The following is a 95,136-nucleotide window of genomic DNA, read 5'->3' as shown; positions in this document are numbered from 1 at the left end:
ACAGAATTAGGTCGCCCTCATACCCAAGTTGTCTCTTAAATTTGAGTAGCTTAAGGGAACTCAGCCTTTCAAACCTTTATGCAACAAAGCCTTAAAAGATCAGAATGTTACATCGTCTAACATTGGTGAATTTGTAACGATCAAACAAGATGGTGCAAATACGATGATTAGTGTTGATACTGATGGGGCTAAAACGAAATATAACCCAACTGAGCTTATTATTCTGCAAAATACAGATAGCAGTCTTTATGCGATCGATGATCTGTTAAAATATAATCAAATTTAATTAAACAAATGAAAAGAGGTCTTTCGAGACCTCTTTTTATTTTTAAAAATGTGAAATCAAAAGTAATTGGTATGAAAAAAAATAAAATACTAATAATTTGGATAAATTAATTTTTGAAGAACAAACATTTTATTTGTTATTTCGTCATTTGGAAAATATTCTAATAAAACAAAATTTATTATGGAGACGCGATTGCAACAAAAAAATCATATCCAAGCACCATTTTATAGAGCTTTATGTGTTAGTCATCAGGGGGAGGCTTAATCATAAAAAAAATGTTGTTTAGGATTTATTGATAATAAAAAATGGTAATGATTCAAAAAATTTAATTCCCACTCCAAAGAGATTTTCATCTCTATATTTAGAGCTGTTTTTTAAACGTTATTAAATAGAATATAGAAACAAACACTCGCTACGTTAAAAAAAATTAACCTTGCTCATTTTTATTTGTGTTTTCAGGTGGCTAGTATGGGGGTAGTAGTAATGTCTAAGTTTATAACTCGATATGTGTTGCAGAATTAGGTTATAGAGATCATTTTGCCTGAGTTTGAAGAATAATCCGCTCATTACTCATTATTCACATTGGATTTAAAGGAGTGCTTGCATAATTCGATATCCTTAAATTGGTTGAAAACTCAGTGCTTTAACTTTGGTTGATTTTGATGCTTAAATAAACATGTGAATATGAAAATTTTTAATCTGAAAATTTAACACTGCTATTTGTTTCTATTCTTGAATCATACTAAACCTGCTTGAGTATAAAAAATAAAAGAGCCATATAAGGCTCTTTTATATTTAGATACAATAGCGTGATCTATTACCAGCTTAACGCACCACCAGTTTGATAGTCTGTTACGCGAGTTTCGAAGAAGTTCTTCTCTTTACGTAAGTCCATCATTTCTGACATCCACTGGAATGGATTATTCACACCAGCAAATTGCTCAGGTAAACCTAATTGAGCTAAACGACGGTTTGCAATGAACTTCAAGTATTCTTCCATCATTGCAGCATTCATACCCAATACACCGCGTGGCATGGTGTCACGTGCATATTCGATTTCAAGCATCGTACCTTCAAGAATCATTTGAATGATTTCTTCTTGGAACTCAGCAGTCCACAAATGTGGGTTCTCAATCTTGATTTGGTTAATCATATCGATACCAAAGTTCAAGTGCATTGACTCATCACGTAAGATGTACTGGAATTGCTCAGCAACACCATTCATCTTGTTACGACGACCCATTGACAAGATTTGAGAGAAACCACAGTAGAAGAAAATACCTTCAAGAACACAGTAGAATGCGATCAAGTTGCGAAGCAAGATTTGATCTGTTTCAGGTGTGCCTGTTTTGAATGTTGGATCACTTAATTCTTGAGTGTACTTCAAGCCCCATGCCGCTTTACGCGCAACTGATGGAACTTCGCGGTACATGTTGAAGACTTCGCCTTCATCCATACCTAAAGATTCGATGCAGTATTGGTAAGCATGCGTGTGAATCGCTTCTTCAAATGATTGACGCAAGATGTACTGACGGCATTCTGGGTTAGTAATGTGTCGGTAAATCGCAAGAACCAAATTATTCGCAACCAACGAATCGGCAGTAGAGAAGAAGCCTAAAGAACGCATCACGATGGTACGCTCATCTTCAGTTAAGCCATCTTCTGACTTCCAAAGTGCGATATCGTGGTTCATGTTAACTTCTTGTGGCATCCAGTGGTTTGCACAACCATCTAGATATTTTTGCCAAGCCCATTCATATTTGAATGGTACAAGTTGGTTCAAGTCAGCGCGACAGTTGATCATTGCTTTATCATCAACTTGAACACGTTGAGCGCCCATTTCTAACTCTTCAAGACCTGGAGCAACGTCCAAATGTTCTAAGGCGTTAGATGCTCTTGCCAACGGATCGGCTGAATTTGTTGTTCCGTTTGAACTGGTTCGAGCGGGTTGTGCAGCTGCCACACGCGTCGGTTCGTTGCGTGCATCAGATACCACTTGTGGATTAGGCGCTTTTTGCGGTTCGATGGGCGCAGACTGCTGTGCTTGTGCAGTTTGTTTCGGTTCATCATCTTCGAAATCGTCCCAACTGAGGATAGACATATCAATTCTCTCTACGTTGCTTATATCTTTTTATTCAGACATCTCAACGTGAGACATCCTACTATACGCTTATATTGTGTAAGCAAAATTAAGTTTTGCTGATGAATGTACTCAATTTGTTCGTTTGAGTAGATTGAATTTCCGCACTACTTATTTTGCTTACGCTTCTGTTGTTTGCGAATGGCTAAAAATGCATAGACCATCGGCGTGTAAAAGAAAATAAAGGCAAAGACCAGTACCGCAAGTCCTAACATATAGTTATGAGTCATATGGTGCATGGTCTTTTCCTTTGTTTGATTCTAAATAATGAAACATCTACAGGTGGAGCAAAAGCCTCTAATTTAGAGGCTAATGTTCTAAGACTTTTTATCCTTTGATTGCTATTACAGTAAGTAATAGTAAAGTCATGAATATAATAATCTCACCCATAGAAGTTATTTTCATTACTGACAAGCCTCGCAATCAGGATTGTCAATTGAACATGCCATTGGCACTGGTGCTGCTTGTTCAAAGCCTTCTTCTGACGCTGCTGCTTCAGGTTTAGCTTCTTGAGCAACCGCTGCCACTGGCGCTGCAACTGTCGCAGGTTTAACCGCGTTTAATGCACCTGTGTTAATCGTAGATTTCTCAGCAGATGTCGCACCTAATGCACGAAGGTAATAAGTCGTCTTAAGACCACGTAACCATGCCATCTTATACGTGATGTCCAATTTCTTACCGTTTGCACCAGAGATGTAAAGGTTCAGAGATTGTGCTTGGTCGATCCATTTTTGACGACGTGATGCAGCATCAACAATCCAGCGTGCTTCAACTTCAAATGCTGTCGCGAAAATTGCTTTTAACTCTTCAGGAATACGCGCAATTTTTTGTACTGAACCTTCGAAATGTTTTAGGTCATTAACCATCACAGAATCCCAAAGACCGCGTTCTTTTAATGCACGAACGAGGTAAGGGTTGATGACAGTGAACTCACCAGACAAGTTCGATTTTACATATAAGTTTTGGAATGTTGGCTCAATAGATTGAGATACACCACAAATATTTGAAATGGTTGCAGTCGGCGCAATGGCCATCACGTTCGAGTTACGCATACCATCTTTTTGGACTTTGGCACGTAACGTGTCCCAATCCAAACGTTGTGTACGATCGACTTCAAACATGCGCTCTGGGCGAGATTTCGCAACCAGCTCAAGAGAGTCAATTGGTAAAATACCTTGATCCCACAATGAACCTTTAAATGTTTCATACGTACCACGTTCAACCGCCAAATCGCTTGAAGTTTGAATCGCGTAGTAAGAAATCACTTCCATAGACTCATCTGCAAACTCAACCGCAGCATCAGAACCGTAAGCAATCTTCATTTCGTATAGTGCATCTTGGAAGCCCATGATACCCATACCCACTGGACGGTGTTTCAAGTTTGAATTACGCGCTTGTGGAACTGCATAGTAGTTAATGTCGATGACGTTATCTAGCATACGAACTGCAGTTTTAATCGTGCGAGCAAGTTTCTCACGGTCTAATTGACCACCTTGAACGTGTTGAACAAGGTTGATTGAACCCAAGTTACATACCGCAATTTCATCTTTGCTTGTGTTCAATGTAATTTCAGTACACAAGTTAGAAGAGTGCACCACACCTACGTGTTGTTGCGGTGAACGTAAGTTACATACGTCTTTGAATGTGATCCAAGGATGACCTGTTTCGAATAACATTGATAACATTTTGCGCCATAAGTCTTTCGCACGGACTTTCTTATGAAGCATGTCTGTTTCTTTCGCAATGCTTTCGTAGTAAGCATAACGTTCTGCGAATTCAGCACCCGTTAAATCGTGAAGATCTGGTGTTTCAGACGGGGTGAAGAGTGTCCATTCAGCATCTTCAAATACACGTTGCATGAACAAATCTGGAACCCAGTTTGCAGTGTTCATATCGTGTGTACGACGGCGGTCATCACCCGTGTTTTTACGAAGCTCTAGGAATTCTTCGATATCCAAGTGCCAAGTCTCGAGATAAGCACATACCGCACCTTTACGCTTACCACCTTGGTTAACTGCAACTGCTGTATCGTTCGCTACTTTGAGGAACGGAACAACACCTTGCGATTTACCGTTAGTACCTTTGATGTATGAGTTCAAGGCACGAACTGGTGTCCAGTCATTACCTAAACCGCCTGCCCATTTAGACAACATTGCGTTATCACGCATAGCGCCATAAATATCGAACAAGTCGTCATCAATCGTTGTTAAATAACAGCTTGATAATTGAGGACGTAATGTACCTGAGTTAAATAGGGTTGGCGTAGATGCCATGTAATCGAAGCTAGAAAGTAAGTTATAGAATTCGATTGCACGATCTTCACGGTTGTCTTCATTGAGCGACAAGCCCATAGAAACACGCATGAAGAATAATTGTGGTAATTCGAAGCGTACGCCATCAGAGTGGATGAAGTAACGGTCAAATAATGTTTGAAGACCTAAATATGTAAATTGATTAGAGCGTTCTGGTTTAATCGCAGCCGCTAATTTTACAAGGTCAAAATTTAATAATTCTGGAGAAAGCAGCTCTAGCTCAACACCTTTTTTCAAGAAGGTTTCAAGCGCATCATTTTCAAGCGTGTCTTTAGATAAACCAAGAAACTCAAGACCTGTTGCAACTAAGTTGTCACGCAACAAACGTGCAGTGACATACGTATAGTTTGGTTCTTGTTCAATACGTGTACGTGTCGCCATCATCATCGTTGTAGAGATGTCTGATGCTTTAACACCGTTGTATAGGTTTTTTACAGTTTCATCGATGATTGCTTGAACATCAATGCCTTCTAAGCCTTCGCTAGCTTTTTCAATCTTCGCTTGTAAACGACTCAAATCTAATGGTTGGAGCTGACCATTTTGACCTGTGATCTGAAGAGTAGGGTGATGATGAGCACCTAACTCTTTACGCGCTTCAGCACGTTGTTCACGATAGATCACGTATGCACGCGCTACTTTTTGTTCACCTGTGCGCATTAAAGCTAATTCAACTTGATCTTGAATTTCTTCAATATGAATCGTGCCACCAGAAGGTAAACGACGCTTAAATGTATTCATCACCATCTCAGTCAGCTGAGTAATACGATCATGAATTCTGCTCGAATCTGCACTTGGTTGACCTTCAACAGCCAAAAATGCTTTACCAATTGCTACAGAGATTTTATCTGCATCAAAAGTGGCAACATCACCAGTGCGTTTAATCACTTGAAGTTGACCAGGGGTTGTATTAGCGCTCATTTCAGCGTCGCTCCATTCTCATCATTTTTATGCTTATGGACCATTTGAATCGGATACAAACTCAAAAAATGAGCTATCGCGATATTTGAGGGTAAACACAAGACTTAGTGGTTTAATGTAAATTAAGACACAAGATACGGTAAATTTCAGGGTAGATCAATATTGACATTTTGATAATTTTTTTTCTGAGTTTAACACTCAAATTTCCCTAACTTTTTCCATGTTCCGCCATTTTTGTTATGTAGTCAGCGTCACAGGGTGCTAAGCATAACAGAGACTTTTTAGAGTGCTTATAGATAAGTTTGTGGATAACTCTGAAAGTGCATATTGCTTCTCGAAAATAATTTTTTTGAAATATTTTGTTTAAAATATCATCAAATTGATTTGTGTTTGAAAGTTTTAAGTTGATTGAAAATATTGATCGACTTGGCAAAACTATCTATTTATCAATAGTTAATAAAAAGATAACAAAAGACTACGCTCGTGTATCAGTTTCGTGAACAGGCTCTTGTTTACAATGTAAACGTGTGTATATTGCAAAACATATCGATGTAAATCTGTGAAGTTTAATCAGCAGATATCGTAACAATATAGGGGCATTCTATGAGCCAAGAAGAAAAGTTACCAAAGATTTTGATCGTTGAAGATGACGAGCGTCTTGCACGTTTAACGCAAGAGTATTTAATTCGTAATGGATTAGAAGTTGGGGTAGAACCAGACGGTAATCGTGCAATCCGTCGTATTATCGCAGAGCAACCGGATATGGTGGTGCTGGATGTTATGCTTCCTGGTGCTGATGGTCTAACTGTTTGTCGTGAGGTTCGTCCACATTATCATCAACCGATTTTAATGTTGACTGCTCGTACTGAAGACATGGATCAAGTATTGGGTCTTGAAATGGGTGCAGACGATTATGTTGCGAAACCAGTTCAGCCACGCGTTCTATTAGCGCGTATTCGTGCTTTGCTTCGTCGTACAGACAAAACACCAGAGGATGAAGTTGCTCAACGTATCGAATTTGATGATTTAGTGATTGATAATGGTGGTCGTTCTGTAACCTTAAACGGTGAGCTTGTAGATTTCACAAGTGCAGAATATGACTTATTATGGTTGTTGGCATCTAATGCTGGTCGTATCCTTTCACGTGAAGACATTTTTGAGCGTCTACGTGGTATTGAATATGATGGTCAAGACCGCTCAATTGATGTTCGTATTTCTCGTATCCGTCCAAAAATTGGTGATGATCCTGAAAATCCTAAACGTATTAAAACAGTGCGTAGTAAAGGATATTTATTCGTTAAAGAAACCAACGGGATGTAATCACATCCCCGCGGTAATGCCCTCACTCCTCAGAAGGTCATACCTTAGTGTCTAAACACAGTATATTCCTGCGCATCTACGCAGGTCTCGTCATTTTGGTGGTGCTGGTTGCCATATTTGGTTATTTGCTTGTGCAAATCATCAACTATCAACGCGCGCAGGAATACCGTGAGTCATTGACTGATGGGATTTCGTACGTCATCAGTGAGGGTGTTTCAAGACAACAAACCATGCAACAAAGAATGGATTGGATATCAGATGCATCTGATTTGCTCGAACTTCCAATCTATTATCTAGAATCTGATAAAGTCGAACTTTCACGCACCGAAAAATACCGTTTAGAAAAGCGCAAAGCAGTGGTGCGGTATGACGCCAAAGAAAGTATTGCTTATGTCATTATTGGTTTAATAGATGACCCTGAGCATTTGCTTTATGTGAAAGTGGATAATATCGGTGAGCGTCAAATGAAGGCCTTGCCAATCTTTGTATGGGAATACTTGGTTTATTATCCAGGGCAGGAAAGGGAATATCTTGCAAAAATTAAGCAACACTTTTCTTATGATTTAAGCATTCAAAATCTGTCTGATCTCAATTTAGATTCCGAGCAAATTGGTCGTTTACGTGCGGATCAAGGGGTTATCCTTTATCAGGATAGCGCTAGCATTCGTGGTACTACGATTTCTATCATTTCTCCAATGACGAATTCGTCTGGTGATGTCTTGGTGATGGGACCAGTGCCAATGTTCAATTGGATGCCATTCCAATTGGCGGCAGGGATTACTTTGCTGAGTATGTTTATTTTGTCGCTTGGTGTGTATGGTCTGATTGTCCCAATGCAACGCAAGTTGAAGCAAGTTAACTCAGCCTTAAATGTTATGCAAAAAGGGGATATGTCCGTTCGCGTTCCTGTCGAAGGATATGATGAGTTAGCACATTTGGCAGCCAGCTATAACAGTATGTCAGATCATATACAGCGTTTGATCGAAGCTCAGCGAGAGTTAATGAGAGCTGTATCACATGAGCTGCGAACGCCAGTCGCACGTATTCGCTTTGGTATGGAAATGTTGGTTGATGAAGAGGATTATGAGTATCGTCAGCAACAAGTAGAAATGATTGATAAAGACATTGAGGCTTTAAACACGCTCATTGATGAAATTATGACCTATGCTAAACTTGAGCAAGGCATGCCCTCTATTGATTTTAAGGAAATTCGACTATACGAAGTGCTTGAGCAAGTCGCTATTGAAACTAAAGCATTAAAAACCAATAAAAATATTCAATTACACTTGCCATCACAAGCTTTGGTGGTGGATGCGGAACGCCGTTATTTGCATCGTGTAGTACAAAACTTAGTCGGAAATGCGATCCGATACTGCGATGATACAGTGCTGATCACTGGTGGAATTGATGCTCAGGGAATGGCGTATATTTCAGTTGAAGATGATGGTCCGGGGATTCCAGAAGAGGATCGTAAGCGAGTGTTTGAAGCTTTTGCTCGCTTGGATGATAGTCGTACACGTGCTTCAGGTGGATATGGTTTAGGCTTGTCTATTGTAAGTCGAATCGCTTATTGGTTTGGCGGTACGATTCAAGTAGATCAAAGTCCTAAAATGGGTGGTGCACGATTCACCATGCAGTGGCCAGCCAAAAGATTTAAAAAGAAGAAGATTGTTCAAACCAGTCAAACGTCAGAGTAAAGCGAGAATTAAAAAAAAAGCGCGATTAAGCGCTTTTCTTATAATTTTTATTGCCTTTTATTGATAATTATTGGCATTGGGTTCAATAATGCGTTTTCCTTCCTTAAGTGCATTTAAGGCATCGGCATTGAAATCGATCAGTAAACTGTTATTGGTTGCATCAACATGATAATTGCTTATCAGTTTTTGATCGCCGTGAATGGTCTCAACTGTATATTCATCTGCGATGTTGAGAATAGCATCAAGATTAGTGGTTGTAGAGGCGAGGTCTTGGCGGAAAATTTGATAAATATCGCGTAAATCAAAAATAGCATTCGTTGCATCAGGATGTTTTTTGATATAGCTGTCTAAATGATGGACGATCAACTGAGCAAATAAAAAATAGTTAGGTTTGTGTGTGAATTCTAGACTCATAGATCTTCTCCTTATTATTTAATTGAGCATATAACGAAAATCAGCACGATTTGTATAAAGTTAATTAAAACATTGTAAGCAATTAAAATTTAAAACTTTTAAAATAGAATAAATCAAAAATAATTGAGCCATATTGGTGCAAAAAAAGCTGACCTAACACGAATGGTAAAACTAAAAAAGTGATAGTGTCTGGATTGACGGCTCTTGAATTTTTTGAATGATTATTCGGAAAAAATAATCAGTTGTATCACCTTAATAACTTTCTACGATTAAATAAGGTTTTATTGACTTTAATCACCATGAAATCTGGAAAAAGGGCAAAATTCATCCTAAAGACTTAGAGGGATTGGCTAGCAACAGAAATCATAAATCAGGTACAATTGGCGGGATTAATTTTGTGTTTGGTGTATTTGAAGGCCAATACATACATTCTTTGTTAATAAATAGGCCTGCCAGGAGTTATCCCCGCATGAGTGCCATTACTCCATACGATTGGGCAATAATTGCCTTCGTGATCGGCGTTACATTTTTATGCGTCTTTATGCTCACTGTCCCGCTACTCCTAGGGGGTAAATCGTGGGGACGTGCTAAGCAAGAGCAGTTCGAGTCAGGCGTAGTTAGTGCTGGTGGAGCACGAATTCGTCTATCTGCAAAATTCTATTTGGTTGCAATCTTCTTCGTTGTGTTTGACTTAGAAGCGCTCTATCTCTATGCATGGGCTGCGTCAGTTCGTGAAGTGGGTTGGATCGGTTTTGCAGCAGCAGCTGTATTTATTTTAGTTTTACTCGTTGGCTTGATTTATGAGTTGTCTACTGGTGCATTAAATTGGGCGCCATCTGATAAGCGTAAAGCAGCAGGGATTAAACCTAAAATTGGTTCGCCAAATATGGATCTCGCAGAAATTACTCGCTTCAACTCAATTGAGGAGTTGGTGGTTGACCCTACAGGTCAAATTCCAGCGCAATCATCTGGTCGTGTAAAAGCTTCGCCAACGACTACATCATCTGATAAGGAGTAATACGGGATGAAATATACATTAACCCGTGCGAATCCGGATGCTGATCAGTATCCACTTCAAGAGCGTATCGTTGTAGAAGATCCGCTTCTACAAGAAGAAGTGAATAAGAATGTGTTCATGACTCGTTTAGAGGATTTGGCGCATACAGCAGTAAACTGGGGTCGTAAAAACTCAGTTTGGCCGTTCAACTTTGGTACATCTTGCTGCTACGTAGAGTATGCAACGACTTTAACAGGCGTGCATGACTTGTCACGTTTTGGTGCCGAAGTAATTCGTGCTTCACCACGTCAAGCGGACTTGATGATTGTTGCGGGTACATGCTTCGTCAAGATGGCACCTGTAATTCAACGCCTTTATGAGCAAATGTTAGAACCTAAATGGGTGATCTCAATGGGTGCATGCGCAAACTCTGGCGGTATGTATGACATTTACTCGGTTGTACAAGGTGTCGATAAAATCATTCCAGTGGATGTGTATATTCCAGGTTGCCCACCGCGTCCTGAAGCATTAATCCAAGCGTTGATGTTATTGCAAGACCAAATTCAATTAGAGCGTCGTCCGCTTTCTGCGGTGATCGGTGATGATCTTAAGCCAGTTTATAAGCCAAAGATGCAGCCTGAACGTGACCGTAAGAATGCTGAACGTATTGCAGTAAAACACTTACGCTCTATGGATGAAATTAAATAATCTTAACGGCAAATAATATTGATGCACCCGCTTGGGTGTAATTGTCGTTTTGGTTGAATGAATTTGTATTAAATAGGAAGCCAAGCCAATGGCTGAAACTGACATTGCTATGCCAGAATCAACTTCAGTTGATTCACGCCCAGCATTTGCAATTGTAGAAGAGCTCAAAACCAAGTTTGGTGAGAATTTCTACGTGCAAACGACTTTTGAAGACTTTCCAACAGTCTGGGTTGAGCGCTCACGTGTACAAGACGTATTAATGTTCTTGCGTACAGTGTCACGTCCTTACGTGATGTTGTTTGACTTGTCAGCGGTAGATGAGCGTTTACGTACTCACCGCGATGGGTTACCTGCGTCTGACTTCACTGTGTTCTATCACTTGTTGTCACTAGAGCGTAATACGGATATTCGTATTAAAGTTGCGTTGAATGAGTCTGATCTCAATATTCCAACAGCAACCAACATTTGGCCAAATGCCAACTGGTACGAACGTGAAGCTTACGATATGTTCGGCATTAACTTCGAAGGGCATCCAATGCTCCGTCGTATTTTATTGCCAACGTATTGGGAAGGTCATCCGTTGCGTAAAGAATATTCTGCACGTGCGACTGAATACACACCTTATCGTCAGAACCAAGCGAAACAAGATTTCGAACAAGAGCATTTACGTTTTGTACCTGAAGATTGGGGTCTAAAACGCGGTAATGCTGATGAAGACTTCATGTTCTTGAACTTGGGTCCTAACCATCCATCTGCGCATGGTGCATTCCGTGTGATCCTGCAGTTAGATGGCGAAGAAGTGAAAGACTGTGTGCCTGATATCGGTTATCACCACCGTGGTGTGGAAAAGATGGCTGAACGTCAAACTTGGCATTCATTCATTCCGTATACTGACCGTGTTGACTACTTAGGTGGTTGTGCGCAAAACATGCCTTATGTGATGGGTGTGGAGCAGATGGCAGGGATCACTGTGCCAGAACGTGCGCAATGTATTCGTGTCATGATGTCGGAACTATTCCGTATTAATAACCACTTGCTTTATATCGGTACAGCGATTCAGGATGCCGGCGGTATGACCCCAGTATTCTATATGTTCGCCGATCGTCAAAAGATCTATGACGCGATTGAAGCAATCACTGGTTACCGTATGCACCCAGCATGGTTCCGTATCGGTGGTACTGCACACGATCTTCCAAACAACTGGCAACATTTGATCCGTGAAATTTTGGATTGGATGCCTAAACGTTTGAAGGAATATCATACTGCAGCACTTAAAAACTCGGTATTTGAAGGTCGTACCCGTAATGTTGCGCAATACGATGCAAAATCTGCATTGGCATGGGGTGTAACAGGTACAGGTTTACGTGCAACAGGTATTGATTTTGACGTACGTAAATATCGTCCATATAGCGGTTATGAAAATTACGACTTCGAAGTGCCTGTAGAATACGAGGGCGATGCATATGCGCGTGTGATCGTTCACTACCGTGAAATCGAACAATCTTTAAAAATCATCAAACAGTGCTTGGATAACATGCCATCTGGTCCTTATAAAGCGGATCACCCATTGGCTGTTCCACCACCGAAAGATAAGACACTACAAGACATTGAAACTTTGATTACGCACTTCTTAAGCGTGTCATGGGGTCCTGTCATGCCAGCAGGTGAAGCATCTGTTATGGCGGAAGTGGTAAAAGGTGCATCGAACTACTACTTGACTTCAGACAAGTCAACGATGAGTTACCGTACCCGTATTCGTACACCAACCTTCACGCACTTACAGCAAATTCCTTCTGTAATTAACGGCAGTCTTGTATCTGACTTAATCATTTATTTAGCGACGATTGATGTCGTAATGGCTGACGTGGATCGCTAAGGGGTACGCATTATGATGATTTTGACTGATAAAAAGCCACGTGTGAATGTCGAAGGGATTTTAACTGCGGAAGAAATCCACGAAATCGAGCATCACATTGGTCATTACCCATACCCACGTGCGGCATGTTTAGATGCACTTAAATGTGTTCAACGTCGTAATGGTTGGGTGGATGATGCGCAAATGAATGCGATTGCGCAGATGTTGTCAATGAGCCTTGCTGATTTGGAAGGTGTGGCAACATTCTATAACCGTATTTACCGCCAGCCAGTAGGTCGCAACGTAATTTTGCTTTGTGATTCTATTGCTTGCTTCTTGATGGGTGCAGAAACTTTAGCAGAAGCATTCCAACGCGAACTCGGGATTTCATTTGGTCAAACGACTGCTGATGGTCGTTTTACTTTGCTCCCGATTTGCTGTTTAGGAAACTGTGATAAGGGTCCAACCTTGATGATTAATGAAGATACTCACGGTCTAGTAGAAGTTTCTTCAGTGAAACAGTTATTGGAGAAGTATGTATGAATACTGAACCAAAACCGATTTATGGCGACGGTAACCCAGAAACTCACCCATTAACATGGCGTTTGAGCAAGCAAGAATTTGTTCATAGTGTAGAAGACTATGAATCTCTTGAAGGGTATGAGGGTTTCAAGAAAGCACTCACAATGCCGCCTAAAGATGTATTGGAAATCATTAAAGCAGCGACTGTTAAAGGTCGTGGTGGTGCTGGTTTCCCTGCAGGGATTAAATGGTCGCTCATGGCGCCAAATGACAATTCAGGTCCTCGTTACTTGATTTGTAATGCCGATGAGATGGAACCAGGTACATTCAAAGACCGTTTGTTGATGGAAAAACTTCCTCATCAATTGATCGAAGGGATGTTAATCGCAGGTTATACACTTGAAGCAACCCATGGTTATATTTTTATCCGTGGTGAATACATCGAAGCTGCGAAGTATTTGAACCAAGCTTTAGAGCAAATTCGTGCCAAAGGTTACTTGGGTGAAAACATCCTCGGTTCTGGCTGGAACTTTGAACTACATGTGCACACTGGTGCGGGTCGTTATATCTGTGGTGAAGAAACTGCATTGATTAACTCGCTTGAAGGTCGCCGTGCAAATCCACGTACAAAACCACCATTCCCACAAGTTGCAGGTGCTTGGGGTCGTCCTACGATTGTTAACAACGTAGAAACCTACAATAACTTGCCAGCAATTATGCTGCGTGGTCCAGAGTGGTATATCAATTTATCTGCAGGTAAGTCGAAAGATCCTGGCACTAAAATTTATGGTGCATCAGGTAAAGTGAAATTCCCAGGTCTATGGGAGCTTCCATTCGGTACAACTGCACGTGAAGTGATTGAGGATCATGCGGGTGGTATGCGTGATGGCTTAAAGCTTAAAGCATGGTTACCAGGTGGTGCATCAACTGACTTTTTGGCAGCTGAACACATCGATCTTCCAATGGATGCGGAAAGCATCATGAAAGCAGGTTCGCGTTTAGGTACGTGTTTGCTCATGGTGGTTGATGAAACTCAATGTATGGTTTCAGCAACACGTAACTTAGAAGAATTCTTTGCGCGTGAATCATGTGGTTTCTGTACACCATGTCGTGATGGTTTACCTTGGGCGGTGAAAGCGCTTAAAGCACTTGAAGATGGTACAGGCAAGAAAGAAGACATCGATCATTTGCAAGAGCTTACACGTAAGCTTTGGATTGGTAAGACTTTCTGTGCTCACGCTCCTGGTGCTATGGAACCACTCATGGGTGCACTCAAATATTTCCGTGGCGAATTTGAAGCAAAAGTGGTGAATGCCGCTGCTCAAGTTAGCAACGTAGAACAAGCTTAAGGAATTCGACTATGGCTACAATTCATGTCGATGGCAAATCGTATGAAGTCAATGGCTCAGAGAACTTGCTACAAGCATGCTTGTCTTTGGGTATTGATATCCCGTACTTTTGTTGGCATCCATCCTTAGGTTCTGTCGGTTCTTGCCGTCAATGTGCTGTAACTCAATACGCGAATCCAGAAGATACTCGCGGTCGTTTAGTTATGTCATGTATGACACCTGCAGCTGACAATACCTACATCTCGATTGAAGACAAAGAAGCAAAAGATTTCCGTGCGTCTATTGTTGAATTCTTGATGACGAACCACCCACATGACTGTCCAGTCTGTGAGGAAGGTGGTCACTGTCACCTCCAAGATATGACGGTGATGACACAACATGACCGTCGTCGTTACCGTTTCACGAAACGTACGCATTACAACCAAGAACTTGGTTCGTTCATTGCACACGAGATGAACCGTTGTATCGCATGTTACCGTTGTGTTCGTTACTATAAAGACTACGCAGGTGGTACAGACTTCGGTGTGTATGCAAACGCTTCACGTGTTTATTTTGGTCGTCCAGAATCAGGTACTTTAGAGTCTGAGTTCTCGGGTAACTTAACTGAAGTATGTCCGACGGGCGTATTCACAGACAAAACACACTCTGCACGTTATAACCGTAAATGGGACATGCAGTATGCGCCAAGCGTCTGCCAAGGCTGTTCTTCAGGTTGTAACATCTCTCCGGGTGAGCGTTATGGTGAATTACGCCGTGTAGAAAACCGTTTTAACGGTGAAGTCAACCAATACTTCCTGTGCGATAAAGGCCGTTTCGGTACGGGTTATGTGAACCGTGAAGACCGTCCACGTCAACCGCAATTCCGTTCAGGTAGCAATGTAGAGACTGTTTCAGTTGATACAGCGTTAGACACCGTGATTGAGAAAATCCAAGGCAAAAAAGTATTGGGTATTGGTTCTCCACGTGCATCTCTTGAGTCTAACTTTGCGCTTCGTGAATTGGTTGGACAAGCAAACTATTCAACAGGTATGTCTCAAAAAGAGCAAAACCTGGTTGAACTTGCTGCATCAATTATGCAAACCGAGGGTGTATATAACCCAGGTATGCGTGAAATTGAAAGCTACGATGCTGTCTTAATTCTCGGTGAAGATTTAACACAAACTGCACCACGTATGGCATTGTCAGTACGTCAAGCTGCGAAGAACAAAGCCAAAGAAATGGCTGCAGAACGCCGTACACAAGAATGGTTGGCTGAGCCTGTACAACGTATTGCTCAAGACGAAAAATCACCAATTTATATCTTGGCTGCGACTCAAACACGTTTATCTGACGTAGCTACTGGTGAAGTCGTTGCTTCTCCAAATGATATCGCACGTTTAGGTTTCGCTGTTGCTGCGGCGGTGAAAGGTGAAAGTATGACTGGTTTAGAAGAAGATGCAAAAGCATTTGCTCAAACCATTGCTGACACTTTAAAAGCTGCAAAACAACCATTGATTATCTCTGGTACAAGCTTGCAAGAAGCTGCAATTATGGAAGCTGCTGCACAAGTTGCACAGAATCTGGGTAATGCGGGTCTAACTTTGACTGTTCCTGAAGTGAACTCAATGGGCTTAGCAATCTTTGGCGGTAACAGCCTTGAGCAAGCATTTGCACAAGACTATGACACTGTCGTGATTGTAGAAAACGACCTTTATCGTCGTTTACCTGCAGTGCAAGTAGATGCTGCTTTGTCTGGTAAAGACGTGATCGTGCTTGACCATTCAGAAACTGAAACGGTGAAAAAAGCGAATATCGTTCTTTCTGCAGCCAGCTTTGCTGAAGGTGACGGTACTGTGGTATCTCAAGAAGGCCGTGCACAACGTTTCTATCAAGTATATGACCCAAGTTACTACAAACCAGAACTTGCGATCAAAGAATCTTGGCGTTGGTTACATGCCATTGAAACTGGCGTGAAAGGCAAAGCAATTTCTTGGACTGTGCTTGATGATGTCATCGAATCAGTTGCGAAAAACGTACCTGCGCTTGAAGCGATTCAAGATGTAGCACCAGATGCAGGATTCCGTGTCCATGGTCTTAAAGTGGCACGTGAACCACGTCGTTACTCTGGTCGTACTTCACTTCGTGCGCCGTTATCTGTCCATGAGCCTAAACAACCAACTGATCAAGACTCTGCATTAACATTCTCTATGGAAGGTTATGTCGGGAACCAAACGCCGTCAGCGTTAGTTCCATTTGCATGGTCAGCAGGTTGGAACTCACCACAAGCTTGGAATAAGTTCCAAGAATCAGTGGGCGGTTCTTTAAAAGGTGGTGATTCAGGTATTCGTTTATTTGATCGCCTTACGAAATTACCAGCACGCACATACGTTGCACCAGCACCAGTTCTTGTAAATGCTGAGAGTTTCCGCCTTGTTCCAATGCATCATATTTTTGGATCTGGTGAATTCACAGTGAAAACACCTGCAATGGAGTCTCGTATTCCAGAAGCGGTATTTGCAGTGGGTGAGCAAGATGCAGCGCGCTTGAATGTGAAAGATGGCCAAAACATTACTGTGAAAGCAGGTGAGGCTTCGATCGTTCTTCCTGTTCAAGTCATTGAATATTTACCTACAGGTTATATTGGTTACCCAATTGGTCTCGCGCCAACGGTATCGTTAGCTGAGCCTGTATCAGTCGCGGTAGGAGCATAATTCATGGAACAAGAATTAATCCGTCAAACGCCGCTTTGGGCTGAGAACTGGCCAATTGCCTACTCTGTAGTTCAAGCGATTGTGATCTTGCTCGTTGTAGTTTTGATTGCTGCGTTGATGTCTTTCATTGAGCGTCGTTTACTTGGCTTGTGGCAAGACCGTTACGGTCCAAACCGTGTAGGTCCTGGGGGGATGTTCCAGATTGTTGCCGACATGCTGAAAATCATGTTCAAAGAAGACTGGACACCAAAGTTTGCAGATAAATTGACTTTCCGTTTAGCTCCAGCAGTTGCGATGGCAACTGCGGTGCTATCGTTCATGGTTATCCCTGTATCACCTTATTTAGGTGTTGCAGACATGAGTATCGGTCTATTGTTCTTTATGGCAATGGCGGGTATTGCAGTGTATGCAGTTTTATTTGGTGGTTGGTCATCAAATAACAAATATGCATTACTCGGTGGTCTTCGTTCAGCAGCGCAAACGATTTCTTATGAAGTCTTCTTAGGTATTTCTTTGATGGGTGTGGTTGCGATTGCAGGCTCATTCAACATGCGTGAAATCGTAGAAGCTCAAAAAGATGTATGGTTTGTTATTCCACAGTTCTTAGGTTTCTTAATCTTCGTGGTCGCAGGTGTTGCGGTAACGCATCGTCATCCATTTGACCAACCAGAAGCGGAACAAGAATTGGCGGAAGGTTACCATGTCGAATATGGTGGTATGAAGTGGGGGATGTTCTTCGTTGCGGAATACGTCAACGTTGTCCTGATCTCAGCTTTGATCGTAACCTTATTCTTCGGTGGTTGGTTAGCACCATTTGGTCTAGATTTCCTACCTCCAGCATTCTGGTTCATGATTAAAACAGCATTCTTTGTGATGATGTTTGTCTTGGCACGTGGTTCATTAATGCGTCCACGTTATGACCAAGTGATGAACTTTGGTTGGAAGATTTGTTTGCCTTTAGCGTTGGTCAACTTGTTGGTGACTGGTGCTGTGATTCTGATGAATCAGGCCTAGGACAGCAGGGAGAACATTATGTATAAAATTCTAGCTGGGTTTGGGTCAATTGTACGTTCGTTGTGGATGGTATTCAGCCACGCAACACGTAAACGTGACACTATTTTATACCCTGAAGTTAAAGCAGAAGAAATCGTTCCACCACGATTCCGTGGCCGTATCGTATTGACACGTGACCCAGATGGTGAAGAGCGCTGTGTAGCTTGTAACTTGTGTGCTGTAGCTTGCCCTGTTGGCTGTATTTCATTACAGAAAGCTGAGAAAGAAGATGGTCGTTGGTATCCGGAATTTTTCCGTATCAACTTCTCTCGTTGTATTTTCTGCGGTATGTGTGAAGAAGCATGTCCTACAACTGCTATTCAGATGACACCTGATTTCGAACTCAGTGAATACGTTCGTCAAGACTTAGTTTATGAGAAAGAAAACTTGCTCATTTCTGGTCCTGGTAAATATCCAGACTATAACTTCTACCGTGTAACGGGTATGGCTGTAGCTGGTAAAGACAAAGGTCAGGCTCAGCGTGAAAGCGCACCTGTCGATGTACGGAGCTTATTACCATGATGTGGCCATTTTATTTGATGGCACTTGTGGCCATCGTTTCTACGGTTCGTGTTGTGACTAATGCGAATCCAGTACACGCACTTTTAAGCTTAATCGTTTCGTTACTTGCAGTTGCTGGTATGTTCATGATCGTTGGTGCACCATTTGCAGGTGCACTTGAGATTATTGTTTACGCTGGTGCAATTATGGTTCTTTTCGTCTTCGTTGTGATGATGTTGAACCTTGGTTCTCAAACTGTTGAACAAGAACGTAAATGGTTAACATCTGATGCTTGGGCTTACCCTGCATTGATGAGCTTTTTAATGGGTCTGGTTTTAGTTTGGACAATGACTTCAGAGCACAGCATTTCTGGTCCTTTAATGGGTACAGAAGTTGTAGGCCCTAAAGAAGTTGGTCAAGCACTCTTTACACAATATTTATTATTGGTTGAAGTTGCCGCAATGTTATTGCTTGCTGCGTTAGTCGCTGCATTCCACTTAGGCAAACGTGAACCAAGTGCAGAAGAGGAAAAAGAATAATGGGTAATATCCCTTTAGAGCATGGTTTGATTGTTGCAACCATTCTTTTTGCACTCGGTTTCTACGGTGTAATGGTGCGACGCAACCTTCTATTTATGTTAATGAGCCTTGAGATCATGATGAATGCAGCAGCGCTTGCATTCGTCCTCGCTGGTAGTGCATGGGTGCAACCAGATGGTCAGATCATGTTTATCTTGATCTTAACGCTTGCTGCGGCAGAAGCGTGTATCGGGCTTGCGATCGTCCTTCAGTTCTATCATCGCTTCCATCATTTGGATGTAGATGCTGCTAGTGAGATGCGCGGATGAGTTTATTAGCATTAACCATATTATTTCCGCTCATTGGTTTTATCCTTTTAGCGGCAGGGCGTAATAAGCTTCCTGAAATTGTAGCTGCCATTATTGGTGTGGGTTCAGTTGGTCTTTCAGCACTATGTGCATTATTGGCTGGTATGAATTTCATCAACAGCGGTGAAACATCTCAAGTGACTCACCTTTGGACTTGGTTCAGTGTGGGTGGTTTTGACCCAGGCATTAGCTTGCACTTAGATGGTTTATCTTTACTTATGCTTGGCATGATTACGGGTGTGGGTTTCTTAATTCATATCTTTGCATCATGGTATATGCGTGGTGAAGAAGACTTTGCACGTTTCTTCTCCTATTTCAACCTATTCGTTGCAAGCATGTTATTGCTTGTGTTGGGTGACAACCTTGCGTTGTTATTCTTAGGTTGGGAAGGTGTTGGCTTGTGCTCATACTTGCTGATTGGTTATTACTACCAAAATCCAGCAAATGGTGCTGCTGCAATTAAAGCATTCACCGTGACACGTATAGGTGACGTTTTCTTACTCATCGCATTGTTCTTAATTTTCCAACAATTTGGAACATTGAATATTGCTGAAATCGTTGCTGCTGCGCCTGTGGTAATGACACAAAGCTCATCGCTAACCATTTGGACTGCATTAATGTTGTTCTTGGGTGCTGCAGGTAAATCTGCGCAAATCCCATTACAAACATGGTTAGCAGACGCGATGGCGGGTCCTACACCAGTATCTGCATTAATCCATGCTGCAACAATGGTAACAGCAGGTGTTTACCTATGCTGCCGTATGTTCTCTGTATTTGAAATGGCACCAGAAGTCATGGTGTTTATCTCAATCACAGGAGCGGTGACATTATTAGTTGCAGGTTTTGCTGCACTGGTTCAAACAGACATCAAACGTATTCTTGCTTACTCAACCATGAGTCAGTTGGGTTATATGTTTATGGCTGTAGGTGCTGAAGCATACCAAGCTGGTCTATTCCACATGTTGACTCACGCATTCTTCAAAGCGTTATTGTTCTTGTCATCAGGTGCGGTGATTCTTGCATACCATCACGAACAAAACATTTTCAAAATGGGTGGTTTATTCAAGCGTAATAAATTCTTATTTGCTTGTTTCGCGATCGGTGGCGGTGCCTTAGCAGCGATTCCATTCTTAACGATTGGTTTCTTCTCAAAAGATGCAATCTTGGCGGCTGTGTGGACACAAAGCCATATCGCAGGCTTACCTGTATTCAATACATTGTATTGGGTAGGTGTTGCTGGTGCATTCTTAACATCAATTTATACTTTCCGTTTAATTTGGATTGTGTTCTTTGGCGAAGAGAAAACGCCATATCACGAAATCAAAGGTGCAACTTACTGGGCTCCTTTAGCGATTCTCGCTGTCCTTTCTACAGGTTTGGCAATCGTACTTAAAGCGCCAGTCATGAGTATTCTTGATGCAGCACAAATCCCTGCATTTGTTATTCCTGAAGCGCTAGAAGCTGGTGCGCATGGTGCAGAATATGTCGCTATTGCAATCGCACTTGCTGGTTTAGCGGTTGGTGTTGTCTTATTTGCTTTTGCTTATAAAGCAGTTCAAGGTTTTGCTCGCACTTCATTGGGTGCTGGACTTGCAAATATCTGTCGTAATGCGCTTGGTTTCGATGCGTTATATGACCTCGTGTTTGTAAAACCTTACTTATTTATTGCAAAAATGATTGGTCGTGACCCGATTGATGGCGTATGGCTTGTATTGCCAGCGATTGTTAAAGGTGGTCATAGCTTCACTAGTTCACGTCAAACAGGTTCTTTGCGTGAGTACGCATCGAGCATGGCGTTCGGTATCGTGGTGATTATCATGATTCTGATCGTGACTCAGATCGTGGGGAAATAAGATGGAAAACATCAATAACTGGTATTTACCCGCGCTGATCCTCATTCCGTTCATTGCTGGTTTTATTTGTTGGGTCGTTGATAAATTAGATCAACACCTACCACGTTATATCGCACTTGTGGGTATGCTCATTACTTTGGGCATGACCGTTGCTTTATGGCAATCAGGTACCTACAGCTACCAAATTGGTGAAACTGTACCGACTTGGTCTGCAGAGTTCTATGTACCTTGGATTCAAACCCTTGGCATTAACATCCACTTAGCGGTGGATGGTCTTTCACTTCTCATGGTCGGTTTAACTGCTTTACTAGGTGTATTGGCGGTTGGCTGTTCTTGGGGTGAAATTCAGAAGAACGTTGGTTTCTTCCACTTAAACCTTTTATGGTCTTTAGGTGGCGTGATCGGTGTATTCTTGGCTGTTGATTTGTTCTTGTTCTTCTTCTTCTGGGAGATGATGCTCGTTCCAATCTACTTCTTGATTGCACTCTGGGGCCACAAAGGTGCTTCTGGTAAATCTCGTGTTTACGCTGCGACGAAATTCTTTATTTACACGCAGGTGGCTGGTCTGATCATGTTGATTGGTATCTTAGGTCTTGTGATCTACGGTTTCATGATGACAGATACAATCAGCTTCAGTTATAACCATTTACTCGCTGTTGCGAATACATTGGATGCTAACCCACAAACGTCATCAATTGCCTTTGCATTTATGATTTGTTTGTTTATTGGTTTTGCAGTCAAACTTCCTGTTTTCCCATTGCATGGTTGGTTACCAGACGCGCACGCACAAGCACCTACAGCAGGTTCTGTAGACCTTGCGGGTATCTTAATTAAGACAGCGGCTTACGGTTTACTTCGTTTCGTCATTCCATTCTTCCCAGTTGCTTCAGCGCAGTTTGCTGATGTAGCAATCATTTTCGGTTTAATCGGTATCTTCTACGGTGCTTGGTGTGCTTTCCAGCAAACCGATATGAAACGTTTGTTGGCGTATACGTCGATTTCACACATGGGCTTTGTTTTACTTGCAATCTACGCAGGTAACATCCTGACCTTCCAAGGTCTGATGGTCATGATGTTGGCTCACGGTTTATCGTCAGCAGCATTATTCATTATGTGTGGTCAAGTGTATGAGCGTCTTCACACACGTGATTTACGCTTGATGGGTGGTATTCGTGGTCAATTCCAGTATTTACCATTCTTCTTGATGTTCTTTATTGCTGCGCTTGTAGGTATCCCTGGCTTAGGTAACTTCATTGGTGAGTTCCTCATCTTGATGGGTGCATTTGCTCAATTCCCTACATTCACGATTATTGCTGCGATCAGCTTAGTATTTGCGGGTCTATATGGTTTAATCCTGATTCATAAAGCGTTATTTGGTGTGCCAAACGAAGAGCAAAAACAACACTATGCGAACCCATTAAAAGATCTTAATGCGCGTGAGCTTGGTATTTTGTTAATTTGTGCGTTCGGTCTGTTATGGCTTGGTTTGTATCCACAAAGCTTCCTTGATATTTCAGAATCAAGTTTGGCTTGGATTGCGAATAGCTACATTCCAGTACAAGAAGTAGTTGAAGTGGTTGAACAAGCCACAACTCAACTCGAAAATGTGGAGATGCAATAAGTCATGAACTTCACACTATCATTTTCTGAGCTAATGCCATTAGCTCCTGTGATGATTGTTGCTTTAACAGCAATCATCGTAATGATTTTGACTGCAATCAAACGTAATCATAATTTGATTGCGACAGTATCTGTTATCGGTCTTAACCTTGCATTGTTGAATATTCTATTCACGTTGTTTACAGGTTCTCAGATCTCACCAAATGTCATGAACCTATTTATGGTTGATGCTTTTGGTCTGTTCTATCAAGTGATTATTTTGATTGCTGCATTGGCTTGTTGCACACTGTCACATGCATATATCGAAACCTATAAAGATAATCGTGAAGAACTTTATCTATTAATGTTGATCTCTGTTTCAGGGGCAATGTTAATGGTAACAAGTTCACACTTTGCATCATTCTTCATTAGCTTAGAGTTAATGTCGATTCCAGTGTACGGTCTGATTGCTTATACCTACCAACGCGGTAAGTCACTCGAAGCGGGTATTAAATATCTTGTACTTTCAGCAACTGCTTCTGCAATGTTGTTGATGGGTATGGCTTATGTTTACTCAGTTCTAGGTTCATTATCATTTGCGGGTCAAGTGGATGATATGTTCTGGGAGTTAACTAAGTCTCAAGATCCTCAATTGATGATGGCGCTGCAAGCTTATATTCCTCAATTTGGTGAGAAACTTACCACTGTATTTGGAATCTTAGGTCTTGGTTTAATCATCGCAGCTGTTGCATTTAAATTGTCTTTAGCGCCATTCCATAAATGGACGCCAGATGTGTATGCAGGTGCTCCAGCACCAATTGCAACATTCCTTGCTACTGTAGCTAAAGTTGCAATGATTGGTTTATTCGTACGTTACTTACTGTCTTCAGGTGTAATTGGTATCGAATCGATCAAAACGATTTTGATCGTCATTGCAGTGTTATCAATCTTGATTGGTAATATGCTTGCAGTGAAACAAGTGAACTTAAAACGTATTTTGGCATACTCGTCAATTGCGCATTTTGGTTACTTATTCCTTGCTGTTGTTACGACATCTTTCTTAAGCTTAACGTCAGTAAGTTTATATGTATTAACGTATGTATTAACGACGATTGGTGCATTTGGTGCTGTAGCGTTGATGTCTAGCCCATACAACAACAATGACGAAGCAGAATCACTTGCAGACTACCGTGGTCTATTCTGGCGTCGTCCAGTATTGACGGCAACACTGACTGTGATGATGTTATCCCTTGCAGGTATTCCGTTAACTGCAGGCTTCATCGGTAAATTCATGCTGATCATGACAGTTGTGTCTGAAGCACATTGGTTCTTCGCTGCGATGATCATTGTGGGTTCTGGTATTGGTCTATACTATTACCTACGTGTCATGATCGTCATGTATATGACGCCACCAGACACTCCACGTATTGATGCTGATAAACATTGGGGTCAAAAAGTGGGTGGTATTATGGTATTGCTTGCTGCGCTTGCAGTGCTTGTAATCGGTGTATATCCAGATCCAGTCATTGCGATGGCAAATCAAGCACAATTGATCGCGCCATTACATATCGTTCTTCAATAGTTGATCGATTAATCTAAAAAAACTATTGTTGTTAACAAAAAAAGCCCTCATTCATTGAGGGCTTTTCTTATTTCTTATATTAAAAACATTTATAATAGACAGAATTTACATTTATGCTTCAGGTGTTCTCCCGTGCCAATCCAAGAAATTCGTCATCCGCTCATTCGTCATAAATTAGGTTTATTACGCCGTGCAGATATCAGCACGAAGAACTTCCGTGAGTTAGCGCAAGAAGTCACAATGTTACTGACTTACGAAGCAACCAAAGATTTACCTGTTGTAGATCACGAAATTAATGGCTGGAATGGCCCGGTGACAACACAGCGTATTGCAGGTAAAAAAATTACTGTTGTACCAATTTTACGTGCTGGCATTGGTATGCTTGATGGTTTCTTAAATCTTATTCCTAGTGCAAAAGTTTCTGTTCTTGGTCTAGAGCGTGATGAGGAAACATTAGAAGCACGTACTTACTATAAGAAATTGGTACCTGACGTACAAAACCGTATAGCGATGATTATTGATCCAATGCTTGCGACTGGTTCATCATTGGTTGCTGCTATTGATGTGCTTAAAGCGAGTGGTTGTAAGGATATCCGAGTGATGGTTTTGGTTGCAGCACCAGAAGGCATTAAACGTGTGGAAGAAGCACACCCTGATGTTGTCATTTTTACCGCAGCTGTGGATAACGGTTTAAATGAGAATGGTTATATCGTTCCAGGTCTTGGAGATGCTGGCGATAAAATTTTTGGTTCTGTACAAAAAGATTAAAATTTGATTAAATTATAGAGGAGGCTAAGGCCTCCTTTTTTATTAAGATTTTGATTCATCGATAAATTTAAAAAAACTAATTACTAAGAATCAATCTTTTTTATGCTGGGGAAATAACATGTTTTACAGGGGTGTTTTACATTCGTACGACCCTGCATTGAAAGCAGGAATTATCAAAATCAATGATCATGATTTTGATGTACATTTCGTATTGAATGACATGGCAAATTCCAGTATCGCGCCTCAAATTGGTGAGCGTGTGAAATGTATCGTGGTCGATAAAGACGACCAACGTCATGCAAAATTTATCGTGCGGTTAGACAATAAACATGCACGCGTCGAACAACCCTTGAATCAACTTTTTTATCGTGCGCACGAAGATTTAGAAGGTGAGTCTCAGAAGTTTGAACAAGAGCTAGATGAGCTGATCGAAAAGCGTCTTGCAGATCAGGAAAGTACGCTAGACTCACCAACACAAATTCAAGATTTTGAACTAAATTTCAATACGCTGAGCAAAGAATCAATCGTGCTAGATGGTTCTAGCACTGAACATCTTGCAGATCAAGTTTCAGATCCAGCAACTAAAATTTCCTTAGGTGAACCTCTTGAGGAAGAGCAAATTAAAGAAATGCTCGAATCAAAGCCAAGTCGCCGTGTGCCAGTCTTATATGAGTCAGCTGTTGTACCACTAACGCAAGTTCAACCTTTGAATGAGAGTGCGCCTGAAGAGAACGTAGATGATCATTTACCCGAGCCAACCCATGCAAAAGGGCGTCCACCAAAAGTTGTACGTAAGGAAGTCCCTGATGTTAAAACGCATTTTCAATTAAAATTTAATGCGCAAAAATTCATTACGAGTTCGCGTGTTGATGAATTCGGAACTGATAAAAAATCCAAGAAAAAAGCCAAGAAGATAAAAGATCCAAACAAGCAATTTAATCCATGGATATTTGCAAGTATTGTCCCTATTTTAGTGTTCATTAATCTGGGTGTTTGGGGATTTCAAAAATATGAGCAATACAGAGAAGAGCAAGATGCAAAAGCAAAAATTTATGCGGTAGAACAAGAACACATTATTAAAGAACAAAAGAAAGAAGCTGAGAAATAAAAAAAAGCTCCTATGAGGAGCTTTTTTTATTAAGCATCACAGAATTTCATAAAGGCTTTTAAACCAGGTCCTTGATATTTTTGACGGTGTACTAACATAAATAAAGGACGTGTGAGTTGCCAGAACGGCGTTTCTAAAATCACCAGTTGCTGTTTTTCTCTTAATGGTTCAATAGCTAATTTTGAAATACATGACATGCCTAAACCACCAGCAACAATTTTCAAAATAGCTTCATTATGACCCAAAGTTAAACGAATATTGGCATTCGGTAAGTCTTGCAGGATCGCGTTGTCAAAGACTTCACGAGTCCCTGAACCTTCTTCACGTAAAATCCATTCAGCCTGTTTAAAGTCTTCAATGGTCAGAGGGCGGTCTAATTTCGCCAAGGGATGATCTGGTGAGCAACACACAGCAAGCTCATCATCACGCCAGTGGATCGATTGTAATTGAGGTAAGTGACATGAACCTTCAATAAGGGCTAAATCAAGTTGGAACTGATTAACAGCTTCAATCATTTGACGCGTATTGCCCACTTGAAGTTGCAAATGTGCTTGTGGTTGTAATTGAAGAAAATCAGCCATTAAATCAGGCATCAAATAATCACTAATGGTCAAAGTCGCCCCAATACGAAGATCAATACTTTGAAGCTCGCCTTTTGCCGCTTGTTCAAATGATTCACATCGACCTAAAATTTCAAGCGCCTGTGGGAGTAAAAAACGACCCAAGTCATTCAGTTGAAGTCGTTTTCCTAAGCGATCAAATAATGGTGCACCGAGACCATCTTCAAGATCTGCTAACGCCATACTTGCAGCACTTTGTGTGAGTCGTACAGCATCACTTGCTTTAGTTACCGTACCCTCTTGAGCGACAGCTACGAAAACAGCCAGTTGGCGTAATGTCATGCGCATGAATGAAGCCTTAATGTGAAAAAATATTAATAAATTATATTGTCATGCTACCATGAGCGCAGTCTGTCATGCCACGTAGAAATTATGTCAATTGAAAAATTTAGCGTAGAAAAAGTCCTTTCTGTACATCGTTGGACCAACACTTTATTTAGCTTTACCATGACGCGTCCCGCACATTTTAAATTTACCGCAGGGCAGTTCGCGCGTATTGGTTTGAAAGTTGGCGATGATTTGGTGGTACGTGCGTATTCTGTCGTTTCATCGCCTTTTGATGAAACCTTAGAATTCTTTTCAATTGTTGTACCAGATGGTGCTTTTACATCAAATTTACAACATCTCAAAGTCGGCGATGAACTTTATTTGGAAAAGATTCCTTATGGATTTTTGACCTTAGCACGTTACCAATTACCTATGCCAAATGACCTGTGGTTATTGGCGACAGGCACGGGGCTCGCACCATTTATTTCTATGTTGCAAGACTTTGAAGTATGGCAAAAATATAAAAATATTCATTTGGTTTACAGTGTGAGAACAGCAAGTGAATTGGCTTACGTAGACCGAATTCAAGAAGTCGCGGATACCTTTGGTGAAGGTCATACAGGATTTAAATTTGTACCAATTATTACACGTGATCCAAATGCGCCATTGCATGATCGATTGCCAGTATTAATCGAAAATAGAGCGTTAGAGAAAACCGTTGGTCTCGATTTTAATCCGCAAACGTCACATATCATGTTGTGCGGGAATCCCCAAATGGTTGAAGATACAAAAGAGGCACTGAAAGCCCGTGGCCTGACCATGAATCGCCGTGGTGAAGGAAATATTGCAGTAGAGAACTATTGGTAAGTCCTAATCACCCTATCCTACGAGGAGAATTACGGCACAAAAAACCTCCATCTCGGAGGTTTTTTTCTAAATTACATAGGAATACTATGCAACATACTTAATGGACAAACATATCCATAAATTGACGAATCTCTTGAATCGCAGTATCGACATCACTCGTGAGCCAAGTCGGTTCAAATAAACCTGCGTAATGTTCCAAACGATCGTGTGGAACCACTAAACGAATTGGGCATTCTTCCTCGAGTAAACGCCAAGGAATAATGGGCACTTCATTATCTAAGAAGCAAGCGATGTTACGAATGTCGATGATCATGCCGTTGACACATTCAGGAAAGGGCATCACCGAAAATTCTTCAGTGCGACGGCGGAAATACTCTAAGTCACCCCACTTCAGCACATAGCTTGGTTTCGTAAACTCAATAATTCCAATCAAATGCCCATCACGGGTATGATGCAAAGAACAGGCATGAGTGACATCTGTGTCTAAATCTAAAGAGACACTTTGTCGGCGATAGGTCATACAGATCGACAATAAAAATGAGGAGGGTGCATATTATACTCTATTTTGCATCACAGCTCATGTGCTTTGATCGGTACGAATTGATAATGTTTTTTCACACAAAACAACATGATAGATTGCTAGTATAAAAAATCATCAAAATACATAAGAGGGGCATCATGGTAGATCAATCCAATCATCCGACCCATAATGATCAAAAGAAGAAAAGTAAGATCCCAGTGTATATTCTGATTATCGTTGGTATTTTTTTAGCAGCCTTCATTTTCTATATGCTCGCTGATCGTGAACCAACACCAGGTCAAATTCCTGCTGATACGACTATTCCTGCAACTCAAGATAATGCAGATACAGCAACGGCAACGGATTCAGCAGTGGATAATACCGTTACTGCGGTCGCAAACGATCAATAAACCACTACACTTTTCACGTTTAAACCCAGCTTCGGCTGGGTTTTTTCTTGATTTGCAACAATGTGTTGTATTTATGATGCTTTGAGTTGATTAAAAAATATTCGAAATTTATGGTGTGATGACGCGATCGAAAAATGATCTAGGGAAAGAATTAAATCAATCGTAATTCAGAACACTTAACATAAGAAGAGGCGTACCAATGAATGATGAATATAACGGCTTCACTCGAACTGGGGGCTTTGATGCAATGTATTATTGGGAGCAATTCCAACCAATTATTGCTGCAGTGGCCATTTTACTCATAGGATGGATCATCGCTTTAATCGTTGCCGCAGGGGTTAAGAAGGTACTTGCAAAATTAAATACCAATCAAAAATTGAGTAGCGCGACAGGACATCGCTCAAATATAGAAAATATCATCTCCAGAGTCGTTTTCTGGCTTATCCTCATTATTGCTGTTATCGGTTCACTCAACGTTTTAAATCTGACCAGTGTGAGTGGTCCGTTTAGTAATATGGTTCAACAATTCTTACTATTTATCCCACAATTATTGGCTGCTGTAGCAGTTGGTTTTATTGGATGGATCGTAGCCAATTTGGTCAAAGTTGGATTAACTCGACTACTCAGTCGTACGCAACTGGATGAAAAACTCAGTCAAGATGTCGGTGTGAGCTCATTTAGCCAAAATATCAGTGAAATTGTTTACTGGCTCATTTTATTGCTGTTCTTACCGATCGTGCTGTCTATTCTGGGCTTAAATGGTTTGTTATATCCAGTTCAGAATATGGTGACTGAAGCCGTTGCATACTTGCCGAATATCTTTATGGCAGGGGTGATTTTATTTGTTGGTTACATTTTGGCAAAAATTGTACGCGGTATTGTCGAAGGGCTACTTTCAAGTTTGAATGTCCAACAGCAAGCTGAAAAAATCGGAGTTTTTAAAAATTCCAATCTGCCTAAGCTATTAGGATCATTTGTATTCGCCTTAGTAATCATTACTTCACTGATTATTGCGTTTGAGGCTTTGGGTGTAGATGCGATTTCACAACCAGCAACAGCAATGTTGTATGAAATCATGAATGCAATTCCGCATATCATTGCAGCAGGTTTAATCCTGATCATTGCTTATGTGGTCTCACGTTTCGTATCTAATCTTGTGGTTGAAGTGATCGCTGGGACAGGTGTTGATAACATTCCTCAAAAGCTCGATATGCAACGCTTTTTGGGTCAAACCAAAATATCAAAAGTTGTCGGTCATTTGATTGTATTCTTCACCATGCTCTTTGCGGTGTCTGAAGCTGCAAATCGTTTGGGCTTCGATCAAATTAGTGATTTGATTGCGATGTTCATTTACTTCGGAGCGAATGTACTTTTAGGTGCAGTTATCCTCGTCATTGGTTTCTGGCTAGCAAATCTAGTTGCCAATGTGGTGAAACGTGGTGAGACCAATAGCGCACATTGGTTAGCGAATCTTGTCCGAGTACTGATCATTGGTTTAGTCGTGGCAATGGGCTTGCGTGCAATGGGAATCGCTGACTCAATCGTAAACTTGGCCTTTGGATTAACACTGGGAGCGGTTGCTGTCGCTTTTGCGCTTGCATTTGGTCTAGGTGGTCGTCAACCTGCAGAGCGATTGTTGACTGACTTAATCGATAAAGCGAAATCTGACGCGAATAAGCCAAGACCAAATCAGCCTGAGGAAGTCACGCCACCGCTTACTGAGCAAATGGATGCTTCAACTGTCGCGGAAGAATACCAAGATGAAGATATTCCACCCACGCAAATTGATATAGAGGCACCAACTCAACCATTGAATAATCCTTATGGGTCTACAGGAGAGTCAGTTCAAAATACACCGCCAAAAAATGACCCTAAATAACATGTAAATTTGTGTCGGGATCAGTCAGCATGGTTTGGCTGATCCTCATGAATAAGAGTAAAAATTATGAGTAAGAAATTTAATAAATTATTTGCCCCAATAGTGATTGCGGGTATCACCGTGGGTTTTTTAGCAAGCGCTTACCGCTTTGTTTTTGCAAATTCAAAAGCTACTGAAAACAACAAACTCAATACACCATCTATTGATGATGCAGTAACAGATCCAACCACACAAATGATTGATTCAACTGATACCAACGCCCAAAGACCCTCATAAATTGCTGCATTTAGAAAAGATAAATGAATAATGTAGGATTCGATTGATCAATAGAGACGATATTCAAAGAGGGCAAAGGATGCCCCTTTAATTGTAAAATGAGCAATACTCGTTGTTAATTAGACATACTCAGATGCGGCATGTGCAGATGACCAAGCCCATTGAAAGTTAAATCCACCTAAATGGCCAGTTACATCGAGTATTTCACCGACGAAGAAAAGTCCTTTTTGCTTTTTACTTTCCATTGTTTTTGAGGAAACTTCAGTGGTATCAACTCCACCTAAAGTCACCTCAGCCGTACGGTAACCTTCAGTCCCAGAAGGTTTAACTTCAAATGCATGAAGGCGCTGGGCAATCGCCTCTAGCTTCTCATCACTGATATTCCCAATTGATATTTCAGCTTGATCCATCCAAATCAACTGTTGCAATTCAACTACGACACTCTTCGGTAAGTGTTCAGCGAGTAAGGTGCGAAGTAACACTTTAGGTTGATTTTGTTTTTTAGTTTTAAAAAAATTCAAGAGATCGATACTTGGTAAAAAGTCGACTTTAAAACTTTGACCGACATCCCAATAGTTTGAGAGCTGTAAAGAACTTGGACCACTTAAACCACGGTGCGTAAACAAGAGTGCTTCAGTAAAGCTATTGAGATGATTGCTTAATATCGCTTCAACAGCATTTCCACTGAGTCGTGTCGTCACTTCTTTGAAGCCGTCAGAAAAAGTAAAAGGTACTAAACCTGCGCGAGTTGGATAAACATAGTGTCCGAATTGTTTAGCAATCTCATAGCCAATGCCTGAGCCACCAAGCGTCGGAATTGAGAGACCACCAGATGCGACCACGACAGATTCAACTTCAAAAAAACCTAAATTGGTTGCCACCTGAAAACCGTGCTCCTCAAGGGCGTTGACGGCTTTCACCTCGCAACTGGTTTTGATGTCGACTAGACCAGTTTTGTCACACTCAGCAAGTAACATGGCCAAGATTTCTTTCGCGCCGTTAAGGGTAAAGAGCTGACCGTGTTTACGTTCTTCGTATTCAATGCCATATTCGCAGACCAAGCCAATGAAATCCCAATTGGTATAACGGGTGAGTGCTGAGATAACAAAATGCGGGTTATGAGAAATATAGTTGTCAGGCTCAACATACAGATTGGTAAAGTTACATTTACCGCCACCTGACATGAGAATTTTTTTCCCCACTTTATTGGCTTTTTCAACCACCACGACACGACGCCCACGTTGAGCAGCCATATATGCGGTCATTAAACCAGATGCACCCGCACCTATTACTAAAACATCGTATTGCTTGGAAGACATGAAAATAATCAAAAAACGAAACAGCGCAATTATAACGGTAAATTACGATGAACTGAGCATTATCGGATTAATTCAAGCGAACAGAAGCAAAAGCAAGATCAACTAAATCGTTCGACCTTGAAGCCCGCCCGAATGAATGACTAAAACTTTAGCGCCATTTGGGAAATAGTTTTGTCCTATAAGATCATGAAGACCAAACATCATTTTTCCGGTATAGACTTGTTCAAGTGGAATACGGTATTCATATTCAAACTTTTTAATAAATTGAATCAGTTCAGGTCGGGTTTTGGCATAGCCTCCGAAGCAATAATCATCAGTGATATGCCAGTTGTTTTTACCCGTCAGTAGTTTTACTTCATCATTCAGAAAATTGCCTTTTAATGCAGAAAATCCAATAATTCTTTGACGGTTTAAACTGCGCTCAATCAATCCTGAAATCGTACCGCCTGTTCCGACAGCACAACAAATGAAGTCAAAGGTCTGATCAGCATCTTTTAAAATTTCTTGAGTGCCCTGAATGGCAAGCGAGTTGGTGCCACCTTCTGGAATTAAATAACTTTCAGGAAAGCGTTGCGCTAAGTGAGCTAAAAACTCAGGATCATTTTTGTGTCGATATGCTTCTCGTGAGATAAAATGCAGCGCCATACCAAAACGTTCTGCGGTGGCGAGGGTGTGATTGCGTGCTGAGTTTTTGAGTTCTTCACCACGAATGATCCCAATAGACTGAAAGCCAAATTGATGTGCAGCAAACGCTGTGGCGGCAATATGATTTGAATAAGCCCCACCAAAGGTCATTACATTTTGAAAGCCTTGACGTTTTGCCTCAATAAAATTGTATTTCAGTTTATAAAACTTATTTCCAGAGATATGTGGATGAATTTGGTCTAAACGGCGAACTGTGATGTTTAAACCATTTAAAGAAATTTCCTGATCTTGAACCTGTTGGGCAATCGTATCAAACATAGTGCGAGCATTTGGTTTTTTAAGAGTATAGCGGATTTCGAATCTTAGCTCTTACTCGGAGAAATTGAAAAACAGTGAAAAAATATGTTTAAAAAATAATCAGAAGTGCTAATCTGAAAGAAAACGGAATTTTGGGAGGGTGGCATGAAGCAATCTCTATCCATTTTATTATTGGGTTTGTTCGTTTTAACGGCCTTAGGCTGTGAGCAGGATTTTCTAAACAAACCCAAAACAGAAGCTCGAATTATGGTTATTGCTGGCGTACCTGTACAGGAAAGGGACTATCGTCTGTCTCCACATGAAACTGCATATAATGAAGCACTGTCAGATGATGATTAGCATGACTTGGATATTTTTTATAAAATCAATTGTATTTAATTTATACAGTAAATTAATTCGCTAAAAATTACGAAATAAATAGTGAATAATTTTAATATTTAAAAAAATCACTCAAATAATTAGGGAAATATTCATAAGGCTTCCAAGTAGAATAACGCTATAAATCAATCATCTACTATGGAATTAATGTGGAATCAATTTGGATTTTAGGTTCGATTGCAGCAGCACTTTTACTGGGCGCAATGAGTCCGGGGCCGACTTCAATCTATGTCGCTAAAAATTCAATCGCTATTTCGCGTAAACATGGTTTATTTACTGCACTGGGAACTGGTCTCGGTGCTGCAATTTTTGGTTTATTGGCAGTATTAGGTTTACAGGCATTCTTACTTGCAGTGCCTTCAGCATATTTGGCTTTGAAAATCTGCGGTGGATTATATTTATTGTTTTTGGCTTATAAAATTATTAAACATGCCAAAGATCCAATCGAAGCTGATCATTCTGCATCTCATCCGATGAGTTTACGACGTGCATTTACCACAGGCTTAATTACTCAATTGTCGAATCCTAAAATTGCGATTGTACTTGCCAGTATTTTCACAGCTTTATTACCCAAAGAGATTCCGTTATATTTTTACTTTGTGTTACCAATGCTGTGCTTTTTTATCGATGCTGGTTGGTGCTCGTTGGTGGCGGTTGCATTATCAGCGGAAAAGCCGCGTGCGGTATATTTAAAATTTAAGAAAGTATTTGATCGTGGTGCGGGCATTGTGATGTCTGTGCTCGGATTGAAGTTGATTTTTGGTGTGAAGTAGATCACACTTTTAATCTTGTCTAACAATTTTTATGATCTGACCTGAATTCACATTTGCCAGTCCTGATCAGCTATAAAGAACTGAGGAGAGGTTGTTTAGGGTGTAAGCATCTCTCATTGTTTGTGAGTTTGTTATGTATTCTCTCCTCAGTAGCCATTCAAAAAATAAAAGTCTACAACAAAAGTTCTACTATCAATTGGGTCAAATGGCCAAAAACCTTTTGGGTGCAGTAGAGCCAGAAGAACAAGCACTTTTACCGCGCGAATATAATTTAGACGCGCATGTTTTTCATCGTCAATTCGCGAGTACGCATTATGGAATTATGATTCCAGATTTGCCTGAGCCTTTTCGATATCTGTCCTATGCTTCTGTCATTGGTGATGTCGGTGCGAAGATAACGCATTTACCCAAGTCGATTTCTGGTTTTAGTCCTGAAAATACCGCTACTTTGGTCCATGGAACAGCCTTATCGACAGATGAAGAAGCCTTCCGCATTTATAATATTCAAGACGAAATTGTATTTCATCAAAAGCCATTTAAGGTTGAGTTTGGTCGAGAATCTTTCCTTGCTGAAATTGAAGGGAGTTATCATCTAGTATCTGAACGTGATGATCTGCAAGTTGATCTTTGGTTAACCCCAACGCATGCCATTACGTGGTTTGCACATAGCATGTTATATCAGCACTTTAGTGTATTGATGCAATATGAAGGTCATTTCACCCAACATGGAAAACGTGTTGAAGTTAAAGGACTATGTACACTAGAACATTGGAAAGCAGTCTCAAGCTCAATGTTGCCGAGTCCCATTAAACCGACCACAGGATTGGTGCCTTTAGATAGTTTTAGTTATCAAGTCATCAACATAGATGATGAGTCACAATTGGTCTTGGCGTATATCGGTTTTGCAGGTGAACCTACTTATACCGCCGTGTCTTATCGCCATATTGATGGTACTTCTATTCAATATGATGGTGAGGTTGCTTTTCAAGTGATTGCATTAAAGCCTGATCCGAAAATAACACCTGACGGTTTTGAAATGGAGGTGCCTCAGTCTTTTAGATGGATTGCGCATCATCAAGGTGAGAAAGTGTTAGATATTCTTGCGGTGGCAGATACGGAATATTGTTATGGTTTAGCCGCAGGTTATGTGAGTTCTTATCAGTGGAGTGGTTTGCTGAATGGAACTGAACGTAAGGGGCGAGGTTATGTTGAATATATTGACCGAAGACAAAACGTAAATTTAGATACCTAATTTTTGAATTAAATACGCCCTTAAAAAAAAGCCTCTAAACGTATTAGAGGCTTTTTAAAATCTTATTTCTTACATTCAGGCTGTGAACGGTCAATTACTTGTGTACCTTCTACACGATAACCAATTTGACCAACAATGAATGCTTGATTCAATTGAGTGATCACCACATCAGAAAGAGCCACAGCGCAACGATTTTTTTCAATAGCACGATCTACAGCAGTTTTAAAGTTTGGAACCCCTAAAGGGAACAAGACAACTGGGACCTTATCTTCACCTGTTACACGTTCACCTTTCACGAACTGATTTGAGTTAAGATTGTAGTTTTTAGTTGAAGCAACTGTCATATCAGCCATACGAACTGAACAGCCTGTCGCCAATACTGAAGTTGCTGCGATAATTGAAATTAATAATTTTTTCATTAGTTTACCCCCGTTTTTAAGCGAGGGAACTTTAAATAAAAATACTTGAAATTTCAACCATTGCATGACTTTAGTTTAATCTTTAAAGTGAACCGGTATCCATTGGTAGCTTTGTCCATCTTTGGAATAAATGTGCCCAAGCCCCGGGAAGGGTAAATGCGGTGCTGCAATCAACTGTCCATCTTTGGCATATTCAGCAAAATGTTTTAAGCGAGTTTGTATTGCCGTTTGTGGGTCTAGATCAAACTCAATCGCGGTTTCAGGTTTGTCGAACTGCAAGGTATGTGAATGTACGATGTCACCAATAAACACCACTTCTTGTTCATCAGCTTTCAGTTTAAAGCTGTAATGTCCTGGTGTATGACCAAAGGATGGTTTAAATTCGACATCGCCGAAGCGTAAAGATTTGTCTGAAAAGACTTTAATCTGTTTGGCTTTTTCATATGGCGCAAGTGCTGCTTTGATTTTTTCAACTGTTCCTAAAAAGCCTGCTTGCTTATCTTTTGGCAGTTTTTTTACGGTGTTTGGACTCAGCCAATAGTCATATTCGGTTTTTGAAATATGTAGTGTCGCATTTGGATAATTCGCTACGCCGTTGTTTGAAATACCACACACATGGTCAGGGTGTAAGTGAGTGAGGAAGATACCATTCACGTGCGTAGGCTGATAGCCCGATGCTTTGAGGTTATTATAGATTGAACCTAAGTGTGCGCCAAAGCAGCTTGCAGCACCACTGTCGACCATTAAAAGCTGATTACCTGTATTGATGAGAAAGGCGTTGACTGAGGTTTGGATGCCTTTGTCGTTCACCGCAGCGTATTTCTTTAGGATTTCAGTTTTATCAAAGTCGTTTAAGCCTTTAAACATGGATGGGTTTAAGTAGTTTGTACCATCGAGTAGGGCGGTGATTTGGGTATTACCAATTTGGTGATGGTAGTAGCCCGCGACTTGTTTTTGTTGGGCAATAGTCGGTTCAGTAGCGTAAGTGGTGAGGGCTATGGTGCTTAGTGCGAGTGTGAGGAGTAGGGGGGTTAAAGTTTTCATAGGTTTTTTATGATTTCTTAAGTAAAACATTGTTTTAGCACCTTTGTACAAATATATTAACGCTTATATTTAATCAAATGATTGACAATTAAAATATTATGCGAGATGTAATTAGACTATTAAAAAACTATCATCAATATTTAGAACAGGTTAGTTCACAGTTAGAGAAATATTCAGATGAAGTCATAATTGAAAGGTTTACACAAGAACAAGAGAAAAATAAAGTATCAGATTTGTCTCAATCGATTAGATTAATGCGTGGCAGTATCTATCAAAGTAAAAATATAAGTACCGCAGTTTTGAGATTGATTGAGAGTTGGCAACAAGAACAGCAGATTTTCTTTGCTAATTCAATTGAATCAGAATTGGATAGTTTAATAACTGTATTTAGGGGATTTTCGCATTTAATCCCAGAAGCCAATCTACCAGATTTTGGTGAGGGTGGATTGTATTTTTTGCTTGAGGGTTCTCAGGTCTTAATTACTAATTATAAAATTATTCATGGTTTCGCTAATGCTTGTACACCAATTTTTAATCGTTTAGATGAAAAAATTACTAAAGAAATAAATCCTCATTTCGAGAATAAAGTACAGCAGGTCAATGAACTAATAAGTGACTTGAAACTTTATAAGGGTGAAGCATCTGCGCGCAAGACTAAAGAAATTTATAGACAAAAATATCGTGACTATAAAAAAACAGTAGAAGTGTATGAATTATATGTCATGTTACTTGTATGCGTTTCAATCACTTTAGTATTAGGTCAACTATTTGCTCATAATTTCTTTGATGCTTTAAATATTTCAAATGCACTTATGATCAAGCTAACTATTTTGGCTTTAATAGCAACTTTATTTACTTATTGCTTTAAGCAAATTAGTTTTTATCGAAAAATTTCAGAGCAAGCACATCAAACTTATATGGAGCTAGAAGCATTACCTGAGTTTCTGACTCATTTACCTGAAGATAAACAAAATGAAATCAGAGCCGATCTAGCAAAACGTTATTTTGGTCAAAATTTATTTGATGCGATAAAAGAAGATTCGATTTCAATTCAGGAACAAGCTAAGGCGAATGCTGAAGTATTAAAATCGACCTCAGCTCTGTTAGACGTTATTAAAAAGCAGAATACCTAAAGTTATTTAATAAGTGGTTGGCGACATGGATGTCGTCGTTCACTTGTGGTACAGGGATGTATCATCAAGTGAACAAAAGATTTTTGTTACTTTTGATCTTTCAAAATTAAGGTAATGCCTACGCAATGAAAATTGAATTTGAATTGTAAAGTTGGTCAGCGATGCAATATAACCTCTGGTAATCCTCTTCTAAAAGGAGAGTAAACTTTAAGGCATAAAAAAGCCCCTACAACGTAGAGGCTTTTTCTATTTAAGACCTAAATCTTAAGACACTTTATCACCCGGTTTAGCACCAGATTCAGGTGAAATCACCCAAACACCTTCGCCATTACCCGCAGCTAACACCATACCGTTAGAAATACCAAAACGCATCTTACGTGGTGCAAGGTTAGCTACCATCACCACCAATTTGCCTTTTAAATCTTCAGGTTGATAAAACTCACGGATACCGCTAAACACGTTACGTGGTTCAGCTTCACCGACATTTAAAGTGAGTTGTAAAAGCTTGTCCGAACCGTCAACGTGAGCTGCTTCTAAAACTTCTGCTACACGTAGGTCAATTTTTACAAAGTCTTCGATGCCGATAATTTCAGCTTCACCGACTTTAGGCTCAGGCTTTTTCTCAGCAGCTTTCTTCTCTTTTTTCTTTTCAGCTTTTGGTGCTTCCGCAGGTGCAGCTAAAGAATCTTTAGATGCATCGACCATTGCAGCAACTGCTTTCGGGTCTACACGTTGCATCAATGGTTGGAACAATGCAATTTCATGTGCAACCAAGATTTGCTTACGAGATTCAAAGTTGAAGCTGTCGAGCTGTAAGAACGCTTGAACTTGTTCTGCCAATGTTGGCAATACAGGCGCAAGGTACACCGCCAATTGACGGAACAGGTTAATACCTACAGAACATACGTCATGAACTTGTTGTTCTTCGCCTTCAACTTTGGCTAAAGCCCAAGGCTTTTTCTCATCGATATATTGGTTGGCTTTATCAGCAAGCGCCATGATTTCACGAATCGCTGTTGAGAACTCACGTGCTTCATATGCTTGCGCAATTGAATCACCCGCATCAATAAAGCTTTGAACGAGTTCAGGCTCTGCACAAGTCGCAGAAAGTTTGTTGTCAAACTTGGTGTTAATGAATTTCGCACAACGACTTGCGATGTTCACGACTTTACCCACCAAGTCAGAATTCACTTTTTGAACGAAATCATCAAGGTTCAAGTCAGAATCTTCAACTTTGTCAGAAAGTTTAGATGCGAAGTAGTAACGTAAATATTCAGGGTTTAAATGCTCTAAATAGGTTTCGGCTTTAATGAACGTACCACGAGATTTAGACATCTTCTGACCATTTACAGTCAAGAAACCGTTTACGAATAGGCTTGTCGGTGTACGGTAGTTGGCACCTTCAAGCATTGCAGGCCAGAACAATGCGTGGAAATACACGATGTCTTTACCAATGAAGTGATACACCTCATTTTTAGAATCTTTTTTCCAATAGTCATCAAAGCTTAAGTCAGGACGTTTAGTTTTGATGTAATTTTCAAAGCTCGACATATAGCCGATTGGCGCATCCACCCAAACATAGAAGTATTTGTTTGGAGCATCAGGGATTTCAAAACCGAAGTAAGGCGCATCACGAGAAATATCCCAATCCGATAAACCTGCTTCAAACCATTCATCGAGCTTGTTGGCAATCGACACAGGTAAACGACCTTCGTCACGTGTCCATTTTTGTAGGTATTCACCAAAGTTCGGTAGTTTAAAGAAGTAGTGATCTGAAGATTTCTCAACAGGAGTCGCACCGCTCAAAGTTGATTTAGGATTTAACAATTCAGTTGCATTATACGTTGTACCACATACTTCACATGAATCGCCGTATTGATCTTCCGCTTTACATTTCGGGCATGTGCCTTTAATAAAACGGTCAGACAAGAACATGCCTTTTTCAGGGTCGAATAACTGGGTTACAGGACGAACTGCAATATTTCCTGCTTCACGGTTCTTAATATAAATCTCAGAAGCACGTGCTTGGTTTTCAGCGCTGTTGGTTGAATCGTAATGATCGAAATCAACCTTGAAGCCGGCAAAGTCACGCTCATGTTCTTTTTGTACATTGGCAATTTGCTGTTCTGGAGTAATACCGTTGGCTTCAGCACGTAGCATAATTGCTGTGCCGTGAGCATCGTCCGCGCAGACATAAGTCACGTTATGACCCATTGCACGCATCGCACGTACCCAAATATCTGCTTGGATATAACCGAGTAAGTGACCCATATGGATCGGGCCATTGGCGTATGGAAGGGCGTTAGTGACTAAGATATTACGCACGGATCTGACTCTCTCATTCGTATTTTATGCAATGGGCGATAATTTTACATGAGATAGGCGAGACTTGCATGAGCCTTTTGATGAATTCTTATTTATTAACAAAGTTAGAGCACGTGGAAAGGCTACTTTGTTACAGACTTATCAGGGATAATAGATATCCTGCTATTCACCTGAGTGTTTGACCATGTATGACGATTTTGATGATTATGAAGATGAGCAACCTGTAAAACGCATCAAATCGAATGTGCAGGGCTTACCAACTCTGGGTAAGCAAATTCTTAATCAGGCACAGGATTATCTTGATCAAATCTCGCAAGGCGAACATACACTTTTAGTCAATCATTTACGTGAACTTGCCCAGCAAGATGAATATTTTAATGTGCTTGCCGATCAGTTGGATCAACCTGTCGGTTCGAAAGTTGCCAATGATGCGTTAAACCTGATGCACTTTTGGCAACAAATTCATGCTTATGAAGATGTGCAAAGTTTTAACTTACTTGATGTTATTAACACTGAAGCTTTTCAAAAAGATGTGTTGACCGCTTTCGATGCTATGCAGATCGATGAGCAGAATAAAGCCTTGCGTCGTCCTGTGATTATCGAAGCTTTTAAAATGTATAAACTCGGCTGTTATGCAGGTTGTGTGCCTTTACTCTATGCACAGTTGGAAGGGCTGTTGACAGATGTACTGATTCAACAAGCATTCTTAAAACAAAACGGCACCAAGTTTGTCGATGTTTATAAAATTGTACCGGGTTTGAAAGGCAATGAAATTAAGAGCCTTTGGCATAAATCTAAGATAGCCACTGAGCTTAATCCATACTTTGCAGAACTCGCGGCTTATAAAATGGATTCAAGCTCGAATGTGACCGCGACACGTCATAATATTTTGCATGGCACGGATGTCGAGCATTTCACACAAGCACGAAGCTTTATTTTATTTATTTGGTTGTTTTCTGCATTAAACTTTATGTCGAGTATTCGCTCCTAAATTCATCATTTTAAACTCAAAAGTTACAGCGTAGTGTTGTTCTACATCATCATGTGAGAAATTGTAGTGATTCGAAACATTTACGATGAGCACTGCAAATCTTCGATATAACTAAGATTCACTATCAAAGCGATAAAGAGGATTGAAGATGTCGAATAATAAAATTGATGACTTAAAAAACAAAGCTTCAGAACTCGGCGATGATCTGAAATTGAAGGCGAAGGAAGCTGAGCTGAAAGGTGAGAAAGCATTGGATCAAGTGAAGCATGGTGCAGCAGAAGCCAAGCTTGAAGGTGAAAAAAAACTGAATGATCTAAAACATGATACGCAGCAAAATTCTTCTGAAGCACATTCAACTTTAGATGATTTAAAACATAAAGCGGTAGATTTGAAAGAGCAAGCAGCAGATAAATTGCATGAACTGAAAGATCAAGCGAGTGAAAAATTTGCGGATCTTAAAGCAAAAGCATCAGAGAAAATTGATCAACTGAAAAAGTAAATTGATCACAAAAAAGCTCATCATCAGATGAGCTTTTTTTTTAATTTTTTCTAATCCATTCGATTTTTCTAATTTCATTATTCACCACAGTAAACGTGTAAATCAGATCATGAAATTCGTAGGTATAGCTATAAGCCGTAAAACGATTTTTTCCTTCTTTCCATTCATAATGTTGTGTTGAAGTCGGCGTCTGCTTCATGTGTGAGCTTAATTTTGCATAAGAGTCACCTAAGCTGATGATTTGTCCTGAAGGAGTACGAAAACTTCGGGATTCATTGGCGGCATAGCCTAAAATTGGTAGAAGGAGCATTGTGCTCATTAAGGCAGTTATTGAGCATGTTTTTAATTTAAGTTTCAGATTTCTTTGTTTTAAAGACATATCGAAGTGTTATCTTGGTTTTATATTCTTTTCAATTTTAATGTTAAAAAATTCGCTATTGTGTTGGTATTTGTTGAAAGCATGAATCACTTGCAACATGAATCAAGGCGTTTAACAGTGAAATCAAGTTTATAGAGTGTATCAATGACAGCATTCGCAATACGCCAATAAAAATAATAAAAAAGCTGACTAATTTAGTTGGAATTCGACTAACATATTTCTAATCAAACGGGGATCAATATATTGTTGCTTAACCTTGTTGATATTTCTCGTTAAACTATTCCTTTATCAGTTTCTGTCCAGACTTGGAGTACGGTATGTCGTGGCTTTCTTCACTCAAATCTGTTTTTTCACCCTCAAAGGAGGTGAATGAAGAGGCTGTACAACACGTATTACAACACTACGTTTTGCCGAATTCTGACAATTTTTTGAAAGATCGAATCACACAGGTCAATGTTGAAGGTGATGTACTGCAAATTACCATTAATACCGTGCCAAGTGAAAAAGATCAGTTACAGCAAATTCACGATGAACTCGCTGATGCTTTGGAAAAGTGTGGGATTAAAGAGCTGAATATGCATGTCATTCAGCAGAAAACAGGAAGTCATGCTCAACAACAAGGTGGTTGTGGGCACAACCATGCAGCAGGTGAAAGCTGTTCAAGCAAAAAAGCCGAAGCCCCAAAATCCAATCTGCCTCCTGTTGTAGATGCATCTGCAAGCCAAGATGCGGTAAAACAAGCGAATGCGAATTACCAACCTCAACAAGAAGAAGCCCCGATTCAAAAAGCTGCACCACAGCAACGTGATGTACCTAAGCATCCACGTATCCAGAACGTGATTTTAGTTTCGTCAGGTAAGGGTGGTGTAGGGAAATCAACCACTACGGTAAATTTAGCTCTGGCATTACAAAAGCTCGGGCTGAAAGTAGGTGTGTTGGATGCAGATATCTATGGTCCAAGTATCCCAACGATGCTTGGCAATGCCGGTAAAACCCCAATGATCGAGGCAGAACATTTTGTACCGTTGGATGCTTTTGGTATGGCGGTGTTGTCAATTGGTCATCTGACAGGAGATCACAATACTCCTGTGGCTTGGCGTGGTCCAAAAGCAACAGGCGCATTGATGCAACTGTTCAACCAAACCCTTTGGCCTGATCTTGATGTATTAATGATCGACATGCCACCAGGAACAGGGGATATTCAATTAACTCTGGCACAACGTATTCCAGTGACCGGTGCAGTGATCGTGACGACACCACAAAATGTCGCATTGATGGATGCGACCAAAGGTATTGAATTGTTTAACCGTGTTCAAATTCCTGTGATGGGCGTGGTGGAAAATATGTCGACACATATTTGTTCAAACTGTGGCCATGAAGAGCAAATCTTTGGTACTGGTGGTGGCGATAAGTTATCGGAACAATACGATATTCCATTACTTGGACGTTTACCATTGAATGCGAAAATCCGAGAGCATGCCGATGAAGGTAAACCATCTGTATTGATTGGTGATGATGCAGCAGATAGTTATATTGAAATTGCACAGAAGATTGCAGCTGCATTGCCTAAAGCTGAAAGAGATCAAAGTCGGATTTTCTAAGTATTTGAAAAGACTCAATGTTAAACCTGTCTAAGTCTTACTTAGGCAGGTTTTTTTGTTGACCGTTCGTCGTTTTAGGATTATTTACTCTAATTTTTCTACCTAAAATATTTTGTGAAATTTCACGTTATATGGGTATAGAAATGCGTTCAATCACTGCAATGAAGATGGTTATGATTTCTCTCATTCTGTCAACGACAGCTTCTGCTGCTATTATTCCTTATGTTGATTATCCTGAAGAATTCCAAAAGAAATCTTTAAATATTCAGGTTCAAGAAGCTGAACAACAGTCAAATTAATACTTGAACTTAGCATCACAGCGTGAATGGACTGTGATGCTGAATTTCATCGATGAAGAACGTGCTATAAGCATTTTTGCAAGAGTGCATCATGTTTTTCGTTTCGATTACATTGTGTGACTTCAGAGTTATAATTTAAATGACAAACTAACCTGATGAAAAATATTACAAAAAAAATTGTGTTTCATTCTTGAGAAATTTTCACACAAATAATATTTTGCCAATTGAAATAATCCTGATTAATCTGAGCGCATTATCAGCGAGGTCATCCTATGATTTCATGGCTCTTTATTGCGTTGGTTACCACGATTTTATTCACACCCGGACCAACCAATACTTTACTTGCATCTTCAGGCATACAGGTAGGTATTAAAAAGTCATCTCGCTTAATACCCGCGGAAGCATTAGGCTATCTTATTGCCATCACTGCATGGGGATTTTTAATTGGTCGTGTCACCACTCATTTGCCAATTTTGCCAGTGATATTAAAATTATTTAGTTCATTCTATATTATCTATCTGGCCATCAAATTATGGCGCACTGCCAACGTAGAACATCAGTTGAATCAGCCCACCATCAAAGCTTCTGAATTATTCTGTGCAACTTTACTCAATCCTAAAGCTTTGCTTTTTGCCTCGGCTATTTTCCCTGCAATTGTTTGGGTGAGTGTAGATTATTATATTGCGCACATGTTGATGTTTATTTTATTGATCCTACCCATCGCTTTTATTTGGACACTCATTGGGTCGCTGTTAGCCAATAATAAAATTAAGTGGGTAAACCAGTCCAATATGCAAAAAACAGCATCCTTAGTCCTGATGAGTTTCTCAATTCCAATGAGTTATTCTGCATTGTTAAGTCTTTAAGATGATTCACCGCAGCAGACTGAACAGGAATACAAATCGTGGGTTATTTCCATTGACGGGGTTTTCAGTTAAAGTACAGCGCAGTAATTGAATATGTATTCTGGGAATAAATAAATGGCTATTAAGTCTGATCGTTGGATTCGCGAAATGAGCGAAAAACACGGCATGATTGAACCGTATGCAGAAAACCAAGTTCGTTTAGATGAAAATGGTCAAAAACTCATTTCATATGGCGTTTCAAGCTATGGTTATGATGTTCGTTGTGCGCGTGAGTTCAAAGTGTTCACAAACGTTCACTCTGCTATTGTTGACCCAAAAAATTTCGATGATAAAAGTTTTATCGATATCGAAGCTGACGTGTGTATTATTCCACCTAACTCATTTGCGCTTGCTCGTACAGTAGAATACTTCCGTATCCCACGTAATGTCTTGACGGTGTGTTTAGGTAAATCAACCTATGCGCGTTGCGGTATTATTGTAAACGTGACGCCACTTGAGCCTGAGTGGGAAGGTCATGTGACCTTGGAATTTTCAAATACAACCAATTTACCTGCACGTATTTATGCTGGTGAAGGTGTTGCTCAAATGTTGTTCTTTGAGTCTGATGAAGTGTGCGAAACATCTTATAAAGATCGTGGTGGAAAATATCAAGGTCAAACAGGTGTAACTTTACCTAAAACCTAAGTATTGAATTGTAAGACTTCATGCAAAAAGCAAACTCAATGAGTTTGCTTTTTTTATAAGTATTTGAAAAATTGAATTTATTCATTTATCGAAAAAAATGCCAACCCAATCGCAATTTTTTGCAAATTCTACTTCATTTATATACTATAAACTGTGATGTAATCTTAATATTAAAAGAGAAGCATGGAATTCTTCTCTGAACAATTAAAAATATAAATATGGTGCAAGGCATCGTATACGGGAAGGTCGAGATGGCACTTAATTATACGAACATATTTAATCAGACTTTACTTGCAAGTTTAATGACGCTTACTACGGTTTCGGTCTATGCATTGCAGCCTCTTTCGGATGAAAATTTAAGTGCGACGACTGGTGAGGGTGTCGCCATGATTCCTCAAGATGCTTATTTTGTTTTTCAAGGGGAAAATTCAACTGCGGCAGATTTAATGAATCGCCAAAAAGATACCGGATATATTCATCTCATTCCAGTGGGTCCTTTAACGGATGCGGCATTGGATACCAATAAAAATGGAACAGTAGGGTCAGAAGATCATTCCGTGGGTAAGGCTGATTTGTTCGTGTATGGTCTCGCATTATCTAAATCTGATAATAATCACAATACGCGCTTAGCTGCGACAGATAAAGATGCACGTATAGGATCATGGGGAACAGCAACCAATCCATGGCTACTTCGAGTCGGTACTGAAACTCAGGTTCCAAATTTTGATTTAAATAAAACATGTATAAGTAATGATCCTAGCTGTTAGGTTCCATTCTTGACGCTTGAAGCCCCATTAATGGACACAGTTCGTCCTACGGATGCAGCCAATGGTCTTGATGCTTACAAATTGAAGATGGCCATGTGGGCGGATGCTTTTGTTCTTGATCCATCTCGTAAAGAAGGGGATCCACTACTTTACCAATTGGGTGAAAAAGCAGGAACAAGTAATGCGGATCGTGCTAATCGACTACGTTTACAGGCCATTTGGAATAATTTTTCCATTAATGGAAGTAATATAAAAATCTTTCAAACTTTAAATGGTGCAAGTAACCAAGCAGGCATGAGTGCATTTTATAACAACACCTTGGGTGTTGCTGGACTTGTGCGTTTGAACTCAGGGGATGGTCAAAATCTGACGACGGGGAATAAAACAGCCAATATTCTCAGATTGAGTACGCGTGAAACATCAGACACTCCTAATTTACAAACCCCTGCCATCAACAATACTCTGGCACCAGTATTTGATGCCAATGAGGGTATCTTTATTCATAATTTGAATGCCAATATCGTATTGGGTTCACTCTATCAGCCTTTGATTCTAGGATCTGATGGTAAAAACTTTAGTTTGGAACTCACGCGTATTCCAAATAAACCTGAAATTTATAAAAAAATATACACAGATTATAGCAATCCAAACTCGACAGAATATGCGGGCTCAACCTGTAATTTTTATAAATGTGGTAACAATGGTTTGAATGGCTATCAAGGGACGAATGCAACACATAGCAGTATCACTATTGGAAGTACTTCTTATAACGCTGCGAATAATACTTTAAGTGCTTATAAAGGATCAGATGCAGTAGGTATAAGTTTTGGTGCAGTCAATCCAATTCCCCAAACGCCTAATGCCGCATTGCCACCGTCAAATTTTAAAAATATGGGTTCTGTGGTCATTGATGGTGTTCTTATTCAGCATATGAAAATCACCACAAAAGGATTATAGGAGAGCATTCATGAAAAATTCATTAGTCGCTGTCCTATTCAGTGTTATAGCATCAATGACTTATGCACTTGAGCCCATGTCAGATGAAGCTTTAAAAAATGTTGAAGGACAAGCTGGAGCTGATCTCTCTTTAAAACTTTCTTTAAACCAAAAGTTAGTGACTGAGAATAATGTTCAACGTTATGTGTTTGATGATGCACTGTGTAAGGATGTGGAATATTGTCGTCTCGCGCTTGCTGTCAATAATCGCTATATCAAAGATGGTCAAGCAAGTAGTACAGATGGTTTTAAATTATGGCTTGTTTTTAAAGGGATTCAGGGCACTCTAAATATTCAAAAGATTGGCTTGGATGGTGTGGATCTCAGCTATAAAAATGATTCTGGTACTGATCAGCTTAAAGCAGCGATGCAACTGAGCTTTGATGCATCTAAACCAATTCAAATTCGTAATTTTGGTTTTGATGCTTTGGCTTTTGGTCAGGATAAATTTACCAGTAATGCCACCACTGAGGGTGTAGGAACAAGTCCTGCTGACTATGGTTACCTGCAAGTGACACGTTATGATTCATCTAATGCTCCTCGTTCTGCATATGACCATGGGCGAGAAACTGGTTTTATGGGTTTAAAAATGAATGGTAATTTAGCTGTTCAGGGTAAAGTCATGATGTTTGGTTGTGACGGCAGTCACCAGCGTTGTTGAAATTAAACATGCATAAGGAAATGTGATGAACAATAAAAAATATAATCACAGCTCATTGCTGGTTATGAATGCATTAAGCCTGAGTATCTTGCTTGCAAGTGGTCATGCCATGGCTTTAGAAGTGATGCATGACGAAGCTTTGCGAAGCGTAAATGGTCAAGATGGTGTGCATATCTCGACAACATTGACTGAAGCCAACATGGATCAGGTCTATTGGCAAGATCAAGCTGGTCGTGGCAGTAGTGGAGCAACCAATAATACATTGCAGGCAACAGCAGATAATGTCTCTATTCGAAAAAGTAATGTCTCTAATCAAACCTTAGGCGCAGATATTAAAATTAATGCTGGAAGCAATGCGAACCAAGCAGGTTTAGACTTCAATGCCAGTGTGACACCTGCTTTAGTGACCATGAATAATCTCAGAATTTGTGATAACGAGAGTTCAAGCCGTTGTAGTTTTTCAATGGGTCAATTGGCTTTACAAACTACTTCGAATACTGATTTATCGCTTAGAACGATTCACGGATTATTCAGCAAAGAGAATCTTAGCGAAATCGCACTAGGGATTAAAAATGCCAATATCTATTTAGGGCAGACTGACGCACGAAACCAACTCAACCAACTTGTTTTAAACAACTTCAATTTCAACTTCAAAGCACGTGGTGCCATGTTTGTGGATGAAGTTGAGGGATTGAGAATGCAGTCGAATACACGTACAGGGTCGACAGATAATGTTGCCGGTATGAGTAGTACGCCTAATGATAATTTGGGTTATGTGGATTTAAACCGTGTTGCAAATTCGGCTTCAAAAAAAGCAGGATTTATTAACACAGGAACCTATGGCAATGGTAAGTCAGGTGCTGAGGGTGAAACAACAAACTCAGGTCTAAATATTGAAGTAATGTTGAATAAGAACGTGAGTTCAAATGACCCATATGCTTTAAATAGCAATACGAATAATCCTCAAGGAGCTAAAGGTCTCATACGTGTAGGTGCCAGCGGGCGAATGGTCAATTCATCGTTGCAATTTCGTGGTACAAAAGGCAATGAAAGTGTTCTAGGAAATGCCAATAGTCCAACGGTTTCATCTAGTAATAGTGTAATTGGTGATTCTGGAATCGGATTCCGTATGAAAGCTGACTTTACCAAAGACAATGATTCAATGCTCGGAAGTGATGGACAAGCAACGACTTTAGAAATTGGTGGGGCAGGTCTAAATGCATACGGTTTTGAGTTTAGTAACTTAACAGGGTTAAGACCAAATACTCGAGCATCTTTTGACAGTGGTAATGTGTATCTCAATTTAGCCGATACAAAAACACTGCGCTTACCTGAAAACGAAGTGTTCCAAAAAAGTCGTTTTGGTAATGGAAGTTATTTAACCTTAGCAACTGATTATCAGCACCAAATTCATAATGCAGTAACAGGTGATAATCCATACAGCTTGATTGCTGCGATTCGTGGTGCTGAATTTCAGTCTATTTCCCGCCGTGGACGTTTTACCAATAGTGCAGGAACACCAGCAGCTAACTTGTTTGCGAATACAAATGTTAAAAATGAGTGGGGTTTGGCACTGCCTTTTTATAATCTGAATGCCAATCTTGCTCTATATGGAACATCAGTTCGTGCAGATCAAGCTTTTTATTACACTTTAGCAGGCTCCGATGTTGTTAAAAACATGATTGCTACAACGGGTAATACCTCAAGAATTGGTTTGTCTTTTGCAATGAGTACCTCTGGGGTAGACCGAGCTAATGGTCAAGCGCTAGGTAATAAAACCACGTCAATTTTAGTGGTTGATGGAGGTAAGGTAGGCAGTGGAGATACGGCAACATCAACAGATTACTATATGGGTTTACGTAATATTGATCTGTACGCGAAGGGTACAGGAAATATGGGCGTAGAAAATGGTAGTGTAAATGTCAGCTTGCGCGATATGTTGATTGTTTTATCAACAGAAGTTGCTGCGGGTTATCTGCCAGGTACCATTTATAAAACCTGTAAATTAAATAGTGGAGCAGCAGGATGTGCTACGCGAAGTTCATCTCCAGACAACAATTTTGCTTTAGCTGATGATGTGATGTTTGTCGTTAAATCACGTCTTGGTGGTGATGTTGATTTTTCTTTAATTCCGAATAATGCTGCTGAAGATGGTCAGAACTTAACTTTTGTAGGTGAATTAGAATTGAAAGGTGACAATAACACCTTCCAAATTACCGATCCTCATAATGGTTCAACACTTGGTTTAGACCGTTTGACAGGTAAAATTGCATTTAATAATGCATTGGTTGTTAGTAAAGATCAAAATGGTGCGGGACAATTTGGTGTGAATGCTGCCTTGATGTTCAATCCTCAAAAGACAACTTCGGGTGTTTTTAGAGCAAGAGACATCAACTTCTATCCTCCAACTGTAGGTGCTGGCGCTCGTTTAGGCGAATTGGCTATTACTGGCGGTCGCTTGAATAGTGAATTGCGCATTACACCTCGAAATTAATAAGTAAATATGAAAAGTTGAGGGATAGACTCATGAATATGATAAAAACAAAACGATTCAGTTTACTTATTTTGACCACTGCGGTGGGATTCCCGTGTTTTGCTATGCAACCATTAGATGATCAGTCTCTTTCATCTACTACTGGTCAAGATGGGATCAGCATTGGTATTGGAATGGATAAGATCGAGTTCACACAGGCTGCGATCATTGATCAAGACGGAATTAAAGATCCAATATTAGGAAAAAATTATTCACAAGCTGCTGGCTTAGTGGTCGCAGGTCCAACTGGTAATCCAATTCAGGTTCAATTTTTAGGTCATACGCTTGGTTCGTCTACTATCAATGCAAAAATTGATACAGACGGAGGCAATGGCACGCCATTTGCCAATATAGGTATCACTTTTGCGGAGCAAATTACGGGGTTTAAATTGAGTCCATTCGCACTCTATATCGCCAGCAGTAATCAGGTGTCTAGTGCTACACAAACTAAATCGATTTATAATGATCTAAAGCAATTGGTGCCCGGTGTCGCTAAAATTTTAGAAATAGGCAGTGCTGATAGAAACTTTGAAATTACATTAAATCAATCCCAACGTCCTCAGATCAATGTTCAATTAGGAAATGTGCCTCAAGGCTACATGGTCCAGTTTGGAGGCGCAATTCAATCAATCTGTGGCACAGGCTCAGGCTGTCCTATTGCATTCGTATCTGGTAATTCTTCTGCAAAATTCGATTTTCAGGCTAAAGCTACTGATCAAAACAATGGTTTTTCATTATCTGGTTTCCATGCAGGTGTTGCACCTTCAGGTATTTACATCGGAAATACAGGACAATCTAGTAAAATGAATGTTGGTCTCAACAAGGTGATGTTGGGACGTGAGGGGGCGAGTAGTCCGACGGTCTTTAATGGTTTAGCGAATGGCTCAATGGGGAGCTTTGGGGCTATTGGTACATCTGTGAAAGATTTGAAAGTGAATATCAACGGTCTATAAAAAATCCCGCGAATAGCGGGATTTTTTATGCTCAAATTATTGGGCGATTTTAGCGAGTATTTCTTCTTTACTCAGGTTGCTTGATTCAGTATCAGAACGACCTTTGTACTCAAAAGTACCAGCATCTAAACCTTTTTCACCGATAACAATACGGTGCGGAATACCTGTAATTTCGATATCAGAGAATTTAACGCCTGGTCGTTCATCACGGTCATCTAAAAGCACGTCATAACCAGCAGCTTGAAGTTCTGCATAAAGTGCTTCAGCAGCCTCTACAGTACGAGGAGATTTATGAGCATTCATCGGAACGATTGCGACATGGAAGGGTGCGATAGCAGCAGGCCAAATAATTCCTTTTTCATCGTAATTTTGTTCAATGGCAGCCGCGACTACGCGAGTCACCCCAATACCATAACAACCCATTGTTACAGTGAATGGTTTACCATCCTTACCTAATACTTTGCAGCCCAAAGCTTCAGAGTATTTTTGACCTAATTGGAAAATATGACCAACTTCAATACCACGTTTAATTTGAAGTACACCTTTACCATCTGGAGATGGATCTCCCTCAACAACATTGCGAAGATCATAAACTTCAGTGAATTGAGCATCACGCTCCCAGTTCACACCCGTCGCATGTTTGCCTGCTTCGTTTGCACCTGCAACGAAATCAGACAAAACTGATGCTGCTCGGTCAACGATGACATTAATCCCTTTTTCGACTAAACCTTGAGGACCAACAAAACCAGCGGTTAAGCCTAAAGCACTCAGTTGTTCTTCAGTTGCAAATGCAAGTGGTGATGCAATCAGCGGATGTTTCTCAGCTTTGATTTCGTTTAGCTCATGGTCACCACGAAGGAACAGTGCCACGACAGGCGCAGTTTTACCTTCATCAGCGACTCCTTGTACCAACAAAGCTTTGACAGACTGTTTTGCATCGGTACCTAAGAAAGCAGATACATCAGCTATAGTCTTTTGATTTGGTGTTTCAATAATTTTTAATTCTTGAGTTGGTGTAGCACGTTCACCTACAAGAATCGCTTCAGCCATTTCAATATTGGCTGCATAATCTGATTCAGTTGAGAATGCAATATCGTCTTCACCGCTTGATGCCAATACATGGAATTCATGCGAACCTGAACCGCCAATTGAACCTGTATCCGCCTGTACTGGACGGAAGTCTAAACCTAAACGAGTAAAAATACGGCAATAGGCATCGTACATCGTGTCGTAAGTTTCTTGTAATGAAGCTTGATCTGCATGGAATGAGTAAGCATCTTTCATCACGAATTCACGAGAGCGCATAACGCCAAAACGAGGACGCACTTCATCACGGAATTTAGTTTGAACTTGGTAAAAATTAGCGGGTAATTGTTTATAACTTTTGAGTTCGTTACGTGCTAAATCAGTAATGACTTCTTCATGTGTAGGACCGAGAACAAAAGGGTTGTTGTGACGGTCATTAAAGCGTAAAAGTTCTGGACCATATTGCACATAGCGACCAGATTCTTCCCATAAACTTGCTGGTTGGGTCACAGGCATCAATACTTGTAGTGAACCAGCACGGTCCATTTCTTCGCGAACAATCGCTTCGACTTTATTTAACACACGTACGCCCATTGGCAACCAAGAATATAATCCTGAAGCCAATTTACGAATCATACCCGCACGAAGCATCAGCTGATGAGAGATTACTTCAGCATCACTTGGGGTTTCTCTTAACGTTGCAAATAAAAAGCGACTCGCGCGCATGGAATTTGTCCTAATAATGAGCGTTAAAGCATAAGATTATACGATAAAAAATGAGGTGAGCATTTTGAATGACACCTCATGACAATTCTCTACATTATGACATGAATTTTCGTGTTTGACGCACCATAAAATTCTTAAAGTCATCTAAGTAAGTAAAGATAACGGGAACCACAACTAAGGTCAGCAGGGTGGATGTAATGACGCCCCCAATGACAGCATGCGCCATCGGAGCACTTTGTTCACCTCCTTCACCCAAGCCTAATGCCAATGGCACCATACCCATGACCATCGCACTCGTGGTCATCAGAATGGGTCTAAGTCGTGTTTTACCTGCAGCAATAATGGCATCAAAACGTGTCTCACCGCGATCAATAGCTTTCTTAATAAAGTCAATGAGGAGAATCGCATTCTTGGTTACTAATCCCATTAACATGATGATGCCAATAATGGAGAATAAATTCATTGTTGAGTTAAATAAGAATAATGCAAGGAATACTCCGACCAATGACAATGGTAATGAGGCCATGATCGCCGCAGGATGAATAAAACTATTGAATTGAGAGCCTAAAACAATATAGATAAATACAATAGAAAGTGTAACGGCTGTAACAGCGTACCCAATCGATTCTTCCATATCTGCGTTTGCACCTTGTGTTTCAAAACCATAGCCAGCAGGCATCTCGAAGTTATCTTGCAATGCTTTAATATCTCGACCAATATCACCTGCAGGTCGACCTGAAGTATTGGCTTCAACCATGACTTCACGTGCTAAATCACGACGGTTGATTTGAGATGCACCATAACTTTCTTGTGTGCTTGTTACGCTTGAGAGCGGAACCAAGATAGGTTGATTATTCGCATCCACTTTTTGCGATTTTAAATATAAATTATTGATGTCACTTGGAAGCGTACGTTGATCTTCAGAGAGGCGCAAATTGACATCATAGGTTTCACCTTTTTCGTCTTTCCACGTCGTTACATCATCACCAGCAAGGAGAGGGCGGATCACATTGGCAATTTGGCTGACTGATAATCCTAAATCGTTTGCAAGTACACGATTTACATGCACTTCAAGGGTAGGTTTAGGCTCTTTGAGCGAGCTTTCTAAATCGACGACACCATCAATTTTTGCCATTTCCACCATGAAACGATCAGAAATTTTTTGTAATTCATCTAGCTCAGGTCCTTTGATGGAAATCATGACAGGCTTTTGACCACCAGACACAGTTTCATCTGCTGAAGCAATAGAGGTGAGGGTAATACCCGCCACTGTTTGTAGTCGATCACGAAACTCATTGGTTAAATCAGTCAGTGTCTGAGAGCGCTCTTGACGAGGACTTAAACTGACTCGGATGCTTACATGGTTTTTCCCGCGATCAGTCACCCCATTAATAACGCCGTACGTTCCTTTAACTTCTGGATGCTGTCGAATAATAGATTCAACTTGTTTTAACTTTGCCTGAGAGTATTCGAGTGAAGCATCTACGGGCGTTTCAAATTTGATCCGAATTTCACCTTTATCTGGAACAGGTACAAACTCTGTTCCCACCATTTTCGATAGCGCGAGCGCGCCAAACAGTGAAGCAACAGCAACGACAATTGTTAGAAAGCGGAATCTTAGTGCCAGTTTTAGCAGCTTCTCGTACACTTCATTTAATGAATCAAGTTTATTTGAGATCCCATTGAAGAAGCGTTTCAATGCGCTCGGTTTTTTATTTGGATGATGACGTTCAGCCCAGTGAGCTGAGAGCATTGGATCGAGCGTAAAACTGACAAACATTGAGATCAGTACAGCGGTACTTACTGTCACGCCAAATTGGTAGAAGAAACGACCGATAATACCGCCCATGAATGCAACTGGTAAGAACACCGCAACAATGGTCAAAGTGGTTGCGAGAACTGCCAGCCCAATTTCTTTGGTTCCATCTAAAGCAGCAGTCACATGATCTTTCCCCATATCAGCATGGCGGACAATATTTTCACGTACCACAATTGCATCATCAATAAGAAGACCAATACTTAAAGACAGGGCAAGAAGAGTCATCATATTGATGGTAAAACCAAAAGCCCAAATGAACGTTAATGTGCCGAGTAGGGCGATTGGCAGGGTAAGGCCTGTAATAATCGTCGATCTAAATGAACCTAAAAACAGTAGAACGATGACAACCGCAAGTACACCACCTTCAATAATTGTACGGGCAACATCACCAATACTTGCTCGTATGCCTCGAGATGTATCGACAACTACTTTCAATGTTGTCCCTTGCGGGAGTTGTTGTTCTATACGGTTTAGTGTTTTATAAGCCGCATCTACAACATCAATTACATTTGAATCAGAGCTTCTGAGAATATCCAACGCGACAGCATTTTGACCGTTAATGAATGCACTCGACTCGAGTTCAGCTTGGCTGTCGTAAATTTCAGCTACTTGTTTTAAGTAGATTGGCGTGCCATTTTTACTCGCGACGATGAGATCCCCAAAGGATTGGGGATGAATTACTCTTGATTTAATTTCAACAACCAGCTCTGAATTTGACTGTTTGAGTGTGCCCCCAGGGACTTCAATGTTTTCGCCTTTTAGTGTGTTAATGACTTGATCAACGCCAACACCAAGACTTTGTAATTTTTGTGGATTAACTTCAATACGAATTTGACGCTGCGAGTCACCTAGCAGGTTAACTGTACCTACCCCACGAACAGTTCTCAATTGAGGAACAATTTTTTGATCTAAATAAGAGCTGAGCTCTCGGAGTGACATATTCTCAGACTCAAATACCACCGACATGATGGCACCTGCGGAAGGATCATAGCGCTCAACAATAGGATCAGTAATTTCATCACGAAATTCAGCTGTCACTGGCGCAATTTTGTCTCGAATATCTTGAGCTGCAACGGTTGAAGGAACATCCAAATTAAACTCAGTGATAATTGTAGAGAGTCCTTCACTTGACTGCGATATCACTTGTTTAACACCTGAGATCGTATTGATCTGATCTTCCATCTTTTTGGTAATTTCAGATTCAACAGTTTCAGGAGAAGCACCTGGATAAGTGGTATACACGACCACAAATGGGAAATCGACATCAGGGAATTCTTCAACTCCCATTCGTTGCCATGATGATAAGCCCAATACCATCAGGCATAGCATCATCATGATCGTAAAGACAGGATATTTCACACTGATTCGAGTTAACCACATAGTTCAGATCCTGTCTTACTTTGAAGCAATTGAGACTGTTTTATTTAAGTCATCATTGATAAACTTAATTCTACTGATGTAATCCGTTGGCTGAAGACCACTGATCATTGCAATATTCTCGTTGGGTTGTCGATCCAAAATTTGAATATTGGCTTTCTGAATTTTCTGATCACGGATGATCCACAAATAAGGTTTGCCATCTGCATCTTGAATAGTATCAAGCGGAACTTTTTGTCCTTGAATCTGCTTTGTATCTAAGATGAAACCTTCGACAAAAGCACCAATACTCAGTGAATTGATTGATTCATTCGGTTGAGCAAAAAACTCAACCTGACGACTGATTTGATCGGCCATTGGGGAAATGCGTGTTAACTTGGCAGTATAATTTTGGGTAGCCCCTTGAATTTTATATTCAATGTTGTTTCCAATGTTGAGCGCATGTTGAGATTCGACAGGGAGTTTTGCTTGAATCTCCAATTTTTGTGGATCTACGATTTCAAATAATGTTTGACCCATTGAAACGGTTTGACCAGGTTCGACTTGACGTTTGGTAATTACGCCAGAAATGGGGCTACGAATTAATCCATCAGCATCGGCTTTCAGTGCGATATCCACATTTGCTTGCTGAGCTCGTACAGTTTCGAGTTGAGCTTTATGCTCCACTTGACTTTGTTCATATTCAACCTTAGAAATAAATCCTTGATCATAAAGTCGTTTTTTTCGAGTGACCATATTTGCAGCTTGTTGTGCCTGCGCTTGTGCAGAAGCAAGATTAGCGCGAGCTTGTGCGAGTCGGGCTGCATTATCTTGATTATTTAAACGTACCAAGACTTGTCCTTTACTCACCCTTTCACCGACTTGTACAGAGACTTGACTAGCAGTGGCAGTCACTTGCGCTTGAATTGTACTTTGATTCACAGCGCGTATGGTGCCTGTGAAAGCAAATCTCAGATTTGAGACCCCATTTTCAACTTTGACTAAGTCCTGTTGTATTAATTCAATTTTTTGAGGGGTAGATGAGGTTGGCTGTACACTTTCGTCATTTTTTTGACAAGCGGCTAAAAGACAACTCGTACACAGCGTTCCTAATACGAGATATTTCTTAAACTGACTGCTGTGTCGAGTCGCATTCGGCATGTGATAATTCCTTTCCATTCAGACAAACTCTTCTTTATTCAAGAGTTTTTAAGCGCTTGATAATATTGTCGTATTGTGACTGAGTATTTCGATAGTTTGTTTGTAAAGATTCAATATTTTTTTGGATATTACTCATATTCTGTGCATTATAAGTGATTCGATCTTGTAAGTTTTTAGGGACAGGGTTCCCTTTCTTGATATAGGTCTGTTCCTGCTTTTTAAACAATATTCGATCTTGCTCCAGTTGTTGGTACTGTTGTTTTTGAAAGGTGATTTGTTTGTTGATGTTTTTCAACATATCATCACGTTTGTTCGCAGCCACTTTACTAGAACCATAAGCGCGTTTTAAGCGTAGATCTTGTTCATGTTGTTTGGCTTGTTGCGTACGTACAGCACTTTGTTGCTGTTCTTTATCGGCATCATAAGGTCGATTTTTTTTAATCACTTGCATATTACGGTCAAGTGCTTCATAACCGTGACGAATATGCTCTGGTGTTACCGAACTACTAATATTAGCTACGCCATTTTTATCATAATAACGATACCAAGACGGTTTGGTCACTGTGGTATTAGCAATTGCTTCACTGATACATAAACCAAATGTCATCATGATCACTAAGAATGTTTTATGATGAAGATGCTTTAACCCAATTCTTGATTTGTGCGAAAGATTAAACATTGGAATTGGCCCCCGTGATATCAATTCAATTTTTTAATTTTTGCTTTTAATAACAAGCATTTTATGTGGTTCTGGTAAATTTATAAATATAAACCGTTAAATAATTTACGCTTAATCTGATTCACCCTTAAATTCTATGAAGCTTTGTGACACAATCTCTCCGCGAGTACTCAACTGCATTGAAAATCAATGTAATGTTATGTTAGAAAATAATGGTTATTCTCTAAATTAAGCGTTTCATTTTTCTTTAAATCTCATCTCAGGAAGGATCATTCAATGGATGATAATCTGCAAAATATTAAAGTGATGGTCATTGATGATTCAAAAACGATTCGTCGGACCGCAGAAACTTTATTACAGCGTGAAGGATATGACGTTGTAACTGCAGTAGATGGATTTGAAGCATTATCTAAAATTGCTGAAACTCGACCTGATATTATTTTTGTAGATATTATGATGCCGCGTTTAGATGGGTATCAAACGTGCGCATTGTTAAAAAACTCACAAAATTTCCAACATATTCCAGTGGTCATGTTATCCAGTAAAGATGGTATGTTTGATCAGGCAAAAGGACGAGTTGTTGGATCTGATGAATACCTCACGAAACCATTCAGTAAAGATGAGCTATTGAATGCGATTCGTAAACTTGTCGCTTCACGTTAAGTACTGGGAAAACAAAATATGACACGTATCTTAGTGGTAGATGACTCTCCAACAGAAATGTTTAGATTTAAAGAAATTCTGTCCAAAAATGGCTATGAAGTGCTAGAAGCAACCAATGGTGCAGATGGTGTTACCTTGGCGCAAGCAGAGCAACCAGATCTTGTACTTATGGATGTGGTGATGCCTGGTGTGAATGGATTTCAAGCAACTCGGCAAATTGCAAGAGCTGATGTAACGAAGCATATTCCAGTTGTCATTGTCAGTACCAAAGATCAGGATACGGATCGAATTTGGGGCAAAAGACAAGGCGCGGTCGACTACCTGATCAAACCTGTAGATGAATCAAGATTACTTGATGTCATTCAGCAATATTTAAATACAGGCACAGCATGATCACTCAAGATGAAAGTGATCAACAACACTGGTTAACGCAAGCCAGTAATGCTAATTCGGCTCAAGTAAATGAGTACCGTGATGTGCAAAATCAGGACCTCTGGTCTGGTGTATGTTTTAAAGTTGAGCAGCAGCAATTTATTACCCCACTTGGTGATATTGCGGAGGTTAGCCCTTTACTGAGCATTACTTCTTTACCACTTACGCCGCCGTGGTATTTAGGTTTGGCGAATTTGCGAGGTCGAGTACTGACCGTATTAGATCTAAAGCAATTTGCTTTGGGTAAAACCACACAACTACACGCTAATGTTAAAATTTTATGTTTTAACGTGGGGCAAGACTGTGTTGGATTACTTGTGGATGAAGTCCTCGGTGTAAAACATTATAAGAATAATACCTATAGCGCCGGTTCGGATTTGATCGCAGAACCATATAGATTATTTTGCCAAGGTTATTTTCTCGATCATTCAACACCTGTAGCTGTGCTGATGATGAGTCAGCTATATGAGCATGATCGCCTAAAGCATATGTTCACATCTAATTCAATTTAATGTCTAGTCAGCAATAGTTTTTTGGGGGAGCTGAGTGAGTTTACGGTTAAAAAAGACCAGTCGGAATGTGAATGATTCAGATTCCAACACACAGGGATGGAAAGCTTCACTTAAGTTAAAACTTGAACAGTTTTCAGAGCTGTTTGGGCAATCTGCCCAAACGAAGTCTTATTTAATCATGGCTATTATTAGCCTCGTTTGTGCTTTTCTGATTTTATTGTTTCTTATGTTTAATCTCCCACGTACAGTGGAGCAAAGTCGTGGGGTGGGGGAACTGAAATATCTCAATCAAATGATGATTATTCAGACTCAACAGTTTGAGGATAATCCTACAGATTACACATTACAGATTCTCAAAAACTCTCAGCTTATTTTTAGTTCACAACTTGAAAATGTAAAATCAGTTTATTTTTATAGTCCGGCTTTAAATGAAGTAGATCGACTATGGTTAGAGTCTCAAAGCAATATCACGGAGTCTCAGTTACAAAAAATTCAAGTAGCCCTCAATGAAATTCGCACAGGTTCTACGTGGTTACTGATTTTACTGTCACTTTTATTGTTGATTAGTTTATCGAGCTTCACCTTTGCTGTAATTAAACTTTTTATTTTGAGAAGCCAAGAAGATCGTCTGCGTTTAATGGAACTGGTGGATAAAGATAAGAAGAATCAAACCGCGATTTATCGGCTTTTAGATGAAATTGGAGATTTAGCTGAAGGCGATTTGACCAAATATGCTGCGGTTTCTGCAGATTTTACGGGGACAATCGCGGATTCAATTAATGTAGCGATAGATCATTTGCGTGATTTGGTGATGAGAATTAATCAGGCTGCCCAACAAGTTACCCAATATATTCATCAAACTCAGCACATGAGTTCACAATTGGCTCAATCTTCAGAGCTGCAAGCTCGTGAAATCCAAAATACATCGCTCGCCATTCATGACATGGCGGACTCAATTGATCACGTTTCTGAAAATGCAGCGCAATCTGCAAAAGTTGCTCAGCGCGCTGTACTTATCGCAGTGAAGGGTGGGGAAGTGGTTGAACGATCAATAGATGGAATGGATCAAATACGAGGCCAGATTCAAGAAACATCTAAAAAAATTAAAAGGCTGGGTGAATCTACTCAAGAGATTGGAAACTTTGTTGCAACCATTGAAGACATTGCAGGGCAAACGCATCTGTTGGCTTTAAATGCAGCCATTCAAGCCGCAATGGCAGGCGATGCTGGACGAGGTTTTGCTAGTGTTGCTGATGAGGTGCAGCGTTTAGCTGAACGTTCAACTGCTGCGACCAAACATATTGAGATATTGGTAAAAAATATTCAATTAGATACACATGAGGCCGTTCGCTCTATGGAGCAAACAACTTCTGAGGTGGTTAAGGGGACTGGACTTGCTCAAGATGCAGGAGCAGCACTTGCAGATATTCAGTTGATTTCAAAACAGTTGGCTCAACTCATTGCGAATATTTCAGCATCCTCAAAAGTTCAGTCAGCTGCTGCGGGTCAAATTGCGAAAACAATGTCGCTTGTGCAAGATGTCACACGAGAAAATCATGCTTCAACCTTAGATACTGCTCAATCGATAGCAGAACTCACTCAAATGGCTGATTCTTTAAGGAAATCAGTTGCAAACTTCAAATTACCTGAGTGATTGAGCCATGAAAAATAATAATCCTAATAAAATACAATTATATCTTTCAGAAGCACTCCATCGTGCATATATAGATATGCAGCTTCCTCAGGATGAATTAAATTTTGAAGATGAGGAGCTCCTTACGACCTTTGCTGAAGAGCTTAAGGAATTACTTCTAGAAATATCAGAAAATTTTCAAGTCTTATCGAATGATTTAGAACAGGTAAATATTTGGCAAGCTTTGCGCCGTAATTTTCATACCTTAAAGGGTTCAGGTCGAATGCTTGGATTCAACTCAGTTTCTGAGCTTGCATGGACTGTTGAGACAATATTAAATATTAGGCTTGATCAGCAACTTTCATGGAGTCAAATGGTCCTTGAGTATGTTGAGCTGATCTCTCGTATATATCGCTACATTATTGTGCCTAGTTTAACAGTGAAACAAGCGATTCAATTAGATGTTAAACCTCTATTGCTTTTAGGTCGGCAATTAGAACATTCAAATACCATAGATCAATCATTGCATCCTTTGTTGGCGATCAACGCTCATCTCACACAGCTAGATCTAGATTTCAGGATTGAATGTCATTGTTTGAGTGACTCAAATTCACTCTCAGCAACAGCCACAATTGAGAATACTCAAATATGGGATAACGAGGTTCTGCAAAGTTTTTATGCTGAAGCTTCAGAACAATTGAAATCCCTGCAAGATATGTTGGATAAATCCAATCAACAATTTCAGGTGGATACGCTTGCACGTGTTGTTCATTCTCTCAGGGGGAGTTCTGCAATTGTTGGACTTGAGAAAATTGAAGTATTGAGTCAGTCATTCGAAAAAATAATACAACGTAATCCATCTTTTGATACCAACAATAAAGAATTGCAAGCGCTCACAACGCAGTATATTGATTTAATCCAGTATTACTTAGAAAGCTTGCAAACAACAGGTGACAACGTAACGAGACAACAACAGTTTCAGGCATTAGAGCATACATTTTTAATCGCATTGAGAGACTTCTCAGAACAGATTACACAGAACGATCCAAATCTTGATCCGCAAGAGTTACTCAAGAAAATTGTAGATTTGGGTGTAGAAGATGTTTTCCTTATCGATACCTTTGTACAAGATGGTATTTCTAACCTCGTTAGCTCTACACGTACTACTGAACGTTCGACCTTACTGAGTCAACAACTCAGTTCAATTGCTAAATTTGCCATTAAAGTTGATTTTGATCTCCTTCAAAAAATTTCAGAAATTTTGAGTTCAATTCACTTCAACATTGCAAGAGAACCGAATTCAATTGCCTACTCAAATGTCCACCGAGTTTTACAACAAGGGCATGAAAAACTCTTAGAAATATTTGATGAACTTGCTATAGGTCAATTGGCTCAAAATAATGTAGCTTCTCAGCAGCTATTAGGTGATTTAAAACAACTTAATCATGAATACTTCAGCTTTTCCAATCAATCGAATTGCATTTCCAATATAGAACAGGAAAGCGAAGTATCTGCTCGATCCTTAGATGAAACAATTCTGACATTACTCAATATAGATTACGCACTCAAAGATTCAGCGAAAGCAAAACAGGGCTTAGATCGCGAAGTAAGTGGTTTTTTTGTCGAGGAAGCGGAAGAAATCTTGTCTCAAATCGAAGACTTGTTCAATACATGGTTAGAGTATCAAGAAGATGCTACGTGTATCCAAAAAATTATGCGGCAACTGCACACGTTGAAAGGTGGTGCATACATGTTGCAAGCAGATTACTTTGCAAATCTAATCCATGAGCTTGAATCTGTATATCTTCAACTCATTTCAGAGCAACAAATTGATATAAAAAGTTTCATTATTTTGATTAAAGCCTTACAGCAGGATTTGGTACGGCGTGTCAATATCATTAAAACTGAGTCTCTTGATTATCCGATAGAGCAGGCATCAAGGCTTATTCAGGGTTTAATTGAGCTTGGACATTTCAATCTTAAGGGTGGTGACTCGAAGCTGAACTTAGTACATTCGATGCAAAATGATATCAGTCACCACATGTCTTCAGATTTTAGTATTCATTCAACTTTATCAGCGGACCTTGAAACCAATTTAAGTGATTTAGTCACTACGCATAATAATTCATTAAAGTTTGACTCTTCTTCCATTCAGCAAAACTCACATCAGACTGAACCATCTAACGCTAAGGAGATTGTTTTACCGCCTCCAATGAGTGGTAATTTGAAAAAGTTTGTGCAATCTGCCGTAGCGAACGAGACACTTTCAGTCTCTACTGCTGTAATTGAAGCAACCCTTAATTTGATTGGGGAGGATTTGATTCAACGTTCGCAAGTCGAAGTAGAATTAAAATCATATCGGTCAAATTTGGTAGAAATGGATCAAACCATTCAGCGCCTTACTTCACAATTGAGACGGATGGAAGGGGAATTAGAATCCCAAATTTTATTACAACGTAGATCACATAATTCCGCCGAGCATGGATTTGATCCCTTAGAAATGGATCAATATTCATCACTTAATCAACTCTCAAAATCAATATCAGAGTCAACATCAGACTTGTTAGATATCAGAAACTCTCTGCATGAAAAGCTTCAATCTGCAGAAAGTATATTGATTCAGCAGGCAAGAATACAAAACAACATCCAACACTCGTTGATGCGTACTCGTGTCGTACCATTCAAGACGATAAAAATGCGTCTTGAACGCTTATGCAAGCAACTTTCGATGAATCTGAATAAATCTGTTCAGTTACAGATTGAACATGCAGACATCGAATTAGATCGTAGTATTCTTGAAAAGTTGATCACCTCACTTGAGCATATTCTGCGTAATGCGATTGATCACGGAATTGAGTCAGCAGAACAGCGGTCGAAATTAAATAAACCTGAACAGGCAGTCATGCAACTGACACTGGTGAATCATCACAATGAGCTGAGTATTTTGATCAAGGATGATGGTCGAGGAATTGATTCACAAGAGATTAAGCAAAAAGCTGTTGAATTTGGTTGGCTCAATACTGAACGGGAATATTCTGAAACTGAAATATTACAATTGATTTTTAGACCAGGCTTTACCACTGCTGCAAAATTAACAACCGTTTCAGGACGTGGTGTCGGTTTAGATGTCGTTAAAAGTGAAATACAGGCACTGGGTGGGCATGTTCATGTTTCTTCGGAAAGAGGACAAGGAACTTGTTTTGAAATCAGAATTCCTAAATCTTCAATTATTACAGAAGCATTGATGGTAAAAGTTGCGGACCAATTCTTTGCCTTACCGTTACATCAAATACAACGTGTTGAAATGATTGATAGACATGATTTTAATCACGCGAAACAACAGGGTCAGTTGTTGAGAGTGCATGAAGCAAGTTATCAATTAAACGATTTGGCTGACTTCGTGTTGTTAAATCAAAATATAAAAAGAAACTCACCATATTCAGAAACCCAAAAAGTTCCAGTGATTTTGGTGAATATGCACCAGTCTCAACCTGTGGCTATATTCGTTGATGAAGTCTTAGGAACTAATTCACAAATTATTGTGAAACAGACTGGGGGGCTGATCCATCAAATTGATTATCTCAGCGGTGTAACCATTATGGGCAGTGGAGAAATTTGCCCAATTTTAAATTTAAATCGTGTGGTTCAATATCTCACTCAGCAGGATTGGTCTATACATCTAGAGTCGAAACCCTCTAATTTAGAGCATGACAATGAAGCACCTACGATTTTAGTGGTTGATGATTCGGTCACAGTTCGAAAAGTGACAGCTAAACTACTTGAGCGTTATGGTTACCAGATTGTCACAGCTACAGATGGTATTGAAGCACTTGAACATTTACAGCATTCAACACCTGCCTTAATGTTAATTGATGTTGAAATGCCAAGAATGGATGGTTTTGAAGTGATGCAATGGCTGAGAAATCAACCACATTTGCAGAACTTACCTGTGGTTATGATCACTTCACGAGTGGGGGATAAGCATAAACACCATGCTCTTGAACTTGGTGTATCGGCTTATATGGGTAAACCTTTCCAAGAAGCAGTGTTAATTGAGCAGATCAATCAGCTTTTAAAACAGGATTGAAGTATTTTAAGCGAATTAAAAAAGGATGCATTCGCATCCTTTTTTATATTTCATTGCTCTTAAATTTTAATGTTATACCAATAGCTCAATTAAGATTTTTTCATAAATTTCAGCCAAAGGTTCCAAATGTGCGATTTCAACATGCTCATTAATCTGGTGGATCGTGGCATTAAGTACTCCCAGTTCGAGTACCTGAGCTCCAGTTGGTGCGATAAATCGACCATCTGATGTACCACCACTGGTTGATAATTCTGTTATCGTGCCAGTCACATCCAAAATCGCTTTTTTGGCAGCATTGACGAGCTCTCCAACAGGGGTAAGGAATGGTAAACCTGATAGTGTCCACTCGATATCATACTCAACGCCGTGGCGATCTAAAATTTCATGTGTACGTGCTTTTAATTCATCAGCAGTAACTTCTGTAGAATAACGGAAGTTAAATAATAAGTTCATCGTGCCAGGCACAACATTGGTTGCACCCGTTCCAGCAGAAATATTCGAGATTTGGAAAGACGTTGCAGGGAAATACTCATTGCCTTGATCCCATTCTGTCTCACACAATTCAGCAATTGCTTTTGAGGCTGTATGAATTGGGTTAATTGCCAAATGTGGATAGGCCACATGCCCTTGCTTACCTTTCACTGTTAAATTGGCATTGAGAGACCCACGACGGCCATTTTTAACAATGTCACCTAAAGTATTCGTACTTGACGGTTCACCAACTAAACACCATGTCATTTTTTCTTGGCGTGCTTCTAAAGTTTCTACAACTTTCACTGTTCCATTGATAGATGGACCTTCTTCATCTGAAGTGATCAAAAAAGCAATCGAACCTTTGTGGTCTGGATGCTTAGCAACGAAACGTTCAGAGGCAATTACCATGGCTGCCAACGCCGTTTTCATATCTGCACTGCCACGCCCGTATAACTTTCCATCTCTAATTTCTGGGGCGAATGGATCGGAGTTCCACGCTTCTAGATTGCCTGTAGGAACAACATCAGTATGACCCGCAAAACAAAACACAGGTGATTCAGTCCCGCGACGAGCCCATAAGTTATCTACATCTTCAAAACGCATATTTTCAATGTTAAAACCAATCTTTGATAATCGATCAGCCATAATATTTTGACAGTTATGATCGACTGGAGTCACTGAAGGTTGGCGAAGTAATTGTAAGCTTAAATCGAGTGTTGCAGATTGGGTCATGGAAAGAAATCGAATTGGTCAAAGTCGAACTATCATAAAGTATGTTGAATTTGATGCAAAATATTAATCATTCAAGGGAATCAAATTTAAATAAAAAAAGCCCTATTAAAAAATAGGGCTTTTAGCTTCAACTTCGAATTAGTTGTTACGAATTTCGTTTGAAGTTTTTTCAGCAGTATTTGTTACAGTTTCCCCAGCTTTTGAAACGTCTTGTCCAAAACCTTTGAATGTATTACAACCAGTTAATACAAATGCAACTACGAATGAAGCGGCTAATACTTTTTTCATCATTATCTCCAATGATTGTAAATTATTTTGATGCTTAATCAGAATAAAAATTAATCATTTAGAAGAATATGAGAGTTTTATTATCAGAATGTTATTAATTGTATTCGATACATTTTTTTATTACACGAACTACACGTAAGGAAGCTTTAATGCTGGTTGACGGTACATATAAAACTGATTTGTCTGTACATTGTGATAAAGCCCATTGCTCCACCAATGTGCTTCATTTGAAGTCTGACTCGCATTCGGACAAATCCATTCCTGTCTTTCCAGTCGATAAAAAGATGATCGAAATTGATGTCCCCATGTGCCCATACGACGATGTGGGCTGACCCAGTTGGGTAAGGTTTGAAGTTCGGTATGATACGGAAAGTAGAGTTGACCTTTCATCACCGCAATTTTTCGATCAATTTTATAAGTATTGGCTTGAGTAAACTGAAATTGTTTTTGCGTAAAATGATTGAGCTTTCTAAATAGGGTGTCACTTCGATTTAATCCGTACCAATGTTGAAGTTGAAAGTCTTGTTCTGCTAAATAAAATTTCAGTGCAACTTCCCATTGTTCAATTTCTTGGGTGTGATGATTTAATATCACAAAGTCAATTTCACCCAAAGTATGGCGGCCGTCAATGATTTGAACACTGTGATCTAACAGCGAAAAATCAGCTTGATCGCGTTGATCATCTTGTAGCCAGAACCACATTAAATATTCAAAGCGCAAACCTAGACGCGTACTTTTAAGTTGCTGAATAAAATCAATCAGTTCTTGTGGGTTTTGATCTAGATCATGAAGTCTGGAGATATATTTTTCGTACTGAGTTTGCCAAAATAGTTCATGGTGCATTTCAAAAGGATGAACGATCGTTAATTCTTTAGGCGCAAAACGAATAATATTAGGACTTGCGATGACAAAAGCCAGTTGACGTACAATTGCATGATGAAAGTTCTGCCATGGCTCATAAAAATCAGATTGCACCGTTACTCCAACCAGAATTCAAAACTGAAAATAAATTTACAATCAGACACTACCACAAAAGCATATATACTAGTGAGATTCAACTGAATGAGTTGCGGTATGAAAATCGTGTTTTGGCGGAGCTTGGTCATTATTTTTGTGACTCTAGGTTTTATTGGTGCGCTATTGCCAGGATTGCCAACCACAGTCTTTTTAATTCTTGCCGCATGGGCTGCTTCAAAAGGTTGGCCACAGGTTGATGATTGGCTACTCAATCATCCTAAATATGGACCAACACTGCGAAATTGGCGTGAGCATGGCACGGTTCCACGCAAAGCAAAATGGCTCGCCTCGATGATGATGTTGATCAGCGGTATTCTTATGCTTTATACCAATGCTCCTGATTTAGTAAAAATTTTTACGAATCTCACTATGCTAATTGTCGCGATTTGGTTGTGGTTAAGACCTGAATCAAAAAATATTGTTTAAATAAATGATTAAAAATAATTTAACGCTGAGTTTTGTATGAACCCAAATCTTGAAAGTTATACCCTAAGTCAGGCGGATATCCTGATTGATATGGCGAAACAAGTTCTATATGTCCCACGTATGAAAAAAAGCTATTTGGTGTCTACTGGATTGAACGGTATAGGTGAACAGGAAAATTCAGGTAAAACCCCAAGAGGATGGCATCGCATTGAACAAAAAATTGGCGATGACCACCCAATCAATGCTGTTTTTAAAGCACGTATTTGGACTGGGGAGATCTATGATGTGGAACTTGGCAAGCAATTTCCAGAACGTGACTGGATTCTAACGCGAATTCTTTGGTTAGCAGGTTTAGAACCTGGTTTTAATCAAGGGGAGGGTTGTGATACCTATAATCGATATATCTATATTCATGGTACGCCAGAGTCAGAACCTTTAGGTCTTCCTAAATCACATGGATGTATTCGAATGCACAGTGCAGATGTCATTGAGCTATTTGATACATTTGACGAAGGCGCTTTAGTCTATATTTCAGAACAAGAGATCGAATTGGATCAAATTTAAATCAGAATCGTAAAATGTGTTGTGATCAAAACTTTGAATAAAAATAAAAACATATCTCTAATCAGGCAAATAATAGACAAAAAAGCGATTTTTTAAGAGAAATGATCTATTTTTTAATCATTCAAACTGAAAAACTGAGAAACCTGTAGAAAAGCGTTTGACAGTATCTGAGGATTCTCTATAATGCACCACACAAACGATGAAGTCGTAAAGGGCGCTTAGCTCAGTTGGTAGAGCGTCTGCCTTACAAGCAGAATGTCGGCGGTTCGATCCCGTCAGCGCCCACCAAGCCTTTACGTTAAGTTTTAGTGCAGCGGTAGTTCAGTTGGTTAGAATATCGGCCTGTCACGCCGAGGGTCGCGGGTTCGAGTCCCGTCCGCTGCGCCACTTTAAGCTTAATAGATTGTTTGTACTTTAATAGAGATATTACATAAGTGCAGCGGTAGTTCAGTTGGTTAGAATATCGGCCTGTCACGCCGAGGGTCGCGGGTTCGAGTCCCGTCCGCTGCGCCACTTTATGTAATGACCTTATTAAGGGCGCTTAGCTCAGTTGGTAGAGCGTCTGCCTTACAAGCAGAATGTCGGCGGTTCGATCCCGTCAGCGCCCACCAGATTTTTTGTGATGCAGCGGTAGTTCAGTTGGTTAGAATATCGGCCTGTCACGCCGAGGGTCGCGGGTTCGAGTCCCGTCCGCTGCGCCATCCTAAAAATCAAAGCCTAATAAGGGCGCTTAGCTCAGTTGGTAGAGCGTCTGCCTTACAAGCAGAATGTCGGCGGTTCGATCCCGTCAGCGCCCACCATATTCATGCTGAAAAGCTTATATGACCCTAATTGCGTAAGCAGTTGCCGTTGCAGCGGTAGTTCAGTTGGTTAGAATATCGGCCTGTCACGCCGAGGGTCGCGGGTTCGAGTCCCGTCCGCTGCGCCATTTTCTAGATCCCTTGTCTAGATATAATGGTTTAAATCAGCAAGATTTCTTTCTTGCATCTTAAAAATAGCGGTGCTATTTTTATTCCTCAAGGGCGCTTAGCTCAGTTGGTAGAGCGTCTGCCTTACAAGCAGAATGTCGGCGGTTCGATCCCGTCAGCGCCCACCATATTCTTTCTATGAAAAGTCTTTTAAGTTTCTATAATTTATATAAAATATGATGAATTCATGTTTATAATAGAATTATGAGAAATCCATACCAGCGTAAGCCTTCAAGTACCTCTATTGCCTCTACAGTTGTCTCTCCAAAAGAACAATACCAACAATTTATGGAAACAATTGTCGCTCAGGCTAAAGTTTATAGTTTATATAATGATGGTTGGGCATTGTGCTCCACTCCATCTGGTCAGCGCACGCTTGCTGTTTGGCAAAGTAGAGGAATGGCACAATTATTGGTTCGTGATAAGTGGGAAAAATATCATGTGGAGGAAATCCAACTGATACCATTTATTGAACAAGTTGTTCCTTATATTCGACAACACAATACTCATTTGTCACTTAACTTGATGCCAGAAGGTCAAAATGTTTTGGTATCGGGGCGACAATTTCTAATTGACCTAAAAGCTTATCTATACCAGTTATCGATTGATCAACCTGAAAAATTAAATAAAGAAGGGGTTCCTTCGCCTCGAAAAATCCGAATACATGATAAATAAAAAATTTAGTATTCTCTTAAGATCCAGCCACTAATATAAGCAAAATATTCTCTAAGCCATGCGTTATATCGTGTGGCTAAAGGAGTTTCAGCACTGACTGATGTGATTTGGGTATAACCTTGAAATCGGGCAATGGCTGCAGCACGTGGTGTATGAAAATCACTAGTCACAACTACAATATGACTATTTTGGTTTAAATCTATTCTGTTTAGCAGCGGAACACTGTTTTTTAAATTGAGTTCGGTGCTGGTGCTTTGACTTTCTTCAACTATACGCTGTGGGTGAATACGATATTTGTTGATCAAATATGCTTTCATCACTGCAGCTTCAGTAATTTTCTGATCAAATCCCAAACCGCCAGTCACAATAACAGAACTACTGGGATATTGAGCGGCGATCGTTGCACCTTGGTCTAATCGAGCCTGAAGCGTTGGGGAGGGTTGGTTATTGATTAAACCACTACCCAAAATAATAATCGCATCAGGTGGTGTATTCATGATGGGGGAATGATTTTTTTTAGCTAAAAAATTAAAAAAAATAGTCAAGCTGATTAACCAGATGGAAAAAATTGTCCATCCCATTTTCCAAAACAAGTTAAAGTTAGAATGATTCAAACGGTAGTGTTGGATTTTCTTATTAAAAAACAGACATAAAATGATCACTATGCCAATAAAGGCTGGAAGTACAGTACCCAAATGAATTTTATTTTGACTCATTAAAATGATTCCATCGATTAATAGTATCAATGCTATTAACCAAGCGAAAAATTTTAAAATCCTTATATACATTGGATCATCACTAGTGGGAAATGAGAAAAAGTATAGCGCATAAAAAAACCGAGCAGATTAAATAAAAATCGTGCTCGGTTCTGATCATAATAACCGTGTTAGTAAACGTCTCTACGGTAGCGACCAGCTTGTCTTAATTCATCTACAGTAGTTTCACCTAAGATTTCAATTAAGGCTAGATCAACATCGCTTGCCATACCATTGATACTGCCGCACACATAGATGACAGCACCTTGATGAATCCATTTAACGACTTCATCCGCATTTTGACGCAGAATATGGTGTACATAGACTTTTTCTGGTTGGTCTCGAGAGAACGCAAGATCAATACGCTTTAACATCGCTGTATTTTGCCAAGCTTCGATTGTTTCTTTATAAAAGAAATCATGTTCGCGTTGGCGTTCACCGAAGATGAGCCAGTTGTCAGTGTAGTCCAAGCGTACGCGAGCTGAAATCAAGCTCATTAGCCCTGCGATCCCTGTCCCGTTACCGATACAGATAATCGGTCGATTATCATCAATTAAATGGAATGATTCATTGGTTCGAATACGAAGTTGTACCTGAGCACCAATCGCAACATGATGTGTTAACCAGCCTGAGCCTAAGCCGAGTTGCTGCTGTTCATCACGTTGTTGACGTACCACCAATCGCATCATGCCTTGAGTTGGAATACTTGCGATCGAATATTCACGAGTAGGTAAATTTTCAAGCTGCTCAACGAGTTCTTCTGCTGTATCAAATGGCTGAATCTCGCTATTTAAATTTTTATTCCACAGACTTTCAACTAAGGTTTGACCTGTAGTTGCGAGAACTAAAGCCTCATCTAAGTTGTGCTGTTGTAAAAATGCTTGAATACGTTCAATGCTATTGCCGGGTTGAATTTCCGCAATATCTCCAGCTTGCCAGATCGCGTCGTGATTAGACTCAAGCTCTAAATTATAAGCAGGTTGACCCAAACTGTTTGGATTGAGCAGTGTGCGTTTTTGCAGTTTCCATTGATCAAAGACTTTATCAATAGATAATGTTGCTAATTCCAATTGAGCAGCTTGTGCGAGTGCATCTGTCCATTTTTGAATATCTTGGTTATTGGCATTGTCTACTTCAATCACATTAAAGAGCGGAGTTGCACCAGATGCATTGAACCAATCATAGATACGATGACCAAAACTACAATAAGTGTCAGGATATTCACGTGAACCAAGTGCCATAACTGCAAATTGAACATGACTTAGATTCAGTGGATGAGACATTAATTTCTTTTCAAAACTTGCAGCTAAGTCTGGAGCTTCACCTGTACCGTAAGTACTCGCGACCACCAGAATTTGAGATGCTGTTTGTAGCTCATTAGTGGTCAGGCTTTGCACTGATTTAACAGTAACGGGTTGGCCTGCTGCTTGCAGAATTGAAGCTGTACGCCAAGCCAATTGCTCGGATACACCAGTTTGACTTGCATAAGCGATGAGCCAAGGTTTTGCATTTGGATCAACATCAACCACTGCTAAATTTTGCTTCGCTTCACGGGTTAATTGTTTTTGCTTGCGACGTTTGAGATAGAGCATCCAGCCAGTCACAAAGAATAACGGCATAGCGAGTGCAGCTAACATCGCGAAGAACTGGTAAATAGGACCAAAGAAGCTGCCACGGTGTACAGGTAACATGCTGCTCATGATTTTTTCATTGAGCTTTTTGTCTTCGTACAATTCAACATCTTTCAATTGATTCGTATTTAAGTCGACAGTCGCTTTGTTACGAGCGCGTTCATGTTGCGGAACAGGATCAACGAAACTCAGTTCTAATTCACCGTTTGCACGTTTAGGAATGGTGAAGGTTACGGAAGAAAATTGATTTTTAAACTGTTGATTAAATGTAGACCAAGATTGATTGAGCGCAAATTGAATCTGTTCTGTTTGGAGTGATTTACGCTCTTCACGTCCTTCACGTTGAGCATTTGGTCCAGCATTTGAACCAGGACCTCCCGCTTGCATTTGGGGTTGCGGGCGCTCAACACCAAGCACTTTAAACATGCCGTTGCGCCACCAGTCATATGACCAATATAAACCTGTGCACGCCAACATGAGATAGAAAATGGCCACCCATGTTCCAACGACTGCGTGTAAATCCCAAATAAAGTTTCGACCTTTTAATTTGGGTTTAACTGAAAACCATTGTTTGAAACTGTGTTTTTTCGGCCAACGTAGATATAAGCCACTGAGGACAAAGAAAATAAGAATCAGTGTACATGCACCGGTAATTTGTTTTCCAACAGGACCGACTGTCAAGTTACGATGAAGTTGTTGTACGAATGCAAAGAATTTTCGACCTTTAATTTCAGGAAGTAATTCAGCACTGTAGGGATTGATCATCATGGTCAAACCACGACGTTCGCCTTCCTTCGCAACATTGATACTCGATGAGTCAGTAGGTTGAGCAGCAATTGTAATGCTATTGATTTTAAGATCGGGATGCTCCTGCTGGAAATGTTGATAAATTTCAGCTGGCGTTAATTTTGGGCGTTGTTCAGCAACAACTGTATAACTTTCCTGATTGATCAGCTTGATAATTTGCTGCTCATAAGAATATATTGCCCCAGTGACACCCATAAGTGCCAAAATAAGGCCTGCTGTTATTCCGAAAAACCAGTGTAACTGGAAAAATATTTTCTTGAACATAAGGGTCTGAGTGAATTGGAATTTTTGAATGGTGCGATTATAACCTAACTCAAAAAAAGTGGAATGTATTTGAAGATAATATTTATTCTCATTCTCATATAAAAAATTGTGATAAAAAAACCTCCAAAGTTGGAGGTTTTAATATAAAGCCGTATTTACAGTGATTTTGGCTCACCAACGCTTTCTTTAAGATGTTTACGGATGGTCTCGAAAGAGAAATTTTTGCTGTTCATTCGTTTTGGCAGGATATAAGCACCTTGCTGACCTTTAACTTTAAAGTTCACCAAAATGAAGTCTGGCGTGTTATACCACTCATAGATATCTTTCCAACCAATTGAACCTACACCTTCTTGTAGTCCCATTTTTTGACGCATCACGATACCATGAGGCTGAACACCTAATTTAATTCCAGTAATTTCTTGTACTGGAAACTCATTCATTTTACGTTTAGCGTACCATTCTAGTCCAAACTTTCGCACTAAAAAGTATGTCAGCACACAGACTAAAGCCACCCAGCAAAATACAGTAGAGTAATTTTTAATAAAAATTAGACCCAAAATTGCAAGCGCAGTAATTGCACCCATAATAGCCCAAGCTTTAGTTCCAATTTTATTTGTGCTGCGCCAGATTGCGAGTTGCGCATGGCGTTGTTCAGCTTCAGTAACCTCGTAAGGAACGGGTTGTAAAGTGTAGGCGTATAAGTTTTTTGCAGTCATAGTTTCGTTAACAAAATGTGTATATCTGAGCAGAGTTTAGCATTAAATTAATACAATCAGGGAGTATATTGTACTAATTTACTGCCTTGAAAATTCAACATTTACAGTGATGCCAATGCGCTTGATTGAGTATCATGTTCATGACTTAAACTTTGTTTTAAGGTACTTAATCGTCTTAATACACCAAGCATTAAAGAAAGTTGCTGTAAAACAATCAATGATTTATGTGAATCCTGATCATCTTTATTCAAACGTTCACGAATCGCGGACTCTAAATTTGTCAGATTTAGCTCAGGCACTTCATCTCGTAAAAAAGCACCTTGGATATCATTTAACGCTTGCTGAAGTAGTTCTAATGTTGACTGATCTTGAATTTTTTCACGGTGTGCACCTAGCGCAGCAATATAGCTGATAAATGTATGATTAAGACAGAGGAACTCAAATGCTAAAGCTTTTTGTGTTGGATCAAAATCAGGTTCTGTTGCTAATGTCGATATGAGTGATGCAACATCCGCATCACGATTATGTGCAGTGCGGCGGACTACGCGGTAGTTCAAACTGTTATTACGTCCATGATGATACTGTTGTACGACTTCAGTAAGATACTGGCATTGAGCTTCAAGTGAACGTCTGATTGAATGGGGGAGTCGTCTGAATTTCCAATCTGGAAAAATAAAGCTCACCCCAAACCATGCTAATGCACAGCCAATTAAAGTATCTAACATTCGAGGAAATGCCGCTTGGAAACCTAAACCGTCCAAATTGAAATTAATTAAGGCTAAGATCGTAATAAATGCAGTGGCTTGCGCATATTGCTTACTGCGTAATTCAAAAAATAGTACACCACTCACAATTAATAATAAAAGTTGACCTTCGACAGAAGGAACGAAATACAGAATTGCAAAACCAAGAATAATGCCACCAAGTGTTCCCATGATCCTGAGTCTGAGTCGACGTTTTGTGGCGTTGAAGTTTGGTTGACTAACAAATAGGGCTGTTAACAGTACCCAATAACCGTATTCGATATTGGTGACTTGAACAAAAACATATCCGATGAAAAGTACGATGGAAACACGAATTGCATGTCGAAAGAGTACGGATTCAGGGGTTAAATTTTGTTTGATACGAGAAACGATATCTTCCCAACCTTTCAGATCGTCATCTTTAAGTTGGTTTTCTAAATGTTTAGTGCGGTCAAATTTAATATGCCGTTCAGTTTCAAGATTTCGTAATTGAGCATCGATGGCTTTTAAGTTCTGGAGTAAGGCAAAAAGAGCATTAACCCAGATAAGATCATGTTTTTGTTCATCACGGATTTTTTCTAATGACTTTCTGAGATTACTAAATGCATGTTCAAAACGTGGATTATGCTGGTAAGTTGTACGATTTAGGATGCTTTCGCTTAAATCTTTACAGGCTTTTGCTTGCAGTGTCAAAATGCGTTGGAAGCGAAATAAAATATCACTATGTTCAAAGGCTTTGGTTAATTGTTGATAATCAATATGCGCTGAGTCAGCTCGCTCGTGAATGTCCTGTGCAATAAAATAATACTGTAAGCTGCGACGGGTATCACTTTGACCACGATCTCCTTTTAATCGGGTAAGGAGTGTGGTTTTCATATCATTGAAGATACCTACTAATTTCCCATTTTCCAGCGACAAGCTGATCATACTTTTTTGGTAGCTATTTGCTGTCATATCCACATCAAAGAGATTGGATTTAGCAAAAAGGAAATCACCGAGTGAAGAATAGCTTTTCGAGAGCTGATCTTGAACTTGTCGAGCTGGAAAAATTAAGAAACTAAGCGTAGACAAGATCCCATACCAAATGGCACCAATCACCAAAAGACTGGGTTGCATGTACCATTCGTCAAAAATATCAACACCTAGCATGGCATAGACAGAAATCACTAAGCAACCATATGAGATGGTGGCATAACGTCTGCCTAATGAGCCGAGTAAAATGAGACCAATACAAGAGATGATCAGGCCTGAAGCAAAAAGCACAGGATATGGGAATAACAGTTGAACAGAAGCTGCCGCAATAAAGAAACCAATATAGGTATAAATCAGATTCATAATACGTACTGAGAAGCGATCATCGATGTCGCTCAGCCCAGCAGCAACAACCCCTAATGTTAATGGAATCGTCATCAATTGCTGATCTAACAGATAGGGAATAAATGCGGTACCTGCGAAAGCGACGATCATCCGCAGGTTATACATGAATGAAGTATTATAGGTTGCTTTTTTAAGCTGAATCAGCCATTTGTTCAAACCAGAACCCTTTATACATAGAGGATAGGGATAGATGAATATAAGTTGAATATTCATCTAATTTAAATTGGGATTATATGCTTGAAATTAACTGTTTGTCTTTATAAAACCACCCTAACTGAATGAGCGTTTTAATCCTTAAAAATCAATCTTCCAAGAAAACAGCAAACTCTTCAACTGGAACTCGAGGTGTTCTAAACGTATTTACAAGCGCATCTGGGTCGGCATAGCCTAAAGCCATCCCACAAACGAGCTCTTCGTTGGCAGAAGCTTCAAGAACATCAGTGACGATTTGATGAAAATGATTCCATGCCGCTTGAGGGCATGTGTCTAAGCCACGTGCTTTTGCTGCTAGCATAACATTTTGGATCATCATGGAAATATCCATTTTAGAGCCAATGCCCATGGCTTTATCCACGGTAAAGAAAATGCCAACAGGTGCATCAAATAATTGATAGTTTCTAAGATGTTGTGCAGCCATCTTATCCTTTTCACCTTTTTGAATGCCCAGCAATCCATAAAGTCCCCAACCATTTTCACGACGACGATCGATATACGGGGAAATCCATGTTTCTGGATAATAAGCAAAAGTCTCGGTGTATTGTTGAGCAAGTTCAGGGTTTTGATAAAGTTGCATTTGTGCATGACAAACTTGATCAATTAAACGTTGACGACGTGTGCCTGTCACCACATAGACTTTCCAAGGTTGAGTATTTGTGCCAGAAGGTGCTCTTGATGCGACTTCTAAGATTTCTTGGATAAGTTTTGTGTCTACGGGTTGATCTAAAAAGGCACGTATAGATTGACGTTCAGTGATGACTCCATCAACGGCTTGAGTACGTTCTGTGGACATTGCAACTCCTATTTGAATAATTTTGGATGATCCATGATGTCTCTACGACTAAGGTATAATTTTGAATATGCTTTTAAATAAAGATTTTATAAATTATACAGATATAAACTTTTTTCAATTCATCATCAGAAATTGTGATTGAGAAAATTGGTTTTGACAATAAAAAACATTTAATTATGAAACATAAGTTGCTAGATTAAGTTACAACGAATACACATTATGTTACGTATTTATTTTAATCAATTCATCAAATTTTAAAAAAAGCAGTTTAGTGCATCGTTGATTATTTTAAATTAATCAAACGTTGTGATTGGGATTCAGCAGGTTGACCAAGCATATATGCACGGATGCAAGATGAAATAATTGGAGATTTTTAATGAGTCAATCAAAACATCAAACATTTTTAAAGAAAAGTTTAGCAATCGCAGTTGCAACTTTTGCAGTTTCTACCGCACAAGCAGCGACTGAAAAAGATGAAATTCAAAAATTACGCCAAGAAGTTGAAGCGTTAAAAGCTTTAATTCAACAGCAACAACAAGCACAACAACAGCAACAAGTACAATTGGCTGAAGTTAAAGCTCAACCAGTAGCAGCAGCCCCTACAAACTTGAAAACTAAAGCGGGTGCTGAAGTGAATCTATATGGTTTTGTACGTGGGGATGCGAACTATATTATTGAAGGTGCTGACAATGACTTTAACAGCGTTGGTAACGTTGGGCGTGGCGGTGATAAAGATCCAAAATCTGTTGAAGATAAATTACGTGCAACGGCTAAAACAACACGTCTTGGTTTAGATTTCAAATCTAAAGTAGAAGGAGCTGATGTTGGCGGTAAGGTAGAAGTGGACTTTGCTGGAACAGATGAAAGTTTACGTATTCGTCATGCATATTTAACACTGAATAATTGGTTATTCGGTCAAACTACTTCAAACTTCTTGTCAAATCATGCACCAGAAATGATCGATTTTGGTACCAACATTGGTGGCGGAACAAACCGTTTACCGCAAGTACGTTGGTCTCATAAATTAGCGCCTACGACTCAATTATTTATTTCAGCTGAAGAGGGTAATTCTACTGGAGATGGTATTAAATATCGTCTTCCAACTTTAACTGCAAAAGTTACGCAAGCTTATGCAGAGGGTAAAGGTAATGCTTCAGCTCGTGCCTTAATCGAAAATTATAAATCTGATACCGCTGGTGATGATAAGACTGGTTTTGGTGTAGCGATCGGTACAAATTACCAAATTAGCGAACCACTCAAAGTATCTGCTGACGTGTCTTATGTAAAAGGGAACAGTAACTATTTATATGGCTCAAATAGTGCTTATGTTGTCGATGCAAATAACAATATTGAACAAAATGAGTTTATTGCAACGCAACTTGGTGCTACATATAAGTTCTCACCTCAGTTACGCTCAACACTGGCTTATGGCGCACACTATGCTGATGACAGCACGGGATATGCTAAAACTAACCCAAGTGCAAATGAAACTGTTCAACAAGCCTGGATTAACTTTATCTATACACCTGTGAAACCTGTTGATTTAGGTGTTGAATATATCAATGGTAAGCGTGAGACTTTCGCAGGTCAGAGCTATAGTGATGACCGTGTAGGTCTAATGGCGAAATACAGCTTCTAAGCATGATTTATAAAAAACCGAGCATAGTCTCGGTTTTTTTATTCACTTGTCATTCATCAGTTCAGACTAAAGAATGTCTGAATTTTGCTGATTGAATAAACAAAAGTAATGCGAATTATAAAAAAAAGTGCATAATGTTCGGCTTAAACAGTGAGCAGTCCTGATCATCAGGAATTTCTTAATCATTTTAAGTTCACTAAAACATATTTAAGTGTTTGTTTGAGCCATAAATCAATTGTATCAAGCAAAACGCATGTCTAAGAATAGAGTGCGTTTTGTGCTACTGATTTATTTTGAAAAGTGTATGTTTTTTATTAACAAGATTGAATCCAATGAAATCGAGGAATTAATATATTGTTACTCAATTAAAAATTTTATCTATTCTTTTAGATAATCAATATTGAATAAGGATATGTTTATTTTTGGATGTGAGATTCGAAATAAATCTTATTGATTAAAAAACAAGCATAATATGAATTAACAGTCATCTGTATTTGCTGAGAATTAATGATGGAATTTACTTTTAACGCTTTTTACACGTTAATTGCTGCAGTAATAGTTTTATTGCTTGGCCGTTTTCTTGTCAACAAAATCGACTTCTTAAAAAAATATAATATCCCAGAACCTGTAGCCGGTGGTTTGGTTGCTGCCATAGTTTCTTTAATTGTTCATAATTTGTGGGGCTACAGCATTACCACGAGTAGTGAATTGCAAACCAGCTTTATGCTGGTGTTCTTTGCTTCTATCGGTTTAAGTGCAAACTTCGCCAAACTCAAAGAAGGTGGTATGGGTCTGGTGATCTTCCTGATCTGTGTCGCATCATTTATTATCGTACAAAACTTTGTCGGTATGAGCCTTGCAACGTTGCTTGGTATTGATCCACTTATTGGTTTAATTGCAGGTTCTATTACCTTAACGGGTGGTCATGGTACTGCTGGTGCATGGGGTGAGATTTTAGAAGTCGAGCATGGTATTCAAGGTGCTTTAGCACTGGGTATGGCCAGTGCGACATTTGGTTTGATTATTGGTGGTTTGATTGGTGGTCCATTAGCGAAATTATTGATTAATAAGCACCAGCTTTCATCACCAGTGACTAATTCGGTTGAAAAAGACACACGTGATGCGAATGCAATTGCAAATCCGAATGATCAAGGCGAGTTTGTGCCTTTTGAAAACCGTAATCAAGTTCGTTTAATCACTGCGGATAATGCGATTACCACATTAGGTTTATTTGCTGCGTGTTTGGCATTTGCTGAATTTATGACAGGTTATAGTAAAGGCACTTGGTTTGAGCTTCCAACTTTCGTTTGGGCATTAGGTGGTGGTGTTATCCTGCGTAACATCCTCGAAGGTCTCATGAAAGTGGAAATCTTCGATCGTGCAATTGATGTATTTGGTAATGCCTCTTTATCGTTATACCTAGCAATGGCACTTCTTTCACTTAAGTTGTGGCAATTGGCTGATCTTGCAGGCCCATTGGTTGTGATCTTAACAGCTCAAACCTTAACTATGGCATTGTACGCAGCATTTGTCACTTTCCGTGTGATGGGTAAAAACTACGATGCAGCAGTTCTTGCAGCAGGTCACTGTGGTTTCGGTATGGGAGCAACACCAACAGCAGTTGCAAACATGCAGGCGATTACAAATATGTATGGTCCTTCACATAAAGCATTCTTAATTGTACCTTTATGTGGAGCATTCTTTGTTGACTTAATCAATGCAACAGTGATTCAAATGATTCTAAAATTTTTTGCTTAATCTGAAGATTTTTTAAGAAAGTGTCATTTACAAAAAGCCCCTCATCTGGGGCTTTTTGTCATAAAAAATTCATACAGACGACCTGTCAATGATATGCTTTCATTCAGTTTAGATTTTTAATTTCTGACGCAATGAAGAAGTTTGTACTCCTGATTTCCCTCTTATCTTTGATGGGCTTACAAGGCTGTCAACAGGTTGTAACCAAAGCTCAGCTTTCAAAATCAGTGTCTACTCCTTTGGTGGATGCTTCATCTCATATCATTAAAAATAAGCATAAGAAAACTGATGCTCCGAGTATTGCATTGGTGCTCGGGAGTGGGGGAGCGCGAGGTTATGCACACATTGGTGTCATTGAAGTTTTAGAGCAACGTGGAATCAAGCCTGATTTTATTGTTGGTACCAGCGCAGGGAGTATAGTCGGGTCAATATATGCCAGTGGAAAATCGGCAAAATCGTTACGTGAAGTTGCATTAAATATGCAAGTCAATGATGTACGTGATTTTAACATTGGTATCCAAGGCTTTTTTGATGGCGCTAAGGTTGAAAACTATGTCAATAAACAAGTGGACTTTAGGCCCTTAGAACAGCTCCCTATTCCAATGTATGTGGTGGCAACAGAGTTAAAAAATGGAAATTTAACAGTATTTAACTATGGTAATACTGGGCAAGCAGTGAGAGCTTCTATCTCTATTCCAAGCATGTTTATTCCAGCTAAAATTGCTGATAAGGATTATGTTGATGGCGGTTTAGTAAGCCCTGTACCAGTCAATGTGGCGAGAGAGTTGGGTGCAGATATTGTGATTGCCGTTGATATTTTGGCCCAGCCTGAGCACACGGAAACCTCGAATGTGTGGGGGATGTTTAATCAAAATATAAATATTATGCAAAATAAGATCGCGTATAACGAGCTAAAAAATGCAGATATTGTGATACAGCCGGATCTAAGAGAAAAAGCACATATCTTTGATGTTAAGGGTCGTGAAAATACGATTCAAGCAGGTATGACTGCAGCATTGAATAAAGTTAGTTTATTGGATCAGATACGTCATCGGACGATAGGGCAATATGATGCTCATCAATATCCTGCCCATGATGATAGTAAAAGAGCTGTTTGTTTAAATTGCTAAATTAAATCAGATCTTAATTGTCTCATAAAATATATAAAAAAAATAAGTAAAATCATTGTTATAAATTGAATGATTGGTATATTGGGGTGATAAAAACGAGGGTTAGTATTTTATCTAACCCTTAAAAAGATGAAATATAAATTAAGGTGTAGTGTGTCAGTTTTTCAAGTTGGTCAAATTGTTTATTTAGCGTCAAATTCAGATATTACATTCGAAATAATACGAATTAACTATGATGAAACCTATGAAATCCAAGTCAAGAATCAAGCATCGTTAAAGTTAAAATACGATAATATTTCTGCTGAGATGCTTCGTTTAGTCAAAGATGAATAAATTTTAAGCAAATTTATCATAGCTTCTGAGAGTGAACGATTTCCTCTGATACTTTTAAGCTATCAAGCCTTGAAATTATTGGAGTTTGTTTCTGATTTAAACATTTTATAATCAAGAAAAAAGTTATAATAGTGTATTAAATCTCCTGTCATGATTGAGTTCTAATATTTATGTCCGAATTTAACCAAGCGTTACCGCTTGCAGATGATCAGTCTGAATTAACGATGTCTGTATTAATGACGCCGGATATGGCGAATTTCTCAGGTAATGTACATGGTGGAACAATTTTAAAGCTGCTTGACCAAGTTGCTTATGCGTGTGCAAGTCGATATTCAGGTTCTTATGTTGTAACTTTATCTGTTGATAAAGTGAACTTTAAAGAACCAATCCACGTGGGTGAGTTGGTGACTTTTTTAGCCAGTGTGAATCATGTGGGGCGTACCTCAATGGAAATTGGTATACGCGTTGAAGCACAAAATATTCAAAAACGTACGGTACGACATACCAATAGTTGTTATTTCACAATGGTCGCTGTGGATGAACATGGTAAACCAAAACAAATTCCACCGCTAAACCTAGATAACGACTGGAAACGTTGTCGTTTTGAAGCTGCTGAGCATCGTAAAGTTGCTCGTTTGAATGAAAATCATCATCCTTCTTGCAGCATTTATAAGAAATCGGTTTAAGAAAAAAGACTTCACATGGTGAAGTCTTTTTTTATGGATTTTGTAGCTTGGCGAGGGTATGTCCATCGACAATCATGTACCAGTTGCCTTGTGCATCCTTGTAGGGTTGACGAGTGACAATAAATTTCGTGTTGATAGGACCTAAACCTGTTTCAAATCCAGTATCTGAAAACTGTTTAATTGGAGCTGAAACGGCGGTTTTTTTACTGAGCTGATTGTTACTATATTCTATACGACCATTAGCAGTAATATTCAATTGAACACGACTGTCCGCGCTAATCCAATGTCCTACATAATCCAGTTTGTCCTCTGGTAAAGGTTTGGAACATGCAACCAGCCATAGGCTGAGTATAACTATCCCAAGAAATTTCTTCATTTTCATGTCACGAGCTTAGAATTAAATTGGCTTTTTGGTTAAAATATGCGATTTATTTATCATTTATATCGTTTTATAATAATTATGTATAGGTGTTTATCGTAATTTCTAGAGAATTATTCAAAAAAACAGGCATAAAAAAAGTAGAGCTGTAGCAAAGCTCTACTTTTAATCAGATCAAGCCATCGGGGGAAGACTTGGTCTAAAATTCAGTCAATTTATTTTTGATTAATTACTGAGCAGGTTGAGCTACAGGAGCTTCAGTACCTTCTTCAGCTGCAACCTCTGTACCCGGTTGAGCAGCTGTTGGTTGACCAGCAGCAGTAGTTTCAGCATTCACTGGTTGTTCTTGAGAAGAAATCAACACTTCCTGTTTTTTTTCATCTTTTGCTTCTGTTGCAGCAAATGTTGAGAAAGCTGTGAAGGCAAGTGTAGTTGCTAATAAAGTTTTAACTAAATTCATGAGTGGCATCCTTATTCAATAAAATAAATTAGAATTTAATGTCATAAGCTTTCCGAGGAGAGAAGCGAATATGAAATTAAATCTAGATCATCGCGTAAAATGTTAAAAGCTGAATCGCATCTAATACGGTTAGCGAGTCAACGAAATTCATCCTAAGTCCAGAAGCTCAATTGGGCAATCAATGCAACAAAGTGAAACACGATAGTTAACGCACGACTAACAAACCAAGGTGTAATGTAGTTTTTTTGTCTCAATGAGAGTCAATATGCCTCATAAAGTTGTCAAAAAATATGTCATGGTGAAGAAAAAAACAGCAATTTTTTTACGTAGTTTTACATTTGAAAAGGTTCGATTAGAAAATCAAAATTGAAGTTTTGAATTAAATTCAGAGTAATGATCTGTGAAATAGATTTACATATTTTCAATTTTGATTCAACAGTTCACTTATCCTATTTAATTCCAATCATTTAGTCTTTTGAATTCATGCATTCATATAAATTATGAGGAAAATTATCCTAGACTTGTTTTTTAGATAAATTCCGACAAGAATCCGTACACCTCTTCAAATTCAGAGATCCATTTTGAAAGTACTTGCAACTCAGTCAGTGCCTACACATATCATTACAGGTTTTTTAGGTGCAGGGAAAACCACGCTTTTACAACAACTTCTCAAATTTAAACCTAAAAATGAGCGATGGGCTGTATTGATGAATGAGTTTGGTCAAATTGGCGTTGATCAACAGTTATTGCCAAATGACGATGGCTATGAAATCAAAGAGCTATTGGGTGGATGTCTGTGTTGTACAAGTCAATTGCCAATGCAAATTGCATTGTCTCGGTTATTACAAGAATCCCAACCAGATCGACTATTTATAGAGCCGACAGGATTGGGTCATCCTGCACAGTTGGTTGAACAGTTGACTGAACCACATTGGCAATATCTAGTTGAGATGCGTTCTGTAGTAACAGTGATTGATGGATCTCGTTTACATGACTCAGATTGGATGAAGCAAAGCTTATATCAAGATCAGTTAAAAGCGGCTCAAGTCGTGGTTGTGTCCCATGCTACAGACATGAATGACATGGATCGAAAACAATTGGCTGATTTAAAACAACAATATTTAGCTTATATTCCACATTGGCTTGAAGCTGATCAAGGCAATATTCGCTTAGAACAAATTGATTATCCTTATGTGGGAATTCAGCGTTCAATGAAACCCTTATTCAAGGTTCAACGTCAGTTCAAAGCTGATGAGGAAATGCCAGCCGTAAAGCAACTGCCGTATCATTACGTAGAACAGGCTCAAGGGTATATTGTGGCAGGATGGAAGCTTCCAAAACGTTGGCAGTTTGATTTTTATGAATTATTAGACATCCTTTGTGAGCTAAAACACTGGGTACGTATTAAAGGCATCTTCAATACTAACCAAGGTTGGATGACATTCAATTTTAATCCTGATCAATTCAATTACAAATCAGGCGAAGAGAATATGGATAATCGGATTGAAGTGATAACCCAGCAGAATCAAGATTGGGAGCATTTAGAGCAATCAATTCTTAAGGCGCGAATCGATGATCAATAAAATCGTTAGATCATTCAACTCAGAATACAGACGGATTGAAAAGCATTTTCTCAATGTATGCTGAATCGGGTATGCTTAGCACCAAATTTGAGGATACCCTTATGGCGTTAAAAGCGACGATTTATAAAGCAGATTTAAACATAGCCAATATGGATGTTCATCAATATGGCGACTATCAGTTAACGATGGCTCTACATCCGTCGGAAACGATTGAACGTTTGATGGTTCGAGTATTGGCATATGCTCGTTTTGCAGATGAGCATTTAGAATTTACTAAAGATTTATTTGAAACTGATGAGCCAGCACTTTGGCAGAAAGATTTAACAGGTCAGTTGGAAAAGTGGATTGAAGTGGGTAGTCCAGACGAAGATAAAGTAAAAAAAGCGAGTGCGCGTTGTAAAGAAGTTGCGGTGGTCACTTATGGATCATCAGTGGATGAATGGTATAAGCGCAACAGTAAATTGAAAACATTGAAAAATGTGCAAATCTGGCAACTCAGTGAACAAACAACGACACAAATCCAAGCATTGTGCGAACGTACAATGCAACTGCAATTGAATGTGATGGATGGCGAGTGGACATTGATTTCTGATCAAGGTCAAGCTGAGATTGAGTGGACTCAATTACAGTAAGCCACTAAGATTTTAAAGATTAAATTTGGAGTAAGCACATGACGGCTGAATTAGAAATTATTGACTTGGTGGTAGGTGAAGGTAAAGAGGCTGTAAAAGGTGCTTTAATTACCACGCATTATACTGGTTGGTTGGAAGATGGTACGAAGTTTGATTCATCATTAGACCGTGGTAATTACTTTGAGACTGTGATTGGTACAGGTCGTGTCATTAAAGGCTGGGATCAAGGTATTATTGGAATGAAAGTTGGGGGTAAGCGTAAACTGATTGTGCCTGCACAATTGGCTTATGGTGAGCGTAAAATGGGGAATATTATCCCAGCCAATTCTAATCTAATCTTTGAAATTGAATTGTACGATGTAAAAACTCGCGATTAATTAAAGTCGATGAAAAGCCCTGCATTGCGGGGCTTTTTTATGTTACAACAATGCTGAGCATGCAATAGATATAACAAAAAATTTCTAAAAAACGCACCGACTCAGCAGAATTAGGATTACTATTCAGAAAATTCATTCAAACAAAATTAGGGATATAAGCGCTGAATGTTTAAGTCATTTTTTCCGAACCCAAAGTGGTTTTTTCTCTCTGTCGTCTTATGGTTTTTTATTAATCTCGCTTTATGGTTTTTTGCGGATGGAAAACAATGGGGAGAATATTTAGGTTTTCCTCAAGGTTATGCAGAAGCTGAACTTGCGATTAATATCAGTCGTTTTTGGTCACCGCAATTTTTGTGGTTCTATCTATGGTTCTTGGTGGCGACCGCCTTATTTGCACTGTTTTGGAAAATAAAATCAGACAATCCGTGGCAGCGTTGGTCAGTATGGGGATCTGCATTTATCCTTTTTAATATTTGGTTAACAGTACAAGTCAGCGTTGCTGTGAATGCATGGTATGTACCATTTTGGGATTCTATTCAACAGATTTTAAATTCTGGTGGTGGTGAGGTGGATAAACTCTATGCGGAATCATGGACCTTTATCAGCTTGGCCGGTATTTCAGTGACATCAGGCGTCATCAGCGCTTTCTTTACCAGTCACTATATTTTTAGATGGCGTACAGCAATGAACGAATACTATGTTCAGCATTGGGAGAAATTGCGTCATATCGAAGGTGCTTCGCAACGTGTACAGGAAGACACCATGCGTTTTGCAACGATCGTTGAGGATTTAGGGGTCGAGTTAGTCCGTGCAGTACTGATGTTAATTGCCTTTCTTCCTTTATTATTTGCATTGTCTGCGAAAGTGCCTGTTTTACCATTTATTGGTGAGTTGCAATATTCTTTAGTATGGGCAGCGATTGGATGGGCGGTATTTGGAACTGTCTTATTAATGGTGGTGGGTATGAAACTGCCAGGATTAGAATTTAATAATCAAAAAGTGGAAGCGGCATATCGTAAAGAGTTGGTATACGGCGAAGACCATGAAAATCGTGCGCAACCTGCAACCTTAAAACAACTTTTTAAGAATATTCGTGCTAACTATTTTAAATTGTATTTCCATTATGCCTATTTCAATTTGTTTGCACGTTGGTATGGACAACTGGATAATCTGTATATGTTATTTGTGTTGTTCCCCGCGATTGCAGCAGGCCTGTTGACACTGGGATTGATCCAACAAATTATGGGTGTATTCAATCGTGTTCGTGAGTCATTCCAATATTTGGTGAGTTCGTGGAAAACGATTATTGAGCTACTTTCTATCCGTAAACGTCTAAAAGCATTTGAATCTATTTTGGAGAAGTAGTGCCCATCATGGATTTAAATTATTAAAAAAAGGCTCGTATATACGAGCCTTTTTATGTCTGAGTGGGAACTTAGAGCGTGCTGAAAATATTTTTTAGAATCTTACAAAACCACTTACGTGCGTCTAAGTCATCCTTATGGTTATACCAGTTAACACTGACATTGAATGGACGAACCTCAAAAGGGAGTTCAAAAATTTGAATATCCGTATGCTGCTGATAAACCTTCGCGGCTCTCGAAGGCAGAGTAACCAGAAGTTCTGAGTGTTTTACCACGTTCTGCAAAACACTGAAGTGGGGGACTTCAAGCATGATCTGACGAGAATGACCAAGTTCTTTTAAACGCTGATCAATTTCAATATGACCAGTACTCGATTTGATCGCAACATGTTTTTCCGATAAATACGCTTCCATGCTGAGCTTCTGCTGTATGCGCGGATGCTCTTTTTTAGCGATACAGACATAACGTTCCTCAAACAAATTTCGAGATTCAATTTTGGGCATAATGGTGTGACTGCTATTAAAAACGGCCACATCTAAAAAGCCTTCAACCAGCCACTCCTCTACTTTTTCAGAGTGAATTTCCTCAATTTCAAGTTTGATATGCGGAGCATGTTGTTCTAAATATTCAATCAGCGAGGGAAGTAAACAAATTTCTCCTAAATCAGAAATGCCTAAACGAAATACTTTTGAAGAGGTTAGCGGGTCAAAATGCTTGGCAGAATCAATCGCCATATCAATTTTAACAATCGCTTCGTAGAAACTTGGATAAAGACTTTGTGCAAGCTTTGTGGGTTTAACACCAAACTTGTCACGTACAAAAAGCTGATCATTCAGCATTTTCCGCAGTCGATTTAAATTATAGGTGACAGAAGGTTGGCTGAGATTCAAGCGCTCTGCGGCGTGACTGATATTTTGAGTTTGATAAATAATAATAAAAACTTTAATCAGACTTAAATCGATCAACTTTACATTCCTTGTAAATATTTAGAGACAGTCGCTATATCGAATAACCACTGTAACAAAAAAAGAGAGAGTTAACTCTCTCTTTTATTTTTAATGACTTACATGTTGTTGATGAATCATCTACTCATAAGCCACGTTTTTAACGCCGTTTGCTGCGCCTGCAATTTTTTTATTGCGGAGATGGATCGCAGTCACACTGATCACTGCAATCATACAAGGGATAGATAAGGCAATGAAATTATATTGAACTGGCAAATTAAGGCTAAGTAACCATCCACATAAGATCGGACCCAAGATCGCGCCTAAACGACCTACGCCAAGTGCCATACCTAGACCTGTCGCACGTATGTTAGAAGAATAATATTGTGACATATAAGCCAACAATAAAATTTGTCCGCCAATCGATGCTGCACCTGCGACTGCTACACAGAAGTAAAGCACCATGGTTGGCAAGTTATAGCTTAATAAGAATAGGGAAATTGCGCCGCTCACAAACAAGGTACAAAGAACTTTAGGTAAACTGAATTTATCAGCAAAAAAACCACCAAAGATTGCACCCAGCATACCACCAATATTGAGTGCAAATAGGAATACTAAACTGGTTGAGAGGTTGTAGCCTGCTTCCATCATCAGTTTAGGTAACCAGTTACCAAGTGCATATACCAATACCAATGCCATAAAGACACTTGCCCAGAATAGAACAGTAGTTACACCACGACTTTCAGTAAATAAGTCTTTCACTGGTGATTTAGACGATTCTTGGTTTTCTTGATGCAGACTAATGCGCATATCAGCAGGAATTCTTAGATTTGTGTCAATTTGTTCTAAGATATGAGCAGCTTCTTTATGCTTATTTTGACGAACCAAATAATCGATGGATTCAGGCAATAACTTCCAAATGATTGGCAATAGAATGAGTGGAATACCTGCAATCATAAACATGATTTTCCAGCCAAATTGCGGTACTAGCCACATACCTAAAATGGCAGAGCACATTCCGCCTACAGCGTAACCACTAAACATCAATGACACTAAGGTGGAGCGTAAACGCTTAGGCGCATACTCTGTCATTAGTGTAATAACGTTCGGCATCACGCCACCTAGACCTAAGCCAGCAATAAAGCGATAGATCCCGAACTCTTGAGGATTGCTCGCTAGGCCACACATCACGGTAAAACCACTAAAAATGACAATACAAACTGCAATCAGTTTTTTACGGCTAAAGCCATATTTTTCAAGTTTGTCACTCATACTGCCAAAAATGATGGCTCCAAACATCATGCCAAAGAGGGCAAGACTTCCTAAGAAGCCCGCCGTCATTGGATCGATTGCCCATTCTTGCATGAGTTTAGGCAATGCCACACCGTAGATGACTAAGTCATAGCCATCAAAAATAATAATCAATGCGCTGAGTAAGATGACTCGCCAGTGAATGGCTTTGAGTTTGGCATGATCAATAATTTCATTTGCATTTAACGTATTCATGGAGACCTCCCTGGTCAATGAATCGGTTGATAACAGTCCTGTTAATGTTTTTGCTTAATTTATATGGCTTCAGCCACGAGATGTTTCTCTATTGCTTGGCCTAAGCGTTGTTGTGCAAGTTCAACGTCTTTCTCTAAATCGTGTTGCCATAACCAATCAAAACGGTGTGCTAAATGTTGACCTACACTGTCAAAATCTGGATATAGCGGCGAATATAATTCGTAAATTTCACCAGATTCGCGTGACGTGTTTTGTACACGAATGGCACGCTCTTTACGCAGTTGCTCATAGACATGAGAGAGTTGTGCAAGATCTTCAGTGCAAATTTGCGCAGGGTGTTGTTCCAGATGTTTGAATAATGCAGAAAGAATTAAAGCATCTTCAAGACCTTGACCAGCACCAGCTCCTTGGTGTGGCAACATCGCATGTGCTGCATCACCAATCAAAATGACATTGTGTTCACTGTTCTGATAGGTCTTAAGTGGCTCAATCTCATGAAGGGCCCAGATGGTAGGTTTTTCAATTAAGTTCAGTAATGCGCGACAGCTCTCACTCCAATCCGCAAAATCAGCCAGCATTTCAGTTTTGGTTGTTGGTCGTGTCCAAGGAGTCCCTTCTGGCAGAGTTGTATTCTTGCGATCTGACTTAAAGGCAACAATATTGATTTCTTCACCTTTACGAATAGGGAAAGTTAAGATGTGTTTGTCTTTACCCAATAACATTTGTGGGACATCTGCAAGTTCAGGATCGTGTCCAAGTTCTGCAATAACCTGTTTAAAATCTAAATACTTGATAATGCCGCGATAAGCCCATGTTCCTGAAAATTGAGGATCGACTTTTGGAAGTTGATGCGATGCCAATACATGATCACGCACAACAGAATGAATACCATCACAACCAATCACGTAATCAGCTTCAACCACTTCACCATCTTGGAAAGTTAAACGAACACCAGCGCTTGAAGCTTCAACAGATTGTACACGTTTATTGAAATGTGCATTTTGTGAAGGAACGAATGGAATAAGTGCATCTAGAAAATCAGCACGATGCACAGAAGATTGACCGACTTGAGGTGCGATTGAAGCCGATAGGTATTCATCGGTATAGCCATTACGCCATTGGAACCAAATATCTTGATAAGGCGCAGCAACTGTATCCGCAATGGCGTGATATTCTTCACCCAAGCCTAGAAGTTCAATTGCTTTAACAGCATTGGCACCAAATGAAATGCCTGCGCCAATTTCTGAAAATTGTGCTGCTGACTCATATAAATGCACATCAAATTTTTTATTTTTTACGAGGTTGGTCATTAAAGCTAATCCAGCAATACCACCACCAATGAGCGCAATCTTAATTTTTCTTTCCATGATTCAATTCCGAGTTGTTTGCCCTGAATAGGATCATTACTGATTTTTAAATACTTATCCAATTTATATTTTTTGGTAAAAACTATTTAAAAAATTGATAGTTTGAATTTGACGTCTATTCCCACTGGTTTTGAAGCTTTATTGTCAATATATGATCATTCATGTGCATGATTTAGCAAATTTACTACCTAAATTTTCATGTGCTTACTTGTTTTACAGTGTATCTGTAGGGAAATGCGTTCAGGATGTGATACAACAAAAACATAATGACAACGATGAAAATTGAGTTTAAGTGATGACTTTAAAAATGAATAAAACTGCTTTACGTACACTGTGTGCATCGGCTTTGATCACGGGCGTATCGACATTTTCGAATGCGGGACCAGCTGTAGATCAATTGAGTGATTGTTTGGTCAAGTCGACGACCGCTGCTGATAAAACGACAGTACTACAGTGGACATATTCAGCATTATCTACTCATCCTGATTTAAAAGGCTTTAGTAATGTCAGTGCTGAGCAACGTACGGCATTGGATCAAAAGTTAGCGCAAGTCTTGCAACGTGTGATCGTAGAGCAATGTTCAACACAGACCAAAGCGGTGATTCAAGCTGAGGGTATTCAAGCTGTTGGTGAAAGTTTCCAAGCATTGGGTCGTAGTGCAGGCGAAGAAATCATTAAAAACCCTGAAGTGAATAATCAGCTGAAAGGGGTGGTGCGTTATATTGATTTAAATAAATTGGTGACAACATTCCTTACCCCTGATATTTGGAACAAGCTTGGGATCACTCGTTAATCTCGAATTTCAATCAATCGTAAGAATATACATAATTTAGCGATTGATGAATGTAGAGTGGCGTTACTCAACATCATAATTCAAACTAGAAAAAAGGCAGGATGATATCCTGCCTTTTCACATTGTACGCATAGAAATTATTTGAATAGCAGCACACTTTTACCTTGCGTATGACCCTCTAAAATGTCTCGATAGGCTTGCTGTGCTTCTGTAAAAGGATATTCACGACTGACTGTCCAATTGAAGGTATTATTTGCAACGCCTTCGACCACGTGTTTTAAATTGGAAACATTACGTTTAACCCAGACCGCTTGAATTTTAGCGGATGACAGTTTTCGTCCTGCAATCGTGCCCATAAATCCGCCATTTTTCACTGTTGCCAATGAGGCTTGAGTGGCATCCTCGTTACCTGCCATATCAATCGAAGCATCAAATTGATCTGGATGGGCTTGTTTCAGACGCTCAATTAAACCTTCGCCGTACACGACAGGAATCGCCCCTAAACTGCGGATATAGTCTTGATTTTTTGCTGATGCCGTTGCCACAACTGTAATGCCACGACTCACTGCCAATTGAATGGTGATTGAACCCACACCACCTGACCCACCGTGTACCAATAAGCTTTGCATTGGACCAATTTCATCTAAAATAGTCATCGCAGTTTGAGCTGCTCCTGCAATCGACCATTCTAAATTTTTAGGTTTTGCGACTAAATTGGCGAGAGGAACGTCTATCACGGTTGCATGGGTAAATGCTCCACCTGAACCCAGCACTTCGTCACCGACTTTCCATGCACTGTTTTCAGCTACTTCTACGATTACACCTGCAAACTCGGTTCCGAAAGTTTGTGGGAGTTGTGCATGTTTGAATTCACCTGTCATGCGACGTGCATCAATCGGGTTAATCCCTGCGGCTTTGACTTGAATACGTGCCATTTCAGTGTTTAATGGTGGGAGGGCGTAGTCTGTAAATTCGAGGACTTCGGGTTGTCCGTAGCTTTGTGCGTTGAGTACTGTTGATTTCATGATTTGTTTCATTCTTCTTGATGATGAAATCAGTATAGAAGAGTGAAAGCAGGCAAATGAAGATCGAAAAATAGAACAGTGTTTTCTTTATTTTTTTGTTTTACCTCTCCCTTGCGAACTCAAAATATATTTTGAGGATTCTCATCACTTGCGCTTCGATTTAAAAGCAATGCTTTAAATATTGCTCAAGAGAGGGAACACCGCGTATCAAAATAATTACATGACACTCCCTCTCCCAATGGAATGAGCTGCACTGTTGCGCAAGAGGATCAGGGTTCTAAATATATGTTCTAAGTCTGCTCGGCTTTGTTGCACAAACCTAGCATCAAAAGCTTATTCAGCAATATAATTTCAAAATGAATAAGCCTGCCTCTAAAATCTACCGTACAAC

81 protein-coding genes, 8 tRNA genes and 3 pseudogenes are annotated in these 95,136 nt (G+C 39.7%); 62 read left to right on the top strand and 30 right to left on the bottom strand.

Features of this window, described 5'->3' with window-relative positions:
• Positions 1-103 precede the first annotated feature (103 nt).
• A pseudogene (locus tag AC1M9D_RS05125) lies at positions 104-286 on the top strand (type I secretion C-terminal target domain-containing protein); the annotation flags it as partial.
• An 817-nt stretch (positions 287-1,103) separates the two neighbouring features.
• Here AC1M9D_RS05125 and AC1M9D_RS05120 read toward each other — a convergent pair.
• The 3 genes from AC1M9D_RS05120 to AC1M9D_RS05110 all read right to left on the bottom strand — a co-directional run bounded on the left by AC1M9D_RS05120 (position 1,104) and on the right by AC1M9D_RS05110 (position 5,656).
• Positions 1,104-2,387, bottom strand: coding sequence for a ribonucleotide-diphosphate reductase subunit beta (locus tag AC1M9D_RS05120; protein WP_035267248.1), 1,284 nt, complete (start codon positions 2,385-2,387; stop codon positions 1,104-1,106).
• A gap of 146 nt (positions 2,388-2,533) precedes the next feature.
• Positions 2,534-2,665, bottom strand: coding sequence for a preprotein translocase subunit YajC (locus tag AC1M9D_RS05115; RefSeq protein WP_481587302.1), 132 nt, complete (start codon positions 2,663-2,665; stop codon positions 2,534-2,536).
• Between the two features lie 165 nt (positions 2,666-2,830).
• The gene (locus AC1M9D_RS05110; protein WP_481589064.1) at positions 2,831-5,656 is read right to left on the bottom strand and encodes a ribonucleoside-diphosphate reductase subunit alpha; all 2,826 of its coding nucleotides are present in this window, start codon (positions 5,654-5,656) and stop codon (positions 2,831-2,833) included.
• A gap of 603 nt (positions 5,657-6,259) precedes the next feature.
• Between AC1M9D_RS05110 and bfmR the strand changes: the two genes are divergently transcribed.
• Together bfmR and bfmS are read left to right on the top strand one after the other, a co-directional pair.
• A complete protein-coding gene (bfmR, locus tag AC1M9D_RS05105; RefSeq protein WP_035267251.1) occupies positions 6,260-6,976 on the top strand; it encodes a response regulator transcription factor BfmR in 717 nt (238 codons plus the stop codon).
• A gap of 47 nt (positions 6,977-7,023) precedes the next feature.
• Positions 7,024-8,673, top strand: coding sequence for a sensor histidine kinase BfmS (bfmS, locus tag AC1M9D_RS05100; RefSeq protein ID WP_481611634.1), 1,650 nt, complete (start codon positions 7,024-7,026; stop codon positions 8,671-8,673).
• 57 nt (positions 8,674-8,730) lie between these two features.
• Here the strand turns inward: bfmS and AC1M9D_RS05095 are convergent, their stop codons facing one another.
• Positions 8,731-9,087 (bottom strand): hypothetical protein, encoded by a 357-nt coding sequence (locus AC1M9D_RS05095; protein ID WP_035267254.1) that lies wholly within the window; start codon positions 9,085-9,087, stop codon positions 8,731-8,733.
• Positions 9,088-9,556: 469 nt separating this feature from the next.
• Between AC1M9D_RS05095 and ndhC the strand changes: the two genes are divergently transcribed.
• The 15 genes from ndhC to AC1M9D_RS05020 all read left to right on the top strand — a co-directional run bounded on the left by ndhC (position 9,557) and on the right by AC1M9D_RS05020 (position 26,558).
• Positions 9,557-10,105, top strand: a complete 549-nt coding sequence (gene ndhC, locus AC1M9D_RS05090) for an NADH-quinone oxidoreductase subunit A (RefSeq protein ID WP_035267255.1) — start codon at positions 9,557-9,559, stop codon at positions 10,103-10,105.
• Between the two features lie 6 nt (positions 10,106-10,111).
• Positions 10,112-10,792, top strand: coding sequence for a NuoB/complex I 20 kDa subunit family protein (locus tag AC1M9D_RS05085; protein ID WP_035267257.1), 681 nt, complete (start codon positions 10,112-10,114; stop codon positions 10,790-10,792).
• Between the two features lie 88 nt (positions 10,793-10,880).
• On the top strand, positions 10,881-12,668 hold the full coding sequence (nuoC, locus tag AC1M9D_RS05080; RefSeq protein WP_180028044.1) for an NADH-quinone oxidoreductase subunit C/D: 1,788 nt from the start codon (positions 10,881-10,883) through the stop codon (positions 12,666-12,668).
• 12 nt (positions 12,669-12,680) lie between these two features.
• A complete protein-coding gene (nuoE, locus tag AC1M9D_RS05075) occupies positions 12,681-13,190 on the top strand; it encodes an NADH-quinone oxidoreductase subunit NuoE (protein WP_035267260.1) in 510 nt (169 codons plus the stop codon).
• Positions 13,187-14,518 (top strand): NADH-quinone oxidoreductase subunit NuoF, encoded by a 1,332-nt coding sequence (nuoF, locus tag AC1M9D_RS05070; protein ID WP_481587298.1) that lies wholly within the window; start codon positions 13,187-13,189, stop codon positions 14,516-14,518. Before nuoE ends, nuoF begins: the two co-directional genes overlap by 4 nt.
• A gap of 11 nt (positions 14,519-14,529) precedes the next feature.
• Positions 14,530-17,208, top strand: a complete 2,679-nt coding sequence (gene nuoG / locus AC1M9D_RS05065; RefSeq protein WP_481611633.1) for an NADH-quinone oxidoreductase subunit NuoG — start codon at positions 14,530-14,532, stop codon at positions 17,206-17,208.
• Positions 17,209-17,211: 3 nt separating this feature from the next.
• Positions 17,212-18,222, top strand: coding sequence for an NADH-quinone oxidoreductase subunit NuoH (gene nuoH, locus AC1M9D_RS05060; RefSeq protein WP_035267266.1), 1,011 nt, complete (start codon positions 17,212-17,214; stop codon positions 18,220-18,222).
• A gap of 18 nt (positions 18,223-18,240) precedes the next feature.
• Complete coding sequence (gene nuoI / locus AC1M9D_RS05055) at positions 18,241-18,783, top strand: NADH-quinone oxidoreductase subunit NuoI (RefSeq protein WP_035267267.1); 543 nt, start codon at positions 18,241-18,243, stop codon at positions 18,781-18,783.
• Positions 18,783-19,301, top strand: coding sequence for an NADH-quinone oxidoreductase subunit J (gene nuoJ / locus AC1M9D_RS05050; RefSeq protein WP_171076777.1), 519 nt, complete (start codon positions 18,783-18,785; stop codon positions 19,299-19,301). Before nuoI ends, nuoJ begins: the two co-directional genes overlap by 1 nt.
• Complete coding sequence (nuoK, locus tag AC1M9D_RS05045; RefSeq protein ID WP_004695395.1) at positions 19,301-19,609, top strand: NADH-quinone oxidoreductase subunit NuoK; 309 nt, start codon at positions 19,301-19,303, stop codon at positions 19,607-19,609. Before nuoJ ends, nuoK begins: the two co-directional genes overlap by 1 nt.
• Positions 19,606-21,501, top strand: coding sequence for an NADH-quinone oxidoreductase subunit L (gene nuoL, locus AC1M9D_RS05040; protein ID WP_481611632.1), 1,896 nt, complete (start codon positions 19,606-19,608; stop codon positions 21,499-21,501). The genes nuoK and nuoL overlap by 4 nt, the downstream gene beginning before the upstream one ends.
• 1 nt (position 21,502) lies before the next feature.
• The gene (nuoM, locus tag AC1M9D_RS05035; protein WP_092766950.1) at positions 21,503-23,122 is read left to right on the top strand and encodes an NADH-quinone oxidoreductase subunit M; all 1,620 of its coding nucleotides are present in this window, start codon (positions 21,503-21,505) and stop codon (positions 23,120-23,122) included.
• Between the two features lie 3 nt (positions 23,123-23,125).
• The gene (gene nuoN / locus AC1M9D_RS05030) at positions 23,126-24,682 is read left to right on the top strand and encodes an NADH-quinone oxidoreductase subunit NuoN (protein ID WP_481611631.1); all 1,557 of its coding nucleotides are present in this window, start codon (positions 23,126-23,128) and stop codon (positions 24,680-24,682) included.
• Between the two features lie 132 nt (positions 24,683-24,814).
• Entirely contained in the window at positions 24,815-25,450 is a 636-nt protein-coding gene (upp, locus tag AC1M9D_RS05025; protein ID WP_035267277.1) for a uracil phosphoribosyltransferase, read from the top strand.
• Between the two features lie 118 nt (positions 25,451-25,568).
• Entirely contained in the window at positions 25,569-26,558 is a 990-nt protein-coding gene (locus AC1M9D_RS05020) for a hypothetical protein (protein WP_481611630.1), read from the top strand.
• Between the two features lie 29 nt (positions 26,559-26,587).
• Here AC1M9D_RS05020 and gigC read toward each other — a convergent pair whose 3' ends face one another.
• Positions 26,588-27,466 (bottom strand): LysR family transcriptional regulator GigC, encoded by an 879-nt coding sequence (gigC, locus tag AC1M9D_RS05015; RefSeq protein ID WP_481587293.1) that lies wholly within the window; start codon positions 27,464-27,466, stop codon positions 26,588-26,590.
• Positions 27,467-27,550: 84 nt separating this feature from the next.
• Here gigC and AC1M9D_RS05010 point away from each other — a divergent pair, with 84 nt between their 5' ends.
• Positions 27,551-28,312, top strand: coding sequence for a ferredoxin--NADP reductase (locus AC1M9D_RS05010; RefSeq protein WP_481596342.1), 762 nt, complete (start codon positions 27,551-27,553; stop codon positions 28,310-28,312).
• 97 nt (positions 28,313-28,409) lie between these two features.
• Here AC1M9D_RS05010 and AC1M9D_RS05005 read toward each other — a convergent pair whose 3' ends face one another.
• Positions 28,410-28,832: a hypothetical protein gene (locus tag AC1M9D_RS05005; RefSeq protein ID WP_035267287.1), complete on the bottom strand. Its 423-nt coding sequence runs from the start codon at positions 28,830-28,832 to the stop codon at positions 28,410-28,412.
• A gap of 158 nt (positions 28,833-28,990) precedes the next feature.
• Between AC1M9D_RS05005 and AC1M9D_RS05000 the strand changes: the two genes are divergently transcribed.
• The 3 genes from AC1M9D_RS05000 to AC1M9D_RS04990 all read left to right on the top strand — a co-directional run bounded on the left by AC1M9D_RS05000 (position 28,991) and on the right by AC1M9D_RS04990 (position 31,397).
• The gene (locus AC1M9D_RS05000) at positions 28,991-29,242 is read left to right on the top strand and encodes a hypothetical protein (RefSeq protein ID WP_035267289.1); all 252 of its coding nucleotides are present in this window, start codon (positions 28,991-28,993) and stop codon (positions 29,240-29,242) included.
• A gap of 199 nt (positions 29,243-29,441) precedes the next feature.
• A complete protein-coding gene (locus AC1M9D_RS04995) occupies positions 29,442-31,121 on the top strand; it encodes a mechanosensitive ion channel (RefSeq protein WP_481611629.1) in 1,680 nt (559 codons plus the stop codon).
• Between the two features lie 66 nt (positions 31,122-31,187).
• Positions 31,188-31,397, top strand: a complete 210-nt coding sequence (locus AC1M9D_RS04990; RefSeq protein ID WP_481611628.1) for a hypothetical protein — start codon at positions 31,188-31,190, stop codon at positions 31,395-31,397.
• 119 nt (positions 31,398-31,516) lie between these two features.
• Here AC1M9D_RS04990 and AC1M9D_RS04985 read toward each other — a convergent pair whose 3' ends face one another.
• Together AC1M9D_RS04985 and AC1M9D_RS04980 are read right to left on the bottom strand one after the other, a co-directional pair.
• On the bottom strand, positions 31,517-32,716 hold the full coding sequence (locus AC1M9D_RS04985; RefSeq protein WP_481611627.1) for a BaiN/RdsA family NAD(P)/FAD-dependent oxidoreductase: 1,200 nt from the start codon (positions 32,714-32,716) through the stop codon (positions 31,517-31,519).
• Positions 32,717-32,818: 102 nt separating this feature from the next.
• A complete protein-coding gene (locus AC1M9D_RS04980) occupies positions 32,819-33,679 on the bottom strand; it encodes a 1-aminocyclopropane-1-carboxylate deaminase/D-cysteine desulfhydrase (RefSeq protein ID WP_481611626.1) in 861 nt (286 codons plus the stop codon).
• A gap of 144 nt (positions 33,680-33,823) precedes the next feature.
• Here AC1M9D_RS04980 and AC1M9D_RS04975 point away from each other — a divergent pair, with 144 nt between their 5' ends.
• From AC1M9D_RS04975 to AC1M9D_RS04965, 3 genes are all read left to right on the top strand, one after another.
• Positions 33,824-34,018 (top strand): NF038215 family lipoprotein, encoded by a 195-nt coding sequence (locus AC1M9D_RS04975; RefSeq protein ID WP_481611625.1) that lies wholly within the window; start codon positions 33,824-33,826, stop codon positions 34,016-34,018.
• 188 nt (positions 34,019-34,206) lie between these two features.
• Entirely contained in the window at positions 34,207-34,830 is a 624-nt protein-coding gene (locus tag AC1M9D_RS04970) for a LysE family translocator (RefSeq protein ID WP_180028051.1), read from the top strand.
• 133 nt (positions 34,831-34,963) lie between these two features.
• Positions 34,964-36,082, top strand: a complete 1,119-nt coding sequence (locus AC1M9D_RS04965) for a DUF6670 family protein (protein WP_481611624.1) — start codon at positions 34,964-34,966, stop codon at positions 36,080-36,082.
• Between the two features lie 62 nt (positions 36,083-36,144).
• Here the strand turns inward: AC1M9D_RS04965 and AC1M9D_RS04960 are convergent, their stop codons facing one another.
• Together AC1M9D_RS04960 and AC1M9D_RS04955 are read right to left on the bottom strand one after the other, a co-directional pair.
• The gene (locus AC1M9D_RS04960) at positions 36,145-36,501 is read right to left on the bottom strand and encodes a hypothetical protein (protein ID WP_035267298.1); all 357 of its coding nucleotides are present in this window, start codon (positions 36,499-36,501) and stop codon (positions 36,145-36,147) included.
• A gap of 75 nt (positions 36,502-36,576) precedes the next feature.
• On the bottom strand, positions 36,577-37,545 hold the full coding sequence (locus AC1M9D_RS04955; protein WP_481611623.1) for an MBL fold metallo-hydrolase: 969 nt from the start codon (positions 37,543-37,545) through the stop codon (positions 36,577-36,579).
• Between the two features lie 98 nt (positions 37,546-37,643).
• On the opposite strand from AC1M9D_RS04955, the gene AC1M9D_RS04950 reads away from it, so the two are divergent.
• Positions 37,644-38,678, top strand: a complete 1,035-nt coding sequence (locus AC1M9D_RS04950; protein WP_481611622.1) for a hypothetical protein — start codon at positions 37,644-37,646, stop codon at positions 38,676-38,678.
• Positions 38,679-38,942: 264 nt separating this feature from the next.
• On the opposite strand, the gene metG is transcribed toward AC1M9D_RS04950, so the two are convergent.
• A complete protein-coding gene (gene metG / locus AC1M9D_RS04945; RefSeq protein ID WP_481611621.1) occupies positions 38,943-41,003 on the bottom strand; it encodes a methionine--tRNA ligase in 2,061 nt (686 codons plus the stop codon).
• A gap of 184 nt (positions 41,004-41,187) precedes the next feature.
• On the opposite strand from metG, the gene AC1M9D_RS04940 reads away from it, so the two are divergent.
• Positions 41,188-41,994, top strand: coding sequence for a hypothetical protein (locus AC1M9D_RS04940; RefSeq protein WP_481611620.1), 807 nt, complete (start codon positions 41,188-41,190; stop codon positions 41,992-41,994).
• A 148-nt stretch (positions 41,995-42,142) separates the two neighbouring features.
• A complete protein-coding gene (locus AC1M9D_RS04935; protein ID WP_481589081.1) occupies positions 42,143-42,493 on the top strand; it encodes a hypothetical protein in 351 nt (116 codons plus the stop codon).
• Positions 42,494-42,533: 40 nt separating this feature from the next.
• Here AC1M9D_RS04935 and AC1M9D_RS04930 read toward each other — a convergent pair whose 3' ends face one another.
• Positions 42,534-42,803, bottom strand: coding sequence for a hypothetical protein (locus tag AC1M9D_RS04930; protein ID WP_051586621.1), 270 nt, complete (start codon positions 42,801-42,803; stop codon positions 42,534-42,536).
• 386 nt (positions 42,804-43,189) lie between these two features.
• Here AC1M9D_RS04930 and apbC point away from each other — a divergent pair, with 386 nt between their 5' ends.
• From apbC to AC1M9D_RS04890, 8 genes and pseudogenes are all read left to right on the top strand, one after another.
• Positions 43,190-44,473, top strand: a complete 1,284-nt coding sequence (gene apbC, locus AC1M9D_RS04925; protein WP_481587283.1) for an iron-sulfur cluster carrier protein ApbC — start codon at positions 43,190-43,192, stop codon at positions 44,471-44,473.
• Between the two features lie 143 nt (positions 44,474-44,616).
• The gene (locus AC1M9D_RS04920; protein ID WP_179999384.1) at positions 44,617-44,772 is read left to right on the top strand and encodes a hypothetical protein; all 156 of its coding nucleotides are present in this window, start codon (positions 44,617-44,619) and stop codon (positions 44,770-44,772) included.
• Between the two features lie 272 nt (positions 44,773-45,044).
• Positions 45,045-45,638: a LysE family translocator gene (locus AC1M9D_RS04915; RefSeq protein ID WP_481611619.1), complete on the top strand. Its 594-nt coding sequence runs from the start codon at positions 45,045-45,047 to the stop codon at positions 45,636-45,638.
• A 114-nt stretch (positions 45,639-45,752) separates the two neighbouring features.
• The gene (gene dcd / locus AC1M9D_RS04910; RefSeq protein ID WP_004694514.1) at positions 45,753-46,322 is read left to right on the top strand and encodes a dCTP deaminase; all 570 of its coding nucleotides are present in this window, start codon (positions 45,753-45,755) and stop codon (positions 46,320-46,322) included.
• 218 nt (positions 46,323-46,540) lie between these two features.
• Positions 46,541-47,929 (top strand): annotated as a pseudogene (locus tag AC1M9D_RS04905) (hypothetical protein); the annotation flags it as partial.
• Positions 47,930-48,056: 127 nt separating this feature from the next.
• The gene (locus AC1M9D_RS04900) at positions 48,057-48,746 is read left to right on the top strand and encodes a hypothetical protein (RefSeq protein WP_179999378.1); all 690 of its coding nucleotides are present in this window, start codon (positions 48,057-48,059) and stop codon (positions 48,744-48,746) included.
• 25 nt (positions 48,747-48,771) lie between these two features.
• The gene (locus AC1M9D_RS04895; RefSeq protein ID WP_481611618.1) at positions 48,772-51,240 is read left to right on the top strand and encodes a DUF6160 family protein; all 2,469 of its coding nucleotides are present in this window, start codon (positions 48,772-48,774) and stop codon (positions 51,238-51,240) included.
• A 32-nt stretch (positions 51,241-51,272) separates the two neighbouring features.
• Complete coding sequence (locus AC1M9D_RS04890) at positions 51,273-52,232, top strand: DUF6160 family protein (RefSeq protein ID WP_481595000.1); 960 nt, start codon at positions 51,273-51,275, stop codon at positions 52,230-52,232.
• A 36-nt stretch (positions 52,233-52,268) separates the two neighbouring features.
• On the opposite strand, the gene AC1M9D_RS04885 is transcribed toward AC1M9D_RS04890, so the two are convergent.
• The 4 genes from AC1M9D_RS04885 to AC1M9D_RS04870 form a co-directional block, all read right to left on the bottom strand.
• Entirely contained in the window at positions 52,269-53,984 is a 1,716-nt protein-coding gene (locus AC1M9D_RS04885; protein ID WP_481595001.1) for a proline--tRNA ligase, read from the bottom strand.
• Between the two features lie 94 nt (positions 53,985-54,078).
• Positions 54,079-57,183: an efflux RND transporter permease subunit gene (locus AC1M9D_RS04880; RefSeq protein ID WP_481589084.1), complete on the bottom strand. Its 3,105-nt coding sequence runs from the start codon at positions 57,181-57,183 to the stop codon at positions 54,079-54,081.
• 15 nt (positions 57,184-57,198) lie between these two features.
• Positions 57,199-58,320 (bottom strand): efflux RND transporter periplasmic adaptor subunit, encoded by a 1,122-nt coding sequence (locus tag AC1M9D_RS04875; protein WP_481593617.1) that lies wholly within the window; start codon positions 58,318-58,320, stop codon positions 57,199-57,201.
• 34 nt (positions 58,321-58,354) lie between these two features.
• Complete coding sequence (locus AC1M9D_RS04870; protein ID WP_257227584.1) at positions 58,355-58,999, bottom strand: hypothetical protein; 645 nt, start codon at positions 58,997-58,999, stop codon at positions 58,355-58,357.
• A 276-nt stretch (positions 59,000-59,275) separates the two neighbouring features.
• Between AC1M9D_RS04870 and pilG the strand changes: the two genes are divergently transcribed.
• From pilG to AC1M9D_RS04845, 5 genes and pseudogenes are all read left to right on the top strand, one after another.
• Positions 59,276-59,662, top strand: a complete 387-nt coding sequence (pilG, locus tag AC1M9D_RS04865; protein WP_035269072.1) for a twitching motility response regulator PilG — start codon at positions 59,276-59,278, stop codon at positions 59,660-59,662.
• 18 nt (positions 59,663-59,680) lie between these two features.
• Positions 59,681-60,055 carry a response regulator gene (locus AC1M9D_RS04860; RefSeq protein WP_035269071.1) on the top strand — a complete coding sequence of 125 codons (375 nt, stop codon included), beginning with the start codon at positions 59,681-59,683 and terminating at the stop codon, positions 60,053-60,055.
• On the top strand, positions 60,052-60,606 hold the full coding sequence (locus tag AC1M9D_RS04855) for a chemotaxis protein CheW (protein ID WP_481596321.1): 555 nt from the start codon (positions 60,052-60,054) through the stop codon (positions 60,604-60,606). The genes AC1M9D_RS04860 and AC1M9D_RS04855 overlap by 4 nt, the downstream gene beginning before the upstream one ends.
• 529 nt (positions 60,607-61,135) lie before the next feature.
• Positions 61,136-62,260 (top strand): annotated as a pseudogene (locus AC1M9D_RS04850) (methyl-accepting chemotaxis protein); the annotation flags it as partial.
• Between the two features lie 7 nt (positions 62,261-62,267).
• Entirely contained in the window at positions 62,268-66,326 is a 4,059-nt protein-coding gene (locus tag AC1M9D_RS04845; RefSeq protein ID WP_481611617.1) for a hybrid sensor histidine kinase/response regulator, read from the top strand.
• A 72-nt stretch (positions 66,327-66,398) separates the two neighbouring features.
• On the opposite strand, the gene dapE is transcribed toward AC1M9D_RS04845, so the two are convergent.
• The 3 genes from dapE to AC1M9D_RS04830 all read right to left on the bottom strand — a co-directional run bounded on the left by dapE (position 66,399) and on the right by AC1M9D_RS04830 (position 68,810).
• Positions 66,399-67,532 (bottom strand): succinyl-diaminopimelate desuccinylase, encoded by a 1,134-nt coding sequence (gene dapE, locus AC1M9D_RS04840; protein WP_481611616.1) that lies wholly within the window; start codon positions 67,530-67,532, stop codon positions 66,399-66,401.
• A gap of 138 nt (positions 67,533-67,670) precedes the next feature.
• On the bottom strand, positions 67,671-67,823 hold the full coding sequence (locus tag AC1M9D_RS04835; RefSeq protein ID WP_092766976.1) for an entericidin A/B family lipoprotein: 153 nt from the start codon (positions 67,821-67,823) through the stop codon (positions 67,671-67,673).
• 126 nt (positions 67,824-67,949) lie between these two features.
• Positions 67,950-68,810 (bottom strand): DUF1853 family protein, encoded by an 861-nt coding sequence (locus tag AC1M9D_RS04830; RefSeq protein WP_481610948.1) that lies wholly within the window; start codon positions 68,808-68,810, stop codon positions 67,950-67,952.
• 84 nt (positions 68,811-68,894) lie between these two features.
• Between AC1M9D_RS04830 and AC1M9D_RS04825 the strand changes: the two genes are divergently transcribed.
• The 11 genes from AC1M9D_RS04825 (at position 68,895) to AC1M9D_RS04775 (ending at position 71,470) form a co-directional block, all read left to right on the top strand.
• The gene (locus tag AC1M9D_RS04825) at positions 68,895-69,263 is read left to right on the top strand and encodes a YbaN family protein (RefSeq protein ID WP_035269059.1); all 369 of its coding nucleotides are present in this window, start codon (positions 68,895-68,897) and stop codon (positions 69,261-69,263) included.
• A 36-nt stretch (positions 69,264-69,299) separates the two neighbouring features.
• Complete coding sequence (gene elsL / locus AC1M9D_RS04820) at positions 69,300-69,827, top strand: cell wall-recycling L,D-carboxypeptidase ElsL (RefSeq protein WP_180028070.1); 528 nt, start codon at positions 69,300-69,302, stop codon at positions 69,825-69,827.
• Positions 69,828-70,039: 212 nt separating this feature from the next.
• Positions 70,040-70,115 (top strand) — tRNA-Val (locus AC1M9D_RS04815).
• Positions 70,116-70,137: 22 nt separating this feature from the next.
• A tRNA-Asp gene (locus AC1M9D_RS04810) sits at positions 70,138-70,214 on the top strand.
• A gap of 49 nt (positions 70,215-70,263) precedes the next feature.
• Positions 70,264-70,340, top strand: a tRNA-Asp gene (locus AC1M9D_RS04805).
• A 22-nt stretch (positions 70,341-70,362) separates the two neighbouring features.
• Positions 70,363-70,438 (top strand) — tRNA-Val (locus tag AC1M9D_RS04800).
• Between the two features lie 13 nt (positions 70,439-70,451).
• Positions 70,452-70,528: transfer RNA gene (locus tag AC1M9D_RS04795), tRNA-Asp, on the top strand.
• A gap of 23 nt (positions 70,529-70,551) precedes the next feature.
• Positions 70,552-70,627: transfer RNA gene (locus tag AC1M9D_RS04790), tRNA-Val, on the top strand.
• 51 nt (positions 70,628-70,678) lie between these two features.
• Positions 70,679-70,755: transfer RNA gene (locus tag AC1M9D_RS04785), tRNA-Asp, on the top strand.
• A 92-nt stretch (positions 70,756-70,847) separates the two neighbouring features.
• Positions 70,848-70,923 (top strand) — tRNA-Val (locus tag AC1M9D_RS04780).
• A 76-nt stretch (positions 70,924-70,999) separates the two neighbouring features.
• The gene (locus AC1M9D_RS04775) at positions 71,000-71,470 is read left to right on the top strand and encodes a DUF2750 domain-containing protein (RefSeq protein ID WP_481610938.1); all 471 of its coding nucleotides are present in this window, start codon (positions 71,000-71,002) and stop codon (positions 71,468-71,470) included.
• Positions 71,471-71,475: 5 nt separating this feature from the next.
• Here the strand turns inward: AC1M9D_RS04775 and AC1M9D_RS04770 are convergent, their stop codons facing one another.
• The 5 genes from AC1M9D_RS04770 to AC1M9D_RS04750 form a co-directional block, all read right to left on the bottom strand.
• Positions 71,476-72,258 carry a YdcF family protein gene (locus AC1M9D_RS04770; protein WP_481611615.1) on the bottom strand — a complete coding sequence of 261 codons (783 nt, stop codon included), beginning with the start codon at positions 72,256-72,258 and terminating at the stop codon, positions 71,476-71,478.
• Positions 72,259-72,356: 98 nt separating this feature from the next.
• Positions 72,357-74,927, bottom strand: coding sequence for a PepSY domain-containing protein (locus AC1M9D_RS04765; protein ID WP_481611614.1), 2,571 nt, complete (start codon positions 74,925-74,927; stop codon positions 72,357-72,359).
• Positions 74,928-75,082: 155 nt separating this feature from the next.
• Complete coding sequence (locus AC1M9D_RS04760; RefSeq protein ID WP_035268336.1) at positions 75,083-75,643, bottom strand: YcxB family protein; 561 nt, start codon at positions 75,641-75,643, stop codon at positions 75,083-75,085.
• Between the two features lie 101 nt (positions 75,644-75,744).
• The gene (gene yccS, locus AC1M9D_RS04755) at positions 75,745-77,919 is read right to left on the bottom strand and encodes a YccS family putative transporter (RefSeq protein ID WP_481611613.1); all 2,175 of its coding nucleotides are present in this window, start codon (positions 77,917-77,919) and stop codon (positions 75,745-75,747) included.
• A gap of 145 nt (positions 77,920-78,064) precedes the next feature.
• Complete coding sequence (locus AC1M9D_RS04750) at positions 78,065-78,772, bottom strand: nitroreductase (protein WP_481611612.1); 708 nt, start codon at positions 78,770-78,772, stop codon at positions 78,065-78,067.
• 376 nt (positions 78,773-79,148) lie between these two features.
• Here AC1M9D_RS04750 and AC1M9D_RS04745 point away from each other — a divergent pair, with 376 nt between their 5' ends.
• The 5 genes from AC1M9D_RS04745 (at position 79,149) to AC1M9D_RS04725 (ending at position 84,315) form a co-directional block, all read left to right on the top strand.
• Positions 79,149-80,411, top strand: a complete 1,263-nt coding sequence (locus AC1M9D_RS04745) for a DcaP family trimeric outer membrane transporter (protein WP_481611611.1) — start codon at positions 79,149-79,151, stop codon at positions 80,409-80,411.
• A 510-nt stretch (positions 80,412-80,921) separates the two neighbouring features.
• The gene (gene gltS / locus AC1M9D_RS04740; RefSeq protein ID WP_180028146.1) at positions 80,922-82,169 is read left to right on the top strand and encodes a sodium/glutamate symporter; all 1,248 of its coding nucleotides are present in this window, start codon (positions 80,922-80,924) and stop codon (positions 82,167-82,169) included.
• A gap of 131 nt (positions 82,170-82,300) precedes the next feature.
• Positions 82,301-83,296 carry a patatin-like phospholipase family protein gene (locus AC1M9D_RS04735; RefSeq protein ID WP_481611610.1) on the top strand — a complete coding sequence of 332 codons (996 nt, stop codon included), beginning with the start codon at positions 82,301-82,303 and terminating at the stop codon, positions 83,294-83,296.
• A 153-nt stretch (positions 83,297-83,449) separates the two neighbouring features.
• Positions 83,450-83,629 carry a hypothetical protein gene (locus tag AC1M9D_RS04730; protein WP_035268348.1) on the top strand — a complete coding sequence of 60 codons (180 nt, stop codon included), beginning with the start codon at positions 83,450-83,452 and terminating at the stop codon, positions 83,627-83,629.
• 170 nt (positions 83,630-83,799) lie between these two features.
• Positions 83,800-84,315: an acyl-CoA thioesterase gene (locus AC1M9D_RS04725; RefSeq protein WP_481611609.1), complete on the top strand. Its 516-nt coding sequence runs from the start codon at positions 83,800-83,802 to the stop codon at positions 84,313-84,315.
• Positions 84,316-84,346: 31 nt separating this feature from the next.
• Here AC1M9D_RS04725 and AC1M9D_RS04720 read toward each other — a convergent pair whose 3' ends face one another.
• Together AC1M9D_RS04720 and AC1M9D_RS04715 are read right to left on the bottom strand one after the other, a co-directional pair.
• A complete protein-coding gene (locus tag AC1M9D_RS04720; RefSeq protein ID WP_180028077.1) occupies positions 84,347-84,571 on the bottom strand; it encodes a hypothetical protein in 225 nt (74 codons plus the stop codon).
• Positions 84,572-84,923: 352 nt separating this feature from the next.
• Positions 84,924-85,154 (bottom strand): hypothetical protein, encoded by a 231-nt coding sequence (locus tag AC1M9D_RS04715; RefSeq protein WP_035268355.1) that lies wholly within the window; start codon positions 85,152-85,154, stop codon positions 84,924-84,926.
• Between the two features lie 581 nt (positions 85,155-85,735).
• Between AC1M9D_RS04715 and AC1M9D_RS04710 the strand changes: the two genes are divergently transcribed.
• The 4 genes from AC1M9D_RS04710 (at position 85,736) to sbmA (ending at position 89,111) form a co-directional block, all read left to right on the top strand.
• Positions 85,736-86,737, top strand: a complete 1,002-nt coding sequence (locus AC1M9D_RS04710; protein ID WP_481593606.1) for a CobW family GTP-binding protein — start codon at positions 85,736-85,738, stop codon at positions 86,735-86,737.
• A gap of 101 nt (positions 86,738-86,838) precedes the next feature.
• Positions 86,839-87,369, top strand: a complete 531-nt coding sequence (locus tag AC1M9D_RS04705; RefSeq protein ID WP_481593645.1) for a YaeQ family protein — start codon at positions 86,839-86,841, stop codon at positions 87,367-87,369.
• A 38-nt stretch (positions 87,370-87,407) separates the two neighbouring features.
• Positions 87,408-87,746: an FKBP-type peptidyl-prolyl cis-trans isomerase gene (locus AC1M9D_RS04700; protein ID WP_481611608.1), complete on the top strand. Its 339-nt coding sequence runs from the start codon at positions 87,408-87,410 to the stop codon at positions 87,744-87,746.
• A gap of 165 nt (positions 87,747-87,911) precedes the next feature.
• A complete protein-coding gene (sbmA, locus tag AC1M9D_RS04695) occupies positions 87,912-89,111 on the top strand; it encodes a peptide antibiotic transporter SbmA (protein ID WP_481611607.1) in 1,200 nt (399 codons plus the stop codon).
• A gap of 70 nt (positions 89,112-89,181) precedes the next feature.
• Here the strand turns inward: sbmA and AC1M9D_RS04690 are convergent, their stop codons facing one another.
• The 3 genes from AC1M9D_RS04690 to salA all read right to left on the bottom strand — a co-directional run bounded on the left by AC1M9D_RS04690 (position 89,182) and on the right by salA (position 92,927).
• Positions 89,182-90,072, bottom strand: coding sequence for a LysR family transcriptional regulator (locus AC1M9D_RS04690; protein WP_481610947.1), 891 nt, complete (start codon positions 90,070-90,072; stop codon positions 89,182-89,184).
• Positions 90,073-90,195: 123 nt separating this feature from the next.
• Positions 90,196-91,560 (bottom strand): MFS transporter, encoded by a 1,365-nt coding sequence (locus AC1M9D_RS04685; protein WP_051586596.1) that lies wholly within the window; start codon positions 91,558-91,560, stop codon positions 90,196-90,198.
• A 59-nt stretch (positions 91,561-91,619) separates the two neighbouring features.
• Entirely contained in the window at positions 91,620-92,927 is a 1,308-nt protein-coding gene (gene salA, locus AC1M9D_RS04680) for a salicylate 1-monooxygenase (RefSeq protein WP_481611606.1), read from the bottom strand.
• A 307-nt stretch (positions 92,928-93,234) separates the two neighbouring features.
• Here salA and AC1M9D_RS04675 point away from each other — a divergent pair, with 307 nt between their 5' ends.
• Positions 93,235-93,720, top strand: a complete 486-nt coding sequence (locus tag AC1M9D_RS04675) for a hypothetical protein (protein WP_481611605.1) — start codon at positions 93,235-93,237, stop codon at positions 93,718-93,720.
• Between the two features lie 137 nt (positions 93,721-93,857).
• Here the strand turns inward: AC1M9D_RS04675 and AC1M9D_RS04670 are convergent, their stop codons facing one another.
• The gene (locus tag AC1M9D_RS04670) at positions 93,858-94,745 is read right to left on the bottom strand and encodes an NADP-dependent oxidoreductase (RefSeq protein ID WP_481611604.1); all 888 of its coding nucleotides are present in this window, start codon (positions 94,743-94,745) and stop codon (positions 93,858-93,860) included.
• Positions 94,746-95,136 lie beyond the last annotated feature (391 nt).

Source organism: Acinetobacter sp. ANC_7682 (assembly GCF_056779795.1).
Note: the sequence above shows the minus strand (reverse complement) of the source record. Positions and strands in the feature narration are given on the sequence as shown.

Excerpts from the sequence above, each read along its gene's own strand:
- nuoF (WP_481587298.1), top strand. The coding sequence starts at position 13,187 with ATGAATACTGAACCAAAACCGATTTATGGCGACGGTAACCCAGAAACT.
- AC1M9D_RS04700 (WP_481611608.1), top strand. The coding sequence starts at position 87,408 with ATGACGGCTGAATTAGAAATTATTGACTTGGTGGTAGGTGAAGGTAAA.
- AC1M9D_RS04885 (WP_481595001.1), bottom strand. The coding sequence starts at position 53,984 with ATGCGCGCGAGTCGCTTTTTATTTGCAACGTTAAGAGAAACCCCAAGT.
- AC1M9D_RS04775 (WP_481610938.1), top strand. The coding sequence starts at position 71,000 with ATGAGAAATCCATACCAGCGTAAGCCTTCAAGTACCTCTATTGCCTCT.
- AC1M9D_RS04935 (WP_481589081.1), top strand. The coding sequence starts at position 42,143 with ATGTCGAATAATAAAATTGATGACTTAAAAAACAAAGCTTCAGAACTC.
- dapE (WP_481611616.1), bottom strand. The coding sequence starts at position 67,532 with ATGACCCAATCTGCAACACTCGATTTAAGCTTACAATTACTTCGCCAA.
- AC1M9D_RS04835 (WP_092766976.1), bottom strand. The coding sequence starts at position 67,823 with ATGATGAAAAAAGTATTAGCCGCTTCATTCGTAGTTGCATTTGTATTA.
- AC1M9D_RS04860 (WP_035269071.1), top strand. The coding sequence starts at position 59,681 with ATGACACGTATCTTAGTGGTAGATGACTCTCCAACAGAAATGTTTAGA.
- nuoN (WP_481611631.1), top strand. The coding sequence starts at position 23,126 with ATGAACTTCACACTATCATTTTCTGAGCTAATGCCATTAGCTCCTGTG.
- AC1M9D_RS04990 (WP_481611628.1), top strand. The coding sequence starts at position 31,188 with ATGAGTAAGAAATTTAATAAATTATTTGCCCCAATAGTGATTGCGGGT.
- AC1M9D_RS05010 (WP_481596342.1), top strand. The coding sequence starts at position 27,551 with ATGTCAATTGAAAAATTTAGCGTAGAAAAAGTCCTTTCTGTACATCGT.
- AC1M9D_RS05020 (WP_481611630.1), top strand. The coding sequence starts at position 25,569 with ATGTTTTACAGGGGTGTTTTACATTCGTACGACCCTGCATTGAAAGCA.
- nuoE (WP_035267260.1), top strand. The coding sequence starts at position 12,681 with ATGATGATTTTGACTGATAAAAAGCCACGTGTGAATGTCGAAGGGATT.
- AC1M9D_RS04950 (WP_481611622.1), top strand. The coding sequence starts at position 37,644 with ATGCGAGATGTAATTAGACTATTAAAAAACTATCATCAATATTTAGAA.
- salA (WP_481611606.1), bottom strand. The coding sequence starts at position 92,927 with ATGGAAAGAAAAATTAAGATTGCGCTCATTGGTGGTGGTATTGCTGGA.
- AC1M9D_RS05095 (WP_035267254.1), bottom strand. The coding sequence starts at position 9,087 with ATGAGTCTAGAATTCACACACAAACCTAACTATTTTTTATTTGCTCAG.
- nuoI (WP_035267267.1), top strand. The coding sequence starts at position 18,241 with ATGTATAAAATTCTAGCTGGGTTTGGGTCAATTGTACGTTCGTTGTGG.
- AC1M9D_RS04920 (WP_179999384.1), top strand. The coding sequence starts at position 44,617 with ATGCGTTCAATCACTGCAATGAAGATGGTTATGATTTCTCTCATTCTG.
- gltS (WP_180028146.1), top strand. The coding sequence starts at position 80,922 with ATGGAATTTACTTTTAACGCTTTTTACACGTTAATTGCTGCAGTAATA.
- AC1M9D_RS05110 (WP_481589064.1), bottom strand. The coding sequence starts at position 5,656 with ATGAGCGCTAATACAACCCCTGGTCAACTTCAAGTGATTAAACGCACT.
- nuoC (WP_180028044.1), top strand. The coding sequence starts at position 10,881 with ATGGCTGAAACTGACATTGCTATGCCAGAATCAACTTCAGTTGATTCA.
- nuoG (WP_481611633.1), top strand. The coding sequence starts at position 14,530 with ATGGCTACAATTCATGTCGATGGCAAATCGTATGAAGTCAATGGCTCA.
- AC1M9D_RS05085 (WP_035267257.1), top strand. The coding sequence starts at position 10,112 with ATGAAATATACATTAACCCGTGCGAATCCGGATGCTGATCAGTATCCA.
- nuoL (WP_481611632.1), top strand. The coding sequence starts at position 19,606 with ATGAGTTTATTAGCATTAACCATATTATTTCCGCTCATTGGTTTTATC.
- sbmA (WP_481611607.1), top strand. The coding sequence starts at position 87,912 with ATGTTTAAGTCATTTTTTCCGAACCCAAAGTGGTTTTTTCTCTCTGTC.
- AC1M9D_RS04870 (WP_257227584.1), bottom strand. The coding sequence starts at position 58,999 with ATGTTTAATCTTTCGCACAAATCAAGAATTGGGTTAAAGCATCTTCAT.
- AC1M9D_RS04940 (WP_481611620.1), top strand. The coding sequence starts at position 41,188 with ATGTATGACGATTTTGATGATTATGAAGATGAGCAACCTGTAAAACGC.
- AC1M9D_RS04915 (WP_481611619.1), top strand. The coding sequence starts at position 45,045 with ATGATTTCATGGCTCTTTATTGCGTTGGTTACCACGATTTTATTCACA.
- AC1M9D_RS05120 (WP_035267248.1), bottom strand. The coding sequence starts at position 2,387 with ATGTCTATCCTCAGTTGGGACGATTTCGAAGATGATGAACCGAAACAA.
- AC1M9D_RS04825 (WP_035269059.1), top strand. The coding sequence starts at position 68,895 with ATGAAAATCGTGTTTTGGCGGAGCTTGGTCATTATTTTTGTGACTCTA.
- AC1M9D_RS04715 (WP_035268355.1), bottom strand. The coding sequence starts at position 85,154 with ATGAATTTAGTTAAAACTTTATTAGCAACTACACTTGCCTTCACAGCT.
- AC1M9D_RS04735 (WP_481611610.1), top strand. The coding sequence starts at position 82,301 with ATGAAGAAGTTTGTACTCCTGATTTCCCTCTTATCTTTGATGGGCTTA.
- AC1M9D_RS04875 (WP_481593617.1), bottom strand. The coding sequence starts at position 58,320 with ATGCCGAATGCGACTCGACACAGCAGTCAGTTTAAGAAATATCTCGTA.
- AC1M9D_RS04685 (WP_051586596.1), bottom strand. The coding sequence starts at position 91,560 with ATGAATACGTTAAATGCAAATGAAATTATTGATCATGCCAAACTCAAA.
- nuoJ (WP_171076777.1), top strand. The coding sequence starts at position 18,783 with ATGTGGCCATTTTATTTGATGGCACTTGTGGCCATCGTTTCTACGGTT.
- AC1M9D_RS04980 (WP_481611626.1), bottom strand. The coding sequence starts at position 33,679 with ATGTTTGATACGATTGCCCAACAGGTTCAAGATCAGGAAATTTCTTTA.
- AC1M9D_RS04750 (WP_481611612.1), bottom strand. The coding sequence starts at position 78,772 with ATGTCCACAGAACGTACTCAAGCCGTTGATGGAGTCATCACTGAACGT.
- AC1M9D_RS04845 (WP_481611617.1), top strand. The coding sequence starts at position 62,268 with ATGAAAAATAATAATCCTAATAAAATACAATTATATCTTTCAGAAGCA.
- AC1M9D_RS04880 (WP_481589084.1), bottom strand. The coding sequence starts at position 57,183 with ATGTGGTTAACTCGAATCAGTGTGAAATATCCTGTCTTTACGATCATG.
- AC1M9D_RS05005 (WP_035267287.1), bottom strand. The coding sequence starts at position 28,832 with ATGACCTATCGCCGACAAAGTGTCTCTTTAGATTTAGACACAGATGTC.
- nuoM (WP_092766950.1), top strand. The coding sequence starts at position 21,503 with ATGGAAAACATCAATAACTGGTATTTACCCGCGCTGATCCTCATTCCG.
- ndhC (WP_035267255.1), top strand. The coding sequence starts at position 9,557 with ATGAGTGCCATTACTCCATACGATTGGGCAATAATTGCCTTCGTGATC.
- AC1M9D_RS04960 (WP_035267298.1), bottom strand. The coding sequence starts at position 36,501 with ATGAAAAAATTATTAATTTCAATTATCGCAGCAACTTCAGTATTGGCG.
- nuoH (WP_035267266.1), top strand. The coding sequence starts at position 17,212 with ATGGAACAAGAATTAATCCGTCAAACGCCGCTTTGGGCTGAGAACTGG.
- AC1M9D_RS05000 (WP_035267289.1), top strand. The coding sequence starts at position 28,991 with ATGGTAGATCAATCCAATCATCCGACCCATAATGATCAAAAGAAGAAA.
- AC1M9D_RS04995 (WP_481611629.1), top strand. The coding sequence starts at position 29,442 with ATGAATGATGAATATAACGGCTTCACTCGAACTGGGGGCTTTGATGCA.
- AC1M9D_RS04675 (WP_481611605.1), top strand. The coding sequence starts at position 93,235 with ATGAATAAAACTGCTTTACGTACACTGTGTGCATCGGCTTTGATCACG.
- AC1M9D_RS04965 (WP_481611624.1), top strand. The coding sequence starts at position 34,964 with ATGTATTCTCTCCTCAGTAGCCATTCAAAAAATAAAAGTCTACAACAA.
- pilG (WP_035269072.1), top strand. The coding sequence starts at position 59,276 with ATGGATGATAATCTGCAAAATATTAAAGTGATGGTCATTGATGATTCA.
- bfmR (WP_035267251.1), top strand. The coding sequence starts at position 6,260 with ATGAGCCAAGAAGAAAAGTTACCAAAGATTTTGATCGTTGAAGATGAC.
- AC1M9D_RS04770 (WP_481611615.1), bottom strand. The coding sequence starts at position 72,258 with ATGTATATAAGGATTTTAAAATTTTTCGCTTGGTTAATAGCATTGATA.
- AC1M9D_RS04670 (WP_481611604.1), bottom strand. The coding sequence starts at position 94,745 with ATGAAATCAACAGTACTCAACGCACAAAGCTACGGACAACCCGAAGTC.
- AC1M9D_RS04985 (WP_481611627.1), bottom strand. The coding sequence starts at position 32,716 with ATGTCTTCCAAGCAATACGATGTTTTAGTAATAGGTGCGGGTGCATCT.
- gigC (WP_481587293.1), bottom strand. The coding sequence starts at position 27,466 with ATGCGCATGACATTACGCCAACTGGCTGTTTTCGTAGCTGTCGCTCAA.
- AC1M9D_RS04855 (WP_481596321.1), top strand. The coding sequence starts at position 60,052 with ATGATCACTCAAGATGAAAGTGATCAACAACACTGGTTAACGCAAGCC.
- AC1M9D_RS04725 (WP_481611609.1), top strand. The coding sequence starts at position 83,800 with ATGTCCGAATTTAACCAAGCGTTACCGCTTGCAGATGATCAGTCTGAA.
- AC1M9D_RS04890 (WP_481595000.1), top strand. The coding sequence starts at position 51,273 with ATGAATATGATAAAAACAAAACGATTCAGTTTACTTATTTTGACCACT.
- AC1M9D_RS04705 (WP_481593645.1), top strand. The coding sequence starts at position 86,839 with ATGGCGTTAAAAGCGACGATTTATAAAGCAGATTTAAACATAGCCAAT.
- AC1M9D_RS04955 (WP_481611623.1), bottom strand. The coding sequence starts at position 37,545 with ATGAAAACTTTAACCCCCCTACTCCTCACACTCGCACTAAGCACCATA.
- nuoK (WP_004695395.1), top strand. The coding sequence starts at position 19,301 with ATGGGTAATATCCCTTTAGAGCATGGTTTGATTGTTGCAACCATTCTT.
- AC1M9D_RS04900 (WP_179999378.1), top strand. The coding sequence starts at position 48,057 with ATGAAAAATTCATTAGTCGCTGTCCTATTCAGTGTTATAGCATCAATG.
- dcd (WP_004694514.1), top strand. The coding sequence starts at position 45,753 with ATGGCTATTAAGTCTGATCGTTGGATTCGCGAAATGAGCGAAAAACAC.
- apbC (WP_481587283.1), top strand. The coding sequence starts at position 43,190 with ATGTCGTGGCTTTCTTCACTCAAATCTGTTTTTTCACCCTCAAAGGAG.
- AC1M9D_RS04765 (WP_481611614.1), bottom strand. The coding sequence starts at position 74,927 with ATGTTCAAGAAAATATTTTTCCAGTTACACTGGTTTTTCGGAATAACA.
- elsL (WP_180028070.1), top strand. The coding sequence starts at position 69,300 with ATGAACCCAAATCTTGAAAGTTATACCCTAAGTCAGGCGGATATCCTG.
- AC1M9D_RS04745 (WP_481611611.1), top strand. The coding sequence starts at position 79,149 with ATGAGTCAATCAAAACATCAAACATTTTTAAAGAAAAGTTTAGCAATC.
- AC1M9D_RS04975 (WP_481611625.1), top strand. The coding sequence starts at position 33,824 with ATGAAGCAATCTCTATCCATTTTATTATTGGGTTTGTTCGTTTTAACG.
- AC1M9D_RS05115 (WP_481587302.1), bottom strand. The coding sequence starts at position 2,665 with ATGCACCATATGACTCATAACTATATGTTAGGACTTGCGGTACTGGTC.
- AC1M9D_RS04930 (WP_051586621.1), bottom strand. The coding sequence starts at position 42,803 with ATGCTCCTTCTACCAATTTTAGGCTATGCCGCCAATGAATCCCGAAGT.
- AC1M9D_RS04895 (WP_481611618.1), top strand. The coding sequence starts at position 48,772 with ATGAACAATAAAAAATATAATCACAGCTCATTGCTGGTTATGAATGCA.
- AC1M9D_RS04760 (WP_035268336.1), bottom strand. The coding sequence starts at position 75,643 with ATGACTGCAAAAAACTTATACGCCTACACTTTACAACCCGTTCCTTAC.